Source organism: Streptomyces krungchingensis (assembly GCF_054729265.1).
In genome coordinates this window covers 112,040-224,902 of the sequence record NZ_JBPUKY010000002.1, presented here as the reverse complement: position 1 = coordinate 224,902, position 112,863 = coordinate 112,040, and the positions used below count along the sequence as shown (strand labels likewise).

Below are 112,863 nucleotides of genomic sequence, written 5' to 3'. Positions count from 1 at the left end.
GAGCGCCGGGTCTTCGTCAACCGGCTCGGCGGCGCCTGGGTCACCGCCGACTCCCGTCCGCCCGTGCTCCCGCCGGAGCGCGGGCGCCTGATCGACGCGCTGGACGCCGAGATGCGTCGCCGACTCCCGAACCCTGGGCACCTGTTGATCGATCCGGACGTGCTCGATGTCGCCCTCCCGCTCAGCGGCCGGGCGACCGCCGGCGGCTTCGGGGTGCTGCCCCGCGGGTCCGTCTCCCCCGTCGACGGCGAGCTCCTGCGCTTCTTCGTCCACTGGAAACAGTCCGCGCACGACACCGACTACGACCTGTCGGCGCTGCTGCTGGACGACGCGTACCGGACCGTCACCTGGCTGTCGTACACCGCCCTCAGTGACGTCGAGGGCGTGCACTCGGGCGACATCACCGAAGCACCCGACGGCGCCTCGGAGTTCATCGATCTGCGCCTCGGGGCCGCGCGCGGCAGCTACATCGTGCCGCAGGTCAACATCTTCTCGGGCGAGGGCTTCGAGGAGGTCGAGGAGTCGTTCTTCGGGTTCATGCTGCGCGACGCCGAACAGCGGGGCCGTCCGTTCGAGCCGCGGACCGTGCGGATGAAGTCCGAGCTGCGCGGTCCCGGCCGGGTCGCGCTGCCGCTGGCCTTCCGGCGCGGGAGTGACGGCCGCTGGCACGCCAAGTGGCTGCATCTGTACCTGAGAGGCACTCCGTCGGCCAACCGGGTCGAGGAGAACCGCGTGTCGGTCGCGGCGCTGCTGCGAGGCATCGTCGAGCGCGACCATCTCACGGTCCGGTATCTCACCGGCCTGATGGCCGAAGGCGCCACGAAGGTGACGACGTGGGACGGCACCACGGTCCCCGACGGCCCCGTCACCTACGTCGGCCTGGAGCGCCCCGACGGTCTGCACCGCGAGTCCCGGGTCATCACTCCCGAAAATCTGCGCGACCTGATCCCGGACTGACTGCTAGCGTTGATCACGGCGAGGCCATGAAGGGGCTTCCTTCTCAAAACTCCTTGAAATAGTCCCTTCGCTCTCCTCGCCCTCGACGTCGTGCCGGGCGGCGCCCGCGGATCAGTCCGCGGACGCCGCCCGTGCCACGGCGAGGGCCTGCTCGGCGTAACCCCGGCCGAAGAGCACCGCGTGCACCAGCAGCGGAAAGAGCTGGTGCAGTCCCACCCGGTCCGCCCAGCCCTCGGCGAGCGGCGCCGCCTCCTGATAGGCACCCAGCACCTGGTCGAGATGCGGGCATCCGAAGAGCTGGAGCATCGCCAGATCGGTCTCGCGGTGCCCGCCGTGTGCGGCGGGGTCGATCAGCCAGGCGTCCCCGTCGGCGCCCCACAGCACATTGCCGCTCCACAGGTCACCGTGCAGCCTGGCGGGTGGCTCGGCGGGGCCCGCGAGTTCGGGCAGCCGTTCCGCGACGCGTTCGACGACAACGGCTTCCGTCCGGCGGACCGTGCCGTCGTCGACGGCACGGCGCAGATAGGGTAGCACCCGGTGTTCGGCGTACCAGGCGGGCCAGTCGGTGCCGGTGACGTTGCGCATCGGGGCGCGGCCGATGTACGCGTCGCGCGGTCCGCCGGGGGGCGCGGCGCCGAACGCGGGCGCGCCGGCCGCGTGCAGCGCGGCCAGGGCCGTGCCGAAGCGGGCCGCCGCCGCGGCGTCCGGGCGGCCGGGCGCAACCCGGTCGGTCACCAGCCACCGCTCGTCGTGGCCGTGGACCGTCGGGACCGGCACCGCGCCGGCCTCGCTCAGCCATCGCAGTCCGGCCGCCTCCGCCTGCACCGCGCCGGGGCCGTCGCCGAGCTTGGCCATCACCGATTGCCCGCCGTCGAGGGTGACTTCGGCGAGTGTCGCCGACAGCCGGTGTTCGCCGGTCACCGGGCGCCCGGTGATCCGTGCCACCACGGCGCTCGGCCCCTCGGCGGTCATGGGCGCACCGGGGCCGAGGGGGCAGGACGCGGGACTGCGGGCATGGGCAACCTTCCGTGGTCGCACCCGAGCGTATCGCCGCGGCACTCCCGGACGGGCTCGCCACCGCACCTCCGTACGGGTACGCCACCGTGCCGGCCGCCGTGCTCCGGGAGGGGCACGTCACCGTGCGGGCCGCCGCTCCCCCGTGCCGGCGGCCCGCACGGAGTCTGCCGGGCACACCGGAAGCAGAGGTCCAACAGACCTCCCCGCCTGGTCTGTTGAACCCCGCCGCAGGTGCCGGAGCTGCGATGTGCTGGAGTACATCCGTGACTTCGGTGTTGCCCGGTTGAAGTCTGGAGCAGCGGTGGCAGCTCCGGTATGGGCAGAACTGCGTACGTCGACGAGCGGAGAGGACACGTGGCGAACGGGCCGGACGGAGCCTACGAACGCATGGTGTCGCTGGCCGTGGCGGCGCTCCACGAACGCGAACCCGACCGTCTGTGGCCGCTGCTGGCGGACGCGCTCCCGCAACTGTTCGGTGGCGACGCCCTGATCTACAAACTCGACGACTGGAACGAGAGCAGCGGGACGCTCGGACTGTCACCGGGTGCGGCCGCGGAGTTCGACCGGCTCGGGGACGAGGCCCTCGGCCTGCTGCGCGCGGGTTACCCGTTCGCGCAGCACTATGGGACCGGGGACGACCGGGAGCCTGTCACGGCAGGTCGGGCGGCGGGACGCGCCTGGTCCGCGAGCCGGACCGCCGGACTCCTCGGCGAGATCATGGATCTCGATCACGTACTGGCGATTCCGCTGCCGCGGTCGAAGACCCCCGTCACGGGGTGTCTCATCTACCGCTCCGGCGCGGACTTCACCGACGACCAGGTCCGTGTCGCCCGGCATCTGCAGCCGCTGCTGGCGGCGGTGGACGAGCAACGGCAACTGCTGGAGAGCTGGCGGCGGCTGGCCGTCCCGGACGTCTCCGCGGTCCCGTGCGGCGCGCCGGCCGCTGCCGGTGCCCTGACGCCCCGCGAGACGACCGTTCTGCTCCTGCTCGTCGACGCTCTCACGGCGTCGGCCATCGGCCGGCGCCTCGGCATCTCCGAACGCACGGTGCACAAGCACATCGAGAACATCTACCGCAAACTGGGCACTCGTGACCGCATCAGCACGGTGCTCCGCGCACAGCAACTCGGCCTCGTCGGCACGCGCTACGCGGTGGAGAACCGCCGGTGAGGCACGCGCACCGGCGGTGAGGATCACGCCCGTGGGAACAGACGTCCATGGGTCCGCCCCGGCTGTCGCCCGGCCCGTCCGGCCCGTCCGGCCCGTACGGCGATCAGCGTCCGGCTTGCAGGGCACTCCAGGTCGCGGGTCCGACCTGGCCGTCGACGTCCAGGGCGCGACTGCTCTGGTAGTCCCGGACGGCCTGGTCGGTTGCCGGTCCGAACTCGCCGTCCGCGGAGACGGTGCGTCCCAGGGCGGCGGTGAGTGCCCTCTGGAGACGCTGGACGGCGGGGCCCGTGCTGCCCTGGCGGAGCGCCGGGGTGCTGCCGGCCGCGTGCAGCGCGGTCCAGGTGCGGGCGCCCACGACTCCGTCGGCGCCGAGGCCGCGGGCCCGCTGGAAGGCGGTCACGGCGGCGGCGGTCTTCGATCCGAAGCTGCCGTCCACGGTGCCCGCGTCGAATCCCTGCTGGTTGAGCAGCCACTGTGCTGCCGACACCTGGGGACCTGAGGAACCGGAGCGCAGCGTGTCGTAGGCCGGGAAGGTCAGCTGGACGCCGCCGTCTCCGGTGCTGCCGCCCACCAGTTGCATGTAGTAGGTCCAGTTCCAGTTCGGCCCCGGGTCCGTGTGGTCGTTTCCGGGCACCTCGGAGTGTCCGACGATGTGGGCGCGGTCCTTGGGGATCCCGTAGCGGTCGCAGAGGAACGCCGTCAGCGCCGCGGAGGAGCGGTACATCGTGTCCGTGAACCAGCTCGGATCGTCGATGTACCCCTCGTGCTCGATGCCGATACCCGACGCGTTGCCCGAACGGGCGTGCCAGGCGGTGTCCTTGTCGCGCACCGTCTGGGTGATCCGGCCGTCGGAGGAGCGCACCACGTAGTGGGCGCTGACCTGGGACGCCGGGTTCTGGAACCAGCTGATCGTCCCCGCGTACGAGCCCTGGGTGACGTGGATGACGACTTTGCTGATCGATGCCGAGCGGCCGACGGCGTAGTTGGCGGAGTCAGCCGGGACCCAGAGGGCCGACGGGTAGTCGGGGCTCTGGACCGCCGGAGCCGCGGCGGTCTCGTAGCGGCCGCGCTCGGGTGCGACGGGACGGGCGGGGACGGTCAGTGTGTCGCCGTCCTGGGTACGGGCCGCCAGGCCCTCGGCCAGGTAGGTGTAGACGGTGTCGGCGTACAGCCGTGCGCCGGAGACGTCGACAGCGCCCCCGTACCGGGCCACCAACGGGTACCAGGCGTCGGTGTCGCGCCGTTCGGCCCGGCTGAGCCCGGCGTCGTCGGCGTAGGCGCGCAGGACGGCCGCGGCACCGCGGATGTTGGCCGCGGTGTCCGTGCGCAGCGTGCGGGGCGCGACACCGGTCAGCCGGGACGCCAGCTCAAGGGTGTGCCGGTCGGGGTTGCTCACCAGGTGCATCACCCCGTAGCCGCCTGCCTGACTCGGCCGGCCGGCGTGGTCGTCGAGGTGGGTCTCGCCGTATCCGGTGGCGATCAGGAGGTCGCGCGGCACCCCGTACTCGGCCGCCGCGCTGCTGAATGCACGGCTGACGGGGCCCTGGGCCGGTGAGCCGGCGGAGCGGGGCGCGGCACCGGCGGGCTGCGCGGCGGCGACCAGCACGGCAAGGACGCCGAGACCGGACAGGGCTGCCCGCCCCAGATGCGTGCGGGGGGATCTGCGGAACATCGGTGGGGCCTCCGGGGGCTGGACTGTGGCTTCGGGCTTCGGGCTTCGGGCTTCGGACCTCGGGCCTCGCGCCTCGCGCCTCGGGCCTCGGAGCGAGGTGGCCTGCCCCCGGGGGCTGGGGTGACGCGGGGCGGCCTGAAGACGGGCGCCGGGCACCCTGGGCGAGGCAGGGCGCCCTGAAGACGGGCACCGGGCGCCCGGGCGAGGCAGGGCGGCCTGGCGACGGGCGTCGGCGGCCGGGGCGAGGCAGGGCGGCCTGACGTCGGGCGTCGGCGGCCGGGGCGAGGCAGGGCGGCCTGACGTCCGGCGTCGGCGGCCGGGGCGAGGCAGGGCGGCCTGGCGACGGGCGTCGGCGGCCGGGGCCGGGCACCTCGCCCGGGGTGCGCGGCCCCGGCCTGCGCGGGTCGGCCCGAGCGGGGTCACGTCGGCGGCCCGCCGGGCTGTCCGGTCTTGGGTGTCCGCCCGGCGAGCCGCCCCGTCGGCAGTCGGGCCCTCGTGTCGACGGGCTGTCAGATGGTGCCGCTCTCCCACCACCAGGCGCGGCCGAGGTCCGCACGGCTGTCGACGTGCTGGTGGTCGACGGTGTACCGCTCCAGACCGGAGAACCCGCAGGTCTCCGCCTTCTGGTACACCGTGCGGTTGCTGACGCCGGGGACGGTGAGGTCGGCCGCGGTGCCGTAGAGGTGCATGCTGTCGCTGGCCCCGCCGATCTCGGCGTTGTGCGCGATGCTGCGGAAGCCCGAGTTGACGGTGATGGCGGTGTTGCCGAGCTTCTTGCGCAGGGCTTCCAGTTTGTACATGGCCCGGCGGGCGTTCTCCCTGACGGCTGCCGCGCTCACCTTGCCGCCCTCGAAGGTGCCGCTCGAACGGTCGGTGAACTCGCTCCAGTTGAAGTGAGCCGTCGAACCGTCCGACTGCTCAAGGGCGTTGAGCTGTGCCTGGGTCGCGGGTCCGGCGCTGCCGTCGACCGACAGGCCGTAGGCCGCCTGGAATCTGCGGACCGCGGCAGCCGTACCCGGGCCGAAGTCCCCGTCGATGCTCACCCGCGACTGGGAGGCCGAGTCCGCGGCCCAGCCGGCGACCCGTATCTGAAGTTCCGTCACATCGGCGCCCGTCGCACCCTGGTTCATGGTGCGTGTCCAGTTGTAGGCGCGGGCGGTGCCCGACAGCAGCACGGGGCCGGCGAACGCGCCGACCGTCGCGGCGAGGGTTCCGCGCAGGAGCGCGCGGCGGTTCGGGGTGAAGGTCATGGTGACTCCCTGTGGGGCGTGGGCGGGTGGGGCGCTCAGGCTGGTCGGCCGTCAGTAGGCGAGCTGGAACGGCACGACCTGGGCGTCGGTGTCGTAGGCGTGCACGCGCAGCCTGAAGTGCGTGCCGTCCTTGACGTCGGTGGCGACGGTCGCCCACTGGGGGCCGAACGTCGAGTACGTGTCGTCGTGGTTGCACAGCGAGGTGTGGTCCACGAAGACGATGCAGGCGTCCAGGAAGCCGGTGGCCGAGCTGCTGAGCTTGATGTTGATGTCGGCGCACCGCGAACTGGTCGTGTAGGTGCCGAACTCCACCGCGTCGGCCGAGTAGTGGTACGTGAGCGACTTGGCGCCGCCGTAGCAGGAGGTGGCGGCCGTCTCGGACTGTGCTAGGGCGGGCGCGGTGGCCGCGCCGGTGAGGAGCGCGGTCACGGCCGCGAGGACAGCCGTCGTTCGCCGGGTGCGGGTCATCTGAACTCTCCGATCACTGAAGCGGGCAGAACGGGAGCCCGGGCACTGGTCCGGCGGGGCCCGGTGGGTCTCAGTAGGCGATCTGGACGTGCGCGGTGGCCCCCTCCAGGTCCACGCCGAGGGGAACGGTGAACGTGCTGCCGTCCTTGACGTCGGTGGCGATGGTCGTCCAGCTCCGGCCGACGCCGGTCCAGTAGTTGCACCGGCCGTGGCGGACGAACTTCACGCACGCGTTCACCGAGCCGGCGTCGCCGCCGACGATCCGGGCATTGATGTCGTTGCAGCGGGACGACGAGGTGTAGGGCCCGAATTCGAGGGAGTCGCCGGTGTACACGGTGACCGCGCCGCCGTAGCAGCTGGTGGCCGGGGCGGGAACCGCGGACGCGGTGGTGGGTACCGTGACGGCGAGGGCGGCGAGCAGGGCTGCCGCGGCGGGGTGGGTGAAGGTCTTCGCCATCGGATTCCTTCTGCGTTCGGGGGTTTGCGGAAGGTGTGGGGATTCGCGGGGAAGGGCGCTGCGCGGTGCCTCACGTGGTGCCTGGGGCCGGGGGACCGCGGGGATCGGTGCGGCGGAGCGAGTTCATGCTCCGGTGTGCGCCGCCTTCTGTCATGCTCATTCGAACAGGGTGAAATGTCGCAGGTGGAAAGGGTGTTGGCCGTGCTGCGCTTCCACTTTTCGGCCGAGGATCTGGCCAGGACACGGGTGGCCGCCGCGCCGCACCCGCTGTGGGAGATCGCCTCGAGTCTTCACCGCTTCCAGACCCCGGCAGGACGCTGGGCGTACGCGCACTGGTACCGCACGGCGCGTGAGCGGCTCCGCGAGGCGGGGCTCGAGGGCGTGGTGCGGCAGGTCCTCCTGCCCCTCTTCCCGCGCACGTCGTACTGGCCCGACTTCCTCACGCCACTGGAGGGCGTGGCGGGGCTGGAGGCCGGGCTGGAGGCGATCCTGGCCACGCCCGCGGACCGGGTGGCGGCGGAACTCGCCGCCCTCGCCCGGATCGGCAGGGTGCCCGCCCCGCTCGGCCGGCTGACGGAGAAGGAGGCCCGGGTCGAACTGGTGGGCATCCTCCGCGCCTACCACCGGGCCGTCATCGAGCCCCACGAGGAGTGGGTGCACGAGAGCGTGCACACCGAACGGGTCCGGCTGGCCCGGCATCTGCTCGACGGGGGCACCGAGGGCCTGCTCGAAGGGCTCGGGCCTGCGGTCCGCTGGCGGCACCCGCGCCTGGAGATCGGCACGTACCCGACGCAACACGACATCCGGCTGGAGGGCCGCGGGCTGCTGCTCATCCCCTCCTACTTCTGCTGGAAGGGGCCGGTCTCCCTCGCCGATCCACGATTACCCCCCGTTCTCGTCTACTCGCTGCACCACGAGGTACCCGCCGGGTCGGCCCGCACGGCCGCGGACGCCGCCGGTTCGCCGTCCCTGGAGCTCCTGTTGGGCCGGGCGCGGGCCGCCGTCCTGCGGGCCACGGCGGCCGGGGCGACCACCACGGAGGCCGCCCGGCTGGCCGGAGTGACCCCGGCCACCGCGACACACCACACCACGGCGCTGCGCGATGCCGGCCTGATCACCAGTCACCGTCACGGCAACAGCGTCATCCACACGCTGACGCTGCTGGGGGCGACGATGCTGAGCAGGAACGTGCGGCGCGCCCCGTCGGGGATCGGACAGGGGCTCCTGCCCGGGACCGGCCTCCTCACCGACCGGCCCGTCCGGGGTGCATGACCCCTTCGTACGGAAGGAGTTCGGCCGCCCCGGGCCGACGCCTTGCGCACATGGCGTTCAGCGTGTGCGCAGGCCCGCGGTGGTGGCGCCCGTGCGGTCGCGCAGCAGCGAGCGCAAGGTGGTGGCGTGCTCGTAGCCGACCTTGCGCGCGATGGTCTCCAGGGACAGGTCCGTGGTCCGCAGCAGATGCGTGGCCTGTTCGACACGCAGGTCCTGGACGAACCGTACCGGCGTGGTGTTGAGGACGCGGCGGACGGTGCGCTGGAGCGTACGCTCGCTGACGCCGAGGGCGTGGGCCGCCTCCGAGAGGCTGTCGGGCGCGTCGAGATGGAGGCGCGCCCAGCGTTCGAACGCCGCGATCAGGGGGTCGCTCTGGGCCAGCGCGCTGGGGATGGTGTACGCGGACTGCGAGGGCCGTTCGTCGACGACGAGGTAGCGGGCGACGAGGTCGGCGAGGGCCGGGCTGGCCATCCGTACGAGGGCGAGGGCGAGGTCGACGTGCCCGAAGGCGGCGCCCGCCGTGGTCACCCCCTGTGACGTGGTCACCATGCTGGTCTCGTCGAGATCGACGGCGGGGTAACGGCCCCGGAAGACGGGCGCCAGCCACCAAGTGGTCGTCGCCCGGCGGCCGTCGAGGACGCCGGACTCGGCGAGCAGGAAGGTGCCGGTGCAGGCCGAGGCGATGGGGGTTCCCCGGTCCCGGCGCTCGGCGACCAGTTCCCGCACCTCCGCGAGGTCGGGGCCGGCGACCCGGTCGAGGAGGGCGTCGGGCCGGCGCTCCGCGAGTGCGGGCACGACGAGCAGATCCGTGGTGGCCGCGGCGGAGGCGGGCTCGGGGTTCACGAGGTGTCCGGCGCCGGTGCGTACCTGCGCGCTGAAGCCGACCGTCGTGACGTTCCAGGCCGGCGGGGGCTGGGGCAGTTCGCCGCGCATCGCGTTGGCCGCGTCGAGGACGTCCAGCGCCGCGCTGAGTCCCGAGTCGAACACACCGTCGTACACCAGCACCGCGACATCCATGTCGGGAACGCTATCAGACGTGTCGTTTCCGACACTGGGACCGAGCGGACCACCGGCCTAGCGTGAACGACGTCCCCGATCACCGGGGCATGCGACCGCACCGGCCGCCTCCCGCAGCGGAGTGGCGGGCGATCGCGCCGTGGGTGCCCGAAGGGGGCACCGAACCGAGCAGAGGGAGCCCACCGTCATGAACAACATCGGCCTGCTGGCCCGCATCGAGGCCAAGCCCGACTACGCCGACCAGGTCGCCCGGATGCTGACCGACGCCGTGCAGCTCGCCGAGGAGGAGAAGCGGACGGTCACCTGGTTCGCCTTCCGGGAGGACGCCACCACGTTCGGCGTCTTCGACACCTTCGACAACGACGAGGACCGTACGGAGCATCTGCGCGGGCGCATCGCCGCGGCGCTCATGGGGGCCGCGGAGACCATGCTCGCCTCGGCTCCCGACATCCGGCCGGTCGACCTGCTCGCGGTCAAGCTGCCTTGAGCGGCTCCGTCCCGCGGTTCGCCGTTCACGTACACCAGCCCGAAGCACAGGAGACCCACCAGTCATGACATCGACGACCTCCGCCCCGGCGACGGGCGCCGGAGCCCCGCCCGGGACGGGCCCCGGCGTCCGCTCGCGCACCCACACCTGGGAGCCGCCCACCAGCTACGCCGACGGAGCCGGCCGCTCGGGTCTGGAGGTGCTCCGGCTGTGTGTGGAGGGTCGCTTCCCGCAGGCACCGATCTGCGGGACGCTCGGCTTCCGGCTCGTGGCGGCGGAGCACGGCCGGGCCGTCTTCGAGGGCGAGCCCGCCGAGCACCTGCTCAATCCCATGGGCACCGTGCACGGCGGCTTCCTCGCCACGCTCCTCGACTCGGCCCTCGGCAGCGCGGTGATGTCGACGCTCGCCGCGGGGCGCGCGTACACCACGATCCAGCTCGGCGTGAACATGGTGCGCCCCGTCTTCGCGGACACCCCGACCCTGCGCTGCGAGGGCACCGTGATCCACGCGGGCCGCACCACCGCCACCGCGGAGGCCAGGGTCGTCGGCACCGCCGACGGAAAGCTGTACGCCCACGCCACGACCACCTGCGCGGTGTTCGCGCTGCCCGGGACGGACTGAGCAGCGAGGGCGGTCCCGGCGTCGTCCGACCGCGGTCGACCCCGGGGCCGTCCCATGGCTCCCGTACGGGGACGTGGTGAAGGTCGGCGGCACCGCACACCGGCCCGACCGACCCATCGGCGCCTCCCCGCCCCCCAGGCGGGGAGGCGCCGCAGTCGCTTCCCGGGCAGGCGCCCCGTCACTCCCTCAGGCAGGCGCCCCGTCGCCCGCCGGGCTAGGCAGGCGCCCCGTCGCCCGCCGGGCGCAGGCCGTCGAGCGCGGCCCGCAGGATCGGCTCGACGTAGTCGGGATCGCCGTGAATCGCGGCGATGGCGATGACCATGTCGCACATCTGCTCAAGGGTGAGGTCCTCGCGGATCTCGCGTGCCTCCTGCGCGGCAGTCAGGAGCGGCCGGCCGGCGGCCAGCACCCGGGCACGGTTCTCGCTGAAGACGGGGTCGTCGCCGTCCGTCTGCGCCAGCAGTTCGGAGGCGATGTCGTGCTTGCTGATGAAGAAGGCGAAGAACCGGTGCAGCCAGGCCGCGAACGCCGCGCCCGGCGTCTCGCCGCCGACGGTCTTCGCGGCCTCGCAGACGGCGTCGACCTCGTCGACATAGAGGGCTTCCAGGAGCTCTCGGCGGCCGGGGAAGTTGCGGTAGAGGGTCGCCATGCCGACCCCGGCGCGCCGCGACACCTCGGCCATCGACACCTGGGCGCCGGGTTCGGCGAACGCGGCGCGGGCGGCGGCGAGGATCTTGTCGCGGTTGCGCTCGGCGTCGGCACGCCTGGGCGGTGCGGTCGGCTTGTCCGGGGTCATCGCTTCCCTAAATGGATAGGTTATCCGGTACGCTGAACGGACAGGCTGTCCACTTCTGCGTGGGGCCTGATTCTACCTACCTGCCGCGACCGGTTCGCGGTGACCGGAGGAGCCCTCCATGGACTACCGACCCCTCGGACGCACCGGCGTCTCCGTCAGCCGACTGTGCCTCGGCGCGATGATGTTCGGCGCCTTCGGCAACGCCGATCACGACGACTCCATCAAGATCATCCATCGCGCCCTGGACGCGGGGATCAACTTCATCGACACCGCCGATGTCTACTCCGGCGGCGAGTCGGAGCAGATCGTGGGCAAGGCGCTCACCGGCTCGCTCCGCGACGACGTCGTCCTCGCCACCAAGGCGGGCCTGCCGTTCGGTGACGACCCCAACCGGCGCGGGACGTCCCGGCGGTGGATCACCAAGGCGGTGGACGACTCACTGCGCCGCCTGGGGACCGACTGGATCGACCTCTACCAGGTCCACCGCCTCGACGCGGCCGTCGACATCGACGAGACCCTGGGCGTCCTGTCCGATCTGGTGCACGCCGGGAAGATCCGGATGTTCGGCGCGTCGACGGCCGCCGCCTCCGAGATCGTCGAGGCGCACTGGACCGCCGAGCGGCGCGGCCGCGAACGGCTCCGCACCGAGCAGCCGCCGTACTCGCTCCTGACCCGCGCCGTCGAGTACGACGTGCTGCCGACCTGCCGGCGGTACGGGATGGGCGTGCTGACCTACAGTCCGCTGGCCGGCGGCTGGCTGACCGGCCGTTACCGCAAGGGCCGGGACGTCGCGGGTCCCGGCTCCGTCGCCCGGCAGCAGCGATTCCCCGGTGCCTACGACGCCACGTCCCCGGCGAACGCGGCCAAGCTCGACGCCGCCGACGCGCTCGGGGCGCTCGCCGAGGAGGCGGGGATGACGCTCGTGCAGATGGCGATCGCGTTCGTCACCCGCCACCCGGCGGTCACCTCCGCGATCGTGGGCCCGCGCACCATGGACCACCTCGACTCGTATCTGACGGCCGACGGCGTCGAACTGTCCGGTGACGTGCTCGACCGCATCGACGAGATCGTGCCCCCGGGCCACACGGTCAACATCGCCGACAACATGTGGAACACCAGCACACGCACGCTGGACGCCGCGTTCCGTCGCCGGTAGCCGACTGCCTCCGGTCCGCGGGTCAGTCGGCAACCGGCTGCCGCCGGGCGCCGGTCCGCTCGGCCGAGCGGTGGTCAGCGGGAGCCGCGCTCCTTGCGCGCGTGGCCGGCGGGCGGCGCGGTGTACCGGCCCGGGTCCGCGTCGAAGGCGGCGGCGCAGGGGGCTGAGCAGAAGTAGTAGGTGCCCTGCTCGGTCTCCCGGTGTGCGGCGGCGGTCGCCTCCGCCGTTCGCATGCCGCACACCGGGTCCGCGACCGTGCCGGCGCCGTCGCCGCCCCGGGTTTCGGGACGGTGGTGTGCACTGCCGTCCGCCGGGGCCCGGTCGGCCGCGGACTCGACGTGGGGCTGTGCGCGGGCGGGCCGTGCGGTGGGCAGGGAAGGTGGGTGCCAGCGGCGCAGCCTGGAGGCGTTGGTGACGACCGACAGCGAACTGAGCGCCATGGCCGCGGCGGCGATGATCGGGCTGAGGCGGATGCCCCACAACGGATACAGGACGCCCGCGGCGAGCGGGATGCCGACGGCGTTGTAGAGCAGCGCGAAGAACAGGTTCTGCCGGATGTTGCGCATCGTCGCCCGCGACAGCCGGACGGCCGTGACGACCCCGCCGAGCGAACCGGAGATGAGGGTGATGTCGGCGGCCTCGATGGCGACGTCGGTTCCGGTGCCGATGGCCAGGCCGACGTCGGCGGCGGCCAGCGCGGGGGCGTCGTTGATGCCGTCACCCACCATCCCGACGGTGCGGCCCTCCGCCTGGAGGCGGCGGATCTCGTCGGCCTTGTGCTCGGGCAGCACCTCGGCCAGCACCCGTGTGACGCCGACCTGAGCGGCGATGGCGGCGGCGGTACGGGCGTTGTCCCCGGTGAGCATCACGACGTCGATGCCGAGATCCCGCAGGGCGGCGATGGCCGCGGCGGAGTCCTCCTTGACGGTGTCGGCGACGGCGAGCACTCCGGCGGGACGTCCGTCGACGGCGACGAGGACGGGGGTCTTGCCCTCGCCGGACAGGGTGGCCGCCACGGGGGTCAGCTCCGTGGTGTCGATGCCGACGTCACCCAGCAGCCGGGCGGTCCCCACCAGGACGGGATGTCCGTCGACGGTGGCCTGCACGCCCTTGCCGGTGACCGAGTCGAAGCCCGTCGCCACGGGCGGGCGCAGGCCACGGTCGCGGACGCCCGCGACGATCGCCTGCGCCAGCGGGTGTTCGCTGTCGGTCTCGGCCCCGGCCGCCAGCCGGAGCAGCCGCGTCTCGTCGACACCACCGAGGGGGTGGACGTCGGTCAGGACGGGTTTGCCCGCGGTGACCGTGCCGGTCTTGTCGAGCACGACGGTGTCCAGCTTGTGCGCGGTCTCCAGGGCTTCGGCGGAGCGGATCAGAATGCCCGCCCGGGCTCCCTTGCCGGTGCCGACCATCACCGACAGTGGGGTGGCCAGACCCAGCGCGCACGGGCAGGCGATGATCAGCACGGCGACCGCGGAGACCAGCGCCAGGGTCAGTGCGGGGGACGGGCCCAGGGTGAACCACACGGCGAAGGTGGCGATCGCGACGGCGATGACCGCGGGCACGAAGTACGCCGAGACGGCGTCGGCCAGCCGCTGGATGGGCGCCTTGGACGCCTGTGCCTGCTGCACGAGGCGGATGATCCGGGCGAGCATCGTGTCGGCTCCGACATTGGCCGCCCGTACGCGCAGGGACCCGGTACCGTTGACGGTCGCGCCGATGACCGTGTCCCCGGCGCGTTTGGTCGCCGGCATCGGCTCGCCGGTGACCATGGACTCGTCGACCCCGGAGGAGCCGGAGAGGACCTCGGCGTCGACGGGGATCTTCTCCCCCGGCCTGATGACGAGTTGGTCCCCGACCACGACGTCCTCGACGGGGATCTCGCTCTCGGTTCCGTCCCGCACGACACGAGCGGTCCTGGCCTGCAGGCCGAGGAGGGCACGGATGGCCTCTCCGGTGCCGGCCTTCGCCCGCGCCTCCAGGAGCCGTCCCAGCAGGATCAGGGTCAGGATGACGCCGACGGCCTCGTAGTAGACCTCCCGCACCTCTTCGGGCAGCAGGCCCGGGGCGAGGGTGACGATCAGGCTGTAGCCGAAGGCGGCACTCGTGCCGAGGGTGATGAGCGAGTTCATGTCGGCGGCCCGGTGGCGCAGGGTCAGCCAGCCCGTCACATGGACCGGCCACCCGGTGTAGAACATCACCGGCGCGATCAGCGCCAGCTGGAACCAGTGGTTCAGCATCCAGCCGGGCACCCAGTCCGCGCCGAACAGTTCGTGCGCCATCACCGCGAACAGCACCGGGGCGGTGAGTACCGCGCCGACCGCCACCCGGCGCGTGAGGTCCTTGATCTCGGCCTGTCGCTCGGCGGCGTCGGCGGCCTCCGTCTCGGCAGCCGTGCGTTCTTCGCCCCGCGGCGGTCCGCCGGGCGCGCGAGCGGCAGGCGCCGCCGTGGTGGTGCCGTCGCCGTCCGGGGCCGACGGCACCGGGCCTTCCGCGGGCTCGACCAGCAGCGTGCCTTGGATCATGTTCATGCCGCAGGTGAACCCGAAGGCACCGGGCCGGTCGGGGTTCAGCCGCACGGTGGTCCGCATATGGGCGGGCAGCCCCGCGCCGACCCTCAGGTCCGGGAAGACGACACGGGCGGTGCACTCGCCTGCCTCCTGCCGGTCGAAGACCATCTCGACCGGTGTGCCCTGGCGGACTTTGATCAAGTCGGGGCTGTAGCCGCCCCGCACCGTCACCTCGACCCGCTGCACCCCGTCCTCGAGCCGGGCGGCACCGGCGCGGCGCGGTCCGAAGAAGTACCAGGCCAGCGCGCCGATCAGCACGACCGAGGCCACGACGACGGCGACTTCGAGGGCACCCATGGGCTGCTCGCCTCCCTGGTCCGCTTGCCTTCCAGCCTGCGCCCCGTCGTCCGAGGCCGCCAGGGGCGCTGTGGCCCACCCGGCCTGGACCGTCCGGCCCCAGACCTCCGCGGCGGACCGCGGGACGATGCAGGGGAAGGCAGAAGTCCGCCGGGCGCCCGTCCGCGCCCGGCCGGCGGACGACGCCGAAGGCAGGTGATGGGTGATGTTGTTCTGGTACGACCACGGGGGCTGGGGCTGGTTCGCGATGTCGGCCGGCATGGTCCTCTTCTGGGCGCTGATCATCGCGGTCGCCGTACTGCTCTTCCGGGCCCTCGACCGGCCTCGCGGGCACACCGGCACCCCGGCCACGCCCCCGGCCGAGGACATCCTCCGGGAGCGGCTGGCCCGCGGGGAGATCGACGAGGACGAGTACCGGCGCCGCCTCGACGCCCTGCGCGCCGGGCCGCTCACCAAACCCTGACACCCACCGGCCGTACGGTCGCGGCCGCACGCTCACGGTACGGCCGTCCGCCCGGCTGCCTGGTCATGGGTGGCGCGCGCCCGATCGGGCCGCACGACCGCGGGTGCGGTGCGCCCGGCCCGATCGCCCGGCCCCGGTGCCTACCGGGGAAGCCCGGCCAGGCGGCTGAGGGTGGTGCTCAGCCACTCGGCATGGCCGGCGGAGTCCCAGCCGATCATGTCCCGGGAGAGCAGGTACGTTTCGGCATGGATCAGCACGGTGCTGGTGTCGGTCAGCCAGTCCAGGTCTCGGCCGGGTTCGAGCAGCCCGTCGGATGCCATCCGGATCCAGAAGAGACGGAGGTTCTCGCGGGTGGCGAGACGCCCGGCGTGGGCGGCCGCGGCGAGTTCGGGCTCCACGGCCGCCGCCTGCAGGGCGACGGCGAGGATGTCGCCCGCCCGCTCCATCATCTGCCGGGTGCCCGCCACGAGAGCCGCGATGCGCTCCGTGGCCGTGGGAGCGGTTCGGGAGAGGACGGCCCAGGGCCGTCCCGCGACGTCGACGGGGGCGGTGTCACCCGCGAACGCCACGTCCACGGCGCGCTTGAGCAGCGCGGCCTTGGTGCCGAAGCGGACGTAGACGGTCCGGGCCCCGACGTGGGCGTGCTCGGCCACCTGGGCCAGCGTGGTCGCCGTGTAGCCCTGCCGCACGAACAGATCGGTGGCGGCCCGGAGGATCTTCTCCTCGGTCTCGGCCACGCGGGCGGCGCGCAGATCGGTCTTGTCGGACGACATGCGTTGCACTATAACTGCATCAATGCAGTGACACTGCAAGGAGACGCCATGGCCGACGCCGCCGCATCCGCTCCCCCACCCCGGCTCGACGGGGTGCACCACCTCAAACTGCCCGTCAGCGACCTGCAGCGGTCCCTGGACTGGTACCGGTCCCGACTGGGCTACGAGATGGAGATCGAGTTCGTCGAACGAGGCACGCTGATGGGCTACGCCCTGCGGCATCCGGCCGGCGGTCCGCGACTCGCGCTGCGGCTGGATCCGTCGCGGGCCAAGGCCGCGGCGGGCTTCGACTACTTCTCCATCGGCGTCCCGGACAAGGCCGCCCTCGAAGAGCTGGCGGAGCACCTGACCGCGCTCGGCGACACCCACGCAGGCGTGCACTTCGCCACCATCGGCTGGATCCTGCCGCAGCTGCACGACCCCGACGGGCACGAGATCCGCTTCTACACCACGCACCATCACACCCGCTCAGGCACCGAGCCGCTCAGGGTCGAAGACCCCGTGGAGACCGCCGCGCGACGCGAACGCGCGCGTGAGGGACACGAGTGACGTCACGTCGCCGCATCGGCCGACCACCGAACTCCGCTGCGCCCAGGTGCCGTTACCGCATTCTGGTCACTTCGGTGCCACCGCCCGTGATCGCGGACGAGCAGCGCAGCACAAGCCCCCGAAGACAGCGGCGTCTTGGCGTCGCGACTGCTCGGCACGGCTCGACGACCGCTGTCCGCACGGTGCACGCGGCGCCGAGGCGGCGACTCGACACGTAGAACTCGCCGGAGAGGAGAGCCTGTTGGGAGTCAGTGCGTGGCCCGCGGACCCCGGTCAGCGCGGAGCCTGGCGGCACGCCTCGGTCGCGACGGCGTTCGACACACCCGCCTGCGCCAGGTCGCTGACACAGCGGGTCTGGTCGCCCACCAGGCCCACGTAACACGCCATCCGGACGTCGTCCGTGACCTCGGTCCCCTGGTTCTGGACGTGGTCCTGGCAGGCCGCGATGTCCGCGTGGGCGGCCGGAGCGGCCATCACGACGCCACCCAGGGCGAGGGCCAGGCCGGCGAGGACGCTGGGAATGGTTGCCGAGCGACGCATGAGGACGCACCTGCTCTCCGGTGTCGGGTCGTACGGTCCCGGGTGCACGGAACCGCGTGCGGGGGCGGCGGCGAGCAACGGCCCGAAGGGCACGATTCCCTGGGGGTGAGCACCGCGCCGAGGCGAGCACCACGCTGAGGGTGCGTACCGCGCCGGCGCGAGCACCGCGCTGGTCGGCCGGGGTCGATGTGCCGTGCCCGGCGGGCGGGTGGTGTGCGTTTCCTCCGCGACCGATCGGCTCGGTTCCGACCACCCTCGCTCCTACGACGCTAGAACACTCCCGGAGCCCCCGCACTCCCGGAAGGCCCCTGACTCCCGGCGCTCGTTGAGGTGTCCGCCGTGCGCGGCGGACGGACGTGCCCGGGGAGCTCGGCCCCGCCGGTTGACCGAACGCATGCCTGCGCCTCCCGGACGGACCGGAACGTGGTGCTCCGCCCGGCGGCCCGGCGTCAGGGGCGGATGTGTTCGAGGGTGAACTCGGGCGATGCGTAAGGGCCGGCCTGGGGTGCCGCGGGGTCGGCCGGAAGGTCCGCTCCGGGGATGTCCCCGGCGTGACGCTCGGCGTCGTCGACGGGGGTGTAGTCGAGCACGGACGGTTTCGGGAGCTCCCAGAAACGGCGGGTGTTGGCGGAGACGGCGTACACCGTGGCGAAGCGCGTGGACCGGGGCGCGGTCAGCGCGGCCCGGACGTACCCCACGGCGTCGCGCGGGCTCAGCCAGGTCGCCAGGTGCCGCGGTTCGACGGGCACCGGCTCGAAGCTGCCGATGCGCAGACAGATCACGGACAGTCCGAACTTGTCGGAGTACAGCCGCCCCAGAGCCTCGACCGCGGCCTTGCTGACCCCGTAGAGGCCGTCCGCGCGGATCGGCTCCTGCGGGCCGGTGAGGTGTCCGGCCGGATAGAAGCCGGTCACGCGGTTGCTGCCTGCCAGTACGACCCGCTCGATGCCGTGCCGTCGCGCCGCCTCCAGCACATGGTGGGTGCCGAGCACGTTCGCTTCGAGGAGGTCCGCGAGGGGTGCCTCGTCCGGCACGCCTCCCAGGTGGAGCACGCTGTCCGCCGCGGCGAGCGCCGCCTCCACGGCCGGCGCGTCCCGCAGGTCCACCGTGTGCACGTCCTCGTTCGCGGTCCGCGGCCGCAGCGGCACGCGGTCGAGCAGGATCAGCCGCGACGCCTCCTGCCGCAGTGCTTCCCGGACCGCGGAGCCGATGGTCCCCGCCGCGCCGGTCACCGCTACCGTTCCCAGACCCATCGCTCCCCCGGACAGTCGACGACCCGTGCATCATCGCTCCCCGTGGACCACACATCAAAGGGATTTGGGACCGGCGTGGGAGGCCGAAAACGTTCAACGCCCTAGCGCACCCCCGGAGTCGGACCGACGTCGCCGTCCGCGGGCTGTCCGGCACGGGCCTCGCCGTGGGAGCGGACGAGCGGCACGAGCAGCGCGGCACCCATCAGGGCCAGCGCCGCGGCCGCCCGCAGCACCACCTCGATCGCCGGACCGTCGGACGCCGCCCGGGCCGCTGATCCGCTGACCGCTTCGAGGACGGTCGCCGCCACCGCCACGGCCACCGCTCCCCACAGGACCAGCGACGTCAGCACCAGCCCCGACGCCGCCGCCAGACGCCCGGCGGACACGTACGACTGGGTCGCCACGTTGGTCAGCGCCCAGCCGAGCCCGAGGCCGACCCCGACCACCGCGAACACCACCGTGTACAGCGCCAGGGGATCCGCCCAGGTCAGCGCGAACAGTCCGGTCCCGCTCAGCAGCAGCCCCGTCGCCATCAGTGCCTCGGGGCGCCATCGGCGTGCCAGGTGCCCCGACCAGTAACTGGCCGCGCCCGCGCCCGCCGACAGCGCCAGGAAGACGAGTCCCGAGCCGAACGGCGAAAGCCCGCGCGCCTGCTGCAGATACAGGGCCGAGAGCACCGCCACCAGGCAGTACACGACGTTCGACACGGTTCCGGCCATCGTCACCGTCATGAACGGTCCGTTGCGCAGCAGGGAGAGGTCGAGCAGTGGTTCCGCCGTACGGCGCTCCATGACCACGAACAGCCACAGCAGTGCCGCCCCGGCGGCGAAGCACGTCACCGTCGCCGCGGATCCCCAGCCCCAGCGCGCTCCCTGGTCGACCGCCAGCATGACGGCGGTCAGCCCGACGGCCAGCGTGACCGCTCCGGGCAGATCAAGGCCCCGTACGGCCTCCTCGTCGCGTGATTCGGCCACACAGTGCAGCATGAGCAGCACCGCGGCCGCGCAGATCGGCACGTTCAGCAGGAACACCGCACGCCAGCTGACGTGCTCGGCGAACGCCCCGCCGACGAAGGGACCCAGCGCGGTGCCGATGGCGCTGAAGGCGAGGACCGTACCCACGGCCCGGCCCTGCCGGTCGTCACGGAAGTGCGAGGTCACCACCGCCACGGCGACGGGGAAGATCAGCGCCGCCGTCGTTCCCTGCACCACGCGTCCCACCGTCAGCCACACCACGTTCTGCGCGGCGCTGCACACCACCGACACCAGGGCGAAGCCCGTCAGCCCCAGGACGATCACCCGTCTGCGGCCGTGCACGTCGGCCGCCCTCCCGCCGACGATCATCAGTGCGCCGAGGGTCAGCATGTAGCCGCTCACCAGCCACTGGAGGTCGGTGGTCGGCGTCCGGAAGTCGTGGGCGATGACCGGCAGCATCAGGTTCAGCGCGAACCAGTCCATCTGCACCAGCAGCATCGACATCGAGGCGGCGGCGATGACCGCACGGTCCCGGCCCGAGAACAGCCCCGGTGTGCGGTCTGCGGATCCGCTCACGACGACCAGCCCCTGCCAGGAACCCCTCTCTTCAGCGTGAGTCCGTTCACGGAGCCCTGCAACCGGCGCCCTCGGGCCGAGTACCCGGCCGGTGTTGCCGGTTGCAGGGCCGCCGTCCTCGTGCGGCGGTCAGACGTCGGACCGGTACAGGCCGAACGCGGCGATGTGCGCGGTCGCGCGGGACTCGGTCACGCGCACGCGCCAGCGTCGCCCGCGCACAGCGGCCGGCAGGAGCAGGATCCGGCTCGCGCCGACCGCACCCGCCTCGGCCACCTGCCTCCAGCCGTCGCCGTCATGGGCCTCGATCACGAAGCGCTCGATCTGCTGGCCGTGCCGGACGTCCTCCGCGAGCCTGATGCGGTCGACCTCCCGCTCCTTGCCGAGGTCGACGGTGACGACCCCTCGCCCGGTGGTGGTCCGGGCGCCACGGGCGAGGTCCTCGGGCAGCTCCCGGTCGATCCGCTCACGGAACTGCTTCAGCCGCGTGACGTCGGCGGCCGGCAGCAACCCCTTGGTGTCCGGCGGGATGTTGAGCAGCAGCACCGAATTGCGGCCCACCGACCGGAAGTAGATGTCCGTCAACTGATCGACGCTCTTGGGCTGTTGGTCCGCGTGGTAGAACCAGCCGTCGCGGATGGACACATCGCACTCGGCCGGCCACCACTGGAGGTAGTCGGCGACCGGGCGGGCGGCGACGAGCGCGTCCCGGCTGCCCATGTCCGCGGCGTCGTAGGACAGGGCGTAGTCCGTGCGTCCGTAGTCCTTCTCCGCGACGGGCACGACACTCCACTCGTCCTCGCGGGCGAGACCGCCTTCGTTGCCCACCCAGCGGACGTCCGGCCCCGACACGGCGATGGAGGCGTCGGGGGCGAGCGCCCGCACCAGCGCGTACCAGCTGTCCCAGTCGTACTTCTCCACCTTGTCCGGCGGAATGCGTCCCTGGGCGCCGTCGAACCACACCTCGTCGACGGGTCCGTACTCGGTGAGCACCTCGTAGAGCTGGTTGAGCATGTGGGCGCCGTAGTCGGTGGCGTCCAGGGTGTAGGTCGCCGTCGGTGTGCGGTCGTCGCCGTCGACGAGTTCCGGGACGGTGCGTTCGGAGCGTGCGCTGCCGTTGGCGTACACGCCGTGCAGGTACTGGTTCTCGTCCGCGGGCGAGATGTACACGCCGACCTTGATGCCGTGCCGCCGCATGGAGTCGGCGAACGCGCGCAGCACGTCGCCCTGTCCGTCGAGCCAGCTGCTGGACGCCACGGTGTGGCGGGAGTACCGGGAGGGGTAGAGGACGAAGCCGTCGTGGTGCTTGACGGTGAGGATGGCCAGCCGGAAGCCGCCGTCGCGCAGGGCGCGGGCCCACTGGTCCGTGTCGAGGCCGACGGGCTGGAAGACGTCGGGGTCCTCGTCGCCCGTGCCCCATTCGAGGCCGGTGAAGGTGTTCACGCCGAAGTGCAGGAAGGCGGTGCGCCCCAGGTTCTGCCAGGCGATCTGCCGGGCGGTGGGGCGGATCCGGGATGCCTTGCGGACCAGGTCGGCCTCGGTGTCGTCGGGGCTGACGGGGATGCGGTACCCGGGGGATTCCGAGGTGCCGGCAGCGGCGGGGTCCGCCGCGCCGGCCGTGGCCGGGGTGAGGTGTGTGCCGCCGGGGGCGGCCAGGGCGGGCGCGGCACCGCCGGACGCGGCGACCGTGGCGGCTGCGGTGACGAAGAGGCGTCGGGAGACGGCCATGCGGGTGGGGCTCCTCAGGTCAGGATGCGGTCAATGTCCAGGTGGTGGGCCGCTGTTGGTCGGGCGGGTACTGGAGGAGCCGTCCCTCGCCGGTGACGTGCACCGTCATGCGGGTGATCGCGTTCAGCAGCCGGTAGCCGCCGGGGACGGGGTCCAGTTCCCAGCGCTGGAGCGTGCTCCTGGTGTCGCAGGCCGATCCGGTCACGGGCGTGCCGGGCTCCAGCGGCACGTTCAGCGTGAGCTTTCCGCCCGTCACCTCCAGACAGGTGCCGTCGGACGCGGACTTCAGGGTCAGGTAGCCGTCGGCGGTGCGCCGGACCTCGAAGTCGGCGGTGGTGGCCCCGGCTCGGAAGGTGTAGGTCCCGTCGGCGACAGGTACCCGGGTCAGGTCACGCCATCCCGGCGCGTGTCCCACGGCCGCGCCGCGTGCGGTGAATTCGGCGTACGTGGGGTCGGGGTGGGCCGCGCCCCAGGTGGCCTGGGCGATGTGCCGCAGCGCGGGGACCATGGCACCGGCGACCTCGTTCTCGGTCTCCCCGCGGCCGTTGTCGGGCCAGAGGCTGATCTTCGCACCGGTGACACCCGCGGCGGACGTGAGCTTCTCTCCCTCGAAGCTGCGGGGGTCCCAACTCTGGTCGTACAGCGCCTTCGTGTTCGTGTGGAAGCCGCCGCGCACGAGGTAGAGGGAGTAGGCGGCGTTCATCAGCGGGTGACCCTCGGCGATGAGCCGGCTCGGCTTGGTGGCGACGTCGAGCCAGTGCTCGACCGTGGTGCCCGCCGCGACCGGTACGGTGTTGGCGCCGGTGAGTCCGTCGTTCCAGATGCGCAGCTTCTTGCCCTTGGCCGCCGCGTAGGCGTGGACGCGGTTGCCGAAGTCGATGAAGGCGTCCTGGGGTGCGGCGTCCGCGCCGTACCGCGACCGCGCGTAGGCGAGGATCTGGGGGTACTTGGCGAAGTCGGAGCCGAGCATGTACTCGTCGGCGCCCATGTGCCAGGAGTCGGACGTGAACACCTGCGCGTACTCGTCGATGAGGCTGCGGTAGTACGCGAAGGCCTCGGGCTTCGTGATGTCGAGGCGGGCGGGCTGCCGGTTGCCGTCGGAGTCGGTCAGCTGGAGATCGGGCCGGTCGGCGATCCACGGGTCCATGTGACCGGGCGAGTTGATCTCGGGGATGATGTCGACGTGGTATTTCTCGCCGAGGGCGACGAGGTTCCGGATCTCGTCCTTGGTGTAGTAGCCCCAGGTGTTGGCCTCCGGGTGGGTGTCGCTCTTGACCTTGAGTTCGAGCAGGAGCTGATTGAGCTTGTGGTACGCCATGTCGCGTACGAGATTCTCCAGCCACCGCGTCGAGATGTGCACGTAGCAGGCGCAGACGCCGACGCCGCGCTCCCGGTAGCGGGGGACGTCCACAGTGTGGCCGGCGGGCACGCGGTCGCCCTGGGCCAGGAACTGGAGGACGGTACGGGTGCCGTAGAAGGCTCCCGTACCGGTGGCGCCGGTCACCGACAGGCGCTGCCCGGACCGCAGTTCGTAGCCTTCGGCGCCGAGCGTCGCCTCGGCCGCCGGGTCGACACCGACCTCGATGTCGCCGCTGCGCGCGCCCGTGCGCACGACGGGGACCGTGCCGTGGCCGGCGGCGCGCAGATCGCCGGCCAGCGTGCGGGCGGCGTCCACTGCGGCCCGGTCCCGGGCGACGATGCGGGTGGAGTGGCCGAAGGCGTAACTGCCGTGCGCGGGTGTCCAGTCGGCGAGGGCGGGGACGGTCGGCGGGGGTGACGTGGCCGATTCCTGTGCCTGGGCGGCCGGTTGGGGCATCGTGAGCAGCAGCAGGGCCGCGGCGGCGGTGCCGAGCAGTCGGGACCAACGTCTTGGAAACGTACGCATGGACAGCTCCCATTCATCGGAGGTCTGATCTTCAAGTCGCCCTCCACCGGCTGTCAACGGGACCCATCTGTTGGTGGTTTACTGAAGAGGTCGGATGACCAGTGCCTCTACTCATAGGTCTGGACCGCGCGCGGCACGAAAGTCCAAGAAGTGCCCGACGATTGTCCAAGCCCGTCACCCGCGACGCACCGGCGGCGCGTCGCCCCTCGACGCGCCGGGCAGCCGACGACGGCTCCATTGGCCTCCCCCGACGTCAATGGGCGTGCCATGATGATGAGTTATGACTGAGGGGGATGGAGTGGTGACCCGTGCGATCCGCGTCCGGCTGGACGGGACCGCGAGCCAGAGCGACATCGGCGCTCTGAAGAAGTGGCTGGAACGGGAGAAACCCCTGGAGGAACTGGTCAGAAGCGGGGAACTGCGGATCCAGGAGAGCGCCGGGAGCGACCAGCAGGGGACGGACGAACAGGGCACCCCGATGGGCGCCGCCATCGAGATCCTCATGCTGCTGTCCGGGGCGGCCGCCCAGTCCATGTTCGACACCGTGTTCAAGCAGGTGGGCAGGGGCGTCAAGGCCTGGTACGAGAACCGCCGTTCCGTGGAGAGCGGCGATCCGCCCGATTACGACGTCGATCCGGTGCATCTCGACGAGAGGTAGGCCGGTGCCCCGCTTCGAGCCGCGTGGCGAGGTGAACCGGGCGCTGCTGGTCGGCGTGTCCGCGTACGACTCCACTCGGCCGAACGACCCGCACGGGGTGCCGGGCGACCTCGCCGCCGTGGCCCACAACGTCTCCCTGCTGGAGGAGACGTTGTCGCACGGCGGTGTCTTCCGGAAGGGAGAGGTCGTCGTCTCCCGGTCGCCGTACCTGGACGCCTTCAGCGAGTCGCTGCGTATCGCCGCCGACGAGGCCGAAGGGCTGCTCCTCTTCTACTTCGCCGGTCACGGGGCCGTGCCCAGCGCGGGCGACGAGCTGTGGCTGCAGATGCGCAACGCGCGCGTCGTGCCGGGCAGCCGGGCCGTGTTCCCGGGGGCCGACCCCTTCTCCAGCGTGCTGACCGTGCTCGCCACGAGCCGGGCCCGGCATGTGGTCGTCGTCCTCGACTGCTGCAACGCGGGCAACGCCGCCCAGGTGTGCGAGGCGCTCGCCGACCGGCGCCGCTTCTCGGTGCTGATGAGCGTGCAGGCCAACAACCGGATCGACGCCGGGGACGACGCCACGCCCACCCCGTTCACGGCGCGGCTGGTGCGTCTTCTGGAAGAGGGCGTCGACGGGCAGGGCACCGACGTCGGGTTCAGGGACCTGTCGGAGGCGCTCACCGCTCAGATGTCCGCCCACCACACGACTCTTCGCAGCGAACCGTGGGAGCCGCAGCGGTGGGGCGACACGGACGTCCTGCTGTCGCGCCCGTCCGCCGGGGCACCGTCCGGCATCCCGGCGGCGTTCCCGGGCGATCCGCCGCCTCCCGTGCGCCCGCTGCCGTCCGTGGAGCAACCGGACGAGGGCGCGAAGGGGACCGCCGAGTCCCACGGTGAGCAGGAGCAGCCGTCCGGCTCGCACCCCCCGGAGCGGCCTTCGTCGCCCTCGCAGCCGCGCTCCGGCGATCCGACGGGGGCCGCCGAACCGCCGTGGTGGCGGCGCCTGTTGCCCGGTCCGCGGTCCTGGGGCCCGGCCGCGCTGTCCGCCGCCGGCCGGACGCTGCGCCTGCTGCGGAGCAGGCCCCGCCGCACGGCGCTGATCGCCACCGTCCTCGTGGGCGCGGGCCTCGGCGGCTATCTGGCCTCCGCCGGTTCCGGCCCCGACCAGTCGTCCTGCGGGCCGCCCCTCGAACTGCGCCTGCTCACCGACCCGGACATCGAGTCCACCGTCCGCACGGCCGCGGACGCCTATCTGACGTCCCCGGCGAACACCACGTCGGACGGCTGCCGCCGCAGCGGCATCACCGTGTACAGCGCGGGCGCCACGGACGCGGTGACGGGTTTCCGCGACCAGTCCGACCCGTGGCAGCGCCCCGTCAGCGACGACCTCGACCCGCAGCGCGACATCGGGCCGCAGCCCGACATCTGGATCCCCGCGTCGTCGGCGAGCGTGGCCCGGGCGCAGCCGGTCGAGCCACCGCGCACCTACCTGACGCTGGAGTCGCACGGCCCCTTCGCGTACTCCCCGATCGTCCTGGCCGTGCCGCAGAACATCGCCGAGGACTCGGTGGACGACCGGACCGGGGGTTCGCTCGCCGTGCTCAGGAAGAAGCTCGTCCAGCGGCAGGAGGACGCCGACGTGCGGCGCACGGACCCGGAGTTCACCGACTCGGCGTTGCTGGCGACCGTCGGCCTGTACGGCCCGCAAGCGGACGGCGTCAGCCGGGCGGAGGGAAGCGTGGCGCAGCCGGGGCCGCCCTCGCACACGGGCTCCGACCTGCTGTGCACGCTGCCCGACGACCGTGCCGTCGACGACCGCACGGCCGCGCTCGTGCCCGAGTTCCTCATGGTCAGCGGGGTCGGCTGCGACCGTCCGACACGCAGCCGGCGGATGGCCGAGTACCCCACGGACGTACCGGCCCTGGACCCCACGTTCGTCCGTGTCCGCTGGGAGGACGCGGACCGTGACAGGGCGGCCCGTGACGAGGCCGTGGACCGCTTCCGCAGCTGGCTCACGCAGGGCGGCGGTCATGGCGGGAAGCCCGGCGGCGGTCTGGACGTCTTCGGTCAGGACGGCTTCCGCGCGGTCTCCGGCGCCCACGACTTCCTCGCCGCGCCCGACACCGGGGCGGGGACGCTCGCGCACCCCGGTGCACTGCCGGCCCCCGCCGCCGCGGACGCGATGACGACGGCGCTTCGGCGCTACCGGAACGCCAACGGCCCCGGCCGGGTGCTCTTCCTCCTGGACAGCTCGGGTTCCATGGGAGGGCTCTGGGAGGGGCCGGGCGGCGCCCCCGGCATCCTGAAGCAGTCGCTCGGCGGCCTCGGCGACCGGGACGAGTACGGCGTCTGGGCGGTGGCCTCGCACGGCGACAGCTCCTCCCGCGTGCTGCTGCCCTTCGACCGCCACCGGCGGGCGGACGCCGAGAGGACCATCGACCGCACGGCGGCCGTCCAGGACACCGAGACCGATCCGTACGCGGCGCTCACGGCCGCCCTGGACTACATGGCCGGGCGGGGCAAGGACGACGACCGGCCCCAACTGATCGTGTACGTCACCGACGACGAGGACAACAACCACCTCACCGGCGCACAGCTGGACGGGCTCGTCGAGTCGGCCGGGGACAAGGGAGTTCCGGTGGTCATGGCCGCCCTCGACAGCGGCGGCTGCGACCGGGGCAAGCCGGACGCGCGCGTCTCGGACGCGAGCGGCGGCCGTTGTCTGGACACCAAGACCGACCTCGTGGCGGGCCTGCGCGACGAAGTGGCGCGCACCGGGACGGGGGACGAGTGAGGCGATCACGGACACCGGCGGCGAGGTGGGTGCTCGCCGCTCTGCTCATGGCCTGCGCCGCCTGCACCGGCGGCGGCACGGCCGCGCCGTCCGGAACCACGGCCGCACCCGGCGGCTCCGGCGACATCGTCGTCGCCAGCGGCCGGGACGTGACCGGCAAGGGCGGCATCCGCCAGCAGCTCGTCGACGCGTGGAACGCACGACAGGACCGGCTGCACACGGGCCGGCACGCCCGACTGGTGGAACTCCCGGGCTCCGCGGACCAGCAGCGCAGCCAGCTCCTCGGCGCGCTCCAGTCCGACAGCGCTCAGTACGACGTGATCAACCTCGACGTCACTTGGGTGCCGGAGTTCGCCGACGCGGGGCTGATCCGCACGCTGCCCGAGACCATGGTCGACGGGGACGTCATCAAGTCCGTGGCCCGCACGGCACGGTGGGACGGCAAGGTCTACGCGATGCCGTTCAACAGCGATGTCGGGCTGCTCTACTACCGCCGCGACTATCTGGAGAAGGCCGGCGTCCAGAACACCGACCTGAGCGAGGGGCTCGACTGGACGCAGCTGAAGGCACTGATCGGTGCGGTCGACGACAAACGGGGCAAGGACCGGCCGAGCGCCTACGAGAAGGGCTGGACCTCGCAGTTCGGCGCGTACGAGGGCCGCACGGTCAACGGTGTCGAGGCGTTCGCGTCCGCCCCGGACGGCGTCGCCCTCACCGACGAGGACGGCCGGTACACCGCCTCCGTGGAGGGCCTGGAGAAGGGGCTGGCGGAACTGCGCACCCGCACCCAGGGCCCGTACCTCCTCAAGGACGCCCTCCACTCCGACGAGGCCGAGTCGCTCACCGACTTCGCCGACGGGCGGACCGCGTTCCTGCGCCACTGGCCGTACGCCTACCGCACCCTCCACCAGTCGCTGAGCACGAAGCAGCTCGGTGTGGCCCCGCTGCCCGGCACCGCGGTGCTCGGCGGGCAGAACCTCGCGGTCACGCACTCGTCGGGGCAGGTGGACGCGGCACGCGATCTGATCGGGTTCCTGACGGGCCCGGAGAGCGAACGCTGTCTGCTCGACGCGGGGTTCGCGGCCACGCGGAAGTCCGCGTACCAGGACAGTGACGTGACGTGCCGGTCCGCGCGGCCCTCGGGAGCCGCGACCGCCGGCCCCTCGCCCTCGTCCTCGGCCGAGAGCACCGACCGGATGCCGCGCGACGCCGACGGACGGCCCGCGTACGCCCGCACCATCCTGCTCCCGGGCCTCACACGGGCCGTGTCGCGCCCGCGCACCCCGCTCTACGGCGCCTTCACGCAGACGTTCACGACCGAGCTGGGCAAGCTCCTCAGCGACGACCCGCCGAGCGACGGCGACCTGGCCGCGGAGCTGGACGAGGCCCTCCGGGGCGTCCTGCCGGACGGCTGACCGCGCCGGGCCGCGGGTCCCCTCGACCGCACCCGCCGCGGCGCAGGCGTCCGGTCCCACCGTCGTGGCCGCGGCACGAGAACCGTGGGCCGAGGACCACGAGCGGCCGCGTCCAAGCAGGTGGACTACGCGGCCACCGCGAACCCCGGCGGGCACGACCGGCGTTGTGCACCGTGCTCAGCCATGCACCTTCAGAGAGGACATCCCATGCGCCGCACCACGCTGTTCGCCGTCTGCGCTCTCATCGCCGCCGCAGCCACCGGGTTCTTCACCACGAGCGCCATCCGCAGCCGCTGACGCCGAGGCGTCATCCGCGGTCGCCCCACCGAGGTGCAAAGGCGCCGTCCGCGGCTCCCCTCCCCGAGGCGCGGAGGCGCCGTCCGCGGCAACTGCCGTGTGCCGACGTACGGAACCCGGTCGGCCGCTCTCCGACCGGGTTCGTGCGGAGGCTCGTCACATGCCGCTGTGTGCGGCCCTGACGAGTTCGGGAACGCGCGGGCCCGGGGGTGCCTCGGGCGGAACGAGCCAGCGGCCGGAGCGTCCGAGGATGACGCAGCCGGGGTGCACGCGCCAGTGACCGTCACGTCTCGTCAGCGTGACCGCGGACAGCGGCGGCAGGTCGAAGTGCCAGAACGCTCTCACCGGAGCCGACAGGGCGTGGACGAGGGTGGCCCGCAACACGGACGACTCGGTGACGGCCACCGCCCGTCCCGGGTGGGGTGGCAGGCCGCTCAGCCAGTTCCCGGTCCGGCGGCAGAGCTGTCGTATGGACTCGCCGCCGTGCGGTGCGGCATCCGGGTCCGTGAACCACACGGAGTACCGGTAGGGGTCCTTGGCCGCCACGTCGGCCATGGAGTAGCCGTCCCAGGCGCCGTAGTCGAAGTCGCGCAGCGCGGGCTCCGGAGTCGCCTCCAGTCCCAGTGCGTCGGCGGTGTGCGCGCAGCGGGCCGAGGGTCCCCGGACAGCCAGTGCGTACGGGGGAGACGCCGGTGTGGCGCTGCCTGCCCCGCGCAGGGCGGTCAGGCAGGGGGACTGGCCGCTCAGGGCCCGGGTGGCGTCCCCGTCGGTCGCACACACGATTGTCAGGCTGACCGTCATGGGGCTGTCCTCCTTGATCGGCCCGGCAGGGCGCCGGACGGCGTGGACCCGCGCACGGGCTACTGGATCAGGCGCGCGGGTGTGGTGGCGGCGTAGAGCATGTACTCCAGGGGTCCTCGCCGGAAGCGTCGGGTCCAGGCCACGGCCAGCAGCATGGCGACTGCGATGAAGCCGAGGAGGACCGGCAGGGCAGCGGCGTCCGGCATGTCGTCGGTGCCCAGGGTCTTGATGGCGATGATGTGGCCGACGTAGACGGTCAGGGAGATGGAGCCGACCGCGGCGAACGGGGTGGCGAGCCGCCGCACACCGGCGTACTCGGCGGCCATGAGGCAGGCGGCGAGCACGCAGAGGGCGACGCCCGTGTTGCCGAGGATCGACCCGGTGGTCTGGCTGTGCGGCGCGCCCACCAGGAGCCAGGCGGGAGCACCGGTCGTGGGGTCGTCGCCGACCGCGTCGGACCACCAGGCCGAGGCGGCCGGTCCGCCGTCGGTGGCCGCGCTCACCGCGGCCTGCGCGCCCGGCACGAGGTGCAGGGCCAGCCACGATCCTCCGTAGCCGACGACGGCCAGTGCGGCGCCGAACCGGGCCGTCCTGGCGAGTGCGCGGGGCCGGGTGAGGTCGACCTTGGCCAGGGCCATGCCGGCCAGGATGAACGGGAGCCACGTCAGGACCGGGTACTCGCCGGTGACGAAGAGTTCCAGGAACCCGTCCGTGTCGGTGAGGCGGGCCAGCGGATCGGCCGCCACGACCGTGTCGGCCCAGCTGCCGCCGTCGACCGCGACGTGCAGCAGAAACAGGACCTGCGGCATGACCAGCGCCGCCGCCGCGGCCAGGACGGCCAGAGTGGCGGGTCGCAGCCGGTGCAGCGGGAGGACGAGGATGAAGAGCAGGCCGTAGCTGGCGAGGATCACGTCGACCGACGTGCCCAGGGCGGTGAGTGCGTAGCCCACGGCCATCAGCACGGTGGCCCGGATCAGCACCCGCCCCACGGCCTGCCGGCCCGGTCGTCCGGTCCGCGGCTGCGGGCGGCCCGTCAGCAGGACCAGGGTGAACCCTGCAAGGAGGGCGAACAGCGCGGACGAGCGCCCGTGGGAGACCTCCATCGCCCATCCCAGCGGGCCGCCCACCGAGGGGTCGGGTCCCACATGGGCGGCGAACATGCCGAGGATCGCCAGACCGCGAGCCAGGTCCAGGCCGATCAGGCGCCCCGTGGACGGGGTGCCGAAGGAGGAGCCCTCCGTGAGCGGCGCCGCGTCCGGGACGGCTTCGGATACGCCATGCCTCATGCGTTCCACAGTTCGTGACCGCGTCGGCGAAAACCATCCGGCAGGTGTCCGCAACCACCCCGCCGAGTGGCTGGCCCGGCTCTGTCCCCCGGGCGTCCGGCGCGGGGCGCCGGGCGGAGCGTCCCCGGCCGTGGTACGAATCGGACAGTGGTCCGGCGGCGAGTGGAGCACAGGTGATCCGGGTACTGGTGGTCGACGACGAAGCCCTGATCCGGACGGGCTTCCAGCGGATTCTCGACGCCGCGAGCGGCATCGAGGTCGTCGCGGCGGTACCCGGCGGCGACGCGATCCGCACGGCCGAGGAGGTACGGCCCGACGTCGTACTGCTCGACATCCGGATGCCGGACGTGGACGGCCTGACCGTCCTGGCCGCGCTGCGCCGGCAGCCGGATCCTCCGGTGGTGGCCATGCTCACCACGTTCGACATGGACGAGTACGTGGAAGCGGCACTCCGCTCGGGTGCCGCCGGATTCCTGCTCAAGGACACCGACCCCGAGGAGCTGCCGTTCCTGGTGCGGACGCTGGCCGACGGTGGCACCGTCCTGTCGTCGAAGGTCACCAGGGCCGTCGTGGACGGATATCTGGAGGCCGCCTCCCCCGGAGCCGACACCCACTGCCTCGACCGGCTCACCGACCGCGAGCGCGATGTGCTCGTGCTCATCGCCGAGGGGCTCTCCAACGCCGACATCGCCGGACGCATGCACTTGAGCACGGGCACGGTGAAGGACCATGTGAGCGCGATCCTCACCAAACTGGAGGTGGGCGGTCGTGTGCAGGCGGCCCTGCTCGCCCAGCAGGCCGGCCTCCTCAAGAAGGAACGGGAATGACCTCCCGCAGCTGGCACGCACCCCTGGCGGACGCCGCGCTCGTCGCGGTGTCACTGCTCGACGTCTGGGCGCATTTCGACAGCACCGAGCCGCTGCGCATGGCGTGCGCCCTGGCCGGGGCCTTCTCACTGCTGCTGCGGCGCCGGTGGCCGTTTCTCACGTTCCTGCTCACGATGCCGGCGGTCCTCTTCTCCGACGCGGTCTTCGCCGCGCTGGCCGCGCTGTACACGCTCTCCTCGCACAGCCGGCGCCGTGTCCTGCTGGCCCTGTGCGCGGTGGCGTTCACCATCAGCGACCTGACCTCGTGGCCGAACCCGCATCTCGATCTGTCGGAGCCGTCGACGTTGGTCACTTTCGGTTACACCGGCGGCACCGCGGGTGCGGCGGTCTTCCTCGGCCAGCTCGTCCAGACCCGGCGTGACCTCTCGCTGCGGATCGCCGAGATCTCCGAGGCGCGCGACCACGAGCGGATGCTGACGGACCAGACCGTGCTGGCCCGGGAACGGGCCCAGCTCGCCCGGGAGATGCACGACGTCGTCTCGCACCAGGTCAGCCTGATCGCGGTACGGGCCGGAGCGCTCCAGGTCGGCGCGCGGGACGACGAGGCGAGGGAGGCCGCGATCACCATCCGGCGGCTGAGCGTCCAGACCCTGGACGAACTGCGCCACATGGTCAGCGTCCTGCGCGCCTCCGGGGGCCGCCCCACGGAGCTGACGCCGCAGCCGTCGCTGGCCGATCTGCGGCAGCTGGTCGACAACAGCGGCATCGAGGCCGAGCTGTACATGGACCTGCCCGAGGGCCTTTCGCCGCCCGTGCAGCGCGCCATCTACCGCACGGTCCAGGAGGCGCTGACGAACGTCCGCAAGCACGCGCCGGGCGCCGACGCGACCGTGCGCATGGGCACCGAGGAGGGTGCCGTGCAGGTCACGGTCACCAACTCCGCGCCGACCCGTCCGGCCCTCCCCCTGCCCAGCGCGCACTACGGCCTGATCGGCCTGAACCAGCGCGCCGCACTCCTCGGCGGCGTGGTCACCTCCGGCCCGACACCCGACGGCGGCTACGAACTCAGCCTGCGGCTTCCGGCGAACAGCGCGGTGTGACGAGGGGCGTGATCGCCGCGGCCTGCCCGGTGCGGCACGCACAGGGCCGTCGCTCCGGTGCGGATCCACGGCGTGCGGCGGCTCCCTCATCGCACAACAAGTCTTTCGCAATACTTCTTTCGAAAGAGTTGTTTCCCGTCTAGAGTCCCGTGCATGACCGATGCAGACCGTGAGCAGGCCCCGGTGGCGGACCCCGGCGCCTCGTACTCCGCTCCCCCGAAGGTCACGGACGCGCGAGCGCTGCGCGCACTGGCGCACCCGACACGTGTCGCCCTGCTGGAGGCGGTGGCCGTGAGCGGCCCCCTCACCGCCACCGAAGCGGCACGGATCGTCGGCGGCAGCGTCCCGAACGTCTCCTACCATCTGCGGACGCTGGCGAAGTACGGGTACGTCGTCGAGGCGGAGGGCGGGAGCGGCCGGGAGCGGCCGTGGAAGCTCGGCAACACCGGCATACGGTTCGACGCCGGCGCTCCGGACCCGACCGTGAGCCATGCCGCGCACGCCCTCGGCGAGGTGCTGCTCGACCGCTGGCTGGGCCGGCTGCGCCACTACCAGAGCCACCGCGAGCAGTACCCCGCCGACGTGCGCGCCGTCAGTGACAGCAGCCAGTTCGTCGTCTTCGGCACGGCGGCGGAAATCCGGGAGGCACAGGCCGGGATCACGGACATCCTGATGCGGTTCGCGGACCGCCTCACCGATCCGGCTCTGCGCCCCGAGGGATCGACCCCCTTCGAGATGCTGATCTTCACGCATCCGTTCGAGACACTCGGCCCCGCCGATCCGGAAGCATGACGGCCACGACATGGGCGAATTACTGAAGACACCGCGCATGCGTCTGTACTTCATCGGCAACACCCTCAGCCAGATCGGCGACCACGCACTCTGGCTGGCCGCCGGAATCTGGGTCAAGGAGCTGACGGGCTCCACGTCGAAGGCGGGCCTGTGCCTCTTCTTCCTCAGCGCGGGGACTCTGCTCTCACCGCTGACGGAGCTGCCCGTCGACCGGGTCCGCCGCAAGCCCCTCATCCTGGTCACCCACTCGCTGACCGGCCTGCTGGTGCTGTCGCTCACCCTGGTGCACCGCGCCGACCAGGTCTGGATGATCTACGACGTCATGTTCCTCTACGGGCTCTCCGGCACGGTCTCCGGATCGGCGACGGCCGCGCTGTTGCCGAAGATGGTGCCCGAGGAACTGCTGGGCCGGGCGAACGGACTCTCGCAGGCGCTGCTGCAGGGCCAGCGCCTGATCACTCCGGCGCTCGGCGTGGGACTGCTCGCCCTGTACGGCGGCAGCGCCGTGGCACTCCTGGACGCGGCCTCGTTCGCGGTCGGCGTGGCCTGCTGGTCCCTCATCGACGTCGACGAGGACAGTCCCTCCCCCTCCGGGAAGCACTGGACGCGGGAGACCGCTGCCGGCTTCGCGTTTCTCGTCAGGACGCCCGTCCTGCGCCAGCTGACCGTCACGTTGACCGCGGGGATCTTCGTCATGGGCTTCTTCGAGACGCTGGGGATCGCGATCGTCACCACGGGGCTGCATCACTCGCCGTCCTGGGCCGGCGTCATCGTCACGGCCATGGGCATCACCGGCGTCATCGGGGGACTCTCGGCCGGAGTCCTCGTCAAGCGCCTCGGCCCGGGCCGGCTCACCGCCACGGGACTTGCCGTCACCGGGGTGTGCGCACTGGTCCTGGCCGTACCCGACGACGCCGTCGTCATCGGCGGCTCCGCGTAGCTGGGGCTCGGCCTGCCGTTCGTCACCGTCGGCGCCGTCACCGCGATGCAGCTCAACACACCGAACGAACTGATGGGCAGGGTCGCGGGAGTCGACAACTTCCTCGTCAGCGGTGGGCAGGCGCTGGGCATCGCCACCGGAGCCGCGCTGATATCCGTGCTCCATTACCGCACCCTGTGTTACCTCGTGGCCGGCGTGCTCGCGCTCGCCACGCTCTACCTGACCACGCGACCGGAACAGCGCCACGGCGCGGTGACGGCCACCCGGACCGCGGGCACGGGCGGAGCAGCCGTCACCACCGGTGGGGCGACCGCCTCACGCCGCCTGGTCCCGCTCCCCGTACGGAGACGCAGACCGTGACCGCCCGCTCCGCATCCAGCCGCCGCCGATCGCCGCCCCGGCTCACGGGCGTTCGTACAGCTGGAGGAAGCCGCCGACGGTGAAGCACAGGGCTCCGCCGAAGGTGCCCCAGTTGGCGATGTCGGCGTTGATCAGGCTGCCGGTGGCGGGGCGGGTGTAGGCGGCGAGCGCCGAGATCATGAAGAGGACGGAGCCGAGCTGGTTCATGGCGACGATCCACCAGCCGAGACTGCGGCGGCGGAAACAGATCCGGCCGTGGCAGATCTCGGCGAAGGCGAGGTGACCGGAGATCAGGAAGAGCACGCAACCGATCACGTCCGGGGTCCAGATCAGCCGGTTCGTCTGCTGCACGCTCAGCCCGTGCAGGAAGGAGTCCAGCAGGTTGACGCCGAACACCAGGGTGCCCGCGAAGAGGACGAACGTGCTCAGCCAGTCGACCCGGCCCGGCTCGTAACTCCACCAGCGCCAGCCGTGGGTGACGAGTCGTCCTTCACCGCCGGGCACGTGGCGGGGAGCGTTGATCACCTGGAGCAGGGAGACGTAGCCGCCGGTGTTGAAGAAGAGTCCGCCGGCGAAGTAGATGGAGGCGCTGGTGGTGGCGTCGCCGGAGCCGACCTGGGCGACACCGGCACCGGCCGCGAAGAGGGCGCCGCCGATGATGAACGCGATCGCGGCGGTGGTGTTGAGCCTGCGCAGGCGGTGGAGCCCGGTCTCGTCGGCGCTGGTGTGCCGGCTCGAGGGTGCGCCGGGCGGGCGGACGGCCATGACGCCCCGCCGCCGGGCGAGCCGTGACTCCCACACGGCGGTGCCGCCGCCGGGAAGGTGCCAGGTGAGCCGGGTGGTGAACGGTCCCGCGCCCTCGGCGCGTTGCTCGGGTTGTCCCACGGGCCGAGCGTAGATCGCCTCCGATGCCGCCCCGCCTGCGAAACGCCGCCGATGGCCCACCGGGGGGCGTGGCCTTCTCCGGCCCGCCGGCGGCAGAAGACCCGCTTCGCGCGGCGGGCGCCTGTCCCGCGACGGCCGGTCCCGTCCGCTGCGGTCCTGAAGCAGCCCTGGCAGCACCGGCGTCCGTGCGGGGAGACGGGCGTCACACACACCGATGTCACATCTCACCGAGTCGGCCCGTCATAGAGGTGTATCGCCCACCACGGCAAGGAGTGCACCATGGAAGCCCGTCTGAACCTCTTCGACAGCCCGCTCGCCGCCAAGGCCCTGAAGCACTTCACCTCGGCGGGCAAGGTGATCGCGGATTCGGCGCTGCCGGCCTCGACCCAGGAACTCGTGAAGCTCCGCGCCAGCCAGATCAACGGCTGCAGCTTCTGCACCGACATGCACACCAAGGACGCCGCGCACGCCGGTGAGACCTCGGTACGCCTCGGCCTGGTCGCGGCCTGGCGGGAGGCCACCGTGTTCACCGAAGCGGAGCGCGCGGCCCTGGAACTGGCGGAGCAGGGCACCCGCATCGCGGACGCGGCCGGTGGGGTCACGGACGAGACCTGGGCGAATGCCGCCAAGTACTACGACGAGGAGCAGCTCGTCGCCCTGGTGTCGATCATCGCCGTCATCAACGCCTTCAACCGGCTGAACGTGATGGTCCAGCAGCCGGCCGGCGACTACCAGCCCGGGATGTTCGGCTGACACCACCGTCGTCACGGATGGAGTCGGCGAGCCCGGTCCGCGCCGCGGGCCGGGCTCGCTGCCCGTCGGGTGACGCGTGCGGGAGGCGGCTCGGGAGCCTCACGCGGCCGGGTCAGCGGTGCACGCCACCACGCTTGGAGCCCCGGGACCGGTCGGCGGAACCGGCCTGCGGTCCGGGGCGCTCAGGACGCGCCTGCGGCCGCGGTCGCTCGGCACCGGTCACCCCGGACTGCAGACGCTCGGCACCACCGGCCCCGGACCTCGGTCGCTCGGCACCGCCGTCGTCGGTCCGCGGACGCTCGACGTCGGCAAGGCCGACGGCTTCGCGCGCTTCGGGGCGAACACGGTCACCAGCCCTCGTCCGAAGCCGTTGCCCGAGGCCGATCACCGCATACGTGCCGACCGCGGCCGGGACGAGCACGCCGGCGATCCAGATCGTGCGCCGTCGTATGTCCGTCCAGGACAGTGCGGAATCCGCCCCGTGGGGCAGACCCATGAGGACCATCGAGGCCAGCAGCGAGAGGGCGGCCGACACCAGCACGGCGGCAGCGAGGCAGACGGTCCAGCCGGGGACGCGACGACGGCCTCTCGCCTGCCACGCGAAGGCGAGAGCGTGTGTGGGGACCACGCCGGCGACGCTCGTGAGGAGCGCCAGCGTGAGCACGGACAGTACGTCACCGTCGTATCCGGCGGTCAGCCGCAGCACACCGAGTACCAGTGCGGTGAGGACGACTCCCCACCACCACGCCCGTGTGAGATCCCGGTCCACGCCGCCCTCGCTCCCTCTTGGCTCCGTGGGCGCATTGTCGTTCATGGCGGCGGCAGGCAACAGGGCCGTGTCCAGGCCCTGTTGCACCCGGTCGGAGTTCCTCCGCCCGGAACCTCCGGACGGCTCAGTGTCCGACCAGCAGTCCCGTCCCCGTGACGTCGGCGCGGATTCCGTCCTTCTCCACCGCCACGTCGAGCAGGCGCACGTCCCCCGATCGCGGCTTCGGCAGCTGGAAGGAGAAGGAGAAGCGGTCGGCGATCTGGGGGCGGGTGAGCCGCGTCAGCGCGGTCAGCAGGGACGGGTCGAGGCCGACCCTCTTCAGGAGCCCGGGGTGGGTCAGTGCCACGTCGACCAGGTTGAGGCTCATCAGGTCGTGGACGAAGCGGGGTGTGCCGGTCAGCCGGTGGAGCTTGTCGTCGTCGCGCAGCGCGGCCCGCACGACCGAGTCGGGCACCCCCAGGCGGTGCACGATCGCGGGAACGGAGAGGAAGGCCCGGATCTTCTCGCCCTCGCGGGTGAGCAGGCGCGCGGAAGCGGGCGTCAGATGGAGCCCTTCCGAGGCGCGGGTGCCGGGCCGGTAGGTGGCCAGGTGACCGATGTCGAGCCGCATGCCGTCGACGGACAGGGCGATGCCCCGGTCGCCCTCGCGCCGTATGTGTGCGTCGGCCCGTACCCGCAGGTCGTGTCCGGCGACGGGGAGGGCGCCGCGGGCCAGGACACGGTCGGCCCCGTTCGAGGAGAACGACACCTGGGACGCGCCGAGTTCACGGTTCATGTCGGCGAACGAGAGCTGGACCCGGCCGCGCAGTTGCCGCACGAGCGCGCCGCGTATCGAGGTGGGGCCGTCGCCGTCGATGCGTACGTCGCGCGCGGTGGCGGTGATCCGGGTCAGTGTGACCCGGCGGGCGGCGACGTCGGGGACGGTGACGCTGACCGAATCCAGTCGCTGGGCTGCGAGTTGGGTCAGGAACGGGAAGCCGCCGATGCGGACCTCGGGGGCCGCGGCGAGGTCCAGTTGGTCCTTGAGTTTCTGCGAGGCCTTGTGCTCGGCGTAGAGGGCGGCCCAGCGATCGGCGAGGGTGACCAGGCAGGTCACGGTGAGGAGCCAGACGGCGCACTTGAAGACGGTGGGCAGTCCGGTCGCACGGTTGCGACGGCGGCTGCCCCGCCGGTGGTTGGGCGGCGACCAGGGCTCCTCGTCGTCGGACGGCTCTCCTTCCGACCGGTCGCGCGCGGTCCGCGGGCCGTCGTGCGGTGGGTCGGCCAGGGCCGCCAGTTCGTCATAGGGATTGCGGCCGAGGGGAACCTCGGGGGGCGGCGTCCCGTCTGACGGGACGCGGTGTTCACCGGGCGCCGGTGAACGGCCGGAGCGATGCGTGTCTATGTGGTGGGGGGTACGCATCAGCAAATTTGATCACATTTCGGCGTCGGACATGCAAGTCCTCGCTGAAATACGGCCTGAAACAGGTGAGTTGCCGGTCACACCCGCAGGACCGTGCGTGTCGTTCCCGCGGGGCGCGGGCGGCCCGGCACCGGTCGGTGCGTACCGCCGCCCGCGTCCGTGGCGTGGGGATACGGGGCGTCAGGCGGGCTGGGTGGCGGCCGCGTCGAGCGCTTCCCGGGCCGCGGCCGAGGCCGCCGTGCGGTCCTGCGGCACGAGGCCGATCCGGGTGCGCCGGTCGAGGAGGTCGCCCTCGTCCAGGGCGCCCTCGTGCAGCGCGGCCCACAGCAGGGCGGCGCGTGTGACGGGGTGGCCGGGCAGCACGGGATCGTTCAGCCGGGGGTCGCGTGCGGCGAGGGCATGGACGGCGGGGGCCTCGGTGCCGTAACGCCGGATCAGGTGACCGGGTGCCGGCAGTGCGCCGAGCCGGCCGGGGGCGGCGGCTCCGACCAGCGGCAGGGACGCGGTGGTCGAGGCGCCGGCGCGGAGGCGGCGGGCCTCGACGGCGGTGTCGACGGCGTCCTGCGCCATGCGCCGATAGGTGGTGAGCTTGCCGCCCACCACCGTGATCACGCCCGCGCCCGAGGTCAGGACCGCGTGCCGGCGTGAGATGTCGGAGGTGCGGGTCTCCTCCCCCGACCGTGTCGGCTCGGTGTCCAGCAGGGGGCGCAGTCCCGCGAAGGCGCCGACGACGTCGTGGCGCCGCACGGGGACGTCCAGCGCGGAGCCCAGGACGTCCAGCAGGAAGCCGATGTCCGACTCGGGCACTTCGGGCACGTCCGGGATGTCCCCGTCGACGGGTTCGTCGGTGAGGCCGACGTAGACGCGCCCGTCGCCCTGGGGCAGGACGAGGACGAACCGGTTGGTCTCTCCGGGGATCGGTATGTGCAGGCCGGCGGGCAGCGGGCCGAACAGGTCGGCGCGCAGGACCAGATGAGTGCCGCGCGAGGGGCGGATCCGGATGCCGTCGACGAGGTCGCCCGCCCACACGCCGGAGGCGTTGATGACGGCTCGGGCCCTGATCTCGCCCTGTTCTCCGGTGAGTTCGTCGCGGACGCGGGCGCCGCTCCCGCCGGCCTCCAGCACCCTGACCTTGGTGAGGATCTTCGCGCCGTGTGCGGCGGCGGTGCGGGCGAGGGCAGTGACGAGGCGTGCGTCGTCGGTCACCCGGCCGTCCCAGGACAGGAGGCCGCCGCGCAGGCCGTCCGGGCGTACCGCGGGCGCCAGGTGCCGGGCCTCGACCGCGGACAGGCGGCGCGGTGCGGGCAGGGTGGCGCGTGAGGTGCGGGCCGCCAGCCGCAGGGTGTCGCCCGCCCGGAAGCCGGCCCAGGCCAGGGAGGCCTGACCGCGTGACACCAGGGGCGTCAGGGGCAGCACGAAGGGCTGGGCGCGCACCAGGTGCGGGGCAGTGCGCTCCATCAGGACACCGCGTTCGACCGCGCTCTCGTGGGCGACGTCGAGTTGCGCGGAGGCCAGATACCGCAGCCCCCCGTGGATGAGCTTGGAGCTCCAGCGCGAGGTGCCGAAGGCGAGGTCGTGCGCGTCGACCGCGACGACGCTGAGGCCGCGCGCGGCGGCGTCCAGGGCGACCCCGGCGCCGGTGGCGCCGAGTCCGACGACCAGTACGTCCACCATGTCGCCGTTCACGGCCTCGGCGAGTTCACGGCGGCGGCGAGCGGCGGAGAGCGACGAGCCGGGGGCCGGGGCGGTCGAGGGGGACGCACTGCTTGTGGGGCTCATGGCGTGAGGGTCCTCTCCAGAAGGGTGCGCAGTTCGTCGAGGAAGGCGGTGCCGGTCAGTTCGGGGTCGTCCTCGTCGGTCATGGTCCGCAGGGACAAGGTGAAGGACTGCACGACGAGCAGCACCGAGCGGGCCTGCCGCGTCACCGGGGCCTGCCGCACCGATCCGTCGGCGTGACCTTCGCGCAGGGCCTCGGCGAGCAGGTCGAGGAGTGCGTCCTGGCTGGCTCCGCGGCGGTCCAGCACGTAGGGCAGCAGCAGTTCGGGGTCGACGTCGATGATCTTGCGGAAGAGCGGGTGGTCGCGGAAGGCGGCGACTCCGGAAACCAGGCCGTCCACGATCAGCCCGCGCATCTCCCGGTCCGGTCGGCGCCGCGGCATGGCCTCGGTGGCCACGTCGATCCACTCACGGGTCATCAGGTCGCCGACGAGCGACCGTACGTCGGGCCAGCGGCGGTAGAGCGTCATGCGCGAGACGCCGGCGCGGCGGGCCACGTCGGTCAGGGTGGTGCGCCGGACTCCGACGGCCAGCACGCAGTCGCGCACGGCGTCGAGAACGGGATCGCTGTCCGAGTGGTTGTGACGAATAGGCGTCATGTGTAACAGTGTAACGCCCTGAGCGGCCGTGCGGGAGACGGCACGTCGCGAACCGACCGATGAGGACAACCGTTCATGGACATGCTGTGGAGTGGCTGGGGCGACCCGGCCAAGGCAGCCCCGCTGCCCGACTCGGTGACCGGACTGCTGCGGGACCTGCTCGGCGTCAAGCCGCGGGACACCGACGCACGCGCTCTCGACGAGATCTCCGTCCCGGAGTCCTCGCTGGACCCCGCCACGTCGAAGGCGCTGGCCGACGCCGTCGGCGGCGGGGCCCACGTGCGCACCGACGCGGAGAGCCGGATCAGGCACACCCGCGGCAAGTCCACGCCCGATCTGCTGCGGATCCGCGCCGGTGACGTCGAGGACGCCCCCGCCGCCGTGGTCCTGCCCGCCTCCCACGACGACGTGCTCGCCGTCCTGCGGGTGTGCGCCGAACACGGTCTCGCGCTCGTCCCGTTCGGCGGCGGCACCTCCGTCGTCGGCGGCCTGGCCCCCGAGCGGCGCTCCTTCGTAGCGCTCGACCTGCGCCGTATGAACGGCCTGCTCGACATCGACCCTGTCTCGCGCACCGCGACGCTGCAACCGGGTCTGCGCGCTCCCGACGCGGAGGCTCTCCTCGCCGAGTACGGTTTCACGCTCGGGCACTTCCCCCAGTCCTACGAGTGGGCGACCATCGGCGGATTCGCCGCGGCCCGCTCCAGCGGACAGGCCTCCGCCGGATACGGCCGCTTCGACGAGATGGTCCTCGGCCTGACCCTCGCCACTCCTGAGGGCACGCTCGAAGTCGGGCGCGCGCCGCGCTCGGCGGCCGGACCCGACCTCCGGCAGCTGATCCTCGGCTCGGAGGGCGCCTTCGGGGTGATCACCGCCGTCACGGTCCGGGTCCGCCCGGTGCCGCACACCCGCGTCTACGAAGGCTGGCGCTTCGCCTCCTTCGAAGAGGGCGCCACCGCCCTGCGCCGCCTCGCACAGGACGGTCCGCGCCCCACGGTGCTGCGGCTGTCCGACGAGACGGAGACCCTCATCGGACTCGCCCAGCCCGACGCCATCGGTGCGGCCGAGGTCCCGTCGAGCGCCGGCTGCGTGGCGATCGCCGGGTACGAGGGGACCGAGGAGGACACGACGTACCGCCGTGCACGCGCCGCCGAGGTCCTGCGCGCCGCCGGAGGCACCTTCCTGGGCGCCGAACCGGGCGAACGCTGGGCCCACGGCCGCTATTCGGCGCCGTACCTCCGGGACTCCCTGCTCGACGCCGGCGCCTTCGCCGAGACGCTGGAGACCGCGACGTTCTGGTCCCGGATCCCGGAGCTGTACGCGGCCGTCCGCACCGCGCTGACCGAGACCCTCACCGCCGCGGGGACCCCTCCCCTGGTCATGTGCCACATCTCGCACGTCTACGAGAACGGCGCCTCCCTGTACTTCACCGTGGTCTCCGCGCAAGGCGACGACGCCGTGGCCCACTGGGAGCCGGCCAAGCGGGCCGCGAACGAGGCCGTGCTGAACGCGGGCGGCACGATCACCCACCACCACGGCGTGGGCACCGACCACCGCGACTGGTACGTCCGCGAGGCCGGTCCGCTCGGTGTCGAGGCCCTGCGTGCCGTCAAACGGCGGCTCGACCCCGACGGCCTCCTCAGCCCCGGGATCCTGTTGCCCGTCGACTGACCGGGTCCCGGTCCCAGCGCCGTTCGCTCACCGAAGCTCCGCCCCCCGCTCCGATCCACCCGTCACCGTCCGGAGGCACACCGATGCGACAGTTCACCGCCGTCGTCAATCCCACAGCGGGCGGCTCCACCGGGGCGGCGGCGCTGCTCCAGGTCGCCCGACTGCTGCGGGAGGCCGGAGCGGGGCTGGAGACCGAGTACAGCCGCAGCCTGGCGCACGCCCAGGAACTCGCGCGCCGCGCCGGGGAACAGGGACGGGTGGTCCTCGCCGTGGGCGGCGACGGGATGGCGGGCGGCATCGGCGGCGCCCTCAGCGGCACGGGCACCGTCCTGGGCCTGGTGCCCGCGGGCCGCGGCAACGACTTCGCCCGCGCGCTCCAACTGCCCACCGACGCCGCGGACCTGGCGCGCGTCCTGCTCGAGAACGCACCACGTCAGGTCGACACGATCGAGGTGGAGTCGGCCGTGCACCCGCGCACCGTGGTCCTCGGCAGCGTGTACGCGGGCGTCGACGCGCTCGCCAACCGGCACGCCAACCAGGCACGCGTACTGCGCGGGGCCGCCTCCTACTACGCGGGCGGTCTGCGCGCGGTCACGAGCTGGCGTCCGGCGTCCTACCGGGTCACCGTCGACGGACAGGAACACCTGCACCGCGGCTACACCGTCGTGGCCGCCAACTCCGCCTACTACGGCTCCGGGCGCATCATCGCCCCGGCCGCCCGGGTGGACGACGGCCTGCTGGACGTCGTCATGATCCGGGAGGCGCCGCGCCGGCTGTTCTTCGCCCTGATGAACGAGCTCAAGACCGGCAGCCACATCGACCGGCCCGAGGTGGAGATCCTGCGGGGCCGGGAGATCCGCATCGAGGCCGACCGGCCGGTGCCCTACGGGGCCGACGGCGAGGTCGAGGCCGTCCTCCCCGTCACGGCGCGGGTGCGGCCCGGCGATCTGGCCGTACTGGCCTGACCGCCACGCCGTCGATGGTCCGTCGGCTCAGCCCGCCTGGACGGGGCCTGCCGCACTCCCCGCCAGCCACTGCTCCCAGCTCAGGTTGAACGAGGCGTAGCCGTTGTCGGCCGGGGCCTTGGCGCGCGGTGAGCCGGTGACCGTGATCGGGTCGCCCTGCTTGACCTGGCCGTAGAACCACTTGGCGTCGGACATGGACAGGTGGACGCAGCCGTGCGATCCCCGGGCGCTGCCGCTGCCCGGGTTGGGGTCGCCGGTGGAGTAGTGGACGTACGTGCCCGACTGGGTGAGGTGGACGTCCCAGGGAAGGGTCAGGTCGTAGTAGTCGGGGCTGCCCTTGGTGCAGCTGATGCCGACGCTGCAGGAGGTCATGTGGACCTTCTTCTGCTTGTCGATCACCGCCATCGTGCCGTTCCACGTGGGGTATTGGGTGCTGCCCGCGTTGATCGACAGCGTGCGCACGGGCTTGCCGTTCTTCGTGACCTTCATGGTGTGGCCGGTGGCGGAGACGTCCGCCCGGACGTCGTCACCGACGGTGAAGTCGTGCACGTAGGAGTGCGTGCCGTAGCGGCCGTTGCCGTTGGTGACGCCCTTCAGGTCTGCGTCGATCCGCACCTTGGTGCCCGAGGCCCAGTACGACTTGGGCCGCCAGTCGGCGCGCCGGTCACCGAACCAGTGCCACGCACCCGTCATCGGCTGGGAGGAGGTCACCTTCATGTGCTTCTCGATGTCGGCCCGCGCCTTCTGGGCCACCGGGTTGGTGAAGATCACCGAGATCGGCATCGCGACGCCGACCGTGCTGCCGGTCTGCGGTGTGATCGTCTCCAGCAGCATCGGCGGCCCGGCGGGCTTCGACGGGGACGGACTCGCGGTGGCGGTGGGCTTCCCCGACGCGCCCTTGCCGCCACCGGAACCGGCCTTCGGCTCGCCCCCGCCACAGGCGCTGGTGCCCGCCAGCACTCCGGCCATGACGAGTGCCATCGCTATACCGCTACGTCGCTTCACGCTTACCCCGGCTCGTGATCGTACCGACCTCAACGTTCTGTTGGACAGTGAGCGCTTGCCCGCGGTTGCGGCTCCGAATGCAAAGCACGATTCAAGAATCGGCATGAGGGGGAACAGGCGCCGGGGCCGCGCCCCCCGGACAAGACCCTTCGCGCACCGACGGCGCCTCCGCACCGCCGCCGTCCCGGCCGGCCTCGGACCGGTCCGACGGCGCGAGCGGCGAGGGCCTACGCCCGCGCCGCCGCGGCGTTCACTCGCCGTGCGTCCATCCCTCGCCACACCGGGCACAGGCCCGACACGAGCATGGTGACGAGGTACGAAAGGCCCACCGTCGCCAGCACGGGCACCAGGCCCACCGCGGTCGCCCCCGCACCGGCGAGCAGCCCGCCCAGCGGCACCCCGGCGAAGGCCAGCGAGCTGCCGACGCCCTGTGCGCGCCCGAGGAGTTCAGGGGGGATGCGCTCGAAGAGGACCGCTCCCAGCACCGGGTTGAGGAATCCGGCGCCGAAGCCCCCCACCGCGAACACCGTGAGCACGGCCCAGACCGGGGCGTCCACGGCGAGGATCAGGAACTTCGGCGCCCCGCCGAGCAGGAAGCCCGCGAAGAAGACCCGCCGCCGCGGCAACCGGTGCGCGACGGTAGCCGCGACCAGACTTCCGCCGACCGCGGTGGCGCTGCCGACCCCGATCAGCAGGCCCAGCATGCCGGCGCCGCTGCCCGAGTCCCTGGCCCAGACCGGCAGCAGTACGCCCAAGGCGGCGTCCAGGAAGTTGGTGACGGCCAGCATCAGCATGACGGCCGGCAGCAGCCGGTCGCTCCGCAGCAGCGTGAACGCCTCGCCGAGGCTGCGCAGATAACCGGGGCGCCGCCGGCCCGCCGGTGCCGGTCCCCCGAGCTCCCCGGGCAGGGCGAGGGCGACCAGTGCCGAACCGGCCAGGAAAGCCGCCGCGTTGGCCAGCAGACCGGCCATGGGCCCGAAGATCAGCACCAGTGCGCCGCCGGCCGCCGGGCCGAGCGTGCCGGACAGCCGTTCCATCACCCCGATCCAGCCCGTGCCGCGCTCCAGGACCACTCCGGTGAGCTCGGCGGCCTGCGGGACCATGACCTCCTTCGCCAGGTCGCCCGGGCCGCGGGCGGCTCCCACCACGGCCACCAGGACCAGCAGCGGTGCGTAGGACAGCAGGCTCAGCGCGTGCAGCAGGGGGACGAGGACCACGGCCGAGGCACTGGCCAGGTCCGCCGTCCACGAGATCCGGCGCGGGCCGAGCCGGTCGATCCACGGTCCGCTCAGCGCCTTCGACGCCACGTACGGTGCCGTCTCGCAGAACGTGACCACGCCGGTCTGCGCGGCACTGCCCGTGGTGACGAGGACGAACCAGGGCAGGGCGACGGCGGCCACCCTCGTGCCGGTGAGGGACACGGCGACCGCGGCGACCAGTCCGCCGAGCGGGGAAGGGCGCCGGCGCAGTGGGCGCGGAAGCCTCACGGCTTCGGCTCCCGCACGGGCAGCACATAGGCCATCACCACGACCGGCTCCGCACCGTCCGGGGCCTGCGCGTTGTCAGGGGCCCGCCCGCCGTGCCGCCGCTGATAGCGCTCCACGACCTCCGCCAGCTCCTTGCGCAGCCGCTGCGCCTCGGACGCCGTCAACGCCAGCCCCCAGTCACTGATGTTGAGGTTCGCCTGCCATTCCGCCGGCAGCGTCGGCAGGGTGGACAGGGCCTGCTGGACGCGCAGTTGGTGCGAGTTCACCACGGACTGGAGGTAGGCCAGGGTGGCCTCGGGCTCCTGCCGGGCCAGCTCCAGGTCGTCGAAGACCGTCCGGTCGTACACCGAACGCCACCAGCGTTCCCGGGCGTTGCCCCGTTCCGTGTCCTCCGCCACCAGTCCGGCCTCGGCCAGCCGGCGCAGGTGGTAGCTGGCGGAGCCGGAGTTGATCCCCATCTCCCCCGCTATCCGGGTGGCGGTGGACGTCCCGTCCCTGCGGAGCAGGGCGAGTATCTGCACCCGGCCGGGATGCGCCAGCGCTCGCAGACTCCTGGCATCCAAGGTGATGTGGTCGGGGGTTCGGTCCTGGGTCATGAGGCCACGTTAGATTGCGAAGAACTGTTTGCGAAGAGTTCTTCGCGAAGAAGTCGCTGCGAACGCCCCCGGCAGATGGGCGAGTTGACGCCCGAGGTGGCGTCCGGCGAGCCCTGTCTCCGGTGAGGCAGGGCCGGTCCGTGAAGGTCGGGCGCCTGCCCCCGTGCAGCAGGGCCCGACCCGCTCAAGGCCCGGGGCGGCCCCGTGGGCAGGCGCCGGTCACGTTCGATCCGTGGGCAGGCGGGCCTCCTTCGCCTCTCGGACGATCGCCCAGGCGTCCGCGACCGGACCCACGTGCCCGAGCTTGTCCGGGTTGATGACGGACCGGATGGTCTGGATCCGGCCGTCGAGCACGTCGAGCGCCAGGGTGTTGAGGACATTGCCGTCCCGGTCGCGGAAGACCGCGCCCGGCTGACCGTTCACCTCGTGGTCCTCGACCGAACCGCCGATCCGGATGAACGGCCCGGCGATCGCGGCGAGCATCTGGGACACCTTCCCGGCGCCGGCGATGGCCCGGCCCCATTGGGGTGCCTTGCCGCCGCTGTCGCCGATCATCCGGACGTCGGCGGCGAGGAGTTCGCGCAGCCCGTCGACGTCCCCCTCCCTGAAGGCCTCGAAGAAGCGCCCGGCGAGTTCCTCGCGCTCCTTGCGGTCCGCCTCGAACCGGGGACGGCCCGCGTCCATGTGGCGGCGCGCCCGCACGCCGAGCTGGCGGCACGCCGCCTCCGAGCGGCCCACGGCCGACGCGATCTCGGGGTAGCCGAACCCGAACACCTCGCGCAGGACGAACACGGCGCGCTCCAGCGGGGTCAGCCGTTCGAGCAGCAACAGGGCGGCCATCGACAGGGAGTCGGCCAGTTCCGCGGAACGCTCCGGGTCCTCGTAGGGGTCGGCCAGCAGTGGCTCCGGGAACCACGGCCCGACGTACTCCTCGCGCCTGCGGCGGGCCGAGCGCAGCACGTCGATCGAGAGCCGGGTGATGACCGCCGAGAGGTAGGCCCTGGTCGACACGGGCCGCGCCGAGGAGCCCTCGTAGCGCAGCCAGGTCTCCTGGACCGCGTCCTCGGCCTCGCTGACGCTGCCGAGTATCCGGTAGGCGATCGAGAACAGCAGCGGCCGCAGCTCTTCGAACTCCTCGGTCCGCGTCATACGAGCGCCTCCTCGAAGCCCTGACGCCACGACGGGTGGCGCAGCTCCCAGCCGAGTTCGCGTTTGGCCTTGGCGTTGGAGAACCCGCGGCCCTCGGTCATCATCGCCACGGCCACGTCGCCGGCCAGCAGCCGGGCCAGCCACTTGGGGACCCGCATCGGGGGCTTGGCGCCCGCGCACCGCGCGAGGTGGGGCAACCATTCGGCGGCCGGTGCCGGTTCGTCGTCGACGATGTTGAACACGCCCTTCGCCCGCAGTTCCACGGCCAGGACGGTGGCGCGCGCCGCGTCGTCGAGGTGCACCCATGAGCTGTGCCCGGCGCCCCCTCCGACGAGCGGGAACTGCCGCTTGCGGACCAGCTCGACCTGGTCGTCGATGGCGCCCGGCCCGTAGAACCCGCCGTAACGCAGCACCGCACCGCCGGCCCCGACGACCGCCTCCTCCACGTGTGCGACCGCCGCGAGTCCCGGCTGCGCGACCGTCCCCTCGTGCAGATCCAGCGGATCCTCCTCGGTCTTCACCCAGCCGCCCTCGCGGATGCCGTTCCAGTTGGCGTAGCTCTGCGCGACGAAGCCGGACACGCCGGCCGCCTCGGCGGCGGCCAGCAGGTGGTCCGTCCCCTCGGTGCGCAGCCGGCTGGTGGTGGCGAACCACCGGTCCATGTGCTTGAGGTCGGGCTTCCCGGCATGCGCCACAGAGATGGCGGTCATCTGGTGCACGATCGTCTCCGGCCGCGCCTTGGCCACGGCCTCACCGACCGACAGCGCGTCGAGCCCGTCCATCACGACCCCGTCGGCGCCGAGCCGCTCCAGCACCTCCAATTTCGCCGCGCTCGTCGTCGTGGCCGTCACCTGATGGCCGCCGGCCACGAGTTGCGCCACCAGCCGCCGGCCCAGGACCCCGGTCCCGCCCGCCACGAACACCCTCACACCCATCACCTTCCCGATCACGGATACCGCCGTCACCTCCCTGGACGAGACAGGCCCGGGCGTCTGTGACATGGGTGGGAGGTGATCCGCCTGCCCGAGCGCGACAGGAGCGAAGCGGCTCGGAGTCGGTCCCGGACGGAAAGGACGGTCATGCAGAGGCGAGCAGGAGCCGCGTCAGCGCGTCCGGCGCGGTCACCATCGCGTCGTGCCCGCTCGCCAGCTCGGCGATCTCCCAGCCGAACTCGGCGGCGAGATCGCGGAACGGCATCCTCGACGGCGTACAGACGATGGCGCGGCAGGGCACCGCGTCGACATGGCCGGTGAGTTGCGCGGCCTCGGTGAACGTGAGCCGAGGGTGCGGCGTCAGCAGGGACTTCAGCCGGGCCACCTGGTCGGGAGCCGTGACTCCCACGGACTCCGGGGGCGGTACGGCCAGGACGTCCCCCTCGGCCAGCGAGGCCACCCAGGCACGGAACCTCTCGGACGCGCGGTCGAGCAGCGACTCCCCGTGGCTGCCGGCCCAGGCGTCGAGCATGATCAGCTCTTCCACACGGTCCGGCACGCGGTCGGCCGCCTGCCGGACGACGAAGCCCGCGTAGCTGTGTCCGACCAGCTTCACGTCCCTCAGGTCCTCACCTTCGAGCACGCTCCGAACGTCCTCCGCGTGCGTGGCGAGACCCGTGTCGGGGCTCCGCAGGTGTGCGCGCTCCCCGAGACCGGTCAGGGTCGGTGTGTGCACCGTGTGTCCGGCCGAGCGGAGAAGGTCCGCGACGTCATGCCAGCACCAGCCGCCGTGCCAGGCTCCGTGGACCAGGACGTAGGTGGCCATCGCGTTCTCTCCGTTCGTGCGGGGGCGGGGCACGGCGATCATTCTCGTGAAGGGCCGGCCGCGCTCGTGACGGGGGGGGCGGCACCGAGCGGCTCAGGACGGGCCCGGGGACGTCGCGGCGGCGGACCCGCGACGGACGACGAGGACCGCCGCGAAGCCGACGGCAAGGCCGACAGCGGTCTGCGGACCGAACGGTTCGCCGAACATGAGCGCGCCCCACAGCGCCGTGACCGGAGCCATCAGGAACATGAGCGTGTTCACCTGGGTCACGCCTGCCCGCTCCAGGGCCAGCCAGTACAGCCCGTAGCCGCCGAAGGTGGCCAGCACCACGAGCCAGAGGGTGGCGATCCAGAACGACGGCGCGGCAGGCGGCGACGCCGCACCGACGCCCACGGCGAACGCGGTGAAGACGACGGCGCTGGTGGTGCAGTGGATCGTCATCGACACGAGCGGAGGGACCTGTGCGCACGAACGGCGTTCGAGGAAGGTCGCCGCGACGAGCGAGGCCATTCCGAGGAAGGGCACGGCGTAGGCCCACCAGACCACGCCGCTGGTCGCCATGGCGTCCGCGCTGGTGACGACTCCGACGCCGGCCACGCCGAGGCACAGCCCGAGCCATTGCCTGCGGGAGGCGTACTGCCGCAGCAGCGGGCCGGCGAGGGCCCCCACCACAAGGGGCTGCGTCCCGTCGATGAGGGCCACGGTGCCGCTGGAGACCCCCAGCTGGATCGCGTAGTACACGGTGAGCAGATAGCCGCTCTGCGAGAGGGCCCCGACGGCGATCTGACGTGCCGCGTCCCGTGGGGTGAGACCTCGCCAGGCCGATCCGTAGCGGGTGGCCGTGACACCGACGAGGAGCACCGCCAGCGGAAGGAACCGCCACATCAGGACGGTCACCCCGTCGGCGCTCTCCGCCCCGAGCTTGGCCCCGATGAAGCCGGAACTCCAGCACAGCACGAACGCCACCGAGAGCGGGAAGTTCACTCGCATCCTCCAGCTATACCGATCGGTATACCTCTTACCCAGCACTATACAGAGCGGTATACTTCAGTGTCATGGGCCAAGCAGCGAAGCCTCAGCACGTCACCATGACGCCCGCCGCCCGGCGGGCGCTGGAGGCCGCCTCCCGGCTGTTCTACGAGCACGGGATCCACGCCGTGGGCGTGGATCTGATCGCCGGCGAGGCGGGCGTGACGAAGAAGACGCTCTACGACCGGTTCGGCTCGAAGGAGCGGATCGTCGTGGAGTACCTCACGGACCGCGACGCGCGCTGGCGGGCCCGGCTCGCGGAGCACCTCGACCGTCACCCGGATCCCGCGGAGCGCTGCCTGGCGGTCTTCGACGCCTCCCGGACATGGATGCGGGAGAACGGCGCCAAGGGCTGCAGCATGATCAACGCACACGCGGAGATCAGCGACCCGGCGCATCCCGCGTACGCCGTCATCAAGGAGCAGAAGGCCTGGATGCTGGCCCTTTTCACCGGCCTCGCGCGGGAGATCGCGCCCCGTGGTGCCGCGTCGCTCGGGCGCACCCTGATGCTGCTGCACGAAGGAGCCCTGGTCAGTCATGGCCTGGGCGTCTTCCCGGACCCGCTCAAGGCCGCCCGCGAGCAGGCACGCTCCCTCCTCGCGTCGCATGCCGCCGCGCGGAGACCCCCGCGGTGACGGCCGCCGGCTCCGGGGCGAGGGACGGTATCCCCCCGGGCCGGTGCCGGGGCCAGGCGCGCACCGCTCTCACCGGTGCCGGGGCCAGGCGTGCACCCCTCTCACCGATGCCGCGGCTACGGGCACACCCCTCCCCCGGACCCGCCCGCCGGAACACCGGATCCGTGCCGTTCCGACCGCGCGGCCGACTCAGGGCTCACCGCTCGGCGTTCCGCCCAGCGGCCTCTCGAAGAACGTCTCCAGGACGATCGTCGCCTGCGTGCCGCTCACCCCCTCGATCGCGTACAACCGCCGCAGCACGTCCTGCAGTTCCTCCGTGGTCGACGTGCGCACCTTGACCAGCACCGACGCGCTGCCCGCGATGACGTGCGCCTCCTGGATCTCGGGCAGCGCCGCGAACGCCGCAGCGGAATCCCCCATCCAGGACGTCGAGTCGACCATGACGAAGGCCAGTACGCCCCGGCCCACGGCGGCCGGATCGACGTCGATCGTGGTCCTGCGGATCACGCCGCGCTCGCGCAGCTTACGGACGCGCTCGTGCGCCGCGGCCGGCGACAGCCCCACCGCCTGGCCCAGCGCCGCGTAGGACTGAGTGGCGTCCGCCTGGAGCAGGCCGAGCAGCTCACGGTCGATGTCATCTACATGCTTCATAGGTGAGCCGTAATCCATCTGGTAGAGGTGGTGTCGCAACGATTCAGATTCGGTTCGAGCTTACAGGGGTGGAATCATGTCCGGTCAGCCTTCGAATTCTGTGTACGAGATTCTGGACGAGCGGTTCTTCACCGGACGCTGCGCCTTCGGCGACGACCGGCTGGAGACGCTGTACGACGGCTGCCGCTGGGCCGAAGGCCCGGTGTACCTCCCCGCCTGGCGGCAGTTGATCTGGAGCGACATCCCCAACGACCGCATGCTGCGCTGGGACGAACAGACGGGGACCATCGGCACGTTCCGCTCCCCCGCCGGCCACAGCAACGGCAACACCCTCGACCGCGAAGGCCGGTTGATCAGCTGCGAGCAGGGCAATCGTCGCGTCACCCGCACCGAGCACGACGGCACCGTCACCGTGCTGGCCGACCGGTTCGAGGGCAAGCGGCTGAACAGCCCCAACGACGCCGTGGTGCACTCCGACGGAACCATCTGGTTCTCCGACCCCGACTTCGGGATCACCTCCGACTACGAAGGACACCGGGCGGAGAGCGAGATCGGCGCCTGCCACGTCTACCGCGTCGCCCCTTCCGACGGCCGCGTCGCCCTGGCCGCCGACGGCTTCGGCGGACCCAACGGCCTGGTCCTCTCCCTCGACGAGCAGCAGCTCTACGTCTCCGACACCCGCGCCGGCCACATCCGGGTCTTCGACGTACGGGACGACGGCTCCCTCTCGGACGGCAAGGTCTTCGCCGAAGCCACCGACGGCGACAGCCGGTTCGACAACATCCGCTTCGACAACCAGGGCCGCCTGTGGGCCGCCGCCATGAACGGCGGAGTGCACTGCTACGACCCCGACGGCACCCTGATCGGCCGCCTGCGCGTCCCCGAGGCCGTCTCCAACATCGCCTTCGGCGGAAGCAAGAACAACCGGATGTTCATCACCGCCACGACGTCCTTGTACTCCCTGGTGATGTCGGTGACAGGCGCACCCCGCATACGCCGCCGCTGACGCCACGACACCGGGCACGGCACGACTCGTCCGCATCTCCTGGACAGCCACGCCACCGGCCTGCTCCTGCCGTCCCGGGCGGCGCTCCCGGTCAGTTCGACGCGGAGCGCTCGTGCGGGAGTTGGTGCCGGGCGGCCATGGCGTGGAAGACCTTCTTCGGTTCCCAGTGGGTGTCGTCGAGCATGCGGACGACGCCGTAGGAGGCGATGTCGCGGTCGCGGGGCTTGTCGTAGTTGGCGAACGAGAACCACAGCGCGGTGTCCACGCCCTCGTCCTCGAAGACGTCGAGCAGTTCGGTGAGGTAGCGCACCTGCTCGTCCTCGTCGGGGACCGCTCCCCGCGGCGGCTGCCAGGCCATGCCGCCGAGGTCACCCGCACCGAGGTAGGCGCAGGTGCCGTACTCGGTGACGGCGAGCGGCTTGCCGTGCGCGAGGGACTCGCGCAGGTGGGCGCGGAAGGTGTCGGCGTTCTCGGCGGACCGGTAGGCGTCGATGCCCACCAGGTCGAACGGTTCCCAGTCGACGGGCTCCCAGGGGCCCGAGGCGTACGTGATCCTGCCGCCGAAGTGCGCGCGGACGGTCGCCGCGGCTCGGGCGAGGAAGGCGTTGAGTCGTTCGGGGACCGCGTCGAGGGAGAGCCACCACTGCATGTCGGCGGTGGCCATGGCGTGCAGGCGGTCGAGATGGGTGTCGCCCGGAAGGAAGCCGTGGGCGAAGGCGCTGAGTTCGCAGCCGGCGACGAACACGACCCGTGCGCCGCCCTGGCGCAGCGCCTCGGCGCGTCGCGCGCAGTCGGCGAGGAACGCCAGGACGTCCTCGGGGGAAAGGTCCACGGGGAACGGCGAGAACCACACTTCGAGCCCGGCGTCCGCCGCGTGCCGGGCGGCGACGCCCAGCCGCTCGCCGTCCCGCCCGGAGACGCGCACGGCGTCGCAGTGCAGTTCACCCGCGATCACCGCCATCTCGCGGCGGACCGCCTCGGAGTCGAAGCTCTTCCGGGTGAGCCGGTCTCCCGGGAACGTCCCGGTGTCGTAGTTGATGCCGCGTGCGCGCACGTCAGGGGCCTTTCACAGGGTCGAGTCCGTGTTCCAGCAGGTCGAAGGCCAGCTCGACGTCCTCGGCCAGAGCACGGCCGGTGGCCTCGGGGGACGCTCCGCCCAGCAGCCGACGGAAGTACGCCTCCTGGAGGGTGAGCAGGGACGCCGCGATCTGGGCCGCTATGAGTGCCGCCGCCGTGTCGCCGTACTCGTCGGCCAGGACCTGCGTCAGTGCCTGGCGCTGTCGGTACAGCAGTCCGTTCGCCGCGTTCTGCAGTGCAGGGCTCTCCTGGACGACGCGCACGCGGGCGATCAGCGCTTCCATGTCCGATTCCGGAATCCGTCCGGCGGCGAGCGCGCGGTGATGGGCGCGCAGTGCCTCCAGGAACGTCTGACCGGCCGGTCGGCCGGCGACGATCCCGGCCAGGTCGTCGCCGCCCACGCCCTGAAGGGCGAGCGATTCCTTCGTCGGGAAGTACGCGAAGAGGGTCGCCTTGGCCACTTCCGCGGCCTCGGCGATCTCGTTGACCGTCACGGCGTCGAATCCGCGCTCGATGAACAGCCGCATCGCCACCGCGGCGATGCGTTGCCTGGTCTGTTCCTTCTTGCGCTCACGAAGCCCTGTCACACGACCACAATAACCATACCCGGTTCAAAAACAAACTCGGTATGGATTCCCACGAGGCGTCGCGGTGGGCCTCTCACCTGTGGGACAGCGGGCGAGGAAGCGTCACGGCGCCCCCGCCCCGGCCGGTCGGCGGGGCGCCCCGGCCGACGCAGCACCGGTCACTTCCATCCGTACGCGTACGCCGCGACCCAGGTGACGTCGAGCTCCGCGCTGCTGCCGGGGGCCGCGCCCGGCCCTTCGAGCGCGCTCTCGTTCTGGAGCACCCAGGACAGCGGGCGGTCCGGCACGTTCCTGGTGTCGTGTCCGGTCTGCCGGCCGTCGACGAAGAAGCGCACGTGTCCGGGGGTCCACTCCGTCGACACGGTGTGCCACTCGGTCCAGTCGTCGCCGCTGGGGTAGTAGCCCTGCTCGCCCCCGCCGCACGGATGGTGGAAGGCGGTGATGGTGCCGGTCCACTCGCCTTCGGGATGGTCCATCTCGCAGCCGCCGCCGTAGTGCAGCCAGGCCGACTTGTACCCCAGCGCAAGTCTCGTCACCTTGATGCGCGCGCTGTACTTGCCGTACGCCATCTGCATGACGGCCCGTGGCACGACGGCCGCAGCGTGCACCGGGCCACCGTCCTCGGGGCGCCACATCCTGATGCGCATCCTCCCGTCACCGTTCTCCGCGCGGCCGACGCTCACGGTGTCCTCGGGGTGGTAGACACCGACGACGTCGCGACCCCGGTCGTTGGCGGTGTCGCGCCAACCGGTCGGGTACGCCCACCAGTTGTCCCGGTAGGTCCCGCTCAGCCCGCCGCAGTACGCGGCGGAGGTGTCGACGTGGTGGTCGCAGTCGCTGAACCCGCCGAGCGGCACCTCGTCGCCGTTGAAGTCCTCCGCGAGGACCTGCCAGAACGGCCCGCAGTCACCGCGGGGCAGTTCGGTGCCCGTGGTGCGACAGGCGTCGGCCGACCGGGGCGCACCGTCGGCCCTGGGCACGAGGAGAAGCGCGGCCAGCAGCAGGAGGCCGAACGACACGAACAGGATGCGCGGGCGACGGTTCGGTGCGGCGTGTGAACCCATCGGAGGACTCCCGGAGCCGTGTGGGACGGTACGAGCCACGCGACTGAGCATCCTCCCCGCGCGGCACGACCGACGCCACCCCCGGAACGGACCCGGCTTCCCCCGGACTTGAGGGGCCGCCCCTCAGACGGTGACCGGCACGCGGCGCAGAGGGCGACAGTCCGCAGTTGCCGGTCACGAGGGTGGTGACGCCCTGACGGAGACAGGCCTCCGCGCCGGGCATGGCCCGGACCGAGAAGTCCGCGTGGGAGTGCAGGTCGATGAAGCCGGGGGTGACGGCCGGCCCGGTCGCGTCCAGCACGGTGGTGGCCGTCGCAGCCTGGTCGGACGCGCCGACGTGGACGATGCCGCCGTCCCGTACGGCGACGTCCGCGCGGCGGGGCGCGGCGCCGGTTCCGTCGAACGCGGTGCCGCCGGAGACGAGGACGTCGTACGGTCCGGCCTGGTCGGGCCTGGGCATGGGTGCTCACTTCCTGGGCCGCGGTCGGTGTTCGGGGCGGGCTGGAAGTTTCCGTGGGCCGACCTGTTCGGCGCCTGGCGTCGAGGTCGGCGGGAAGGGGCGTGCGGGGCGTGGCGTCGAGGTCAGCGAGAAGGGGCGTCCGGGGCGAGGTCGAGCAGGCGGTCGGCGTGGCGCGCCCCGCTCTCCGCCGCGATCTCGTCGAGCGTCTGCGCGTCGCGTACGGGGGCGAACCGCACGTCCGTTCCGTCGACCACGTAGCCGTGCACGGCGGGTCGGGGCAGGCTGTTGTAGGCCCAGGGGGTGGAGAAGTAGTACGCGCCCGTGTCGTACAGGACGACGAGGTCGTCCGCGTCCAGGGCGGGCAGTTCGCGGTTCTCCGCCACGACGTCCCCGGCGAAGCAGCAGGGCCCCGCGACGTCCTGGGCCACGGGCTCTCCCGTCTTGGGCCGCCCCTGCGCGTCGAAGGCGCCGACCCGCAGCGGCCAGGAGCCGGGCATCAGGACGGTCCGGGTCGCGGTCTGCGCGCCCGCATGGGTCACGGCGATACGGCGGCCCCCCGACTGCTTGGCGTACTCGACGCGGGCGGCGATGAACCCGTTCTTGGCCAGCAGCGACCGGCCGAACTCGGTGACCAGCGCGTACTGTCCCCCGAACAGGCCGGGCACCGCGGACCGCAGGGTGCGCGTGTAGTCGTCGAACGTCGGACGCACCTCGTCGTCGGCGAAGTTGACCGGCAGGCCGCCGCCGATGTCCAGGCTGGTGATCTGCCGGCGGCCCAGCGTCGCGTTGATCTCCTCCGCCAGGCGGTACGTCTCGCCGATCCCCTCGGCGATCAGTTCCAGCGGGCAGCCCTGGGAGCCGACGTGCGCGTGCAGCCGGGTCAGCCAGGGATGCCGGGCGAAGGCCCGGACCACGCTGTCGCGTCCTCCCGCGTCGCGCAGGGCCACCCCGAACTTGGAGGTGGCCGTCGCGGTGCTCATCGCGCCGATCGCGCCGCCGCCGACCTGGGGGTTGACGCGCAGGCCGACGACGGACGCGCAGCCGGCGGGCCGCAGCGCGTCGACGCGGTCGAGTTCGTCGAGGTTGTCGGCATTGAGGGCGACGCCCAGCGAGAGCGCCTCGGCGATCTCCTCGCGGGTCTTGGCGGGCGAGTCGAGGACGATGCGGTCCGGTGCGAACCCGGCGCCCCGGGCCAGCCGCAGCTCTCCGGGGCCGGCCACTTCGCACCCCATGCCCTGGTCCGCGAGCAGCCGCAGAACCGGTACGAGGGACGAGGCCTTGGCGGCGAAGGTGTGCAGCACCTCGGGCACGGCGTCGAAGGCGCCGTGCAGGGCGGCCACCGACGCGCGGATGCCGTCCGTGTCGAGGAAGCCGGCGACGGGCTGGGCCGCGCCGACGAGCCCTCGGTCGACCGCGTGGCGCAGGACGGTGCCGACGCGCCCGGCTGAGCGCGGGACGGCGGCGGTGGGCTGCGCGGACGGATGGTCAGGACGGACGTCGCTGTTCAGGGTCACGGAGGGGGCCTTCGTCACGGTGGAGGGGGTGACTGAAGCGTGGTCCCCGGGGCCCGTCGCGGTCTTCGTGGTCCCGTACAAAGGATCGCGGATCGTTTGTCCGCCGCTCCGAAAACGGCGGCGCGGCCCGTCACCGCTTCCAGGACCTGTCGTCACCGGCGTCGCGGGGCAGGCGCGAATTGTCAGCGGGCCCCAAGGGCTGTCCCGTAATCCCTGGTGGATCAGTGCGCGGCGTCGGATGCGGTGCATCGCAAGGCGGCGGAACATCCTCATACCGGGCGTATGCGGGTGATCCGACGAGCGGCGAGGTGCCGTAGCCGTCGTCGTGCGCCCGCCAGGGATTACCGGACTGCCCTCAGGCCTCCGTGCTCCCCTCGGTCTCGGCGAGGCGCAGCGCGAGCGTGACGACGAGCCGTGTGTCGGGGTCGTCGAGGTCGATGCCGAAACGCTCGCGGACCCGGCGCAGCCGGTAGCGCAGGGTGTTGGGGTGCAGGACGAGGTGATGGGCCGCTCGGGACATGTCGCCGGCCGCGTCGAGATAGGCGCGCAGCGAGCGCACCAGTTCGCCTCCGGCGGCGAGATCCGCCGTCACCATGTCGTGGACGGGGCCTCCGTGCCGTTCCCACAGGGGGCGTATCGCGTCGAGGACCCGCAGGACGGCCACCGTGTGCCCGACGTCGCCCGGCCCCGCGTGCCGTACCGGTGAGCGCGGCCCGTCTCCCCCGTCCGGGGCCGCGGCACGGCCGGCCAGGACGGCGCGGGCCTCGCGTTCGCGCAGGGCCCGGACGATCAGGAGGGCTTCCTCGTAGGACTCGGCGGCGCCCGACGGCGCGTCCGCCGGTGTCCCGGCGCCGACCCAGACCGCGGGGGCGTCGGGCATGGCGGCCGCGAGTGAGTCGAGTTCGCGGGCGAGGCCCGGCGCGTCGCGCGCGTCGCCGTCCGGGAGCGGCAGCAGGACGGTCAGGCGGTGGTTCTCGCGCCAGACGCGTGCCGTGGCGCGGTGGGCGACGGCCTGCAACGCGAGGGCCTGGAGGCTGCGTTCCGCGGCGGGGCCGGCCGCGCGGTCCCGTTCGGCGACCACGACCGCACAGGGCACGTCGGGCGCGAGTTCCAGCGACCACACGTGGGAGCGGCGGTCACCCTCGCCGAGCAGCAGGCCGCGCAGGGCGTGTTCCTGGCGCCGCCGGCCGGCGCTGCCCCGCAGCCGGTGCTGGAGCAGGTACGGCACCACGACCTCCGCGGCGCGGCGCAGCACGTCCGCCGCGTCCGGCGACAGCCGTCCCCCGTCGGCCGCCGCCCACATCGAGCCGAGGACCTCACCGCCGCTGCGGATGGCGACGGCCAGCCGTTCGGGGTCGGTGCCGTCGGCCGGGCGGTGGATGACGTCGCGGGAGGTCCACAGGGCACGCAGCAGTCCGCTGCGGCGCAGTTCGGCGACCCGCCAGTCGGGGACCCTGCCGCCCAGGATCGTCGACTGCCGCAGTCCGTCCGCGTCGGCGCTGGTCGCCGAGTGCGCGACGACCCTGAACCGGGTGTCCTCCACCGTGATCGAGGCACGGCAGTAACGGGCGACGACCGAGGCGAGTACGGCGAGGCCGCCACCCGCGGCGGCCTGGGCCAGGCGGTCCTCGCTGCCCACCGCACCGAACGCCAGCGCGGACCGGACCAGTTCGAGGGCGTCGCCCCAGTCGGCCCACTCGGCCCGGGTGAGCAGCGCGACCCCGGTCTCCCGCGCGGCGGTGAGGACCGTGGCAGGCAGGGTGTCCGCGCCCCCGCTGCGCAGGACGACCGCGACGGCGCCCCGCCGGGCGGCCTCCCGTACGGCGTCCGGGACGGAGCCGGTGCCCGGCCGCAGGCCTGTCGCGAGCACGATGTGGCCGTCGTACGGGCGCGGCGCGTCCTCCTCGCCGATGACGACGCCGTGCACGGCGGTGTCCTGGCCGGACGGTGCGAGGACGAGGTGGAGGATGCCGTCCTCGTCGTGGGCGAGGACCTGCCTCAGGGTGGCGTCCGGCGGCGTACCGCCGCCCGGTGCTGCTCCGGTCATGGCCGGCGGGTGCGGCGGCTGGCCCCTGCGTGCATGGGCCAAGGATACGAGCAGGTGCGGTGGGGGGGGATCAGTCCGGCAGTACGAGGTGACAGCTCTCGCCCGGCTCGACGGAGACCGCGCGGTCCGGGAGCCGGATGTCGATGGGCGAACGGTCGGACGACGGGACCGCGATCTCGAGCCGCCCGCTCTCCAGGCGCAGCCGCACACCCCAGTGCCCGTGGTAGCGCAGGGAGATCCCGTAGGAGGACAGTTCCGGCATCGGCACCGGGTCGAGCCAGAGCGCGCCGGCGCGGGTCTCCAGTCCGGTCAGCCCGCGCTGGATCAGGTCGAGGGTGCCCGCCATGGCGCCCAGGTGGATTCCCTCTCCCGTGGTGCCGCCCTGGACGTCGGCGATGTCTCCGCGCAGGGCCTCCTGACAGAACCACCACGCCTCCGCGCGCCGGGCGCGGGCCAGGACCCAGCCGTGCACCAGACCGCTGAGAGTGGATCCGTGGCTGGTGCGGCGCAGGTAGTACTCGACCGTGCGCAGCCAGGTCGCCTCGTCCAGGTGGTGGCCCAACCGGCTGAAGAGAGACCGGAGTTCGGCGGGCGAGAAGAGGTAGCCGAGCATCAGCACGTCGGCCTGTTTGGACGCCTGGTAGCGGTTGACGGTGTCGCCCTCCGCCTCCAGGATCCGGTCCAGCCGCCGGATGTCGTCGTACTTCTCGCGGTAGCGCTCCCAGTCGAGTTCGGCGAGATCGCCGTAGCCCTCGAACTGGCTGATGACGTCGTTGTGGAAGGGCACGTGCAGCGTGCGCGACACCTCCTCCCACTGCTCCAGCTCGGCACCGTCCAGCCCGGTGCGCTCGGTGAGTTCACGGCGGCGCGGTTCGGGCAGCGCGCGCAGCAGTTCGAGGGTCTTGGCCAGTACCCAGGCGGCGGTGACATTGGTGTAGGCGTTGTCGTCGAGGCCCGGCCGCTCGGCGTCCGGATAGGCGTCGTGGTACTCGTCGGGGCCCATCACGCCCTTGATGCGGTACCGGCCCAAGTGGTCGTCGTAGGTGGCCGAGTCGGTCCAGAAGCGGGCGATCTGCAGCAGCATCTCGGCGCCCTTGGTGTGCAGGAACTCGGCGTCCCCGCTGGCCTCGTGGTACTGCAGCACGTTGTAGGCCACCGCCGAGCCGACGTGCCACTGGAGTCGTGAGTTGTCCGGCAGCCAGCGGCCCGAGTGCGGGTTCAGATGCAGTTGCTGTGTCTCCTCGCGCCCGTCGCTGCCGCTCTGCCACGGGTACAGGGCGCCGCGCCTGCCGAGGGCACGGGCGGCGGCACAGGCCCGGTCGAGCCGCCGGTGGCGGTAGCGCAGCAGGGCTCTGGAGACCTCGGGGAAGTGGAGGTTGAGATAGGGCAGGACGAACAGCTCGTCCCAGAAGACGTGGCCGCGGTACGCCTCGCCGTGCAGACCCCTGGCGGGCACCCCGACGTCCAGGTCGGCCGTGTGCGGGGAGAGGGTCTGCAGCACGTGGAAGAGATGCAGGCGCAGAATGCTGCCCGCCTCTCCGGGGACGTCGAGTTCGGCTCGGCGCCACATCTGGTTCCAGGCGATCCGGTGCGGCTCCAGCAGGTCGTCGAACCCGGGGGCGTCACGGACCCGGTCGACGGCGGCGTCCCACGGGTCGCTGATCGCGGGATCACGTGAGGTGTGCACGGCGACGGTCTTGTCGACTCCGACGGTGCGGCCCGGTGTCAGGTACAGACGCACCCGCTGGACCGCGCGCGGGAAGTCGTGGTGCTGCGACACCGGAACGTCCGCGGTGAGCCGGGACGCCATGCCGATCCTGATGTCCGAGGTCCGGGTCCGGCAGCGCAGCCAGACCGTGTCGGGACCGGCGGTGTCGGTGTGTACGTGCGTCAGGTGGCGGCCGTCGAGGTCCGCGTAGCGCGGCACTCCTGCGTTGGTGACGCCCCCGTCGAGCGCGGCCTCGACCTCCAGTTCCCCGGCGAACTCCTCGGCCGTGAACTCGGTTCGCAGGGCGACCAGATGCGGGTCGGCCATGTGCACGAGACGCTGCTGCCGCACGTACAGGACACGGCCGTCGCCGAGGCCGTAGCGGGTGCGGCGTTCCAGCAGGCCGGTGGAGAGGCGCAGGATCAGACGGTGGTCCAGCACCGGTGCGGTCTCCGGTGTCAGCCAGTGCTGTCCGGGCAGCCGGAAGCGGAGCGGCAGCCAGTTCGGGAGGTTGACGATGTCCTCGTTCTCGACCTGGCGGCCCGCGACGTCGGAGGTGAGCCGGTTGTAGCAGCCGGCGGCATAGGTGCCCGGGTAGTGCACGCCGTCCGCGGCGCACTCGGGCAGTGCGCCGCGGGTCGCGAGGTAGCCGTTGCCCAGCGTGCAGAGCGATTCCCTGAGACTCTCCTCGGCGGGGTCGAACCCTTCGTACTCCCACGTCCAGCCGGTCATCGCGGCGCTGCCCCGTGGGACGCGACGGCCGTGGCACGGCGCGGCGCGGAACCGATCACGTCGTGGGACCGGACGACCATGGCTGCTCCCCTCGTGGACCGACCCTTCAAACGATCACACCAGCTGGGGCACGATCGCCACCGGGCAGTACGCGTGGTGGAGCAGGGTGTGGCTCACCCGGCCGAGCTGGAGACCGAAGTGGCCCGCCCTCCGGCGGGCGCCGACGATCACCAGATCGGCGGCGGCCGAACGCCGCACGAGGATCCGGCGGGCCGGCCCTTCGGCGGTCACGCCGCGCACCCGTACGCCGGGGTGGTCGGCCGCGGCGTCGTGCAGCACGGCGTGGAGCAGGGCCGCGGCCCGCTCCTCGTAGAGGCGCCCGGGAGCGTCGTCCGGCTCGGGCGCTCCGATGACGTCGTGCGCGGGGCGGCGCCAGGCCCGCACGACGTCGAGGACGCACCCACGGGTCTCGGCCTCGTGGAAGGCGAACCGCACGGCCTCGCCGCTGGTGACGGGATCCCCGGCACCGAGCAGGATCCGCTCGTGGCCGCCGGCCAGACCGGCGCTGTCCCCGCGGACCACGATCACCGGGCAGTGGGCACGGGCCGCCACGGCCAGCCCGACCGAACCGAGCAGCAGTCCTGGCAGCCCGCCGCGGCCACGCGATCCCGTGACCAGCGCGGAGGCGTTGTTGCCCTCGCGCAGGAGGGTCTCCACCGCGTCCTCGGGGATCACGTCGGTGAACACCTTCACGTCCGGGTCGCGTCGCGTGGCGCGCTCCGCCGCGGAGGCCACGATGTGCTCGGTCGGCACGCGCTCGGAAGGGCGGTCCAGGCCGCTCGACGGAAGGGCTCCCTCGTAGCGCTCCCAGAGCGAGGCGTTCACCAGTCGCAGCGCCAGTCCGTGACGGGCGGCTTCGTCCACCGCCCAGTCGACCGCCTGGAGACTCGAGTCCGAACCGTCGACGCCCACGACCAGGGGAAGCGTCATCATCGTCCCCACCGCCTTTCGTCGGACTGCCCGGCCGGCAGTACGGGGCTTCCATCCCACCGTGCCAGCCACGGCCGTCCGGTACGAGGGGCACGTCGGCTCTTGTCGGGGACGTTCGGCCCTGGCGGGGAGCCCTGATGCCGTCCGGCCCTGGTGGCCCGGCCGATCCCGTGGTGTCCTGTAGGTGACGGGGAGGACCCGACCGAGACGCGGGGAAGCGGCCGACAGCCGTGCACCGCGCAATCAGGATCCGCGAGAAGCGGATGGCGTCCTTCCCGTCCTGTCATGACGTCGCCCTCCCGGCGGCGCCCTCCCGAGGCACGGCCGCGCGGAGCCCCACCGGGGCCGAACGCCCCCGTGCCAGGTCCGAGCGGCCCGTGGCGGGCGGCTCCGTCGGCGCCCACGCTGGAATCGAGGACTCCACGGCAAGGACGGCCGCGGGACCGCCGCACCGGACCGGAACAGGTTCGCTCCTGGTCGGCACACCGGGCGCGCGGGACCGAAGAGTCGTCGGCCCTGCTGTCGACCGCACTTCGACCTTCCGAGGAGGAGATCATGCACGGCAGCCCGCACATCGTGAGCGACGTGATGACACCCACCGTCGTCGCGGTCGGCCGCGACGCGCCGTTCAAGGACATCGTCACGCTGATGGAGCAGTGGAAGGTCAGCGCCCTGCCCGTGCTGGAGGGCGAGGGGCGGGTGATCGGGGTCGTCTCCGAGGCCGACCTGCTGCCCAAGGAGGAGTTCCGGGACAGCGACCCGGAGCGGTTCACCCGGCGACGCCGGCCGGCGGACCTGGCCAAGGCGAGCGGGCTCACGGCCTGGGAGCTGATGAGCACCCCGGCCGTGACCGTGCACGCCGACGCGGCGTTGGCGGAGGCCGCGCGCATCATGGCGCAGCGCAAGATCAAGCGGCTTCCCGTCGTCAACGACGTCGGGCTCCTCGAAGGGATCGTCAGCCGCGCGGACCTGCTCAAGGTGTTCCTGCGCGAGGACGAGGACCTCGCCGAGGAAGTGCGCCACGAGGTCGTCGACCGGCTGTTCCCGCTGTCCGCCGACCACATACAGGTGGAGGCCTCCGACGGAGTGGTCACCCTCGCCGGCTGGGTGGAGAGCACCGGGCTGGTGCCCGTGGCGGAACGCCTGGCCCGCGCCGTGGAGGGTGTCGTCGACGTCCGCTGCCACCTCGCCCAGGCGTCCGCGCGGACCGAGGAGTGGTCCGAGCGGCGGTGACGGGCCCCGCGGCCCCGGGGGGGGCGGCGTCGGGCCCGGTCTGGCGCCGCCGTACACGTACGGACGCCGCCGTATGCGTACGGACGGAGCGACACCGCGGGGGAACGGTGCCGCTCCTGACTCCACTGTCCTCCCGTCCGGGCCGCCGCGCATGTGCCGATGGTCCCGTGCCCCGGGCCGGTCGGCTTCGGGCACGGACGTTCGGCTTCGGTTCCGGACGTCCGGCTCGGTTCAGCACGTACGGTCGTGCGCCGCGCGGCCCGCGTGGCGCACGACCCCGACGCGTACGACGGGCGCTCTCGGTCAGACCGTGATGCGCCGGCCGGTCACGGTGTGGACGTCGATGCGCACCCACAGCTCACGCCGGCCGCCGGCCCACGGCTCGCTGCGTGCCAGGTCGGTGAGCCGACGCGCCTCCTCCTCGTCCGTCACGGCCTGCCCGTGCCCGCGCACGAGAACGCTCCAGCCCTCGCTGAACGCGTCGTCGATGCGGTCGACCTCGAAGGCCACCTCGGAGCCCGCGGCCAGGGCCGGCGTGGAGCCGGGCGAGGTGCGGAAGACGATCGCGCCGTCGACGACGCCGTAGTTGACGGGCACGACGGCGGGGCCCGTGGCGGTGAGGACCGCCACCCTTCCGACGCCGTGGTTCGACAGCAGGGTCCGGCACTCGGAGGGGCTCAGTTCGGTGAGGTCGGGGCTCCGTCCGGCCTGTCCCGGGCCGGGCGGCCGGTCACTGTCGCCTCCGGTGAGGTGGGACATCGTGGTGTGCAGTGCTTCGGCGAGCCGGAGCAGGGTGCCCGTGCCGGGTGCGGCTCCCGGCTTCTCCTCCAGGTAGCGCAGATAGTTGGGCGCGACGCCGGCTCGGGCGGCCGCCTCCTCGCATGTCAGGCCCAGTTCCGCCCGGCGTGCGACCAGCCGTCGGCCGAGATCGCCGAGCGGTGGCGCCTCCACCGTGTTCGTCCGTACCTGTCCGGTCATGACTCGCCACGTCCTCTCGTCATGCCTCGCGCCCTTGGGCCGGCGTCGTCGGCGACCGGCGCCGACCGGCGCGCCTTGCGGAACCGGGATCGCCCCGCGGTTCCAGCCTGTCCGAGAAAGGAGGGAGACCGCTTGGGCCGTCCGGCCCACATCGACGGCCCAAGGGGCCGTCGCAACGGACCGACGGCAGGCCTGCCGCGCAGCCGTCCGCCGCCGTTGTCCGGCACGGCGCCGGCGCGAGGAGGGTTCCGTGAGCGAGGAGGATTCCGTGAACGAGGAGGGTTCCGTGAGTCACGACGTGGCTCGCGCGTCGCCCTGGCTCCGGGAGGGAGCCGCGGGAGCCGCCGACGAGGGCCACGTCGGTGCGGGCTGCGGGCGGCAGCGGACCGTGCCGCGCCGTGCCTGCCGGTCCCCCCGCCGGAGCCGACGCGTCAACCATCGCCGCCCACAGTCGAGTTGGACCGGTTCGAGCAATCGGCCGCGTCGACCGCAGCAGCCTCGCGTGGTGGCCCGGACGGCGACTCCCCCATCCGGGCGCCATGCCACCCGCGCCCGGCATGGCTCCGGGACCTGCGACGCCGCACGGCGGAAGCTGATGCCTCCCGCCTGCAGGAGAGGCCCGTGAACGACCACATCCCGCAAGGACCCCGACCGCCGGCATCCACCGATGCCGGCGCCGACGCCGGCAGTCAGGCCGGGGTCATCGGCATCGGGCTCGCGGCCGTGCTGACGTTCGCTCTCGCGCAGGGTTCGTGGCAGTGGTTCGCGACGTTCATCGGGGTGACGCTCCTCTCGGTGATCTTCGCCTTTGAGCGTCGGTCGCCGTGGACGTCCGACCTGCGGTCCGCGTACATGCGCGGTCTGATCGCGTACGCGCTGGTCGTCGGCCTGTGCGTGGCGATCGCGCTGGCCCCCATGATGCAGCGCTGGGCCTGGGTGTTCCCGATGCCGGGCACCCGCGTCGACTGCACCTGGCTGGGCAGGTACGAGGCCGTCCGGTCCCGGGCCACACTGGCCGGCCTGACCGGCCTCGACCGCACCGCTGCGGCGTACGCGGCGGAGTCCAAGAGCCGTGAGGCCATCGCCGGCTGCCTGTCGGCGACGACGACCCTGTGGCTGCCCCTGTACGGGGCCGGGGCGGCCGTGCTGGTGGGAGTGAGCGCGTGGTTCCGCGACCGTGCGCGTGCGCGGAAGGGATCCCGGCCGGGGCCCGCCCCCGCGGAGCCGCTGCACGCGGGAACGCGGCAAAACGGCGGGCGGTAGACGCCGGGGCCCTACGGGGTAGGAGAACGGCGTGCTGAGCATCGGATCCGTAGTGCTGGGTGTGTCGAACGTGCCGCGTGCGGCGGCGTTCTGGACGGAGGCGCTGGGCTACGTCCCGCGCGAGGAGATGGAGGACGACTGGGTGGTCCTCGTGCCGGCGGAAGGAACCGGCGCCCAGCTCTCGCTGGGGCTCAGCGAGACGCCCGTGCAGGAGCATCCCCGGATCCATCTGGACCTGTACGCGGGCGACGCCGCCGACCAGGCCGCCGAGGTCGAGCGCCTGGTCGCCCTCGGCGCCCGGCGGGTCGACTGGGACCGCTACCCCCCGGACGCCGACTTCGTGGTCCTGGCCGATCCCGACGGGAACCGCTTCTGCGTCATCGACACCCATCACGGCTGACCGCAGCGCGGTCGGGAGCAACGTCCCGTCCGCGACGGGACGTTGTCACCCGTGGAGCAGGCCGTGGCCGGCCGTCACGCCGCGGGTCGGCGTCCGCCGGGCGCGCGGTTCAGTCCGCAGGACCCTCCGAAACCATCACCGCGTCGTCGGGCAGCTTCAGGACGATCGGGTCACGGGGGGCTATCGGACCCTCGCCGCGGACGACGACCGTGTCCCGGAAGATCTGCTCCAGCACGCCCGCGGCCTGCGGCTGCACCGCGCCCTGCCCGGAGATCACTCCGCGCAGCAACCAGCGGGGACCGTCCACGCCGACGAACCGCACGACCTGGAGACCGTCCGTGCCGTCCGGCAGCCGCACCGGAACCTGCGCGCGCAGCTCCCGGCCCAGCGGGCCCTCGACCTCGTCGACGACACCGCCCTGCCGGGTGATGCCGGAGGCGATCTCCTCGCGCACCTCGCCCCAGATGCCCTCGCGCCTGGGAGCGGCGAAGGCCTGCAACTGGACGGCACTGTCCTTGAGCACCACGGTCGCCGCGACGATCGCGTCGCCCGTGACCTCGACCCGCAACTCCATGCCGTCGACCCCGGGCACGAAAAGACCGCCCAGGTCCACCCGGCCCTCGGCCGGCTCACGGACCTCGGAGCTGTCCCAGGGCCCGTCGGCCCGGGCTGCCGCGACGGCACCAGTGCGGTGGACCTGAGCGGGAGGCGGCGGCACGGGTCCGACGTCGGGCGCCGCCAACTGAGCGATGTCGACGCCTCGCTCCGCGAGATGAGCCAACGGATCGATGTCCGTGCCGAGGCCGGGACCCGTTCGGATCTCGAAGTGCAGCCGCGGTCCGGGACAGTTGCCGGTGCTGCCCGACCTGCCGACGACGTCGCCGCACAGCACGTCCTGCCCCTCCTGTTTCCTGATCGACGACAGGTGGGCGTACTGGCTGTGGCGACCGTCCGTGTGCCGTACGACCACTTGGTAACCGAACGAACCGGCCCACCCCGCGGCCACCACCTGTCCCGCGGTCACGGCCCGCACGAGTGTCCCGCCGGGGACCGCGAAGTCGACGCCGGTGTTGTGCCCACCGGGCCACTCGGGGCCGGTCGCCCGGTACGGGCTGCTCACGGGCGCGAGCACCGGCAGTCCGTACGTCGGCCTCATCGCCACCGGCCGTTACGACCACCCCGATCTGCGCCGACTGCGTTCGCCGGCGCAGGACGCCCAGGGGCTCGCCAGGGTGCTGCGTGATCCCCGGATCGGCGATTTCGACGGAGCGCCGGCCGGCCATGATGCCGGTGCCACCGGGGGACTCTGAGGCCGCTGCCGTGCCCGGAGGCCGCTACGCCCTGCAGTTCTTCCTCGACCGCGGCAGGGACGACCTTCTCCTGCTGCACCTGTCGTGCCACGGCATCAAGAACGACAACCGGTCCCGTACGCCCCCTTATGGGATGTCCCTGCCCACCGACGCGCCGAGGGTCAGGTCAGCGACGCCGCGGTCGGGACGACGACTCCGTAGAGGTCGCCGATCGTCGCCAGCGCGCTGTGGTGGAGCTGTTCGGCGGGCGTGTCGGCAACCACCGTGCGCAGCGCTCGCGTTGCGCAGGCGTCGGCCACGACGGTGGGCCGGTTGCCGCGCAGGAACGCGCCCTGGGCGGTGAACACCACGCACATGTGCGTCATGAAGCCCGCGATCACGACGTCCTTGTTCCCGGCGGCGTCCACATGGTCGGCCAGATCGGTGTCGAGGAAGGCGTCGGGCAGCTTCTTGACCACGACCGCCTCGCCGTCCGCCGGGGCGACCTTCGGATGGATCCGGCCGATCTCCGCCCGGACGTCGTACGGGGTGCCTTCGCCACCGTCGTTGACGACGTGGACGACGTGCGCGCCCGCTTCCCTGGCCCGGGTCAGCAGTGCCGCACCGGCGTCCAGCGCGTCGCGCCACCCGTCCAGCTCCATCACCCCCTGGGTGTAGGTGTTCTGATAGTCGATCAGGATCAGCGTCGCGGACGCGAGCGACGCCGGGGTCGGGTCGAAGCCGTTGAGTTCACGCAGAGTCGTCCTGGGCATGGCCGCACCTTCGTCTCAGATGGGGTGGAAGTGGCTCACCGAGCGGTGACACAGACCACGCTACGAACGTCCGACGCATGGCCGCAATGTCACGTAACTTGCAGAAACAGACACCCGGCGGACGCCACCGACAGCCGGGATCACTCCTCCGGACGGAGCTCCATGCCCTCGGCCAGCACCAGCCGGCTCGTCGTCGTTCTCCTCTTCGCCGGCGTCGACCTCCTCGACGTCACCGGCCCGGCCGAGGTGTTCGCCCTGCTCCAGCGCGAAACGGGCGACGCCCGTGGGTATCAAGTGGTCCTGGCCGCCGAGACGTTGTCTCCCGTCACCACCTCGGCGGGAGTGCGGCTCCTTCCCGACCTCACCTTCGAGGAAGCGGCGGTGAGGCGTATCGACACCCTCGTGGTCCCGGGTGCGGTCGACGTCGACGACCGGCGCCGCGTCCGCGCCCTCGCCGATCCCACGGTGGTCCACTGGGTGAGGGTTCTCGCGGGCCGGGCACAGCGCATCGCGTCCGTGTGCGTGGGGGCACACGTCCTCGCGGCCGCCGGGCTGCTCGACGGCAGACGCGCCACCACCCACTGGTCGACCGCGCAGCAACTCGCCGCCGACCACCCCTCGGTCGAGGTCGACGCCGACCCCATCTTCATCCGCGACGGCCACATCTGGACCGGAGCGGGCATCACGTCCTGCCTCGACCTGTCCCTCGCACTCGTCGCCGAGGACTTCGGCGAGGCCGTCGCGTTGCGCGTCGCCCGACAGCTGGTGATGTACCTGAAACGGCCCGGCGGGCAGAGCCAGTTCAGCGTTCCCATGGAACCCGTGTCCACGACGCGCCGCATGGACGATCTCCGGCACCACGTGGCACGGCACCTCACCGGCCGCCTCACCGTGGCCGATCTCGCCCGGCAGGCGCATGTGAGCGAACGACAGCTGACCCGGATCTTCAGGACGGAACTCGGCATGACACCGGCCGCCTACATCGAGTCGGCCCGCGTCGAAGTCGCGCGCAACCGGCTCGAAACCACCGACGACACCCTCGAACGCGTGGCGTCCGCCTGCGGGTTCCACACGATCGACACCCTGATCCGCGCGTTCCGGCGGAGGCTCGACACGACGCCCACGGAGTACCGCGGCCGTTTCCGGCACGCCGGCCGCCGCGGCTGAGACACGCGCCGTCCCGGTCCGCGGCGGGACGGGTGTCCGCGGGAGGGAGCGGGCTGCCCTCGCCGACACGGTTCGACGAGCGCCGGACCGCTACGAGGTCTCCTCCTGCACGGCCGCGATGTTGTTGCCGTCCGGATCACTGACGAACGCACCGTGGGCGCGGGTGACGGCCGCCGCCCGCTGAGCAAGCGCTTGATGCGCTCGCTGTGCGTGACGTGGAGTGCGCAGCACACGACCCGAGGAGCGAATTCGACCAATTGGTGTAGAAGGGTTGTATGAGACGTAAGCGTGCTGGGCGTCCGGCGATACGAGATCGCCTCGCATGGCCGTGGGGCGGGGGCTGGCTGGCCAACCGCAGCGTCGCAGGTCAGGTGTTCGCACTGCAATGTCTGATCATCGTGCTGCTCGTGACAGGAGGAGCGGTGGCGCTGGTCTGGCAGACCCGCACCGCGAACCTCCACCGTGCCGAAGACCGGTCCATGGCCAGTGCCGTCGCCGTCGCCCAGCACCCGGACACCGCGAAGAGCCTGCTGTCGTCGGACCCGACATCCGCACTCCAGCCCGTGGCCGAGCGCATGAGGGAGTCCGTGGGAGTCGACTTCATCGCGGTGCTGAACAGGGACGGCATCAGGTACACGGATGCCGTCCCCGACCTGATCGGCCAGCGGGCGGCGGGCAACTTCGGCCGAGCGCTCCGGGGCCTGTCCTACACGGAGCATTTCAGCGGAGCACCCCAGGACGCGGTGCGCGCGGTCGTACCCGTGCGGGGGCCGGACGGCGAGGTGGTGGGGATCGTCACCGCCGGCGTGGAGGTCACGACCGTCTCGGCGACGTTGAACCGCGAAGTGCCGCTCCTGATGGCCGGGGCGGCGGGAGCCTTCCTCCTGGCCACGGCCGCGGCGGGCGGGGTGGGCAGACGCCTGAGCCGGCAGACGGGCGGGCTCGGCCCGGTCGAGGTCACACGCATGTACGAGCACCACGACGCTGTCCTGCACACGGTGCGCGAGGGGGTGCTCGTCACCGACCGCGATCGGCGCCTGATCCTCGCCAATGACGAGGCCAGACGGCTCCTGGCCCTCCCCGAAGGCGTCGAGGGTCGTCACATCGACGATCTGGGTCTGGAACCCAGCATCCGGAACCTGCTGGCCTCGGACTTCGAAGCCGTCGACGAGGTGCATCCGGCGGGCGGCCGGCTGCTGAGCGTCAATCACCGTCACACGAGCCGTGACGGCGGGCCCCCCGGAGCCGTCACCACGTTCCGGGACGCCACCGAGCTGCGTGCCCTGGCCGGCCGGGTCGAGGCCACGTCCCAGCGGCTGGAGATGATCTACGACGCCAGTGCCCGGATCGGGAACACCCTCGATGTGACACGTACCGCCGAGGAACTGGCCGAGGTCGCCGTGCCACGGTTCGCGGACGTCGTCAGTGTCGACCTGCTCGACCCGGTCGTCGCGGGTGAGGAGCCCCCTGCCGGTGTCCCCCGTGTCCTGCGCCGCGCCGCCTTCCGCGGCGCGGCGCAGGAGCGGGCCGTACACCCGGCCGGCTCGGAGGTGCCGGTCGACCCCACCGCACTCCAGGCGCAGGGACTGCGCGACGGCAAGGCGGTCCTCGTGCCCGACCTGGCAGCCGACTCGGACTGGCGGGGCATGAACCCCGTCCTCGCCGAGCGCGTGCTGGGTGCCGGCCTCGGTTCGTTGATCGCCGTGCCCATGCGAGCGCGCGGCACGGTGCTGGGCATCGCCAGCTTCTGGCGGCGCGGCGAGTTCCACCCCGACGACGTGAGCTCCGCCGAGGAACTGGTCGCGCGAGCGGCGGTGTGCGTCGACAACGCCCGCCGGTACACCCGTGAGCACGCCCTGGCCTTCGCGCTGCAGCGCAGCCTGCTGCCCGCCGAGCTTCCCGAGCAGAACGCCGTGTACGCGGCGTACCGGTATCTGCCCGCCGAAGCGGGAGTGGGCGGGGACTGGTTCGACGTCATCGCACTGCCTGGCGCCCGTGTCGCCCTCGTCGTCGGCGACGTGGTCGGCCATGGCCTCCAGGCCGCCGCCACCATGGGGCGGCTGCGCACCGCCGTCCACAACTTCGCCGCGCTGGACCTGCCTCCCGACGAACTGATCACGTATCTGGACGAGCTGGTCACCCGTCTCGACCAGGACGACCCGGCGGCCTCCGAGACCGCACCCGTCACCGGCGCCACCATGTTGTACGCCGTCCACGACCCCACCACGGGCCGCTGCCACATGGCGTGCGCGGGGCACCCGCCACCGGCCCGGGTCCATCCCGACGGCACGGTGGACCTGGTGCCCGTCCCGCCCAACCTTCCCCTCGGGCTGGGCAATTCGCCCTTCGAGACGTACACCGTCGACCTGGCCGACGAGACCCGGCTGGTCCTCTACACCGACGGCCTCGTCGAAAGCCGCGAGCAGGCCATCGACACCGGGCTGGACCGGCTCACCGCGGTCCTCGCCGGCACCGGCCGCAGCTGTGAGCAGACGTGCACCGAGGTGATCGACGCGCTCCTGCCCTCTCCCCAGCAGGACGACATCGCCCTGCTGGTGGCCGCGACCCGGCGCCTCGCACCGGACCGGGTCGCACAGTGGGACGTCACCGACGACCCCGCGGCCGTCGCCCCCGCCCGCGCCGCCTGCATGCGGCAGATGACCGCGTGGGGCATCGGCGACGACCTGTTCGCCGCGGAACTCATCCTCAGCGAACTGATCACCAACGCCATCCGCTACGGCGACCCGCCGATCACCGTGCGCCTCCTGTACGACCGTTACCTGACCTGCGAGGTGTCCGACACCAGCCACAACGCACCGCATCTGCGCCATGCGGCCACGCTCGACGAGGGCGGCCGGGGACTGTTCCTCATCGCCCAGCTCGCCGACCGCTGGGGAACCCGCTACACACCCGACGGCAAGACCGTCTGGGCGGAACAGTTGCTCACCGTGAACCGCCGCCCCTCATCGTGAGGCGTGGCGCCGGGCCGTTCGAGGGCCCCGCGCGCCATCCGTTGCCGGGCTCGAAGGAGAAGGCCCCCGCGGCCACGTCCGGCAGCCCGACCGACCCGTCCGGCGGCACGCCGCAGGACCCTCACCGCGCTCGGTGGCGCACCCGTGGCCCTCTGCGACGGATCACGGCCGACGCAGAGGTGCCGTGCGGCCCCGGGCACCCTCAGGCGGCGGCCCGGGTCGCCTCGACCAGTGCGTCGGCTGCGAGCAGTCCGAGCTTGTGGGAGGCGAGGGGGCTGTCGCCCGTGAGGAGCTTGCGGTCCTGATGGGTCCGGCCGGTCATGTCGTCGTTGAGGACATTCAGCCCTTGCTTGCTCAACAGATCGGCGACGAGCCACTGCAGACGACCGGGAAGGTAACCGATCTCGAGGTTCGGGCCCTCGTCGAGAGCGTCGGGGAACACGCAGACGGAATAGCCCTTGAACGGCGATTCGTCCTTGCCGGACGCGGCCGCCAGCAGGGCGGCGGGCCCGTGGCACAGCGTGACCACGAACTTGTCCTTGTCCAGGGCCCAGTTGAGTGTCTCCCCCACCGCCTCGCTGCCCGGCAGACCGACTACGGCGCCGTGTCCGCCGGGGATGAAGACGGCGATGTAGTCCGAGTCGTCACCGAGGTCGTCGGCGACCACGTCGGAGAGCTTCTTGGGCTGCTTGAGCTTCTCCTTGATGGCTTCGTACGTACCGACGACCGCTTCGTCCTCCCGGGGCATGGCCCACAGTTCGAGCTTCACCGGGTATCCGGTGAGCGTGGCGACGTCGACGTCGAAGCCGGCCTCCATCATGTGGTGCAACGGAAGGAGCATCTCGACGGGGTGATTACCGGTGGAGAACATCCTGCCGTTCTCCAGCAGGACGTATCTCTCCTCCGCCCCGATCATGAGCACCTTCCACTTTCCCTGGGTGTAGGCACCTTTGTGCTGTACCCCGTCGAAATCCGTCTTCGCCGAGGTGTACTGGCTGAGCGAATACGGCGAGGGGAAGAACGCGTTGTCCTCGGCCGCATCCGGAGTGGGTTCCCTGCTCAGATCTTCTGCTGACATGGCGACCTGCCTCCATCGCCGCCTGGACGTCTCGGAAGCCTTGTGCGCGGGGAACGGCCGGGCGAGCACGAGCAGGCCGGCGGAATCGAGGGTTCCCGGCCAGCCTATCGCCAACGGATGCGCGCGGCAGGTCGGCTCGGCACGATCCGTTCGTCGCACGGGAAACGGGTCGATCGACGGCCTCTACGGCCCTTCGGCCCGGCGAGGGGATCCGATGAACGCGCCCACCTTCTCGTTGATTTCATGCGCGGCAAGGTGGTGCAGGCCGTGGTGGCCGGTGCCGGGCAGGACGCTCACCTCGGCGTGGGGCAGGACTCGTGCGGCGGCGCTCGCCACTCGGGCGGTGTCGTGCGCCCGGCTGCCGCCCGCGAGCACCAGCAGCACGGGCGTACGCCGGTCTCGTAGGGCCGCGGCGTCGGGGCGCGGGCCGGTGACCGGTCGGGCCTTCTCGAACCCGGCCGCCGCCTCCTGGAGCGCCAGCCACGCCGGATCGAAGCGTGCGCCACGGCTCTCCCAGTTCAGAAAGGAGCGGACGCGCGCGGGGGTGGGCGCGAGGAGCATCGGCAGCGCGCGCAGCAGGTACCCGGGCCGGTATCCGGAGAAACAGCCCGTCGGGTCGAGGAGCGCGAGCCGGTCGACGCGGGAGGAGGCGAGGGCGTGGTGCAGGGCGATCCAGGCGCCGTACGAGTGGCCTGCCAGCGCGGTCCGTTCGAGCCCGAGGGCGAGGGTGGGACCGGGATGGGCATCGTGCACCTCCTGCGCGAGGTCACCGTCGAACTGGCACTGTTCCAGGGGGAGTTCGCGCGAACGAACGGCCTCCACACGACGGACGTACGCGCTCTGATCTGTCTGCTGGACGCGGAGCGCGCGGGCGCCCCTCTCACACCGGGGGAGCTCGGCGCGCGGCTCGGCCTCCACTCGGCCGGCACCACCTCCGCGATCGACCGTCTCGAACGCGCCGGTCACGTGGAACGCGTGCGGGACGCCCACGACCGGCGTCGGGTGCGCCTCCAGGTCAGCGAGCAGGCCGTCGCCCTGGGCGAGCGGCACTTCGGTCCGCTGATCGCACAGACCCTGGACCTGCTCGGAACCTTCGACGAAGGCGAAGTCGCCGCCGTGCGCCGATTCCTGACGGGGGTGCGCGACGCGGCGAAGAGCCGGCAGGCGTAGGGCACGTCCCGTCGAGCGGCCTCCGGCATGTGTGCGCCACAACGGGGCTGCTCGACTCGTGACGCGGTCCGACGAGTCGGGTTGTGTCGATCGGCTGCTTGGGGGCATTCGGACTTCACTCGTTCTTCACACACTCGACTCGGAGATCCCCATGCTCGCGATAGGTGCAGCGGTCCTGTTCTTCATCTCGTTCCTCATCAATGCCGCAGACATCTCCACGAACGACACGTTCACGTCGACGAACATCATGCTCATCGGGCTCACCGTGCTCGCGCTGCACCTGGCCGGCGTCGGCACCGGCTGGTCCTCCCGCCGCCGACGCTGACCGGCGTCGCCGCCGCGCCCGCCGGTTCGTGCCGGGCCGGGCGACGTCGGCGTCCCGCTTCCTCCGACGAGTGCCGGCCAGGAGAGGCAATGACCAACACAGCCATGACCCACACGGACGAACGCACGGACCCGCCCTCTCCCGAGCCGGGGGCACCCATCGCCCCGGACGACTTCGAGGAGCGCGCCGCACGGATACGACGGCGACTGGAGCGGCTGATCGGCATCGCCGCGACCGAGGGCAACGCGCTGCGTCCCTTGCGCAACGGCGACGAGATCTTCGCGGCCATGCTCGACCGCATCCGTTCCGCCGAGCACACGCTGGACATGATGACCTTCGTGTACTGGAAGGGCGACATCGCCCGGGAGTTCGCGATGGCCCTCGCGGAACGGGCCGAAGCGGGCCTGCGGGTGCGCCTGCTGCTGGACGGCTTCGGCAGCAGGCTCATCGACGAGGACCTGCTGGAGACCATGCGGCGGGCCGGCGTGCAGGTCGCGTGGTTCCGCAAGCCCTTGTACCTCTCGCCCCTGAAGCAGAACCACCGCTGCCACCGCAAGGTCCTCGTCGTGGACGAACAGGTGGCCTTCACCGGCGGCGTCGGGATCGCCGAGGAGTGGTGCGGTGACGCCCGCAACGAGAACGAGTGGCGTGACACCCATGTCGAGGTGCGGGGCCCCGCGGTGGACGGTCTCGCCGCGGCGTTCGCGCAGAACTGGGCCGAATGCCATGACGAACTCTTCGACGGGCGCGACCGGTTCGTCGAGCACCGTCCGCACGGTGACGCCGTGGTGCAGGTGGTGCGCGGATCGGCCAGCTTCGGCTGGCAGGACATGCAGACCTTGATCCGCGTGATGCTCCAGTCCGCGCAGGAGCGCTTCCGGCTGACCACCGCCTACTTCTCGCCGGACGCCTACTTCGTCGAACTGCTCTGCGCCGCCGCGCGACGCGGGGTGGAGGTGGAGATCGTGCTGCCCGGCCCCCACACCGACAAGCGGGTGTGCCAGTTGGCCGGTCAGAACTTCTACACCGACCTCACCGACAGCGGGGTGAAGATCTACCACTACCAGCCGACGATGATGCACACCAAGGTCATCACCGTCGACCGCACCGCGGCGCTGATCGGATCGACCAACTTCAACCGCCGCTCCTTCGACCACGACGAAGAGGTCATGCTCGCCGTCCTGGACCGGGAGTTCACGGCCACCCTCGACGCGCACTTCGAGGAGGACCGGGAGGCCAGCGAGCTGATCCACGCCGACCGGTGGAAGCGGCGCTCGCTCGTGCAGCGTGCCCGCGAGGCGGCCGTCGTGCCCATCCGCCGCTTCCTGTGATCCACCACCCCGGTGGACCGGCGTCCGGCCGGTCCACCGGGCGCGGCCTCGGGACCGACCCGCCGCGCCCCGTCCACCCGGCACGACCTGGGGACCGACCCGCCGCACGCCCGTCCACCCGGCACGGTCTCGGGACCGACCCGCCGCACGCCCGTCCGCCCCGCACGGTCTCGGGACCGACCCGCCGCGCCCCGTCCGCCCCGCACGACGCCGAGGCCGGCCCGGGTCGCAGCGGTCGGCCCGGCGCGACATTAGTGTCGTCGGCATGACCGACAACACCCTGCGCTCCGTCGCCGTCGAGCGCACCAGCACCGGCCACTACACGGCGACGAACGCCCGCGGCGGCACGATCAGCTTCGGCACCGGCTCCGACGCGCAGAGCGACACCGAATTCACCCCGGTCGAGCTGCTGCTCGCCGCGCTCGGGGGCTGTACGGCGGCGGATGTCGATGTCGCCACCAGCCGCCACGCGGAACCCGACCGGTTCGACATCACCGTGACCGGCCACAAGATCACCGACGAGCTGGGCAACCGGATGACCGACCTGCGCGTCACCTTCTCGGTCACGTTCCCGGACGGCGAGTCCGGCGACCGGGCGCGCGCCATCCTGCCCCGTGCCGTGAAGACCTCCCACGAACGGCTCTGCACGGTCAGCCGCACGATCGAGACGGGCACGCCGGTCACCACGTCGGTGACGGACGTCTGACCTGCCCCCGACCGAACCTCCCCCGCGCCGGACGGCCGAAGGCGGTGCGGTTCCGTGAGGAGCCGCATCCGCCCCCGGTGAAAGTCCGGAAGTTCCTCTGTCAGAGATGTCCAGAGGAATGCCCGCCCGGAGCCCGGGAGGGTTCGGTCACAAGGGAGTTGGCTCGTCTTGAGGGGAGAGCCGGGGAGGGAGCCCCGCGCCGTGAACGACGCGCGGGCCGGCCGGGAACCGCACCTGACCACCGGCGCGGAACGGGACCTCGCCGTGGAGCACTGGCTGCTGTCCGCGGCGCAGGACGTACGGCTCGCTCGTGCGCAGTGGCAGGAGTCGGGCGTCGCCCTGCTGCGCTGCAGCACGCTCTTCGGTGCCGTGCGCGTCGCGGGCGAGGTGGTGCACTCCGCCGCCGGCACGAGCGATCCCGTCGGGGTGTCCGCCTTCCTGGCGCGGGTGTTGGAGGGCGGCCCCGTGGTGTTCGACAGGGCCTCCCAGTTCTACGCCGTGCTGGTGGGACCCAGCGTCGGCCGGCTCCGCGAGTGGGCGACGCTCCGTCACGACGACGCGGAGTACGTCGGGCAGGGGCGCTGCCTCGCCGTGCCTCCGGTGACCGCGAAGAACCCGGACGGTTTTCGTGTCTACTGGTCCGTCCCCATGTCCAGCCCCGGCGAACTCGCCCCCGCGGACGCCGTGTCCCGCCTCCTGGCCACCGGCAGACACCGGCCGGCGCCCCAGGAGCGGCCCGGCCTCGAGTGACCGGCGGTCACCGGCAGACGGCGGAGCACCGACGAGCCGCCCTGGTCACCCCCCGGCCGGCGCCGTGCCCGTGGCGTCCGGGGGCGGCGCCGTGCTTCCCCTCTCGATCAGCTGCGTGGCGAGTTCGAGGCGGAGGTTGTCCACGTGTTCGCCGTCGATGATGCGGAGCAGGGTGTTGGCGGCCGTGGCGGCCATGTCGAGGAGCGGCCGGCGGACGGTGGTGAGCGGCGGGTGGGTCCAGCGGGTGACCGGCAGGTCGCCCCACGGGTGCCGCGTGCCGGTGGCACGCGGCACCCCGGCCGCCCCGACGACGCCGCGGGCGGTGGGTCACCACCAACCGACCACCGCGTTCTGGTACTCCGGCGAGGCGACGAAGCCGGTCTCCGCGTCCTGATGATTCAGTCCCGCCTTCAGACGACCCGTCCACCCGTCCCAGCCGGCCTGCTCCGGCTCGCGGCGCAGATGGTTCCGGTACAGGCCGCGGGCGTACGCGCGGCAGTACTCGTCGCTCAGCACGAAGGCACGGGCGACCTCGTAGCGGGACATGCCGCCCTTCATCATGTCCTTCCAGTACCGGTAGCCGCCCGCGTCCGGCGGACGGCGCAGCAGGCGCCGGTACAGCGAATCGATGAAGGCGTCGCCCGCCGGGTACTTGCCGCGGTACTCGGCGCTGTCCAGGAAGGCGACGATCGCGGACTGCCGCCCCAGACCGCCGGCCAGCTGAGTACGCCAGTGATCGAGGCCCGCCGGCTCCGGCGCCCGGTCGAGGAGGGTGAAGTACAGGTCGGTGGCGATGCGGCCGGAGTTCTCCAGCGAGTAGAGGAACCCGCGCGCCACCTGCTCCGGGCTGCTGTTGGAGAACAGTTTGCGCACCCAGAAGTCCAGGCCTCCGTCGTCGAACCGGCGGCCGAGTACGTCCCGGTACAGGGAGGCGGCCCAGATGTGGCGCCGGTAGATCTGCCGCACACCCTCGCGGTCGTCCGCGGCCGGGGTGCTCGGCACCGGGTAGAAGGGGTTCATCGTGGAGTTCGGCACCGAGGTGTGGTTCAGGCCGAGCGAGTGACCGAACTCGTGGACGGCGACGTTGAACAGGTCGAAGCCGCCGGGACGGACGCCGTCCTGCCACTGCTCGTCCTCGTCGAAGTGCGCGTCCCCCGCGAGACTTCCGCCGTTGGGCGGCGGGAAGAACGCGTGGGCCAGGATGTTGCCGGGACCGTCGAACGGGGAGCCGTCGCCGTGACTGCCCCGGGCAAAGCGGATCTCGATGTCGGGCGCGCCGGTGGTCTCCTGGAACACGAGCGGGACGACGGCCGCCCAGCGCTCCCAGGCGGTACGGATGAGTGCCCGCTGCCGGTCCTGGTCGAAGTCCGGGCTCAGGTTGTTGATCCGGTAGGTGATCACCGCGTGGTCCCACACCGTTCCGAAGGCGACGAACTCGGCGACGCTCGTGAGGGACTTCCCGCTGCGGGGATCCTCGACGCCCTGCCGGTCGGGGAAGCCGCACCGGGGCTGCTCGAAGACCGCGCGGGTGGCCTCGTCGATGTCTCCGGTGGTCGGGAGCAACGCCATCGCCTGCGAGGCCCGTACCGCGGCGCGCCCGCCGTCGCTCTGCAACGGGACGTCCTCGGGCAGGTAGCCGAAGGCACGCAGGTAGTTCTCGGCGAGTTTGGCGTCACTCGCGGAGGCGCCTACGGGTGAGCTGTTCGGGTCTGGTCCACTCCGTGCGGTCACAGCACTCCTCGGGACGGTCCGGGCGAAGGCCCGGAAGCTGGCGGACGGCGAGGCCGGCCGGCGTTGGGGGGCGAGCGGTGAGGCCGGTGCTCGTCAGCCCGTGGGTGCTGGGATGTTCCGCCCGGCCGGGGTCGCCGTCCATGGCAGCCGCGAGCAAGGCCCCCCTCCGCTTGGGGCCGGCGCGGCTGGTGAGCCGGGCGGGCACGACGACCTGCGGAAAGGGGAGTTGGGGCGACGAGCGCGAGTGGGTCCCGGATACGCAGTCTGGCGGCGCGCGTTCACCTGACGGTGACGCAGGCGTGCAGGCTACTGCCTCCGATGCGGCCTCCCCCAGCGGTCCGAGGCGCACGCCTGCCGGCGCATCCGGGGTGTGTCCACGGCCGGACGGGCGACCGCGGGACCGCTCCGACGGTGCCGCCGACCCGCCGAATCGTCACACAGCGCCTCGTGACGACTACTATCAGTTGCCACAACGGTCGTGGAAGGAAGTCGCGATGAACCTCGGAGATCTGCCGACGGACCACAGATTCGTCATCGAACTGGGCCGGTTCCCAGTGGAGTCGGTGCAGCGCGTGACGAGTGCGGACTTCGACCAGGACGTCGCAGCGGGAAGGTACGCGACACCGGCGGGAGCCGGCACGGCGCGCGATCAGACGGGGCCGCCCCACGGCGAAGTGACCGTCGTCCGGGGCTCGGACAAGAGCCCGGCGTTCACCGACTGGGTCGACAAGACGCTCGTCGACCAGTCCCTCGGATCGGCGCGGCAGGACGTCACGCTCGTCGAGCTGGACGCCGACGAGAACCCCGTCCGACGCATCAAGCTGTCCAACGCCTGGGCCGCGCAGTGGACCACTCCGTCGTTCCAGGCGGGTGGCGGTCCGGCGATGGAGCAGGTGACCATCGCGTTCGAGCAGGCGAGCGTGGAGTAGCACGGCCCTGCTCCTCGCCCGGAGCCCACGGTCCGGGGACCGCGCGCTCCGGGGACCGCGGGCTCCGGGGACCGCCGGGTCCGGGACTCGTCGGCCGTCACTCCGACCGGCCGCTCACGGCGACCGGTCACGCCGACCGGACGCTCACGCCGAAGGCCACTCCGACCGGCCGCTCACGCCGACTCGTCGGTCACGGGCGCGGCGGCCGGTCGTCGCTACGGAACCCGGACTCCCCTGCTTGCTCCGGTGCCTTCCTCGGCCCCGCGAGGGTCGCGCGATGGATCACGGAGGAGGGCACGGGCGTCCGGAGGTGCGGTCGGCGACCTCGGCGGCCAGCGCCTCGGCCGCGTCCAGCGTCGCGGAGAGGGTGTCCGTGTCCGTGCCCAGGGCGGCGAACAGCCCGTGCGCACGCGCCGTGAAGTCCGCGGGGGCGGCATGGAGTTCACCCGCGTCCCGGACCGCGCCCTTCTCGTTGAGCACCCAGCGGCCCGCGTGCGCGTGCAGGGCGTGCACGAGCACTCCGACCGCGCGGAAGAGACACCCCGCGACGTAGAAGACGTCGCCGCGGGCCGCTCCCTTGCGGGCGTTCCCCAGGATGAACGGCGCCTCCCATACGGCTGGGGCGATCAGCGCCGCGCGCAGCGGCTCCGGGTAGCGGCGGGTCTCGCCCTGCAGCGCGCGCAGTTCGCCGGCCGGGTCCGCGAGGACGCGGCCGAGGGCCAACTCGCCGACGTAGGCGTGGGAGTACACGCCCAGCGGGTGACCGGGCTGAGTGCCCACCTCGACCTGCCCGTGCCGGCACTGGTCCCAGATCCGGTGCACCCGGTCCAGGTCACGGTAGATCCAGTCGACACGGTGGCCGTCCACGGTCAGCCATGCTCCGCCGTCCACCCACGGCCCCCAGCCGCCCGGCTCGGTCACGTCGACCGTTTCGCCGGTCAGCTCGGACGCGAGGCGGCGCAGGGCCCCGGTGTCCAGGGGTGGCCGGTAGTAGAGGCCCAGGTCGTAGTCGGAGTCAGGGCGGTGTGTTCCCCTGGCCCGGCTGCCGCCCAGGGCCACCCCGACGACACCTCCGACTCCGGCCAGCCGGTCGGCGATCTCCTGCAGACGTTCCACATCCCGGAGTGTGCCGAATCGCGGCACCGGCTGCGACCGGATTACGGGCGCACTCCCCCGCACGCGTCCGCGGAGCGATGCGTGAAGCCACGGACGGACCGGTCCCGCAGCGCCCCGGGTTCATGGGGCACCCGGTTCCCGAGGGCCGGAGTCCGTGGCCGCCGCGTCACCGGACCGTCGGACTGGGCGCCGGGGAGCGCGTGTTGATGTTCAGGTCGGGCCGGGGGGTGAGGACGACGACGGGCGAGCCGGGCTGCGGCGGGGGCGGCGTGACCTGGCTGGCGGGCAGCTTCGGCGGCGTGGACTGCTGGAAGTTGACCTGGTCGAAGTTGACCATGCCGGTCTTCTCCAGCACCGTGATGTGGTCGAGGACCGTGTCGTTGGCCAGATCGGCGAGCTCGCGCACCAGGCTGTTCTGCGTGCTGGCACGGATCTTGGCGATGGCCGGGAAGATCTGACCGTGGGTGACACGCATGATGTTCGCGGCCGTGGTGTCGAACTGCTTGCCGGACTGGGCCGCCGAGGTCTGCACGAACTGCTGCTGCTGAGGCGTCGCCTGGTTGGGCAGAGTGATGTTCAGTTCGGGTGCGATCTTGCGGCACAGGGCGTCGAGCCCGGCGTGCCCCACGATGAGATGCTTGCCCGCTTCCCTCATCTCCGGCGTCGAACCCTTCTTCAGGGCGATCTCCCCGAGGGGGTACTCCCACAGGCCGGCCGAGCGCACCTTGACGACGAAGTCGCGGTCGGCCTCGGTGACCGGGCCGTAGCGGGTGTTGGCGATGACCCGGGTCTGTGAGGTCGTCGTGTTCTGCACCCCCAGCATCGCGGGGTAGGCGAGTGCCGAGACGGTAAGACCCAGCGCACCGACGATGAACACGGTTCCGGCTTTGCGGGGCAAGGGCACGGGGCCTCCAGGCGTGAGCGACTCGTATGCCAGGAGATACGGACGCATCGGCCGCCCTGATCATCACGTCGGGTAAAACTTGCCCGCACCGCGGCGTGATGTGCGTCACATCGACTCCCCGTCCGTCGGTCCACCTGCCCTGGCCGGGGCTCGCGCACCACCCCGAGACCGGCAAGTCGGCGTGCTGCACGGGCCGTCACGGGTCTGCCGGCCGGTTTCCCGGAGCCCGTTCGGGGGGAGGCTGATGCGATCCCGGTATCCGTACGACTGCCTCGGTTCCCACGGCGCCCGCGGAGCGCAGCTCGACGGTTCCCCCGGAACGCCGCACGGTCTGCGAGACGATCGCGAGTCCGAGGCCGCTGCCCGGCAGGCCTCGTGCGGTCGGCGACCGCCAGAAGCGGTCGAAGACGTACGGGAGTTCGTCGGGAGGGATGCCCGGTCCCTCGTCCCGCACCGTGAGCCGACCGGACCCGAGCGACACGCTGACCCTTCCTCCCTCCGGTGAGAACTTGACGGCGTTGTCGAGCAGGTTCACCACGGCGCGTTCCAGGGAGGCCGGTTCGGCGAGGACGTACCAGTCGTCCATGGCGCTCTCGAACTCCAGATGCTTTCCGCGGCGCCGGGCCCGCTCCAGGGCTCGCTCCGCGACATGGTGGAGCGCCACCACTTCCAGCGGCCCGTTCCCCCGGGCGGAATCGGGGCGGGAGAGCTCCTGCAGATCGCCGACCAGGCCGGCCAGTTCACCGATCTGGGATCCGACGGACGTGAGCAGGTCCAGCCTGGCGTCCGCCGGTATCCGACGCCCCGTCCTCTCGCTGCGGATGAGCAGCTCTATGTTCGTGCGCAGCGAGGTCAGCGGGGTGCGCAACTCGTGACCGGCGTCGGCGATCAACTGCTGCTGCCGCGTGCGGGACGTGGCCAGGGCTTCCGTCATCGCGTTGAACGCCTCCGACAGCCGGGCGATCTCGTCGTCCCCTTCGGCGGGGATACGCACCGTCAGATCGTCCGTGTGCGCGATGTGTTCGGCGGTGGCGGTGAGTGCCTTGACGGGGCGCAGCCCGGTGCGGGCGACACCGGCGCCCGCCGTGGCCGCGCCGACGATGCCCACGCCGGCCACGCCCAGCAGGATCAGGGCGAGCCTGCCCAGGGGGTCGTTCACCGTGTCGAGGGGCTGGGCGATGGACACCGCGAAGTCCCCCGCCGCACGGGGCATGTCGGGACGCGAGGTCGCCACGCGCATCGGCTCCCCCTTCTCCGACACGGCGTCGTGGAGCGTCGGCCCTCGCAGGCCGCGGACCACGGCCAGGTCCTCGTCGGTGACTTCGATCGGCGTGCTGCCGGGCGCGGCGCAGACGGAACCGTCCGCGGTGATCACCTGCACCGTGTACGACGTCGGCGTCTGGTCGCTACTGCCTGCCGACGGCTGCTCGACGCCACAGGTGCCGAGCAGGGCCTGAACGTACCGGGGCGATGCCTGGACACTGCGCAGGTTCGAGTCGAGCTGGTCGGTGAGTTGCTGACGGGTGACGAGCCAGGCGGAGACGGCCGCCGTGCTGGCGGCCACGGCCACCGCGGCGGCGGCGAGCAGGCCGAGTCGGGCGCGCAACGAGAAGTACCCATGCAGCCTGGTCAACGACGTCCCCCCAGCAGTCGTGTCACCCGAGGTGGCCAAAACGCGCCGCTGTCCGGAGCCGGCCTGAGCGTCGTCGCGGCAGGCCGCGACAGGGGGCCCGGACCCGCCCCGATCACCCTGTTCGCCGGGCCGGAAGTATGCATCTGGAAGATGAGAGCCGTCTGAAACGGGAGCGGGTGCACCGCAACGCGGCGCCGCACGGCCCTGTTCGGTCGGGGTGCCCGAGGGCGCCGGACGTATTTCAGTGGTCACTCCCCTGAGCGCTCCCTACGCTGAGGCCATGGCTCACGCGAAGACCTCGTACGTCTGCCTTCCGTGCCGGGCGTCGTACAAGCAGCCCTACGACCGGGAGCGGCAGCGGCTCTGCCCACGCTGTGCCGAGCCGTTGATCCATGCCGGGTCGGCGTTCGCCGCTCCCCGGCGGCGTGACATCGCCGCGTGGCGCACGCTCTCGGTTCTGCTGAACGCGGGCGTCGGCTTCCACAAGAGCTGCTGCGGCGGCCCCGGTTACCGGCCCCGGACACTCCGCGAGGTTCGTGCGCGACTGAAGTACGCGGAACGCACCGGCGAGCCCGCCTCCAGGGCACTCGTGCGGTACGAACTGCCATGACCGTCGGCCCCCGGCATCGGCCGGGGGGAGTCGGCGGACGTGCGCACCGACACCGGCCGCGGCACCAGCACCAGCACCAGCACCAGCACCAGCACCAGCACCAGCACCAGCAGGGGACGCCAAACTCCGTTGAGATGCGTCCCTTCCTCGGGGAGAGTCAGCGGTCATGGAGTACTTCTGTTACCACCGCGACCGGCCAGGCTCCCTGGCGCTCCGCGACGAGCTGATCGAAGCGCACTGGTCCTACATGGACGGGTACGCGAAGGAGATGATCGCCCGCGGTCCGACACTCGCCGACGACGGTGACACGCCCACCGGCAGCGTGCACATCCTCGACCTGCCGGACTCCGCCGCCGCCCGCGCGTTCGCCCTGGACGAGCCCAACTACCAGGCCGGCGCCTACCGGGACGTACTGCTGCGCAGGTGGCGCAACATGCTGGGCCGCACCATGTGGGAGTTCCCCGGCGGCCGCACCGAGGGGAACCGGTACCTGGTCATCGGCCTCGGCCTCGCCCCGGGGCAGGCCGCCGACCTGACCGTCCCGGACGACCGGGACGAACTGATCGCGTACGGGCCGCTGCTGGCCGACGACGGGACCACCTGGCTCGGTACGGCGGCGCTGGTCCGCGCGCCGGACCCGGGTACGGCACGCGCCGTCCTGATCCCGGACCGGTACGCCGACATCGAGGTCCACAACTGGGTCTTCGGCGGACGACCGACCACCGAGGACTGACGGCGCGTCAGGCCGATCTCCGGACCCGCCCTCCGGACCCGCCCTCCGGACCTGCCCTCCGGACCTGCCCTGCGGACCTGCCCTGCGGACCGGATGGTTGGGCACATCACGGCTCAGGAGGTGGCCATGGGGTCAACCTCCTGGGCCCGTGTCCGACGCACGGCGGGCAGCCGACCCGAGGATGCGGCGTCGGCGGCAGGTGACGTCACCGCCCTCAGGCGGACGACGTCGCCGACCGCGGCAAGCGACGCGGCCGACTGCGGGCGGGCGGGCGACGTAGCCGGAAGCCTCGCGCGAAATGCTTCTCCGGCGCGTCTCCGTGATTCTGATGCACCATCACGAGTCGTACAAAGCAACGTCGTTGAAGATACGGCCGGGAGCGAAGAATTCGGCCCTCTTGACATGCTTCGAGGCGTTTCCGCATGCGGCGCAAGCCCTTGTCATGGACGAACACGGCCGCGTATAACGTTGGAAAACCCGGCGTGAAGCCTTCCGGGCACGCCGGGATCCCGCTTGCGGGCGCGCATGCGGCTCGTGAACCGGGCGGCTGCCCGGATGCGGAGGGAGCATCGTGCGGGTGAGCCTCAAGGACGTCGCGCTGCACGCGGGCGTCTCCATCAAGACGGTCTCCAATGTGGTCAACGACCATCCGCACGTCACCCCCGCCATGCGGACACGCGTGCAGAGGTCCATCGACGAACTCGGCTACCGCCCCAACCTCACCGCCCGGCACCTGCGCAAGGGCCGCACGGGGATCATGGCCCTCGCCCTGCCCGAACTGGGCAACCCCTACTTCGCGGAGCTGGCCACCGAGATCATCGACGCGGCGGCCGAACACGAGTACACGGTACTTCTGGACCACACTCGCGGCCGACGCGACCAGGAGATCCTGGTCAGTCAGGGCTTTCGCACCCGGGTCATCGACGGGCTCATCCTCAGTCCCATCGAGCTGGAGGCGGAGGACCTCAGCGAACGGGCCGAGGCCGTACCCCTGGTGCTGCTCGGGGAGCGGGAGTACCCACTGCCGTACGACCACATCGCGATCGACAACGTGGCCGCCGCACGTCAGGCGATGCGGCACCTGATCTCGCTCGGTCGGCGCGACATCGCCTTTCTCGGCGCGCGCCGGGGACGCAGTCAGCCGGCCCACCTCAGACTGCGCGGCTGGCGCGAGGAGTTGGACGCCGCGGGGCTCGTGGCCGACCCCCGGCTGGTGGGCGCCACGGACGGCTGGGGGCACGCCGACGGAGCCGCGGCCATGGCCCGCATCCTGGACGCCGGTCACCAGCCGGACGCGGTGTTCGCCTACAACGACCTCATCGCGCTCGGCGCCATGCGGGTGCTGTCCGAGCGGGGGCTGCGCATTCCTCAGGACGTCGCCGTCGTCGGTTTCGACAACGTGATCGAGGGCCGGTACGGGGCGATCACCCTGACCTCCGTCTCACCCGACAAGGCGACCATCGCCAGAATGGCCGTGGAAGCCGTACTGGCCCGGCTGGGTGGAGAACAGCACGAGGCACGGCGGGTCCACGCCGGATACTCGCTGGTGTGCCGGGAGAGCACCCTCGGTCGCCGCTGAGGCCGTGCGCCGCACCGGACCTGCGCGGTGCGTCTTCCAACGATGCAAGCGGTCCGGGCGCCGCCCTGCGCCCCCGCAGCCGGCAGACGCTCCGACATCACCCACGCTCCAGTCAATCGCCCTGCGAGGAAGCCGAGTTCTTTTCACCGGGCCGCGCAGGGCGTCTGATCTGCCCGTTCGGCGGACCGGGCGGACACCAGCCCTTCCGCGGCAGAGACGCTTTGGTGCACCGACCCTTTACACGCCTCTTCCAACGATGTAAAACCCTGGTGCAGACCAGGCCCGCACCTCAGCCGGCCCGCCCCACCATGCACCAGGCACCTCACCGAGGCCCCGACTCACGGGTGATCGCGCTCACCCGCTCGACCGCCATTCCTGTCATGCAACCGTCATCAAGTGCACCCGGAACGGGGTTCCCATGACGCACCGCACCCGCACCACACACCGGATCCGCACCCGCCCCGTGCTCGCCCTGTGCACGGCCGCACTCGTCCTCTCCGCAGCCGCATGCGCCAAGTCCGAGGACGACAACTCCTCGAAGAACACCGGAACTTCCGCCTCCGCGAGCGACGGGGGACAGCAGGTCGCCTCTCCCGCGGCGGGCTCGGAGACCTGCACCGCCGCCGACTACGGCGCGAAGAAGCTGGATCTCGAGAACGCCACCGTCGGATTCTCCCAGTCGGAGAAGGAAGCCAACCCCTTCCGCATCGCGGAGACGCAGTCCATCAAGGACGAGGCGAAGAAGCGGGGCGTCAAGCTGCTGACGGCCAACGCCCAGTCGCAGTTCTCCAAGCAGATCAGCGACGTCCAGGACCTCCTGGCCAAGGGCGCCGACCTCCTGGTCATAGCCCCGCTCAACTCCGACGGCTGGGAGCCGGTGTTCAAGGCCGCCGCCGCCAAGAAGGTCCCCATCGTCACGATCGACCGCAAGATCAACGCCACCGCCTGCAAGGACTATGTGTCCTTCATCGCCTCCGACTTCATCGAGCAGGGCAAGCGCGCCGCCGACCAGATGATCAAGGCGACAGGCGGGAAGGGCGAGGTGGCCATCCTCCTCGGCGCGGCCGGCAACAACGTCACCACCGAGCGCACCAAGGGCTTCAAGGACCGCATCGCCGAGAAAGCACCCGGCCTGAAGGTCGTCTTCGAGCAGACGGGCGACTTCACCCGGGAGAAGGGCCAGCAGGTCACCGAGCAGCTCATCCAGTCCAAGCCCGGGATCAAGGGCATCTACGCGGAGAACGACGAGATGGGTCTCGGCGCGGTGGGCGCGCTGAAGGGTGCGGGCAAGAAGGCCGGGCAGATCAAGATCGTCACCGTCGACGGCACACGCAACGCCGTCCAGGCGATCAAGGACGGGTGGATCCAGGGCGTCATCGAGTCCAATCCGCGCTTCGGCCCGCTGGCCTTCCAGACCCTGGACGAGTTCACCCAGGGCAAGCCGGTCGCCCAGGACGTCATCATCCAGGACAAGGCCTACGACACGGCGAACGCGGCGCAGAACATCGGCCTGGCGTACTGACGACGACGGGAAGGCCGCGACACCGCGGCCTTCCCCGCCCTTGCCGAACCCCCCGCGCCACCCGCTCGGACGACCAGGACCACCGGAACCACCGGAACCACCTGGACGACCAGTACGACCAAGCTCCAACGACACGACACCGCACCGTGGTTCGCACCGGTCGGCCGCGGGCGTTCACCCGCCCGCGGCCGGTCTCCTCCCCCACCCACGGAAGGCTCCCCCATGCCCCTCGACAGACGCCGGTTCATCGGTCTGGCCTCGCTCACCGTCCTCGCCACCACCGGCCCCGCGGCCGTCGCGGCGGCCTCCGGCCGTCCCTCGCCGTCGGCCCTGACTCCGGCATCCGGTGGCCTCCACCATCCCAACGCCGCTCCCCTGCACCCCTCGGCACTGCTCCGGCTGCCGGTGACCGCCGTCCGGCCGCGTGGCTGGCTGGCGGGTCAGTTGCGACTCCAGCTGGACGGCCTGTGCGGCCGGTACGACGAGATCTCCCACTTCCTCGACCGATCGGCGTCGGGGTGGACACACCCCGACCGTGGCGGCTGGGAGGAAGTGCCCTACTGGCTGCGCGGGTTCGTCGACCTCGCGATCGTGACCGGCGACGCCGACGCCCTCGCCCGGGCCCGCCGCTGGATCGAGGCGATCGTCGACACCGCCCGCTCCGACGGCTTCTTCGGCCCCGAGCCGCTGCGGACCTCGCTGGACGGCGGCCCCGACTTCTGGCCGTTCCTGCCCCTCCTCCAAGCGCTGCGCTCCTGGCAGGAGTACACGGGCGACGACCGGATCATTCCCTTCCTCACGGCCTTTCTGCGGTACATGCACGCACAGGGGACCTCCGCCTTCGACCGCAGCTGGGTGTCGTACCGCTGGGGCGACGGCATCGACACGGCGGTGTGGCTGTACAACCGCACCGGGGACGCGTTCCTGCTCGACCTGGTCGACACCATGCACGAACACGGAGCCGACTGGACCGGCCCGCTGCCCAGCGGCCACAACGTCAACATCGCCCAGGGGTTCCGCGAACCCGCGCAGTACGCGGCGCGCTCCGGGTCCGCCGACGACGTCCGCGCCGCCTACCGCACGTACGACTCGGTCATGGGGCTCTACGGGCAGTTCCCCGGTGGCGGGTTCGCCGGCGACGAGAACGTCCGGCCCGGATTCACCGACCCCCGCCAGGGTTTCGAGACCTGCGGGATCGTCGAGTTGATGGCCAGTCACGAACTGCTCACCCGGCTCACCGGTGACCCGGTGTGGGCCGACCGTTGCGAGGATCTGGCGTTCAACGCGCTGCCGGCCGCGCTCGACCCGCAGGGCCGGGCCGTCCACTACATCACCAGCGCCAACTGCGTCGACCTCGACAACCGGCCCAAGACGCACGCCCAGTTCCAGAACGGCTTCGCAATGCAGTCGTACCGACCGGGCGTCGACCAGTACCGGTGCTGTCCGCACAACTACGGTATGGGCTGGCCCTGGTTCACCCAGGAACTGTGGACGGCGACGCCCGACGGCGGTCTGTGCGCCACCCTCTACGCGCCCTGCGAGGTCACCGCCGAGGTCGCCGACTCCGTGCAGGTCGGTGTGCGCGAGGAGACCGACTACCCGTTCGGGGACACCGTCACGCTCACCGTCTCCGTGCCCGCCGCCACCGCCTTCCCGCTCCTGCTCCGAGTCCCCGGCTGGTGCCCGGACCCGAGTGTGACCGTCAACGGGCAGTCGGTGGGCTCCGTTTCGCCCGGTCCGGCGTTCGTGCGACTGAACCGCACCTGGCGCGACGGAGACGTGGTGCGGCTGCGCCTGCCGCAGCGCATCACGGCGCGCACCTGGGAGCGCAACGGGCGGTCCGTCAGCATCGACCGCGGGCCTTTGACGTATGCCCTGCGCATCGGCGAGGAGCACGTCCGCACCGGCGGCAGCGACACCTTCCCCGAGTACGACGTGCACGCCACCACCCCCTGGAACTACGGGCTGGCCACCACCGCCACCGACCCCACGGCGGGCCTGACGTTCGCCTCCTCCGACGGTACCCTCCCGGACAATCCGTTCACCCAGGCCACCGTGCCCCACTGGATCACGGCCCCCGCACGCCGCATCCCCGAATGGCGCGCGGACGACCAACGCGTGGTCGAACCCCTCCAGCCGAGCCCGGCGCTGAGCACCGAGCCCGTGGAGACGGTGACCCTGATCCCGCTCGGTGCGGCGCGCCTGCGGATCTCCGCCCTTCCGATCGCCTCACCGTCCGGTACCCGGTGGACCACGGGCGGCGCCTTCTTCCGGCTGCTCAACCGCCGCAGCGGCAAGGTACTCGGAGTCGACGGGATGTCCCACGAAGACAGCGCCCAGGTCGTCCAGTTCACGGACAACGGCACCACCGACCACCAGTGGCAGCTGGTCGCCGACGGTGGCTGGTATCTCGTCCGCAACGCCAACTCCGGCAAGGTCCTCGGTGTGGACCGGATGTCCCACGACGACGACGCACGGGTCGTGCAGTTCGCGGACAACGGCACCGCCGACCACCAATGGCGGCTCGTGGACGCGGGTGACGGCTGGTACCGCCTGCGCAACCGCGAGAGCGACAAGGTGCTCGGCGTCCTCGGCGGCTCCACCGCGGACAGCGCGCCCGCCGTCCAGCGCTCCGACGACGGCGCCGACGACCGTCTCTGGCGGCTGCTGCCGGACGGACCGCTCCGGATCGAGAACCGCAACTCCGGCAAGGTGCTGGCCGTCAGCGGCATGTCCCACGAAGACAGCGCCCAGGTGGTCCAGTTCGCCGACAACGGCACCACCGACCACCTGTGGACCTTCCTGCCGGACGAAGCGGGCTGGTACCGCATCCGCAACGAGAACTCGGGCAAGGTCCTGGGCGTCGACGGCATGTCCCACGAGGACAGCGCACACGTCGTCCAATTCACCGACAACGGCACCGCCGACCACCAGTGGCGCCCGGAACACGACGGCGACGGGTTCTTCCGTCTCCGCAACCGCAACAGCGGCAAGGTCCTCGGCGTCCACCTGATGTCCCGCGAAGACAGCGCACACGTCGTCCAGTTCACGGACAACGGCACCACCGACCACCAGTGGCGCCTGCTGTAACGCGCCCGGGCCCGACAGGACCGGGGCTCCTCCCCACACCCGCAAGGAGCACTCATGGCTTCCTTACCGCAGCCACGACGCAGACGGACACTGCGCGACACCGCTGCCGCCTTCGTGTCCCTGGTCCTGCTGTGTGCCGCGGCGCTGACCGCCGCGGCCGGCACGGCCGAGGCGGCGGCGACTGCCTGGACGCCCAAACCGGCGCCCATGACGACACCGTGGACCGGCCAGGTGCCGACGGACAATCCGCTGCCGGAGTATCCGCGCCCCCAGCTGACCCGCCCGGACTGGGCGAACCTCAACGGCATCTGGGACTTCGCGGTGACCTCCGCGGACGCCGGGCAGCCCACCAGCTGGCCGGACCAGATCCGGGTGCCGTTCGTCGCGGAGTCCGCGCTCTCCGGCATCCAGCGCAAGATCACCCAGAACGACAAGCTGTGGTACCGGCGCACGTTCACCGTCCCCGCCGGGTGGAACGGACGCCGTGTCCAGCTCAACTTCGGTGCCAGTGACTGGCGTACCACGGTCTGGGTCAACGGCCGGCAGGCCGGTGCCCAGCACAACGGCGGGTACGACGCGTTCTCGTACGACATCACCGATCTGCTCACCAGCGGGACGAACACCGTCGTCGTCTCCGTATGGGACCCGACCCAGACCGGCGACCAGGCGGTCGGCAAGCAACGCATCAACGACGTGACCCCGCACGCGGGCGGCGGCATCTTCTACACGGCCGCCTCCGGCATCTGGCAGACGGTCTGGCTGGAACCCACGGCCACCGCGCACATCACGCGCCTGGACATGGTTCCCGACCTGACGAACAACACCCTGAAGGTCACGGTGCGCGGTGACGGGGTCGGCGGGCAGACCGCACGCGTCACCGTCTCCACGGGCGGCACCACGGTCGGCACCGCGATCGGGCCGGTCGGGAGCCAGTTCACCGTCTCCGTGCCGAACCCGCACCTGTGGACTCCCGACGACCCGTTCCTGTACGACGTCAAGGCCGAGCTGCTGTCCGGCTCGTCGGTCGTCGACACGGCCGGCAGCTACACCGGCATGCGCTCCATCGGCCTGGCCAAGGTCGGCAACGTGCTGCGGCCCGTCCTCAACGGAAAGTTCGTCTTCCAGACCGGCACCCTGGACCAGGGGTACTGGCCCGACGGCATCTACACCGCGCCCACCGACGCGGCACTGAAGTACGACCTCCAGAAGCACAAGGACCTGGGCTTCAACATGGTCCGCAAACACATCAAGGTCGAACCGCAGCGATGGTTCTACTGGGCCGACAAGCTCGGTCTGCTGGTCTGGCAGGACATGCCGGCGATGGACCTGCGCACCCCGAGCAGCGCCGCCCGCACCCAGTGGGAGAGCGAGTTCCACCGCATCATCGACCAGCACCGCAGCTCCCCGTCCCTGGTGATGTGGGTCGACCAGAACGAGGGCTGGGGCCAGTACGACCAGGCCCGCATCGCGAACGACGTGAAGGCGTACGACCCGTCCCGGCTGGTCGACAACATGAGCGGGATCAACTGCTGCGGCGCCGTCGACGGAGGAAACGGCGACGTCGTCGACCACCATGTCTACGTGGGCCCCGGCGTCACCTCGCCGACCGCGACCCGTGCCGCCGTCCTCGGCGAGTACGGCGGGCTCGGCTACAAGGTGTCCGGCCACGAGTGGTATCCCGGTGGCGGGTTCAGCTACGAGGACCAGGCGAGCACCGCGAGACTCGACGACCGGCTGACCGGGCTGCTGGACGCGATCCGGCTCCAGCAGATGCCCGCGGGCCTGTCCGCCTCCGTGTACACCGAGATCACCGACGTCGAGAACGAGGCCAACGGCCTGATGACGTACGACCGCCAGGTGGTGAAGGTCGACGAGGCACGCGTCAAGGCCGCCAACCAAGCCCTGGTCGACGCCTCCAGGAACCCGGCCCCACCCGTGACCCTGCCCACCGGGGTCCACAAGTCCCTGCGTGTCACCACACCGGGCTACACCGACCGCTATGTGCGGCACAAGGACAGCCTCGGCTTCACCGAGGCCGTCGACTCCGGAAGCCCCGATCTGCTGAAGAACGACGCCACCTGGAAGATCGTCCCGGGTCTCGCCGACTCCTCCTGCTACTCCTTCGAGTCGCGCAACTACCCGGGCGAGTACCTGCGGCACCGCGAGTTCCGGGTCCGGAAGGATCCCGGCGACGGATCCGCGCTGTTCAAGTCCGACGCCACCTGGTGCGCGGTGCAGGGGAGCGGAGGCGTGCGTCTGATGGCGTCCGACTTCCCCGGCCAGTACCTGAGGCACATCGGCGCCGAACTGTGGCTGGCCACACCGGGCGGCGCGCACGCCTGGGACAACCCGGCGTCCTTCACCGAGGACACCACATGGTCCGTGGAGAACCCCTGGGCCCCGTGACCGGCGTCCGTGCCCCGCTCGGCGTCACCTGATCGGCCGAGCGGGGCGGTGCCGCCCGGCGACACCACGCTGCCCGACACCCCTGGTGACCACCACGTCGAGCACCCTGGCCCGGTCACGGCCACGGGTGCCCGACGCGGGGCGCGCGGCTACCGTCGAAGGGCATGCCGCGCGGTCCGACGCACCGCGCGGCCGTCCCGCGGAAGGAGCGTGGCCACTGTGGCCCGGAACCGCCGTCTGATCCTGAGCTCACCCTCCGAGGTGTGGAGCCTGTTGTGCGACGGCTACCGCTACGGCGAGTGGGTGACCGGAACCCAGCAGGTCCTGGACGCGGATCCGCACTGGCCGGAGGTGGGCGCCCGGCTGCAAGTCCGCGTCGGCGTCGGTCCGCTGACCCTCGACGACACCTGCGTCGTCCGCATCTGCGAACCGGAACGCCGGCTGGAGCTCGAAGCGAAGGCCGAGCCCTTCGGCGCGGCCCGTATCGCCATGCGCCTCGTCCCGTGGGGAGAGAACACACTCTTCGTCCTGGACTGGCACCCCCTGCGGGGGCCCGGCACCCGGATGCACGGGCTGCCCGTGGACTACGTCATCGCGGTCCGCAACGGCATGATGCTGACGAAACTGGCCCGGATCGCGGTACGCGAACACACCGAGAGCGGCTCCGCCACCTTGCAGGACACCCCGAGCGGTTGAGGCGCTCCCGGCCCACGAACCGCCGTACGGCAGGATGAGGACCATGAGCGTAGTCAAGATCAATGTGCTGGCCGTCCCCGCCGACCAGCGGGAGACGCTGGAGAAGCGCTTCGCCTCCCGCGCCCACGCGGTGGAGAACTCCGACGGTTTCGAGTGGTTCGAGCTTCTCCGCCCCGTCGAGGGCACCGACAACTACCTCGTCTACACGCGCTGGCGTGACGAGGAGTCCTTCCAGGCCTGGATGGAGGGCCCCATGAAAGCGGCCCACCAAGGCGCCGGCGCGGACAGCGGTGAACGCCCCAAGCCCGCGGCCAGCGGCTCCACCCTGTGGTCCTTCGACGTCGTGCAGCAGGCGGCCCCGCCGAACGCGTAGACGCACCACGCAACGCCCCGCTCCGGGGCGTTGCGTGCACCGGGTCTCTAGCCCGGCAGTTCGGTCCGCTCCCACCACTCGTACACGGGCAGCGTGCCCTGCGACGTCTCCCGCTCACGCGACGTCGCCCTGAAGTGCTCGTACCCCCCGAGGAACGGCACCTTGATGTCGAGCCCCGGCGCGGGCGCGGAGACGATCCGCTCGGAAAGATCGTCAGGGCCGCCTTCGAGGACTGCCTTGGTCGCATCGGTCATGACGCCATCCTCGCCGCCGACAGCAGGTCTCGCCCGGCGAGCCGCCTGCGCGGTGGACGCCTCGCCCGCCGGCTTCCACACCCAGGACTGCCCACTTGACTTCGAGTGCTCTCGAAGTCATAGCGTCCAGGACATGGCGCACCTGCCCGGGATGCCGGAGTCCGCGATCCAGAGCTCAATGGATGAGGGATCCGGACGCAGGGCGCCCCGGAACGAAGATCGGCACTTGCAGGAAAGGCTGGAACCCCACATGAAACAGCGCAGGCTGCGAGACCTCCAGGTGTCAGCCATCGGTCTCGGCTGCATGGGAATGTCCGCCTTCTACGGCACCACCGACGAGGAGGAGGGCATCAAGACCATCCACCACGCCCTCGACCTCGGCGTGGACTTCCTCGACACGGCCCAGCTGTACGGGCCGCTCACCAATGAGACGCTCGTCGGCCGGGCGATCAAGGGGCGCCGCGACGAGTACGTCGTCGCCACGAAGTTCAACTACCGCATGGACAACGCCTCGCCCGGCGACATGAGCACGGTGGGACCGCAGGACGGCTCCGCCGAACACGTGCGCAGCTCGATCCACGGCTCCCTCGAACGGCTCGGCACCGACTACATCGACCTCTACTACCAGCACCGCGTGGACCCCAAGGTGCCCATCGAGGAGACCGTCGGCGCCCTCGCGGAACTGGTCGCGGAGGGCAAGGTGCGCCACATCGGCCTCAGCGAGGCGGGACCGGACACCATCCGCCGCGCGCACGCCGTGCACCCGATCACGGCCGTGCAGACGGAGTACTCGATGTGGAGCCGGGACCCGGAGGCGGAGGTCCTGCCCACGTGCCGGGAACTCGGCATCGGTTTCGTCCCGTACTCGCCGTTGGGCCGTGGCTTCCTCGCCGGCCGGTTCTCCTCCCCCGCGGACCTCGACGAGGGCGACTTCCGCCGCTCGGGCCCGCGCTTCAAGGGCGAGAACCTGGAGGCCAACCTCAGACTCGCGGAGAAGGTGAAGGAGATCGCGACGGAGAAGGGCGTGACGCCGGCTCAGCTCGCGATCGCCTGGGTCCTGGCGCAGGGCGACGACCTGGTACCGATCCCCGGCACCAAGCGGCGCACCTACCTCGAACAGAACGCCGCCGCGGTCGACATCGAGCTGACCAAGGAGGACCTGGCCCGCATCGACGCCGAACTCCCGGAGCCGGCGGGCGAGCGCTACGACGAGGCAGGCATGAAGTCCGTCAACCTCTGAGCCCGCGCCCAAGTCCCGTCGACGCGGCACCCGCTCTCTCGCGGAACGGGCCGTGCCGGTGAATCAAATGCCCGTGGCGGCCAGCGCCACGCACCCACCGAGCATCCGCCGGCACCGCCCCGCACAACGGCTGCAACGACTGCAACGGCTGCAACGGCTGCAACGGCTGCAACGGGCGGATCACCGGCACGGACCCGACCCACCCACCGGACAGACGCCCTCGCCTCCACCCTCAGCACTGACTGGCATGCGTATGGCTGTGCGACACCTCGGGCGGGGACGCCGCCGGACGAGACCGGTGGTCGCGCAGCCAGTCCTGCACGGCGAGGACGAACGCGCACACGATGGGCGCGATGCCGCACCCCACGGCGACCGCGACGGCGGTGCGGAAGGAGCCGTGCCGGGAGTCCAGCACCAGGTAGAACAGACCGGGCAGGACCGCGGTGCCCACGGCGCCGCCGAGGCGCTGCGCCGTCTGCAGGGCACCGCCGGCGGCTCCCGCCATCCGGACCGGTACGTCGCGCAGCGTCATGGTGATGTTGGGCGAGATGACGCAGCCACTGCCGATGCCCCCGACGAACAGCGCCGGCGCGGCGTACCAGACGGCGTTCTCCCCCGGCACCCGCCACAGCACGAGGACGGCGCAGCCGAGACCGAGGATCGCCCCCGCGAGCCCGCACACGGTCAGCAGCCGGCCCAGCCGTTCCACGAGCCGGCCCGCCACGAACGCGGCGGTGGCCGAACCGATGGCGAAGGGTGTCACCGCGAGCCCCGACCGCAGGGGCGAGTAGTGCTGCCCGTTCTGGAAGAACAGGGCGAACACCAGCCACACACCGCTGAACCCGACGAAGTAGAGGGCGCCGATGGCCGCGCCGGTGGCGTAGCCACGTGTGGAGGTCACCAGGGCGGGATCGAGGAGAGGCTGTCCCTTCCTCGTCGCGACGCGCCGCTCCCAGCGTGCGAAGGCCACGAGGAAGGCCGGTCCGATCACGAAGAGCCACCACAGCCGCCGGACACCGCCCGCCTCGGCCAGTACCAGGGGCAGCATCAGGCTCAGCACCCCGCAGCCGAGGAGCACGACACCCACCAGGTCGAGCGGTGCGCGCCGCCCGCACGCGACGCGGGGCAGCAGCCGCACCCCCAGCAGGAGGGCGAGCGCGCCGACCGGCACGTTCACGTAGAAGATCCACCGCCAGCCCTGGGGTCCGTCGGCGAGCATGAGGATCAGGCCGCCCACGACGGGGCCCACGGCGCTGGAGATCCCGACGGTGGCACCGAACATGCCGAAGGCCCGCCCGCGCTCCCCGCCCCGGAACATCTGCTGGATGAGCGCGGAGTTCTGCGGGGCGAGACAGCCCGCCGCGACGCCCTGCGCGAGCCGCGCCAGGACGAGGAGTGTGATCGTCGGAGCGGCGCCCGCGGCGGCACTGCACAGCACGAACCCGGCGAGCGCCAGCAGGAAGATGCGCCGCCGGCCCATGGCGTCTCCGAGGCGCCCGGCGGGCACGAGGACCAGCGCGAAGGTGAGGGCGTAGCCGGAGACGACCCATTGGATGGCCGGTGCGGAGGCGTGCAGGTCCCGCTGCATGGAGGGGAGCGCCACCGCGACGATCGTCACGTCGAGCAGGCTCATGAACCCGGCGACGAGGGTGACCCACAGGGCTCTCCAGCGCCGCGGGTCGGTTCCCTCCGCCGCCCCGGCCGGCGGGCCCCCACTTCCCTGTGCCTGTACGGCCGGTTCCACGGGGGCCTCCTCTCCGCCGCTGTCGCCCGGGCACCGGCTCATGTCCTCCGGTACCCGTCGACGCCCCGGGCGGACCCCGGGCCGGCTCGCGCCCTCACCATCCTTCGAGGACCGGGCCCGATCAGCAACACGGCCGGACCGTGGTCGGGATGCCCCGCCGGTGAGGCGGTGCCGGTCAGGCCCGGAGGACGTGCCAGGGCCGCGTGGTGTGCTCGGCCGGGGTCCCGTCGAGCACGCGCGCGGTGCGCGCGGCGGGGTCGAGGAGCACGGTGGCGAGGCTGGCCCAGCGACGCCCGGTGGGCCCGTCCATGTCGGGAACGCAGGTCACGGGCGGCTCGCCCGGCCCGGTGACCAGCTGCTCGACGAGCGCGCCGCCGTAGCCGACACCTTCACCGGCGCCCTCTCCGCGCGCAAGGGCCGTGCCGCCCTGTACCAGCCGTCGGCGCAGAAAGGCGTAACGCTCGGCGGAGTCGGGCTGGTAGAGCCGGGACTTCTCGTGCTCGGCGGGGACCGGAGTCAGGAAGTGATTGGTGCGCAGGTGGGTTCCCTCGGCGATCGGGGGCACCTCGAAGACACCGGCCGGGCTGATGTCGAGCAGCAGGGCCTGTCGCGTGTCGAACAGCATGAAGGACCCGGACGAAGCGATCGGGGCGTCCCGCAGCAGCCGGCGGGCGTGGTCCACGCTGTCCGCCTCTTCGAGGACGAGCGCGGCCAGGACGTGCACGGGCAGTCCGCCGACGCGGTCGTCCCGGTGCCCGAGGATGTTGAAGTGCAGGGCGAGTCCGGCGCTGTTGACGCCGATCTTGGCGAGGATGCCGTGTTCGGTGATGCCGACGTAGCGGTGGGTGCCGCCGGCGCAGTCGAGTGTGTGCCAGTACGGGCTGAGTTCGACGTGCCAGTCCCACGTCTGCACTCCGAGGTGCGTGTGGCCGCCGTGCTGCGCGGGCAGGCGGCGCACCACGGTGGAGCACTCCCCGGGCGGGACCGCGCGGGAGCGGGCGAGGATCTCGGTGCGGGCGTTCAGCGCCGCGGCCTGCCAGGTTTCGATGCCCGCTCCGTCGGCGAGTCCCTCGATCTGTGCGCGGAGGGCCGGGCGGAAGCCGCCGATGGCGTCGAGTGCGCGGTGGGCGTCGTCGCGGACGGTGCCGGGCCGGATGCCGCCGAGGGCGAAGAGCCGGTCGTAGACGTCGATCGCGCCGTGCAGGTCAGGGGTGAGCTGCCGTCCCCTGGCGTGGCCGCGGTCGTACGGATCGGCGGCGGTCACGCTCACGTGCGGTCGCCGGTCGGGGCGGGGGAACGGTACGGAGGAGGTCATCGCGGGAGGGTCTCCTGGGTGGCGTGCACGATCGGGCTGCCGTCGACGAAGGTGGCGAGGACGGGATTGACCGCCTGCTGTTCGGGGGTCAGGTCGAGGGGGTGGTGGGCGAACACGGCGAGATCGGCCGCGTAGCCCGGGGCGATCCGGCCGAGCCGGTGGCCCGCGCCGGCCGCGGTGGCGGTGGCGATGGTCATCCCGGCGTAGGCCTCGCGGGCGCTGATCCGCTGGCCGGGCTGCACGGGGGCGGCCGTGGGTTCGTCGACGGGGCGGCGCAGTTGGGCGTCGGCGAGGGCGATCCGCGGGTCGCCGATCCCGATGGGCCAGTCGGAGCCGAGGGCGACGACGGCGCCGTGGTCGAGCAGGTCGCGCGTGCGCCAGCCGTGCGCGACGCGCCGGGGGCCGATCCGCCGCGACCAGTTGTCGCTCTGGTCGGGCCTCGTCATACGGGTGGCGTGGACGGGTTGCAGGCCGGCGACGACGCCGAGTGCGGCGAAGCGGCCCAGCAGGTCGTCGGGGATCGACTCGATGTGCTCGATCCGGTGCGGGGCGCGGCCGGGGTTGCCCGCCTCCTCGATCACGTCGAGGGCGAAGCGCACCGCCCGGTCCCCGATCGCGTGGGTGGCGGTGGGGATGCCGCGCTCGGTGAAGTACCGGACGGCGGCGCGGTAGGCCTCCACGTCCTTCCAGAGGGGGTGGCGGTTCTGCCCGAGGACGTCCGGGTGGTCGAACCACGCCGAGCCGTTGTCGGCGGTGCCGTCGAGCATGAACTTGGCGCCCTCGACGTGCCAGCGCCGCCCGGCCAGCGCTTGCGTCTTCGCGACCGCGGCCCAGACGTCGGGCCCCGAGTCGGCGGGGACGAGCGGCGAGCAGCGCACCCGCAGCGGTAGGTCTCCGGTCCTCTCGATCTCCCGGTAGACGGCTTCGGAGGGGTCGGTGAAGTCCATGGCGTGCAGGCCGGTGAGGCCGGTCGCGGCGAGCTTGTGCAGCTGGGTGGCGACGTGTCCGGCGGCGGTCGTGACCGGGACGTCGGGGTAGTGGTCGAGGACGAGTCCCATGGCCTGGAGTTCCACGATGAAGCCGGTGGGCCTGCCGTCGGCCCCGACGACGATCCGCGAGGCGTCGTCGAACGTCTCCCGCCCCGTGAGTCCGACCTGCCGGACGACGGTGGGACTGACGACGAGGGCGTGCGCGTCGCGGGTCATCAGTGAGATCGCGACGCCGGGGAAGCGCCGTCCGAAGACCTCTCCGCCGGGTGCCGCGCCGAAGACGTTGATGTCGAGGTCGAATCCGGTGACCCATGCGCCCGGCGCGAGTGTGCCGAGGTGGCCGGCGATGCGGTCGCACACCGCGTCGAGTGTCGTCAGCCCGCCGAGGTCGAGGCCGCTGCCGATCTCGATCGACCCCCACACCGGGTGAGCGTGGGCGTCGGTGAGTCCGGGGGTGACGGTCGCGCCCGGGAATTCGCGGACGTCGGTGCCGGTGCCCCGGTACCGGTCGAGGATCTCGTCACCCCCGACGGCCAGGACACGGCCGTCCTTGACGGCGAGGACGCTCCCGGTCCGGACGGCGGGGACGTGATGTCCGGTCGGGGCGGCCGTGCCGGTGAAATTCTCGATCCGGGCGGCGCGCACGATGAGATCGGCGGTCATGACGTCCTCCGCGCGGGGTGCGGTGCGGCGGGAACGGTGTGGAGCGCTCGCGACAGTGCCCAGTACAGGGCCGCCGAGCCGAGGACTCCCACCGGCACGGCGAGGTTGAGGCCGCCCATCGCCGCGGAGAGGGGGCCGGCCCAGGAGCTGGAGGCGGCGCAGAGCGTGGCGGCCGTGGCACCGAGCAGGGTGGCGAGCGTGCCGGCCCAGTTGACACCTCCGCGGTACCAGAACGGTCCGGTGCGGCTCTGGTCGTGGAGGGCGATCCCGTCGTAGCGGTTGCGTCGCAGCACGATGTCGGTGGCGTAGACGGCCATGCAGGGGCCGGTGATCACGACGACGAGCTCCATCATGGCGTTGACCGCCGTGAGGAAGTCGAACACGAGGATCGCGAACAGCGTCATCGTGGTCCCGATGACGCCGACGACGAGGACGGCGGTCACGCGCGGCAGCCGTACGCCGATGGACTGCATCGACAGTCCGGCGCTGTAGGCGGTCATGCCGTTGTTCGCCACGGTGTTCACGACGACGCCGATGACGAAGACCGGCGCGAACCAGGCGGGCATGACGCCCTCGAGGGCCGCCTGGGGGTCGCTCATGTCGAGGCTCGTGGCCGCGAAGGCCCCGATGGCGGTGAAGACGACGCTCGGCAGGAAGGCGCCGGCCGACGTCCACAGGGCGACGGCCGTACGGCTGGTGTCGCGGGGCAGGTAGCGCGCGAGGTCCGGGCTGTTGGCGTACGAGAGCGGGGCCGAGGCTACGAGGGTGAACCCGGAGGCCACGGCGACGAGCAGTGCGAAGCCGTGCAGCGGCTCGGCGGGCGCGTACGACCAGTCCGTGTGGCCGAGCACGATGCCCGAGACGACGAGGAACACGAGGAGCAGCAGCACGGTCAGCACGGTGTAGAGGCGCACGATCGTCGCGTGCCCGTAGATCGCGACGAGGACGGTGGCACCGGCGATCAGGCAGATCACGAGCGTGTCGACGGCCGTGGAGTCCGGCAGGCCGAGCCGGGCCGCGAGGCCGATGCCGGCCACGGAGGCCGCCGACCAGTTCAGCGCCAGGTAGAGCGCCGAGATCAGCCACCCCGTGACCGCGACGACCGCCCTGTTGCCGACCGTCCCGTACATCGCGCGGGAGACGACCGAGCCGGTGGTGCCCGAGGCGGGGCCGCTGACGGCTATGAAGCCCGTCAGGAGCCAGAAGAGGTTTCCCGCGACGATGACCGCGAGGGCCTCGGGCAGCGAGAGGCCGATGAGGACGAGTGTCGCGCCGACCACGAAGCTCAGGTAGCTCACGTTGGGAGCGGCCCAGATGGCGAAGAGCTCGCGCGCTGATCCGTGCCGCTCGTCGTCGGGCACGCATTCGATGCCCCGGGTCTCGACGTTGCCGGCCCGTTCGAGTCCGGCTCGGGGGCCGGCCTCGTCACGGGCCGTGGGGGTTTGGGCCATGGATGGGTTCCTTCAGCGAGGCGAACGGACGTCTGTCCCCGGCCCGGCCGCCGCGTCCGGGGCGGCGGGCCGGGAGGACCGAGCCTTATTGGTGCACTAACCAATAGACTATTGGTGCGACATCCAATAGTCTGATCCGCATGACGTCAAGCCCCCGGAGCACCCGGACCCGCAAGGACCCCGCCGAGCGACGGACGGAGATCCTGGAGACGGCGGCCCGGCTCGCGCTGGAGCAGGGGCTGGAGCGCGTGACGATGCAGCTCGTCGCCACGGAGCTCGGGGTGCGGCCCGGGCTGATCAGCCACTACTTCCCCACCGTCGACGCGCTGCTGTGCGAGGCGTTCGCCCGGGCGGTCAGCCGCGAGAGGGACGCACTCCTGCCCGAGGCCGACGGGGATCTGCCCCCGAAGACACGCATGAGCCGGTTCCTCCACCGGATCAGCGACACCGACTTCGCCAATCTCGGCAGGCTCTGGCTGAACGCCCGACACCTCGCCCGCTACCGTCCGAACCTGCGACGCGTGGTCGCCGAGCAGGAGGCGGTCATGCGCGGCGTCCTCACGGCCCTGATCGAGGAAGGGGTGCGGGCGGGGGACTTCACCGCCCCGGACCCGGAGGAGGCATGCCTGGTCGTCCTCGTGGTGATCGACGGCCTCGACTCCTACTCGAACGACGACACGTCGTTCAGCCATCCCGCGCTGGACGCCCTGGTGTTCACGACGGCGGAGCGCGAACTCGGTCTCCGCAAGGGGGACTTGCGCGACCTCGGCTGACCCCGGGCACGCGCCCCCACCCTCACCCGTCTCGTCGCGTCGCGTCGCACCGACCTTCGGACGCCACGGAAAGGCCCGCCGACCGGATCCCCGAGCGGACCACGGACCGGGCCGTGGACCGCGGGACCGGCGCCGGCGACGGTCGACCCGTCCGGCGCCGCCCGGCGGTCCGGACCTCCGCGGTCACATCGGTTCGGGGAACGCCACTTCGCGCCGGAGGAAGGCGAGTTGAGCCCTCTTCTCGGGCAGGTGGACGTCCGGAAGGTCGATCTCCGGCAGGGTGACCGCGGGGCCGGCCTCGAAGCCCTGCCGCCGGAAGCGGGCCAGCGCCTTCTCGTGGCGCACATCGGGATCGATGACGATGCGCCGCCGGTCGAGCCCCAGCAGCACGTACGCCGCGAACGAACCCATCAACGCCGACGACCAGCCCGGTCTTCTGCCGTCCTCCCCCGCGGGCGCCATGAGGACATGGACGCCGATGTCCCCCGGCTGCACCTCGTAGCACTCGCCGACCCGGTCCTCGGACGGCTCGTACGTCTGCAGCAGCGCGACCGGGGTGCCGTCGAGTTCGACGAGGAACGCGTGATGGGTGTCGAGGCCGTCCATATGGGCGTAGATCTCGGCCACCTGGTCACGCGTGAGTCCGTTCATCCCCCAGAACGCGGCCCGTTCGTCACTCACCCAGCCGTGGAGGACCTCGGCGTCGCCCTCGGGGGCCAGCGGACGGATGCGCACCGTACCGAAGCCGTCAAGGGTCTGTTCGTGCACGGGGCGGGTCGGGCGGGACATGGGTCTCCTCTTTCCGGTTCACGGGGGGCTCGGGGCGAACGGCACGGGCACGGACCTGGACACGACAAGGCATCGATCCGGCCGCCCGCCCACCACTCGGATGATTATTAGGTTAGCCTTGCCTTAGTTGATCGTGAAAAGAACGTACGCGAGAGGTGGAGAGGTCATGGCACAGGGGCGGGGCTGGGAGGGCGCGGTGCTGAAGCTGATGCGCGCCAAGGACTTCATCCTGACGGTCACGGACACCGAGGACGTCACCGAGGACTACCGGCGCCTGAGCCTCACCGACGGCGGACTGCTCGCGGCCACCGGCGTCCACCCGACGATGTGGGTCCGGCTGTGGTTCGAGAACGCGGGCAAGCCCCATCAGCGGGCCTACACGCTGGTCGACCCGGACCTCGAAGCCGGCACGTTCTCCATGGAGTTCGCCCTGCACGACGGGATCGCGAGCGACTGGGCCCGGAGCGCGAAGCCCGGGGACACCATCGAGGCGACCGTCCAGGGCACAGGCTTCGAGCAGCCCTCACCCGCGCCCTCGCACGTGGTCGCGATCGGCGACCCGGCCTCGCTGCCGGCCATCAACTCCCTTCTCACCGAGATCGGTTCGGTGCCGGCCACCGTCTGGTTCGAGGGAGACGACGACGCGTTGCCGTTCCGGACGGACCCCGGGCGCCACGACGTCCGCCGGGTGCCCCGCCAGGACGCCGGCGCCCTGCTGGTCGAGCGGGTGAAGGGCGAACTGCGCGACGTCCTCACGGGCGCCGAGCATCCGTACGTCTGGATCGCCTGCGACACCCGGACGACCCGCGCGCTGTCGTCGTACGTCCGCAAGGAGCTGGGCGTCCCCAAGGACCGGCTGCACGCGCTGGGTTACTGGCGGGCGAGCTGACGGCGCACTTCGGCGCGGGGCGATCGGGCGGACGCTCGTCCCGGCTCGTCGGCGTGGGGCACCGGGATGGGCGCCCGTCCCGGCTCGCCCGCGCCGTCGCCCCACCCGCCCCGGCGGGGGCCGCGCACCGCAGGGGCCTCGCAGGACTCTGGCCGGATTAGCAGTCTGTCGGGTGTTCGAACACGGAGATACTCAGGGCTGGGCAAATCCGCCCCATTCCTATGTCCGGAGGACGCTGATGCCCCAGACCAGTGTTCAGACCGCCGCCGTGCTCAACGCCTGGCTGTCCGGCGCCGAGAGCGCATACGGCGAGCTCAACCCGGCCGGTCCGCTGTACGTCGGCGGCGCCGCCGCGGAGGCCGCGCTCACCGACCCGAGCGACTCCCTCTACGGCTTCTGTTCCAGCCCGAGCGGCTCGCGCGGCAGCTGGTGCTGCTGACCGCCGTCCCGTGGTGGCGCGTTGAGAGCCCGCGGCGGAGGGCCTTCCTGCGGAAGGGCTTCTCCCCGACGCGCTTCTCGACCGGTACGACCGCGGGGTCCGCCTCGTCCGGAGGCGTCCCCGCGGAGTGAGGTCCGAGAGCAGCAGCGTGGGGAACTGCGCGCGGTCCGCGACGCCCGCAGACAGGTCCGGTCCGGTCGGGTGGTTCCCCACGTCCCTCGAGGCGCCTGGCAGGCGCGGACGTTCGGCGGAAGGGAGACGGTGGACCGTGAGCGGATCGGCGCCCGGGAGCAGGGACGAAGCGGACTGGTTCGTCGAACCCGTACGGAGCATCGCCCGCCCCTGGCGGGATGAGCTGGCCCGGCGGCTGGCCGCCGTGGACGGGCTGGACCGCGAGGAGCGGGAGACGGTGCTGGAAGCAGGTCACACCGTCCTGCTCAGGTCCTTGCACGCCAAACTGTCCCGGCTGTTCCTGATCGAACTGCACGCGCTGCGCCTGACGACGGGCGGCGGGCGCGGCGGCCGGGGCGCGACGGACGCCGGCGCGGACACCGAGACGTGGGCCGTGTTCATCGAGCAGGCCTGCGAGGAGGGCTGTCTCGACCGGCTGGCCGACCGGTATCCGTGCGCGGGCCGGCGGATCGCGTCGGTGGCGCGGTCGTCGGTGGCGGCGACGGCCGGTCTGGCCGAACGCGTCGCCGCGGACCGCGCGTTGCTGCGGCCGCTGCTGGGAACACCGGCGGGGAAGGTGCGGGCCGTCACGTTCGGGGAGGGTGACACCCACCGGGGCGGTCTGACGGTCAGCCGGATCGAGTTCTCCGGTGGCAGCGTCATGTACAAGCCCCGGCCGTCCGGGGCCGACGTGGCCCTGGGCGCGCTGCTGGACGAGCTGTTCGCGGACTTCCCGGGCGCTCCGCCGGAGCACGAGCGCATCCGGGTGCCACGGACACTGGCGCGCGAGGGATACGGCTGGGCGGAGTTCGTCCGCCACCGCTACTGCGCGGACGACGCCGAACTCGCCGCGTTCTACCGCAACATCGGCCACTGGCTCGCCGTCCTCCGCTTCACCGGCGGCACCGACATGCACGCCGAGAACATGATCGCGGCGGGCCCGGTGCCGGTGATCGTGGACGCGGAGACACTCTTCGACGCGCCCGCGCCGTTCCCGCCCGACGGCCGCGGCGACGCGGTGGACGTCGCCGCGGCGGCCATCCGCCGTACCGTGCTGCGCACCGGCCTGCTGCCCGTGCGCGGCACCGGCTTCGCGCTCGGCGGCGTGGACATCTCCGGAGTCGGCGCCCTGCCCGGCCAGCAGCCGCTCATCCCGAACCCGGTGATCGCGGACGGCGGCACCGCCGCGGCCCGCTTCCAGGTGGACCTGGTGGCCATGCCCGGCGCGGGCAACCATCCGAGCGCCACCCCGGTCCTGAGCACGTACTGGGACCGGGTCCTGGCCGGATTCCGGGAGATGACCGCGTACCTGCGCGGGCCCGGGATCGCCCCGCGCCGGCTGCTCCGCCGCTTCGAAGGCACCCACGCTCGGCGCATCCTGCGGCCGACGCAGGCGTACGTCGACATCGGCCGGATGCTCTGGCACCCGGCGTCGCTGCACGACGAAGCGGCGGCCATGGAGCGCGCCCGGGACATCCTGCGCCGCAACGCCCAGGTGCTGCCGGGTGCGCCGACCGACCGCGCGACGATCGACGGCGAGGTCGCGGACCTCCTCGCCGGCGACGTGCCGATGTTCGACTTCGTCGTGGACGCGGCCGCCGTGGGGGCCACGGTCGAGGACTGGCGCACCGCCGATCTGCCGCTGGAGGAGGCGGTGATCCAGGACGCCCTGGTGGGCGCGTACCTCAACGAGCGTTCACTGCCGCCGCGCGTGCAGGCCGCCGCCGACGCCCCGCACGCACGGGACCGGGAGCGGCGCCGGCGCGCCCTGGCCACCCGGATGGCGCGCCGGCTGTGCGACGCGGCCGTACGGGGCCGGGACGGCACGGTCACCTGGATCAGCCCCGTCTTCACCCCGGCCGGATGGTCCATCAGGGTGCTGCCCGCCGACCTCTACACCGGTCAGGGCGGGGTCGCTCTGACGCTCGCGGAGTACCTGACCGAGGCGAAGGCGGGGCGGGCCGACGAAGTGCCGGGTGTCGCCGAGACGTTCGAGGGCGCGCTGCGCGTACTGGTGGCCACCGAGGACCGTACGCCGACGCCGTCACCGGGCGCCTTCAGCGGGGCCGCGTCGCAGGTGTGGACGTGGATGGCGCTGCACCGTGTGCTCGGTGAGGACCGGCTGCTGGAGCGGGCCGCCGGGAGAGCACTGCTGCTCGCACAGGGCCGACTGGTCGAGGACGACGTCGAGGTGGACCTCCTCAACGGCGCGGCGGGCGGGATCGTTCCGCTGCTCCGTCTGGCCGAGGCGACCGGGCAGGACCGCTGGCTCGACGCCGCCGCCCGCATCGGGCACCGGCTGACCGGGCTCGCCACGGTCGACGCGAGCGGTGCCCGATGGACGACCCGGCTCAATCCCGAGGGCATCGGCGGCTTCGCCCATGGAGCGACCGGCATCGGCTGGGCACTGGCCCGCCTCTCCCTCAGCGACGCCGGGTCCGCGGCCGACCGGCGGGGCTGGGCCGGCCTCGCCGAGCGGGCCTTCGCCTACCAGGAGTCGCTCTACCGGCCCGAGCACGGCAACTGGCTCGACGTCCGGATCGGCGCGGAGGAGGACTTCTTCACCAGTTGGTGCCACGGCAGCACGGGAATCGGCATCGGCATGCTCGATCTCCACCGGCGCGCGGGCGATCCCGCCCACCTCGACATGGCCCACCGCGCCGCGCGCGCCTCGGCGGCGGAGGGCTTCGGCTGGAGCCACACCCTGTGCCACGGCGACCTCGGTCTCTGGGAGTTCCTCACCTCCCTGGACTTCGGCGACCCTGCCGACCGGGACGGCGAGATCCTGAGCGGTCTCGAACAACGCGGGCCGGTGGGCGGCCTGGCCCGTGAGGCCTTCTCCCCCAGCCTCATGTCCGGTCTCTCGGGGGTCCTGCACACGCTTCTGCGCATGCGTCCCGAGGCCGCCCTGCCCGATCCGCTCCTCCTCGACTGACCCGGGAGCGGGTGTCCGGCAGGGCCGGGTTCAGCCCCGGGACCGGCCCTGGCCGCGGCGGCCCTGCCGTTGCCCGGGACCGCCGCGTCCGCCGCCCGAGCGACGGCGCGACGGTGCCTGGGGCATGTCCTCGCTGTTGAATCCGGGACCCGTCGGGGCGCTGAATCCGCCCGGAACCCCGGGCGCACCCACCGAGGCGTCCGCCGCGGGTGCCGGCGCGGGCGGCGTGGCCGGGGTACGGGTGCGGGGCACGGCGCGGCCGATGATGCGGGTGTGCGTCATCAGGGGTGCGCACGCGGCGCAGACCTCCATGAGGGTCCACACCTGGGCGACGGCCGGGTCGTGGCGCAGCACCAGGAGCACGCCCCCGGCGCAGTGCACCGGGCTGTCCTCATGGGAGGCGCACTGCGTCTGGCGGCAGGCGCAGGAGGCGTCCGGGTGCACGGTGGCCGCCCGGCCGTGCGCCGCGACATGGGCTTCGGCGAAGCGGCGCAGTGCGGCGAGGTCCCGGGACCTCGGCGGCATCGCGCACGGTGAGGAGCAGGTGACGGACGCGGTGCGGTCGCTGTGGCCGGAGACCCTGACGGTCCATGTCCGCCCTTGGCGTCGCGGGGCAGGGGTTTCTGGGTGTGGGAAGTCCAAGACCGGCAATCCTTCAGCAGTGGGTGTTCGCGATGGTGCGCATAGTGTTTGTACCCCGAGGTGCCGGTCCGCGATCCATCAGGGGGCCGCGCGCCTCCTCGAATCGGTGGACGGGGCCGTGCACGGGTTCCGGAACGGGCTCCCCCACGGCACCGCGCCGGTGAACGCGCCCCCCGGCCGGTGGCACGGTCAGCGTTCGCGACGTCTGCCGGTGATGCGGTCCCAACGGGACCGGGAAGCGCCGAAGCCGCTCTCGTGCACCCACAGGTGGGTGCACGACGGGCACTGGAGGTGGAGCAGGCTGCCGCGACTGGACAGCAGATAGCGCCAGTGGACGGAGCACGTTCGCTGCTGCTCGCACGACGCGCAGCCACGGCTGTCGTCACAGTTGGGGCACCTCACCCAGGCGCGACGCCCGCGGTCCGCCTGCGGGTCAAGCGGCAGCACGACCGCCCCCGCGCTCGGGGAGCACCCCGGCCGCGACGAGCCCGTCGTACAGGCGCTGCTGCTCGTCGTCGAGACCGGAGTACAGCAGGTCGTAAGCGGCCTCCTCATCGCGCAGCACCTCCATCGGGTCCCAGTCGGGGCCGAGGGCGGCGAGGACCTGCGCCTGCCGGAGCACTTCCTGCGAGGTGAGATCGACGGTGAAGTCGACCAGTGCGGGCGCGTCGTCCCGCCCGGCACCGGACTGCCGAGGGCCGGCCGCCTCGCCGGGGTCGTGGGGGCGTGGGGGGTCATGTGGGGCCATGGAACAGAACCTAGGAACGCCCTTCTCCCCGCGACAAGAGGAGGTGGGCGAAATCACAGCAGGTCAGCGGCCGTCGGGCGGCCATTCCGAGCCGGTCTGCCGCGCGTTCCGTCGAGCGCCCCGGCCGGAGCTGCGGCAGGCGAAGGGGAGGGCCGCGGCGGCCACTGTGCGCGGCCTCCCGCGGCTCTCCCCCGGATGACGCGCCGTCGGCCGAGCGCCCGGCGCACGGGCCCCGGGAGGGCGGGGCCCGCAGCGTCGGCGTACGGCTCTCGGCGTACGGCGGCTCACTGCCGGGGCGCCTGCTCAGCCGCCCAGCGCCGTCGAGACCACGCCCTTGGCCTCCTCCTGCACCTGTCGGAGGTGCTGCGTGCCGAGGAACGACTCGGCGTAGATCTTGTAGACGTCCTCGGTCCCCGAGGGACGGGCGGCGAACCAGGCGTTGGCGGTGGTCACCTTGATACCGCCGATGGGCGCGCCGTTGCCCGGGGCTTCGGTGAGAACCGCGGTGACCGCCTCTCCGGCCAGGGTGTCCGTGGTGATCTGCGCGGGCGACAGCTTCGCCAGGAGAGCCTTCTCCTCGCGGTTCGCCGGGGCGTCGATGCGCTCGTACGCCGGCTCGCCGAATCGCGCCGTCAGCGCGGCGTAGTGCTCCGACGGCGTCTTCCCGGTCACCGCGGTGATCTCGGACGCGAGCAGCGCCAGGATGATGCCGTCCTTGTCGGTGGTCCACACGGAGCCGTCGCGGCGCAGGAAGGAGGCGCCGGCCGACTCCTCACCGCCGAAACCGAGGGAACCGCCGACCAGGCCGTCCACGAACCACTTGAAGCCCACGGGCACCTCGACCAGCCGACGGCCCAGGTCGCCGGCGACCCGGTCGATCATGCCGGACGACACCAGCGTCTTGCCGATGCCGGTCCCCGCGGGCCACTGCTCCCGGTGGGCGTACAGGTAGGCGATGGCGGCGGCGAGGTAGTGGTTGGGGTTCATGAGCCCGGCGTCCGGGGTGACGATGCCGTGGCGGTCGGCGTCCGCGTCGTTGCCGGTGGCGATCTGGAAACGGTCGCGCCGCTCGATCAGCGAGGCCATGGCGTAGGGCGACGAGCAGTCCATCCGGATCTTGCCGTCCCAGTCCAGGGTCATGAACCGCCAGGTCGGGTCGGTGAGCGGATTGACCACAGTCAGATCGAGTCCGTGCTGTTCGGCGATGCGTCCCCAGTACGCGACCGAGGCCCCGCCGAGCGGGTCGGCGCCGATGCGTACGCCGGCGGCGCGGACGGCGTCCAGGTCCAGCACCTGCGGCAGGTCGGTCACGTAGGTGCCGAGGAAGTCGTAGCGGCCGGTGCCGGGGGCGGCCAGCGCCCTGGCGTAGGGAATGCGGCGTACGCCCTTGAGGCCGCCGGCGATGAGTTCGTTGGCGCGGTCCTGGATCCAGGAGGTCGCCTCGGAGCCCGCCGGTCCGCCGTTCGGCGGGTTGTACTTGAAGCCTCCGTCGGCGGGCGGGTTGTGGGAGGGGGTGACCACGACCCCGTCCGCGAGGCCGGAGGACCGTCCGCGGTTGTG

101 protein-coding genes and 2 pseudogenes (2 of these 103 only partly in view) are annotated in these 112,863 nt (G+C 72.1%); 45 read left to right on the top strand and 58 right to left on the bottom strand.

All coding sequences use genetic code 11. The annotated features are described in order from the left end of the window. Positions 1 to 957, top strand: partial view of a TerD family protein gene (locus ACSYGO_RS41660; protein ID WP_460389925.1) — the 3' end only. The gene continues 1,215 nt to the left of window position 1, outside the view; the window shows 957 of its 2,172 coding nt (coding positions 1,216-2,172); its start codon lies beyond the left edge, outside the window; the stop codon is at positions 955 to 957. Positions 958 to 1,068: 111 nt separating this feature from the next. Here ACSYGO_RS41660 and ACSYGO_RS41655 read toward each other — a convergent pair whose 3' ends face one another. After that, a complete protein-coding gene (locus tag ACSYGO_RS41655) occupies positions 1,069 to 1,929 on the bottom strand; it encodes a fructosamine kinase family protein (protein WP_460389924.1) in 861 nt (286 codons plus the stop codon). A gap of 432 nt (positions 1,930 to 2,361) precedes the next feature. Here ACSYGO_RS41655 and ACSYGO_RS41650 point away from each other — a divergent pair, with 432 nt between their 5' ends. After that, positions 2,362 to 3,144 (top strand): helix-turn-helix transcriptional regulator, encoded by a 783-nt coding sequence (locus ACSYGO_RS41650; RefSeq protein ID WP_426676888.1) that lies wholly within the window; start codon positions 2,362 to 2,364, stop codon positions 3,142 to 3,144. 103 nt (positions 3,145 to 3,247) lie between these two features. On the opposite strand, the gene ACSYGO_RS41645 is transcribed toward ACSYGO_RS41650, so the two are convergent. The 4 genes from ACSYGO_RS41645 to ACSYGO_RS41630 all read right to left on the bottom strand — a co-directional run bounded on the left by ACSYGO_RS41645 (position 3,248) and on the right by ACSYGO_RS41630 (position 6,991). Then, positions 3,248 to 4,816, bottom strand: a complete 1,569-nt coding sequence (locus ACSYGO_RS41645) for a peptidoglycan-binding protein (RefSeq protein WP_460389923.1) — start codon at positions 4,814 to 4,816, stop codon at positions 3,248 to 3,250. Between the two features lie 509 nt (positions 4,817 to 5,325). Next, a complete protein-coding gene (locus ACSYGO_RS41640) occupies positions 5,326 to 6,066 on the bottom strand; it encodes a D-Ala-D-Ala carboxypeptidase family metallohydrolase (protein ID WP_426676269.1) in 741 nt (246 codons plus the stop codon). Between the two features lie 51 nt (positions 6,067 to 6,117). After that, entirely contained in the window at positions 6,118 to 6,534 is a 417-nt protein-coding gene (locus ACSYGO_RS41635) for a hypothetical protein (RefSeq protein ID WP_426676270.1), read from the bottom strand. 70 nt (positions 6,535 to 6,604) lie between these two features. Then, a complete protein-coding gene (locus tag ACSYGO_RS41630; protein ID WP_426676271.1) occupies positions 6,605 to 6,991 on the bottom strand; it encodes a hypothetical protein in 387 nt (128 codons plus the stop codon). Between the two features lie 201 nt (positions 6,992 to 7,192). On the opposite strand from ACSYGO_RS41630, the gene ACSYGO_RS41625 reads away from it, so the two are divergent. Beyond that, positions 7,193 to 8,263 (top strand): helix-turn-helix domain-containing protein, encoded by a 1,071-nt coding sequence (locus tag ACSYGO_RS41625; protein ID WP_426676889.1) that lies wholly within the window; start codon positions 7,193 to 7,195, stop codon positions 8,261 to 8,263. A 57-nt stretch (positions 8,264 to 8,320) separates the two neighbouring features. On the opposite strand, the gene ACSYGO_RS41620 is transcribed toward ACSYGO_RS41625, so the two are convergent. Next, positions 8,321 to 9,280 (bottom strand): GlxA family transcriptional regulator, encoded by a 960-nt coding sequence (locus tag ACSYGO_RS41620; protein WP_426676272.1) that lies wholly within the window; start codon positions 9,278 to 9,280, stop codon positions 8,321 to 8,323. A 187-nt stretch (positions 9,281 to 9,467) separates the two neighbouring features. On the opposite strand from ACSYGO_RS41620, the gene ACSYGO_RS41615 reads away from it, so the two are divergent. Together ACSYGO_RS41615 and ACSYGO_RS41610 are read left to right on the top strand one after the other, a co-directional pair. Further along, a complete protein-coding gene (locus ACSYGO_RS41615; RefSeq protein WP_359495582.1) occupies positions 9,468 to 9,767 on the top strand; it encodes a putative quinol monooxygenase in 300 nt (99 codons plus the stop codon). 64 nt (positions 9,768 to 9,831) lie between these two features. Beyond that, on the top strand, positions 9,832 to 10,389 hold the full coding sequence (locus tag ACSYGO_RS41610) for a PaaI family thioesterase (RefSeq protein ID WP_426676273.1): 558 nt from the start codon (positions 9,832 to 9,834) through the stop codon (positions 10,387 to 10,389). Between the two features lie 214 nt (positions 10,390 to 10,603). Here ACSYGO_RS41610 and ACSYGO_RS41605 read toward each other — a convergent pair whose 3' ends face one another. After that, positions 10,604 to 11,185: a TetR/AcrR family transcriptional regulator gene (locus ACSYGO_RS41605; RefSeq protein WP_426676274.1), complete on the bottom strand. Its 582-nt coding sequence runs from the start codon at positions 11,183 to 11,185 to the stop codon at positions 10,604 to 10,606. Between the two features lie 118 nt (positions 11,186 to 11,303). On the opposite strand from ACSYGO_RS41605, the gene ACSYGO_RS41600 reads away from it, so the two are divergent. Then, on the top strand, positions 11,304 to 12,341 hold the full coding sequence (locus ACSYGO_RS41600) for an aldo/keto reductase (RefSeq protein WP_426676275.1): 1,038 nt from the start codon (positions 11,304 to 11,306) through the stop codon (positions 12,339 to 12,341). 74 nt (positions 12,342 to 12,415) lie between these two features. Here ACSYGO_RS41600 and ACSYGO_RS41595 read toward each other — a convergent pair whose 3' ends face one another. Then, a complete protein-coding gene (locus ACSYGO_RS41595; RefSeq protein WP_426676276.1) occupies positions 12,416 to 15,205 on the bottom strand; it encodes a heavy metal translocating P-type ATPase in 2,790 nt (929 codons plus the stop codon). Positions 15,206 to 15,410: 205 nt separating this feature from the next. On the opposite strand from ACSYGO_RS41595, the gene ACSYGO_RS41590 reads away from it, so the two are divergent. Beyond that, the gene (locus ACSYGO_RS41590) at positions 15,411 to 15,668 is read left to right on the top strand and encodes an SHOCT domain-containing protein (protein WP_426676277.1); all 258 of its coding nucleotides are present in this window, start codon (positions 15,411 to 15,413) and stop codon (positions 15,666 to 15,668) included. A gap of 140 nt (positions 15,669 to 15,808) precedes the next feature. Here the strand turns inward: ACSYGO_RS41590 and ACSYGO_RS41585 are convergent, their stop codons facing one another. Continuing rightward, the gene (locus tag ACSYGO_RS41585) at positions 15,809 to 16,441 is read right to left on the bottom strand and encodes a TetR/AcrR family transcriptional regulator (RefSeq protein ID WP_426676278.1); all 633 of its coding nucleotides are present in this window, start codon (positions 16,439 to 16,441) and stop codon (positions 15,809 to 15,811) included. Between the two features lie 48 nt (positions 16,442 to 16,489). Between ACSYGO_RS41585 and ACSYGO_RS41580 the strand changes: the two genes are divergently transcribed. Continuing rightward, positions 16,490 to 16,990, top strand: coding sequence for a VOC family protein (locus tag ACSYGO_RS41580; protein ID WP_460389922.1), 501 nt, complete (start codon positions 16,490 to 16,492; stop codon positions 16,988 to 16,990). 273 nt (positions 16,991 to 17,263) lie between these two features. Here the strand turns inward: ACSYGO_RS41580 and ACSYGO_RS41575 are convergent, their stop codons facing one another. The 5 genes from ACSYGO_RS41575 to ACSYGO_RS41555 form a co-directional block, all read right to left on the bottom strand. After that, positions 17,264 to 17,530 carry a hypothetical protein gene (locus ACSYGO_RS41575; protein ID WP_345655912.1) on the bottom strand — a complete coding sequence of 89 codons (267 nt, stop codon included), beginning with the start codon at positions 17,528 to 17,530 and terminating at the stop codon, positions 17,264 to 17,266. A 449-nt stretch (positions 17,531 to 17,979) separates the two neighbouring features. Next, positions 17,980 to 18,783: an NAD-dependent epimerase/dehydratase family protein gene (locus ACSYGO_RS41570; protein WP_460389921.1), complete on the bottom strand. Its 804-nt coding sequence runs from the start codon at positions 18,781 to 18,783 to the stop codon at positions 17,980 to 17,982. Positions 18,784 to 18,884: 101 nt separating this feature from the next. Then, positions 18,885 to 20,333: an MFS transporter gene (locus tag ACSYGO_RS41565; RefSeq protein WP_460389920.1), complete on the bottom strand. Its 1,449-nt coding sequence runs from the start codon at positions 20,331 to 20,333 to the stop codon at positions 18,885 to 18,887. A gap of 129 nt (positions 20,334 to 20,462) precedes the next feature. After that, positions 20,463 to 22,058 (bottom strand): alpha-L-fucosidase, encoded by a 1,596-nt coding sequence (locus tag ACSYGO_RS41560; RefSeq protein ID WP_460389919.1) that lies wholly within the window; start codon positions 22,056 to 22,058, stop codon positions 20,463 to 20,465. A 19-nt stretch (positions 22,059 to 22,077) separates the two neighbouring features. Continuing rightward, the gene (locus ACSYGO_RS41555; protein ID WP_460389918.1) at positions 22,078 to 23,943 is read right to left on the bottom strand and encodes a family 20 glycosylhydrolase; all 1,866 of its coding nucleotides are present in this window, start codon (positions 23,941 to 23,943) and stop codon (positions 22,078 to 22,080) included. Between the two features lie 280 nt (positions 23,944 to 24,223). On the opposite strand from ACSYGO_RS41555, the gene ACSYGO_RS41550 reads away from it, so the two are divergent. The 3 genes from ACSYGO_RS41550 to ACSYGO_RS41540 are packed head-to-tail and all read left to right on the top strand — an operon-like array spanning position 24,224 to position 28,789. Next, complete coding sequence (locus ACSYGO_RS41550) at positions 24,224 to 24,601, top strand: hypothetical protein (protein ID WP_345655922.1); 378 nt, start codon at positions 24,224 to 24,226, stop codon at positions 24,599 to 24,601. A 4-nt stretch (positions 24,602 to 24,605) separates the two neighbouring features. After that, complete coding sequence (locus ACSYGO_RS41545) at positions 24,606 to 27,374, top strand: caspase family protein (protein ID WP_460389917.1); 2,769 nt, start codon at positions 24,606 to 24,608, stop codon at positions 27,372 to 27,374. 47 nt (positions 27,375 to 27,421) lie between these two features. Continuing rightward, a complete protein-coding gene (locus ACSYGO_RS41540; protein WP_426676890.1) occupies positions 27,422 to 28,789 on the top strand; it encodes an extracellular solute-binding protein in 1,368 nt (455 codons plus the stop codon). 453 nt (positions 28,790 to 29,242) lie between these two features. Here ACSYGO_RS41540 and ACSYGO_RS41535 read toward each other — a convergent pair whose 3' ends face one another. Further along, complete coding sequence (locus tag ACSYGO_RS41535) at positions 29,243 to 29,887, bottom strand: histidine phosphatase family protein (RefSeq protein ID WP_460389916.1); 645 nt, start codon at positions 29,885 to 29,887, stop codon at positions 29,243 to 29,245. A 59-nt stretch (positions 29,888 to 29,946) separates the two neighbouring features. Further along, the gene (locus tag ACSYGO_RS41530) at positions 29,947 to 31,173 is read right to left on the bottom strand and encodes a DUF418 domain-containing protein (protein WP_460389915.1); all 1,227 of its coding nucleotides are present in this window, start codon (positions 31,171 to 31,173) and stop codon (positions 29,947 to 29,949) included. A gap of 173 nt (positions 31,174 to 31,346) precedes the next feature. On the opposite strand from ACSYGO_RS41530, the gene ACSYGO_RS41525 reads away from it, so the two are divergent. From ACSYGO_RS41525 to ACSYGO_RS41505, 5 genes are all read left to right on the top strand, one after another. Then, complete coding sequence (locus tag ACSYGO_RS41525; RefSeq protein ID WP_426676287.1) at positions 31,347 to 32,000, top strand: response regulator; 654 nt, start codon at positions 31,347 to 31,349, stop codon at positions 31,998 to 32,000. Then, positions 31,997 to 33,100, top strand: a complete 1,104-nt coding sequence (locus ACSYGO_RS41520) for a sensor histidine kinase (RefSeq protein ID WP_460389914.1) — start codon at positions 31,997 to 31,999, stop codon at positions 33,098 to 33,100. Before ACSYGO_RS41525 ends, ACSYGO_RS41520 begins: the two co-directional genes overlap by 4 nt. A 153-nt stretch (positions 33,101 to 33,253) precedes the next feature. Further along, positions 33,254 to 33,892: an ArsR/SmtB family transcription factor gene (locus ACSYGO_RS41515; protein ID WP_460389913.1), complete on the top strand. Its 639-nt coding sequence runs from the start codon at positions 33,254 to 33,256 to the stop codon at positions 33,890 to 33,892. A 37-nt stretch (positions 33,893 to 33,929) separates the two neighbouring features. After that, entirely contained in the window at positions 33,930 to 34,832 is a 903-nt protein-coding gene (locus tag ACSYGO_RS41510) for an MFS transporter (protein ID WP_460389912.1), read from the top strand. Between the two features lie 45 nt (positions 34,833 to 34,877). Beyond that, a complete protein-coding gene (locus ACSYGO_RS41505; RefSeq protein WP_460389911.1) occupies positions 34,878 to 35,192 on the top strand; it encodes a hypothetical protein in 315 nt (104 codons plus the stop codon). A gap of 42 nt (positions 35,193 to 35,234) precedes the next feature. Here the strand turns inward: ACSYGO_RS41505 and ACSYGO_RS41500 are convergent, their stop codons facing one another. After that, the gene (locus ACSYGO_RS41500) at positions 35,235 to 36,077 is read right to left on the bottom strand and encodes a hypothetical protein (protein WP_460389910.1); all 843 of its coding nucleotides are present in this window, start codon (positions 36,075 to 36,077) and stop codon (positions 35,235 to 35,237) included. Between the two features lie 279 nt (positions 36,078 to 36,356). Here ACSYGO_RS41500 and ACSYGO_RS41495 point away from each other — a divergent pair, with 279 nt between their 5' ends. After that, positions 36,357 to 36,830, top strand: a complete 474-nt coding sequence (locus tag ACSYGO_RS41495) for a carboxymuconolactone decarboxylase family protein (RefSeq protein WP_460389909.1) — start codon at positions 36,357 to 36,359, stop codon at positions 36,828 to 36,830. Between the two features lie 112 nt (positions 36,831 to 36,942). Here ACSYGO_RS41495 and ACSYGO_RS41490 read toward each other — a convergent pair whose 3' ends face one another. The 4 genes from ACSYGO_RS41490 to ACSYGO_RS41475 form a co-directional block, all read right to left on the bottom strand. Further along, positions 36,943 to 37,599, bottom strand: a complete 657-nt coding sequence (locus ACSYGO_RS41490; protein ID WP_435227777.1) for a hypothetical protein — start codon at positions 37,597 to 37,599, stop codon at positions 36,943 to 36,945. A 124-nt stretch (positions 37,600 to 37,723) separates the two neighbouring features. Continuing rightward, complete coding sequence (locus ACSYGO_RS41485) at positions 37,724 to 39,001, bottom strand: LmeA family phospholipid-binding protein (protein ID WP_460389908.1); 1,278 nt, start codon at positions 38,999 to 39,001, stop codon at positions 37,724 to 37,726. Positions 39,002 to 39,181: 180 nt separating this feature from the next. Continuing rightward, positions 39,182 to 40,780, bottom strand: coding sequence for a glycerol-3-phosphate dehydrogenase/oxidase (locus ACSYGO_RS41480; RefSeq protein WP_460389907.1), 1,599 nt, complete (start codon positions 40,778 to 40,780; stop codon positions 39,182 to 39,184). Further along, positions 40,777 to 41,376, bottom strand: a complete 600-nt coding sequence (locus tag ACSYGO_RS41475; protein ID WP_426676296.1) for a TetR/AcrR family transcriptional regulator — start codon at positions 41,374 to 41,376, stop codon at positions 40,777 to 40,779. Before ACSYGO_RS41475 ends, ACSYGO_RS41480 begins: the two co-directional genes overlap by 4 nt. A gap of 75 nt (positions 41,377 to 41,451) precedes the next feature. Here ACSYGO_RS41475 and ACSYGO_RS41470 point away from each other — a divergent pair, with 75 nt between their 5' ends. Further along, positions 41,452 to 43,044, top strand: coding sequence for an FAD-binding oxidoreductase (locus ACSYGO_RS41470; RefSeq protein WP_460389906.1), 1,593 nt, complete (start codon positions 41,452 to 41,454; stop codon positions 43,042 to 43,044). 83 nt (positions 43,045 to 43,127) lie between these two features. Continuing rightward, positions 43,128 to 44,009, top strand: coding sequence for a diacylglycerol kinase family protein (locus ACSYGO_RS41465; protein WP_460389905.1), 882 nt, complete (start codon positions 43,128 to 43,130; stop codon positions 44,007 to 44,009). Positions 44,010 to 44,036: 27 nt separating this feature from the next. Here the strand turns inward: ACSYGO_RS41465 and ACSYGO_RS41460 are convergent, their stop codons facing one another. The 7 genes from ACSYGO_RS41460 to ACSYGO_RS41430 form a co-directional block, all read right to left on the bottom strand. Then, on the bottom strand, positions 44,037 to 44,990 hold the full coding sequence (locus ACSYGO_RS41460; RefSeq protein WP_432175374.1) for a L,D-transpeptidase: 954 nt from the start codon (positions 44,988 to 44,990) through the stop codon (positions 44,037 to 44,039). A gap of 251 nt (positions 44,991 to 45,241) precedes the next feature. Then, entirely contained in the window at positions 45,242 to 46,501 is a 1,260-nt protein-coding gene (locus tag ACSYGO_RS41455) for an MFS transporter (RefSeq protein WP_460389904.1), read from the bottom strand. Then, complete coding sequence (locus ACSYGO_RS41450; protein WP_460389903.1) at positions 46,498 to 47,097, bottom strand: ArsR/SmtB family transcription factor; 600 nt, start codon at positions 47,095 to 47,097, stop codon at positions 46,498 to 46,500. The genes ACSYGO_RS41455 and ACSYGO_RS41450 overlap by 4 nt, the downstream gene beginning before the upstream one ends. Before the next feature lie 219 nt (positions 47,098 to 47,316). Next, positions 47,317 to 48,246: an RNA polymerase sigma-70 factor gene (locus ACSYGO_RS41445; RefSeq protein ID WP_426676302.1), complete on the bottom strand. Its 930-nt coding sequence runs from the start codon at positions 48,244 to 48,246 to the stop codon at positions 47,317 to 47,319. Further along, a complete protein-coding gene (locus ACSYGO_RS41440; protein WP_426676891.1) occupies positions 48,243 to 49,181 on the bottom strand; it encodes an NAD-dependent epimerase/dehydratase family protein in 939 nt (312 codons plus the stop codon). The genes ACSYGO_RS41445 and ACSYGO_RS41440 overlap by 4 nt, the downstream gene beginning before the upstream one ends. Before the next feature lie 142 nt (positions 49,182 to 49,323). Next, the gene (locus tag ACSYGO_RS41435) at positions 49,324 to 50,004 is read right to left on the bottom strand and encodes an alpha/beta fold hydrolase (RefSeq protein WP_460389902.1); all 681 of its coding nucleotides are present in this window, start codon (positions 50,002 to 50,004) and stop codon (positions 49,324 to 49,326) included. A gap of 93 nt (positions 50,005 to 50,097) precedes the next feature. After that, entirely contained in the window at positions 50,098 to 50,988 is an 891-nt protein-coding gene (locus tag ACSYGO_RS41430) for a DMT family transporter (protein ID WP_460390420.1), read from the bottom strand. Between the two features lie 71 nt (positions 50,989 to 51,059). On the opposite strand from ACSYGO_RS41430, the gene ACSYGO_RS41425 reads away from it, so the two are divergent. Beyond that, on the top strand, positions 51,060 to 51,668 hold the full coding sequence (locus tag ACSYGO_RS41425) for a TetR/AcrR family transcriptional regulator (RefSeq protein WP_460389901.1): 609 nt from the start codon (positions 51,060 to 51,062) through the stop codon (positions 51,666 to 51,668). A gap of 189 nt (positions 51,669 to 51,857) precedes the next feature. Here the strand turns inward: ACSYGO_RS41425 and ACSYGO_RS41420 are convergent, their stop codons facing one another. Further along, positions 51,858 to 52,319: an Lrp/AsnC family transcriptional regulator gene (locus tag ACSYGO_RS41420; RefSeq protein ID WP_426676306.1), complete on the bottom strand. Its 462-nt coding sequence runs from the start codon at positions 52,317 to 52,319 to the stop codon at positions 51,858 to 51,860. 76 nt (positions 52,320 to 52,395) lie between these two features. Between ACSYGO_RS41420 and ACSYGO_RS41415 the strand changes: the two genes are divergently transcribed. Next, entirely contained in the window at positions 52,396 to 53,325 is a 930-nt protein-coding gene (locus ACSYGO_RS41415; RefSeq protein WP_426676307.1) for an SMP-30/gluconolactonase/LRE family protein, read from the top strand. Between the two features lie 91 nt (positions 53,326 to 53,416). Here the strand turns inward: ACSYGO_RS41415 and ACSYGO_RS41410 are convergent, their stop codons facing one another. From ACSYGO_RS41410 to ACSYGO_RS41375, 8 genes are all read right to left on the bottom strand, one after another. Then, complete coding sequence (locus ACSYGO_RS41410) at positions 53,417 to 54,379, bottom strand: hypothetical protein (RefSeq protein WP_426676308.1); 963 nt, start codon at positions 54,377 to 54,379, stop codon at positions 53,417 to 53,419. Between the two features lies 1 nt (position 54,380). After that, on the bottom strand, positions 54,381 to 54,989 hold the full coding sequence (locus ACSYGO_RS41405; protein WP_460389900.1) for a TetR family transcriptional regulator: 609 nt from the start codon (positions 54,987 to 54,989) through the stop codon (positions 54,381 to 54,383). A 158-nt stretch (positions 54,990 to 55,147) separates the two neighbouring features. Next, positions 55,148 to 56,008: a glycoside hydrolase family 16 protein gene (locus tag ACSYGO_RS41400; protein ID WP_460389899.1), complete on the bottom strand. Its 861-nt coding sequence runs from the start codon at positions 56,006 to 56,008 to the stop codon at positions 55,148 to 55,150. After that, complete coding sequence (locus ACSYGO_RS41395; RefSeq protein ID WP_460389898.1) at positions 55,896 to 56,513, bottom strand: amidohydrolase family protein; 618 nt, start codon at positions 56,511 to 56,513, stop codon at positions 55,896 to 55,898. The genes ACSYGO_RS41400 and ACSYGO_RS41395 overlap by 113 nt, the downstream gene beginning before the upstream one ends. Positions 56,514 to 56,635: 122 nt before the next feature. Next, positions 56,636 to 58,045, bottom strand: a complete 1,410-nt coding sequence (locus ACSYGO_RS41390) for a type III PLP-dependent enzyme domain-containing protein (RefSeq protein WP_460389897.1) — start codon at positions 58,043 to 58,045, stop codon at positions 56,636 to 56,638. 337 nt (positions 58,046 to 58,382) lie between these two features. Then, entirely contained in the window at positions 58,383 to 60,074 is a 1,692-nt protein-coding gene (locus ACSYGO_RS41385; protein ID WP_460389896.1) for a PucR family transcriptional regulator, read from the bottom strand. Between the two features lie 70 nt (positions 60,075 to 60,144). Next, positions 60,145 to 62,514, bottom strand: coding sequence for a glycoside hydrolase family 65 protein (locus ACSYGO_RS41380; protein ID WP_426676313.1), 2,370 nt, complete (start codon positions 62,512 to 62,514; stop codon positions 60,145 to 60,147). 114 nt (positions 62,515 to 62,628) lie between these two features. Then, complete coding sequence (locus ACSYGO_RS41375) at positions 62,629 to 63,504, bottom strand: universal stress protein (RefSeq protein ID WP_460390419.1); 876 nt, start codon at positions 63,502 to 63,504, stop codon at positions 62,629 to 62,631. A gap of 555 nt (positions 63,505 to 64,059) precedes the next feature. Between ACSYGO_RS41375 and ACSYGO_RS41370 the strand changes: the two genes are divergently transcribed. Then, positions 64,060 to 64,737 carry a CBS domain-containing protein gene (locus ACSYGO_RS41370; RefSeq protein ID WP_426676314.1) on the top strand — a complete coding sequence of 226 codons (678 nt, stop codon included), beginning with the start codon at positions 64,060 to 64,062 and terminating at the stop codon, positions 64,735 to 64,737. Positions 64,738 to 65,040: 303 nt separating this feature from the next. Here the strand turns inward: ACSYGO_RS41370 and ACSYGO_RS41365 are convergent, their stop codons facing one another. Continuing rightward, positions 65,041 to 65,715, bottom strand: coding sequence for a helix-turn-helix domain-containing protein (locus tag ACSYGO_RS41365; protein WP_432190205.1), 675 nt, complete (start codon positions 65,713 to 65,715; stop codon positions 65,041 to 65,043). A 621-nt stretch (positions 65,716 to 66,336) separates the two neighbouring features. Here ACSYGO_RS41365 and ACSYGO_RS41360 point away from each other — a divergent pair. Beyond that, positions 66,337 to 66,978, top strand: a complete 642-nt coding sequence (locus ACSYGO_RS41360) for a hypothetical protein (RefSeq protein ID WP_460389894.1) — start codon at positions 66,337 to 66,339, stop codon at positions 66,976 to 66,978. Positions 66,979 to 67,009: 31 nt separating this feature from the next. Beyond that, on the top strand, positions 67,010 to 67,378 hold the full coding sequence (locus ACSYGO_RS41355) for a VOC family protein (RefSeq protein WP_460389893.1): 369 nt from the start codon (positions 67,010 to 67,012) through the stop codon (positions 67,376 to 67,378). 121 nt (positions 67,379 to 67,499) lie between these two features. Here ACSYGO_RS41355 and ACSYGO_RS41350 read toward each other — a convergent pair. From ACSYGO_RS41350 to ACSYGO_RS41340, 3 genes and pseudogenes are all read right to left on the bottom strand, one after another. Then, positions 67,500 to 68,168 (bottom strand): annotated as a pseudogene (locus ACSYGO_RS41350) (DUF3710 domain-containing protein); the annotation flags it as partial. 33 nt (positions 68,169 to 68,201) lie between these two features. Next, positions 68,202 to 68,534: pseudogene (locus ACSYGO_RS41345) on the bottom strand (M23 family metallopeptidase); the annotation flags it as partial. 315 nt (positions 68,535 to 68,849) lie between these two features. Further along, complete coding sequence (locus ACSYGO_RS41340) at positions 68,850 to 69,440, bottom strand: cysteine hydrolase family protein (protein ID WP_460389892.1); 591 nt, start codon at positions 69,438 to 69,440, stop codon at positions 68,850 to 68,852. Positions 69,441 to 69,602: 162 nt separating this feature from the next. Here ACSYGO_RS41340 and ACSYGO_RS41335 point away from each other — a divergent pair, with 162 nt between their 5' ends. After that, a complete protein-coding gene (locus ACSYGO_RS41335; protein ID WP_460389891.1) occupies positions 69,603 to 70,607 on the top strand; it encodes a GlxA family transcriptional regulator in 1,005 nt (334 codons plus the stop codon). A gap of 371 nt (positions 70,608 to 70,978) precedes the next feature. Further along, positions 70,979 to 73,579 carry a SpoIIE family protein phosphatase gene (locus tag ACSYGO_RS41330; RefSeq protein WP_460389890.1) on the top strand — a complete coding sequence of 867 codons (2,601 nt, stop codon included), beginning with the start codon at positions 70,979 to 70,981 and terminating at the stop codon, positions 73,577 to 73,579. A gap of 202 nt (positions 73,580 to 73,781) precedes the next feature. Here the strand turns inward: ACSYGO_RS41330 and hchA are convergent, their stop codons facing one another. Together hchA and ACSYGO_RS41320 are read right to left on the bottom strand one after the other, a co-directional pair. Then, the gene (gene hchA, locus ACSYGO_RS41325; RefSeq protein ID WP_435228602.1) at positions 73,782 to 74,657 is read right to left on the bottom strand and encodes a glyoxalase III HchA; all 876 of its coding nucleotides are present in this window, start codon (positions 74,655 to 74,657) and stop codon (positions 73,782 to 73,784) included. Between the two features lie 183 nt (positions 74,658 to 74,840). Beyond that, complete coding sequence (locus ACSYGO_RS41320) at positions 74,841 to 75,410, bottom strand: alpha/beta fold hydrolase (RefSeq protein ID WP_460389889.1); 570 nt, start codon at positions 75,408 to 75,410, stop codon at positions 74,841 to 74,843. On the opposite strand from ACSYGO_RS41320, the gene ACSYGO_RS41315 reads away from it, so the two are divergent. From ACSYGO_RS41315 to ACSYGO_RS41295, 5 genes are all read left to right on the top strand, one after another. Beyond that, positions 75,396 to 75,827: a MarR family winged helix-turn-helix transcriptional regulator gene (locus ACSYGO_RS41315; protein WP_432190053.1), complete on the top strand. Its 432-nt coding sequence runs from the start codon at positions 75,396 to 75,398 to the stop codon at positions 75,825 to 75,827. The two genes, ACSYGO_RS41320 and ACSYGO_RS41315, sit on opposite strands and share 15 nt — an antisense overlap. Before the next feature lie 151 nt (positions 75,828 to 75,978). Continuing rightward, a complete protein-coding gene (locus ACSYGO_RS41310; RefSeq protein ID WP_199791355.1) occupies positions 75,979 to 76,152 on the top strand; it encodes a hypothetical protein in 174 nt (57 codons plus the stop codon). A gap of 89 nt (positions 76,153 to 76,241) precedes the next feature. Then, positions 76,242 to 77,483 carry a phospholipase D-like domain-containing protein gene (locus ACSYGO_RS41305; protein ID WP_460389888.1) on the top strand — a complete coding sequence of 414 codons (1,242 nt, stop codon included), beginning with the start codon at positions 76,242 to 76,244 and terminating at the stop codon, positions 77,481 to 77,483. A 265-nt stretch (positions 77,484 to 77,748) separates the two neighbouring features. After that, a complete protein-coding gene (locus ACSYGO_RS41300) occupies positions 77,749 to 78,189 on the top strand; it encodes an OsmC family protein (protein ID WP_426676325.1) in 441 nt (146 codons plus the stop codon). A gap of 201 nt (positions 78,190 to 78,390) precedes the next feature. Further along, positions 78,391 to 78,939, top strand: a complete 549-nt coding sequence (locus tag ACSYGO_RS41295) for a hypothetical protein (RefSeq protein WP_426676326.1) — start codon at positions 78,391 to 78,393, stop codon at positions 78,937 to 78,939. 45 nt (positions 78,940 to 78,984) lie between these two features. Here ACSYGO_RS41295 and ACSYGO_RS41290 read toward each other — a convergent pair whose 3' ends face one another. Together ACSYGO_RS41290 and ACSYGO_RS41285 are read right to left on the bottom strand one after the other, a co-directional pair. Beyond that, positions 78,985 to 79,233, bottom strand: a complete 249-nt coding sequence (locus ACSYGO_RS41290) for a substrate-binding domain-containing protein (protein ID WP_460389887.1) — start codon at positions 79,231 to 79,233, stop codon at positions 78,985 to 78,987. Positions 79,234 to 79,266: 33 nt separating this feature from the next. Then, positions 79,267 to 80,670, bottom strand: a complete 1,404-nt coding sequence (locus ACSYGO_RS41285; protein ID WP_460389886.1) for a matrixin family metalloprotease — start codon at positions 80,668 to 80,670, stop codon at positions 79,267 to 79,269. A 494-nt stretch (positions 80,671 to 81,164) separates the two neighbouring features. Between ACSYGO_RS41285 and ACSYGO_RS41280 the strand changes: the two genes are divergently transcribed. Beyond that, positions 81,165 to 81,599: a phage tail protein gene (locus tag ACSYGO_RS41280; protein ID WP_460389885.1), complete on the top strand. Its 435-nt coding sequence runs from the start codon at positions 81,165 to 81,167 to the stop codon at positions 81,597 to 81,599. 282 nt (positions 81,600 to 81,881) lie between these two features. Here the strand turns inward: ACSYGO_RS41280 and ACSYGO_RS41275 are convergent, their stop codons facing one another. The 3 genes from ACSYGO_RS41275 to ACSYGO_RS41265 form a co-directional block, all read right to left on the bottom strand. Beyond that, positions 81,882 to 82,715: a nucleotidyltransferase domain-containing protein gene (locus tag ACSYGO_RS41275; RefSeq protein WP_460389884.1), complete on the bottom strand. Its 834-nt coding sequence runs from the start codon at positions 82,713 to 82,715 to the stop codon at positions 81,882 to 81,884. Positions 82,716 to 82,881: 166 nt separating this feature from the next. Then, complete coding sequence (locus tag ACSYGO_RS41270; protein WP_426676331.1) at positions 82,882 to 83,619, bottom strand: DUF4142 domain-containing protein; 738 nt, start codon at positions 83,617 to 83,619, stop codon at positions 82,882 to 82,884. Positions 83,620 to 83,815: 196 nt separating this feature from the next. Next, positions 83,816 to 85,252 (bottom strand): sensor histidine kinase, encoded by a 1,437-nt coding sequence (locus ACSYGO_RS41265; protein WP_460389883.1) that lies wholly within the window; start codon positions 85,250 to 85,252, stop codon positions 83,816 to 83,818. A 280-nt stretch (positions 85,253 to 85,532) separates the two neighbouring features. Here ACSYGO_RS41265 and ACSYGO_RS41260 point away from each other — a divergent pair, with 280 nt between their 5' ends. The 8 genes from ACSYGO_RS41260 (at position 85,533) to ACSYGO_RS41225 (ending at position 96,261) form a co-directional block, all read left to right on the top strand. Further along, positions 85,533 to 85,862: a deoxyxylulose-5-phosphate synthase gene (locus tag ACSYGO_RS41260; RefSeq protein WP_460389882.1), complete on the top strand. Its 330-nt coding sequence runs from the start codon at positions 85,533 to 85,535 to the stop codon at positions 85,860 to 85,862. A 166-nt stretch (positions 85,863 to 86,028) separates the two neighbouring features. Next, complete coding sequence (locus tag ACSYGO_RS41255; RefSeq protein ID WP_460389881.1) at positions 86,029 to 86,595, top strand: YciI family protein; 567 nt, start codon at positions 86,029 to 86,031, stop codon at positions 86,593 to 86,595. A 571-nt stretch (positions 86,596 to 87,166) separates the two neighbouring features. Beyond that, complete coding sequence (locus ACSYGO_RS41250) at positions 87,167 to 88,174, top strand: LacI family DNA-binding transcriptional regulator (RefSeq protein ID WP_426676335.1); 1,008 nt, start codon at positions 87,167 to 87,169, stop codon at positions 88,172 to 88,174. A gap of 418 nt (positions 88,175 to 88,592) precedes the next feature. Then, a complete protein-coding gene (locus tag ACSYGO_RS41245; protein ID WP_460389880.1) occupies positions 88,593 to 89,696 on the top strand; it encodes an ABC transporter substrate-binding protein in 1,104 nt (367 codons plus the stop codon). A 222-nt stretch (positions 89,697 to 89,918) separates the two neighbouring features. Next, positions 89,919 to 92,786: an RICIN domain-containing protein gene (locus ACSYGO_RS41240; protein WP_460389879.1), complete on the top strand. Its 2,868-nt coding sequence runs from the start codon at positions 89,919 to 89,921 to the stop codon at positions 92,784 to 92,786. A gap of 54 nt (positions 92,787 to 92,840) precedes the next feature. Further along, positions 92,841 to 95,192, top strand: coding sequence for an AbfB domain-containing protein (locus ACSYGO_RS41235; RefSeq protein ID WP_460389877.1), 2,352 nt, complete (start codon positions 92,841 to 92,843; stop codon positions 95,190 to 95,192). Between the two features lie 219 nt (positions 95,193 to 95,411). Next, positions 95,412 to 95,888 carry an SRPBCC family protein gene (locus tag ACSYGO_RS41230; RefSeq protein WP_426676893.1) on the top strand — a complete coding sequence of 159 codons (477 nt, stop codon included), beginning with the start codon at positions 95,412 to 95,414 and terminating at the stop codon, positions 95,886 to 95,888. A gap of 43 nt (positions 95,889 to 95,931) precedes the next feature. Beyond that, the gene (locus tag ACSYGO_RS41225) at positions 95,932 to 96,261 is read left to right on the top strand and encodes an antibiotic biosynthesis monooxygenase family protein (RefSeq protein WP_460389876.1); all 330 of its coding nucleotides are present in this window, start codon (positions 95,932 to 95,934) and stop codon (positions 96,259 to 96,261) included. A gap of 47 nt (positions 96,262 to 96,308) precedes the next feature. Here ACSYGO_RS41225 and ACSYGO_RS41220 read toward each other — a convergent pair whose 3' ends face one another. Next, positions 96,309 to 96,515 carry a DUF5988 family protein gene (locus ACSYGO_RS41220; RefSeq protein WP_460389875.1) on the bottom strand — a complete coding sequence of 69 codons (207 nt, stop codon included), beginning with the start codon at positions 96,513 to 96,515 and terminating at the stop codon, positions 96,309 to 96,311. A gap of 250 nt (positions 96,516 to 96,765) precedes the next feature. On the opposite strand from ACSYGO_RS41220, the gene ACSYGO_RS41215 reads away from it, so the two are divergent. Further along, positions 96,766 to 97,755, top strand: coding sequence for an aldo/keto reductase (locus tag ACSYGO_RS41215; protein WP_426676340.1), 990 nt, complete (start codon positions 96,766 to 96,768; stop codon positions 97,753 to 97,755). Between the two features lie 232 nt (positions 97,756 to 97,987). Here the strand turns inward: ACSYGO_RS41215 and ACSYGO_RS41210 are convergent, their stop codons facing one another. The 4 genes from ACSYGO_RS41210 to ACSYGO_RS41195 form a co-directional block, all read right to left on the bottom strand. After that, positions 97,988 to 99,499: an MFS transporter gene (locus ACSYGO_RS41210; RefSeq protein WP_432176532.1), complete on the bottom strand. Its 1,512-nt coding sequence runs from the start codon at positions 99,497 to 99,499 to the stop codon at positions 97,988 to 97,990. Between the two features lie 175 nt (positions 99,500 to 99,674). Continuing rightward, entirely contained in the window at positions 99,675 to 100,814 is a 1,140-nt protein-coding gene (locus ACSYGO_RS41205; protein ID WP_460389874.1) for a C45 family autoproteolytic acyltransferase/hydolase, read from the bottom strand. After that, on the bottom strand, positions 100,811 to 102,466 hold the full coding sequence (locus tag ACSYGO_RS41200; RefSeq protein WP_460389873.1) for an amidohydrolase: 1,656 nt from the start codon (positions 102,464 to 102,466) through the stop codon (positions 100,811 to 100,813). The genes ACSYGO_RS41205 and ACSYGO_RS41200 overlap by 4 nt, the downstream gene beginning before the upstream one ends. Further along, positions 102,463 to 103,917 (bottom strand): purine-cytosine permease family protein, encoded by a 1,455-nt coding sequence (locus tag ACSYGO_RS41195; protein ID WP_460389872.1) that lies wholly within the window; start codon positions 103,915 to 103,917, stop codon positions 102,463 to 102,465. The genes ACSYGO_RS41200 and ACSYGO_RS41195 overlap by 4 nt, the downstream gene beginning before the upstream one ends. A gap of 140 nt (positions 103,918 to 104,057) precedes the next feature. Here ACSYGO_RS41195 and ACSYGO_RS41190 point away from each other — a divergent pair, with 140 nt between their 5' ends. Then, positions 104,058 to 104,690 carry a TetR/AcrR family transcriptional regulator gene (locus tag ACSYGO_RS41190; RefSeq protein ID WP_432176528.1) on the top strand — a complete coding sequence of 211 codons (633 nt, stop codon included), beginning with the start codon at positions 104,058 to 104,060 and terminating at the stop codon, positions 104,688 to 104,690. 183 nt (positions 104,691 to 104,873) lie between these two features. Here ACSYGO_RS41190 and ACSYGO_RS41185 read toward each other — a convergent pair whose 3' ends face one another. Beyond that, positions 104,874 to 105,479, bottom strand: coding sequence for a GNAT family N-acetyltransferase (locus ACSYGO_RS41185; protein ID WP_460389871.1), 606 nt, complete (start codon positions 105,477 to 105,479; stop codon positions 104,874 to 104,876). A 166-nt stretch (positions 105,480 to 105,645) separates the two neighbouring features. Between ACSYGO_RS41185 and ACSYGO_RS41180 the strand changes: the two genes are divergently transcribed. The 3 genes from ACSYGO_RS41180 to ACSYGO_RS41170 all read left to right on the top strand — a co-directional run bounded on the left by ACSYGO_RS41180 (position 105,646) and on the right by ACSYGO_RS41170 (position 109,913). Beyond that, on the top strand, positions 105,646 to 106,368 hold the full coding sequence (locus ACSYGO_RS41180) for a siderophore-interacting protein (protein WP_460389870.1): 723 nt from the start codon (positions 105,646 to 105,648) through the stop codon (positions 106,366 to 106,368). A 238-nt stretch (positions 106,369 to 106,606) separates the two neighbouring features. Next, the gene (locus ACSYGO_RS41175) at positions 106,607 to 106,807 is read left to right on the top strand and encodes a DUF6229 family protein (RefSeq protein ID WP_359495390.1); all 201 of its coding nucleotides are present in this window, start codon (positions 106,607 to 106,609) and stop codon (positions 106,805 to 106,807) included. A 268-nt stretch (positions 106,808 to 107,075) separates the two neighbouring features. Further along, on the top strand, positions 107,076 to 109,913 hold the full coding sequence (locus tag ACSYGO_RS41170) for a type 2 lanthipeptide synthetase LanM family protein (protein WP_460389869.1): 2,838 nt from the start codon (positions 107,076 to 107,078) through the stop codon (positions 109,911 to 109,913). Positions 109,914 to 109,943: 30 nt separating this feature from the next. Here the strand turns inward: ACSYGO_RS41170 and ACSYGO_RS41165 are convergent, their stop codons facing one another. The 4 genes from ACSYGO_RS41165 to pgm all read right to left on the bottom strand — a co-directional run. Then, entirely contained in the window at positions 109,944 to 110,438 is a 495-nt protein-coding gene (locus ACSYGO_RS41165) for a hypothetical protein (protein WP_426676349.1), read from the bottom strand. 306 nt (positions 110,439 to 110,744) lie between these two features. Continuing rightward, positions 110,745 to 111,002, bottom strand: coding sequence for a hypothetical protein (locus tag ACSYGO_RS41160; RefSeq protein ID WP_078628912.1), 258 nt, complete (start codon positions 111,000 to 111,002; stop codon positions 110,745 to 110,747). Continuing rightward, the gene (locus ACSYGO_RS41155) at positions 110,989 to 111,303 is read right to left on the bottom strand and encodes a DUF6400 family protein (RefSeq protein WP_460389868.1); all 315 of its coding nucleotides are present in this window, start codon (positions 111,301 to 111,303) and stop codon (positions 110,989 to 110,991) included. Before ACSYGO_RS41155 ends, ACSYGO_RS41160 begins: the two co-directional genes overlap by 14 nt. Positions 111,304 to 111,606: 303 nt before the next feature. Beyond that, on the bottom strand, positions 111,607 to 112,863 hold the 3' portion of the coding sequence (gene pgm / locus ACSYGO_RS41150) for a phosphoglucomutase (alpha-D-glucose-1,6-bisphosphate-dependent) (protein ID WP_435228378.1). 384 nt of this gene lie beyond the right edge of the window; only the last 1,257 of its 1,641 coding nucleotides appear in the window; the start codon falls outside the window, past its right edge; the stop codon is at positions 111,607 to 111,609.

Excerpts from the sequence above, each read along its gene's own strand:
- ACSYGO_RS41655 (WP_460389924.1), bottom strand. The coding sequence starts at position 1,929 with ATGACCGCCGAGGGGCCGAGCGCCGTGGTGGCACGGATCACCGGGCGC.
- ACSYGO_RS41650 (WP_426676888.1), top strand. The coding sequence starts at position 2,362 with ATGGTGTCGCTGGCCGTGGCGGCGCTCCACGAACGCGAACCCGACCGT.
- ACSYGO_RS41645 (WP_460389923.1), bottom strand. The coding sequence starts at position 4,816 with ATGTTCCGCAGATCCCCCCGCACGCATCTGGGGCGGGCAGCCCTGTCC.
- ACSYGO_RS41640 (WP_426676269.1), bottom strand. The coding sequence starts at position 6,066 with ATGACCTTCACCCCGAACCGCCGCGCGCTCCTGCGCGGAACCCTCGCC.
- ACSYGO_RS41635 (WP_426676270.1), bottom strand. The coding sequence starts at position 6,534 with ATGACCCGCACCCGGCGAACGACGGCTGTCCTCGCGGCCGTGACCGCG.
- ACSYGO_RS41630 (WP_426676271.1), bottom strand. The coding sequence starts at position 6,991 with ATGGCGAAGACCTTCACCCACCCCGCCGCGGCAGCCCTGCTCGCCGCC.
- ACSYGO_RS41620 (WP_426676272.1), bottom strand. The coding sequence starts at position 9,280 with ATGGATGTCGCGGTGCTGGTGTACGACGGTGTGTTCGACTCGGGACTC.
- ACSYGO_RS41615 (WP_359495582.1), top strand. The coding sequence starts at position 9,468 with ATGAACAACATCGGCCTGCTGGCCCGCATCGAGGCCAAGCCCGACTAC.
- ACSYGO_RS41610 (WP_426676273.1), top strand. The coding sequence starts at position 9,832 with ATGACATCGACGACCTCCGCCCCGGCGACGGGCGCCGGAGCCCCGCCC.
- ACSYGO_RS41605 (WP_426676274.1), bottom strand. The coding sequence starts at position 11,185 with ATGACCCCGGACAAGCCGACCGCACCGCCCAGGCGTGCCGACGCCGAG.
- ACSYGO_RS41600 (WP_426676275.1), top strand. The coding sequence starts at position 11,304 with ATGGACTACCGACCCCTCGGACGCACCGGCGTCTCCGTCAGCCGACTG.
- ACSYGO_RS41595 (WP_426676276.1), bottom strand. The coding sequence starts at position 15,205 with ATGGGTGCCCTCGAAGTCGCCGTCGTCGTGGCCTCGGTCGTGCTGATC.
- ACSYGO_RS41590 (WP_426676277.1), top strand. The coding sequence starts at position 15,411 with ATGTTGTTCTGGTACGACCACGGGGGCTGGGGCTGGTTCGCGATGTCG.
- ACSYGO_RS41585 (WP_426676278.1), bottom strand. The coding sequence starts at position 16,441 with ATGTCGTCCGACAAGACCGATCTGCGCGCCGCCCGCGTGGCCGAGACC.
- ACSYGO_RS41580 (WP_460389922.1), top strand. The coding sequence starts at position 16,490 with ATGGCCGACGCCGCCGCATCCGCTCCCCCACCCCGGCTCGACGGGGTG.
- ACSYGO_RS41575 (WP_345655912.1), bottom strand. The coding sequence starts at position 17,530 with ATGCGTCGCTCGGCAACCATTCCCAGCGTCCTCGCCGGCCTGGCCCTC.
- ACSYGO_RS41570 (WP_460389921.1), bottom strand. The coding sequence starts at position 18,783 with ATGGGTCTGGGAACGGTAGCGGTGACCGGCGCGGCGGGGACCATCGGC.
- ACSYGO_RS41560 (WP_460389919.1), bottom strand. The coding sequence starts at position 22,058 with ATGGCCGTCTCCCGACGCCTCTTCGTCACCGCAGCCGCCACGGTCGCC.
- ACSYGO_RS41555 (WP_460389918.1), bottom strand. The coding sequence starts at position 23,943 with ATGCGTACGTTTCCAAGACGTTGGTCCCGACTGCTCGGCACCGCCGCC.
- ACSYGO_RS41550 (WP_345655922.1), top strand. The coding sequence starts at position 24,224 with ATGACTGAGGGGGATGGAGTGGTGACCCGTGCGATCCGCGTCCGGCTG.
- ACSYGO_RS41540 (WP_426676890.1), top strand. The coding sequence starts at position 27,422 with ATGGCCTGCGCCGCCTGCACCGGCGGCGGCACGGCCGCGCCGTCCGGA.
- ACSYGO_RS41535 (WP_460389916.1), bottom strand. The coding sequence starts at position 29,887 with ATGACGGTCAGCCTGACAATCGTGTGTGCGACCGACGGGGACGCCACC.
- ACSYGO_RS41530 (WP_460389915.1), bottom strand. The coding sequence starts at position 31,173 with ATGAGGCATGGCGTATCCGAAGCCGTCCCGGACGCGGCGCCGCTCACG.
- ACSYGO_RS41520 (WP_460389914.1), top strand. The coding sequence starts at position 31,997 with ATGACCTCCCGCAGCTGGCACGCACCCCTGGCGGACGCCGCGCTCGTC.
- ACSYGO_RS41515 (WP_460389913.1), top strand. The coding sequence starts at position 33,254 with ATGACCGATGCAGACCGTGAGCAGGCCCCGGTGGCGGACCCCGGCGCC.
- ACSYGO_RS41510 (WP_460389912.1), top strand. The coding sequence starts at position 33,930 with ATGCGTCTGTACTTCATCGGCAACACCCTCAGCCAGATCGGCGACCAC.
- ACSYGO_RS41505 (WP_460389911.1), top strand. The coding sequence starts at position 34,878 with ATGCAGCTCAACACACCGAACGAACTGATGGGCAGGGTCGCGGGAGTC.
- ACSYGO_RS41495 (WP_460389909.1), top strand. The coding sequence starts at position 36,357 with ATGGAAGCCCGTCTGAACCTCTTCGACAGCCCGCTCGCCGCCAAGGCC.
- ACSYGO_RS41485 (WP_460389908.1), bottom strand. The coding sequence starts at position 39,001 with ATGCGTACCCCCCACCACATAGACACGCATCGCTCCGGCCGTTCACCG.
- ACSYGO_RS41480 (WP_460389907.1), bottom strand. The coding sequence starts at position 40,780 with ATGAGCCCCACAAGCAGTGCGTCCCCCTCGACCGCCCCGGCCCCCGGC.
- ACSYGO_RS41475 (WP_426676296.1), bottom strand. The coding sequence starts at position 41,376 with ATGACGCCTATTCGTCACAACCACTCGGACAGCGATCCCGTTCTCGAC.
- ACSYGO_RS41470 (WP_460389906.1), top strand. The coding sequence starts at position 41,452 with ATGGACATGCTGTGGAGTGGCTGGGGCGACCCGGCCAAGGCAGCCCCG.
- ACSYGO_RS41465 (WP_460389905.1), top strand. The coding sequence starts at position 43,128 with ATGCGACAGTTCACCGCCGTCGTCAATCCCACAGCGGGCGGCTCCACC.
- ACSYGO_RS41460 (WP_432175374.1), bottom strand. The coding sequence starts at position 44,990 with ATGGCACTCGTCATGGCCGGAGTGCTGGCGGGCACCAGCGCCTGTGGC.
- ACSYGO_RS41450 (WP_460389903.1), bottom strand. The coding sequence starts at position 47,097 with ATGACCCAGGACCGAACCCCCGACCACATCACCTTGGATGCCAGGAGT.
- ACSYGO_RS41445 (WP_426676302.1), bottom strand. The coding sequence starts at position 48,246 with ATGACGCGGACCGAGGAGTTCGAAGAGCTGCGGCCGCTGCTGTTCTCG.
- ACSYGO_RS41440 (WP_426676891.1), bottom strand. The coding sequence starts at position 49,181 with ATGGGTGTGAGGGTGTTCGTGGCGGGCGGGACCGGGGTCCTGGGCCGG.
- ACSYGO_RS41435 (WP_460389902.1), bottom strand. The coding sequence starts at position 50,004 with ATGGCCACCTACGTCCTGGTCCACGGAGCCTGGCACGGCGGCTGGTGC.
- ACSYGO_RS41425 (WP_460389901.1), top strand. The coding sequence starts at position 51,060 with ATGGGCCAAGCAGCGAAGCCTCAGCACGTCACCATGACGCCCGCCGCC.
- ACSYGO_RS41420 (WP_426676306.1), bottom strand. The coding sequence starts at position 52,319 with ATGAAGCATGTAGATGACATCGACCGTGAGCTGCTCGGCCTGCTCCAG.
- ACSYGO_RS41415 (WP_426676307.1), top strand. The coding sequence starts at position 52,396 with ATGTCCGGTCAGCCTTCGAATTCTGTGTACGAGATTCTGGACGAGCGG.
- ACSYGO_RS41395 (WP_460389898.1), bottom strand. The coding sequence starts at position 56,513 with ATGCCCAGGCCCGACCAGGCCGGACCGTACGACGTCCTCGTCTCCGGC.
- ACSYGO_RS41385 (WP_460389896.1), bottom strand. The coding sequence starts at position 60,074 with ATGACCGGAGCAGCACCGGGCGGCGGTACGCCGCCGGACGCCACCCTG.
- ACSYGO_RS41380 (WP_426676313.1), bottom strand. The coding sequence starts at position 62,514 with ATGACCGGCTGGACGTGGGAGTACGAAGGGTTCGACCCCGCCGAGGAG.
- ACSYGO_RS41375 (WP_460390419.1), bottom strand. The coding sequence starts at position 63,504 with ATGACGCTTCCCCTGGTCGTGGGCGTCGACGGTTCGGACTCGAGTCTC.
- ACSYGO_RS41370 (WP_426676314.1), top strand. The coding sequence starts at position 64,060 with ATGCACGGCAGCCCGCACATCGTGAGCGACGTGATGACACCCACCGTC.
- ACSYGO_RS41365 (WP_432190205.1), bottom strand. The coding sequence starts at position 65,715 with ATGACCGGACAGGTACGGACGAACACGGTGGAGGCGCCACCGCTCGGC.
- ACSYGO_RS41340 (WP_460389892.1), bottom strand. The coding sequence starts at position 69,440 with ATGCCCAGGACGACTCTGCGTGAACTCAACGGCTTCGACCCGACCCCG.
- ACSYGO_RS41335 (WP_460389891.1), top strand. The coding sequence starts at position 69,603 with ATGCCCTCGGCCAGCACCAGCCGGCTCGTCGTCGTTCTCCTCTTCGCC.
- hchA (WP_435228602.1), bottom strand. The coding sequence starts at position 74,657 with ATGTCAGCAGAAGATCTGAGCAGGGAACCCACTCCGGATGCGGCCGAG.
- ACSYGO_RS41315 (WP_432190053.1), top strand. The coding sequence starts at position 75,396 with ATGGGCATCGTGCACCTCCTGCGCGAGGTCACCGTCGAACTGGCACTG.
- ACSYGO_RS41310 (WP_199791355.1), top strand. The coding sequence starts at position 75,979 with ATGCTCGCGATAGGTGCAGCGGTCCTGTTCTTCATCTCGTTCCTCATC.
- ACSYGO_RS41305 (WP_460389888.1), top strand. The coding sequence starts at position 76,242 with ATGACCAACACAGCCATGACCCACACGGACGAACGCACGGACCCGCCC.
- ACSYGO_RS41300 (WP_426676325.1), top strand. The coding sequence starts at position 77,749 with ATGACCGACAACACCCTGCGCTCCGTCGCCGTCGAGCGCACCAGCACC.
- ACSYGO_RS41280 (WP_460389885.1), top strand. The coding sequence starts at position 81,165 with ATGAACCTCGGAGATCTGCCGACGGACCACAGATTCGTCATCGAACTG.
- ACSYGO_RS41260 (WP_460389882.1), top strand. The coding sequence starts at position 85,533 with ATGGCTCACGCGAAGACCTCGTACGTCTGCCTTCCGTGCCGGGCGTCG.
- ACSYGO_RS41255 (WP_460389881.1), top strand. The coding sequence starts at position 86,029 with ATGGAGTACTTCTGTTACCACCGCGACCGGCCAGGCTCCCTGGCGCTC.
- ACSYGO_RS41245 (WP_460389880.1), top strand. The coding sequence starts at position 88,593 with ATGACGCACCGCACCCGCACCACACACCGGATCCGCACCCGCCCCGTG.
- ACSYGO_RS41240 (WP_460389879.1), top strand. The coding sequence starts at position 89,919 with ATGCCCCTCGACAGACGCCGGTTCATCGGTCTGGCCTCGCTCACCGTC.
- ACSYGO_RS41235 (WP_460389877.1), top strand. The coding sequence starts at position 92,841 with ATGGCTTCCTTACCGCAGCCACGACGCAGACGGACACTGCGCGACACC.
- ACSYGO_RS41225 (WP_460389876.1), top strand. The coding sequence starts at position 95,932 with ATGAGCGTAGTCAAGATCAATGTGCTGGCCGTCCCCGCCGACCAGCGG.
- ACSYGO_RS41220 (WP_460389875.1), bottom strand. The coding sequence starts at position 96,515 with ATGACCGATGCGACCAAGGCAGTCCTCGAAGGCGGCCCTGACGATCTT.
- ACSYGO_RS41215 (WP_426676340.1), top strand. The coding sequence starts at position 96,766 with ATGAAACAGCGCAGGCTGCGAGACCTCCAGGTGTCAGCCATCGGTCTC.
- ACSYGO_RS41205 (WP_460389874.1), bottom strand. The coding sequence starts at position 100,814 with ATGACCTCCTCCGTACCGTTCCCCCGCCCCGACCGGCGACCGCACGTG.
- ACSYGO_RS41200 (WP_460389873.1), bottom strand. The coding sequence starts at position 102,466 with ATGACCGCCGATCTCATCGTGCGCGCCGCCCGGATCGAGAATTTCACC.
- ACSYGO_RS41195 (WP_460389872.1), bottom strand. The coding sequence starts at position 103,917 with ATGGCCCAAACCCCCACGGCCCGTGACGAGGCCGGCCCCCGAGCCGGA.
- ACSYGO_RS41190 (WP_432176528.1), top strand. The coding sequence starts at position 104,058 with ATGACGTCAAGCCCCCGGAGCACCCGGACCCGCAAGGACCCCGCCGAG.
- ACSYGO_RS41185 (WP_460389871.1), bottom strand. The coding sequence starts at position 105,479 with ATGTCCCGCCCGACCCGCCCCGTGCACGAACAGACCCTTGACGGCTTC.
- ACSYGO_RS41180 (WP_460389870.1), top strand. The coding sequence starts at position 105,646 with ATGGCACAGGGGCGGGGCTGGGAGGGCGCGGTGCTGAAGCTGATGCGC.
- ACSYGO_RS41175 (WP_359495390.1), top strand. The coding sequence starts at position 106,607 with ATGCCCCAGACCAGTGTTCAGACCGCCGCCGTGCTCAACGCCTGGCTG.
- ACSYGO_RS41165 (WP_426676349.1), bottom strand. The coding sequence starts at position 110,438 with ATGCCGCCGAGGTCCCGGGACCTCGCCGCACTGCGCCGCTTCGCCGAA.
- ACSYGO_RS41155 (WP_460389868.1), bottom strand. The coding sequence starts at position 111,303 with ATGGCCCCACATGACCCCCCACGCCCCCACGACCCCGGCGAGGCGGCC.